Origin of the sequence: Agromyces sp. Root1464 (genome assembly GCF_001427265.1) — a bacterium.
Classification (GTDB): Bacteria; Actinomycetota; Actinomycetes; order Actinomycetales; family Microbacteriaceae; genus Agromyces; species Agromyces fucosus.
In genome coordinates this window covers 512,840-619,265 of the sequence record NZ_LMFU01000003.1, presented here as the reverse complement: position 1 = coordinate 619,265, position 106,426 = coordinate 512,840, and the positions used below count along the sequence as shown (strand labels likewise).

The 106,426-nt window shown below is 70.6% G+C and carries 102 protein-coding genes, 2 tRNA genes, 1 rRNA gene and 1 riboswitch (1 of these 106 only partly in view); of the genes, 69 read left to right on the top strand and 36 right to left on the bottom strand.

The window, feature by feature from the left end; translation table 11 throughout:
- From rrf to pnuC, 4 genes are all read left to right on the top strand, one after another.
- Positions 1-98: ribosomal RNA gene (gene rrf / locus ASD23_RS18470) — 5S ribosomal RNA — on the top strand; the annotation flags it as partial.
- Positions 99-411: 313 nt separating this feature from the next.
- On the top strand, positions 412-2,340 hold the full coding sequence (locus tag ASD23_RS18465) for a thioredoxin domain-containing protein (protein WP_056014883.1): 1,929 nt from the start codon (positions 412-414) through the stop codon (positions 2,338-2,340).
- A 51-nt stretch (positions 2,341-2,391) separates the two neighbouring features.
- Complete coding sequence (locus ASD23_RS18460) at positions 2,392-2,871, top strand: DUF3054 domain-containing protein (RefSeq protein ID WP_082571654.1); 480 nt, start codon at positions 2,392-2,394, stop codon at positions 2,869-2,871.
- Entirely contained in the window at positions 2,868-3,551 is a 684-nt protein-coding gene (pnuC, locus tag ASD23_RS18455) for a nicotinamide riboside transporter PnuC (RefSeq protein WP_056014881.1), read from the top strand. The genes ASD23_RS18460 and pnuC overlap by 4 nt, the downstream gene beginning before the upstream one ends.
- Here the strand turns inward: pnuC and ASD23_RS18450 are convergent.
- The gene (locus ASD23_RS18450) at positions 3,502-3,834 is read right to left on the bottom strand and encodes a hypothetical protein (RefSeq protein ID WP_056014879.1); all 333 of its coding nucleotides are present in this window, start codon (positions 3,832-3,834) and stop codon (positions 3,502-3,504) included. The two genes, pnuC and ASD23_RS18450, sit on opposite strands and share 50 nt — an antisense overlap.
- Positions 3,835-4,032: 198 nt before the next feature.
- Here ASD23_RS18450 and ASD23_RS18445 point away from each other — a divergent pair, with 198 nt between their 5' ends.
- Both ASD23_RS18445 and ASD23_RS18440 read left to right on the top strand, forming a co-directional pair.
- Positions 4,033-4,590: an RBBP9/YdeN family alpha/beta hydrolase gene (locus ASD23_RS18445; protein ID WP_056014877.1), complete on the top strand. Its 558-nt coding sequence runs from the start codon at positions 4,033-4,035 to the stop codon at positions 4,588-4,590.
- Between the two features lie 93 nt (positions 4,591-4,683).
- Positions 4,684-6,333 (top strand): DUF7059 domain-containing protein, encoded by a 1,650-nt coding sequence (locus tag ASD23_RS18440; protein ID WP_082571653.1) that lies wholly within the window; start codon positions 4,684-4,686, stop codon positions 6,331-6,333.
- A 35-nt stretch (positions 6,334-6,368) separates the two neighbouring features.
- Here the strand turns inward: ASD23_RS18440 and ASD23_RS18435 are convergent, their stop codons facing one another.
- Complete coding sequence (locus ASD23_RS18435) at positions 6,369-6,797, bottom strand: DUF1761 domain-containing protein (RefSeq protein WP_056014874.1); 429 nt, start codon at positions 6,795-6,797, stop codon at positions 6,369-6,371.
- Between the two features lie 162 nt (positions 6,798-6,959).
- Here ASD23_RS18435 and ASD23_RS18430 point away from each other — a divergent pair, with 162 nt between their 5' ends.
- A complete protein-coding gene (locus ASD23_RS18430; RefSeq protein WP_056014872.1) occupies positions 6,960-7,892 on the top strand; it encodes a J domain-containing protein in 933 nt (310 codons plus the stop codon).
- 128 nt (positions 7,893-8,020) lie between these two features.
- Positions 8,021-9,295, top strand: a complete 1,275-nt coding sequence (locus ASD23_RS18425; protein ID WP_056014870.1) for a M18 family aminopeptidase — start codon at positions 8,021-8,023, stop codon at positions 9,293-9,295.
- A gap of 13 nt (positions 9,296-9,308) precedes the next feature.
- Here ASD23_RS18425 and ASD23_RS18420 read toward each other — a convergent pair whose 3' ends face one another.
- Complete coding sequence (locus tag ASD23_RS18420) at positions 9,309-10,970, bottom strand: cation:proton antiporter (protein WP_056014868.1); 1,662 nt, start codon at positions 10,968-10,970, stop codon at positions 9,309-9,311.
- Between the two features lie 128 nt (positions 10,971-11,098).
- Between ASD23_RS18420 and ASD23_RS18415 the strand changes: the two genes are divergently transcribed.
- Positions 11,099-11,677: a rhodanese-like domain-containing protein gene (locus ASD23_RS18415; RefSeq protein WP_082571678.1), complete on the top strand. Its 579-nt coding sequence runs from the start codon at positions 11,099-11,101 to the stop codon at positions 11,675-11,677.
- Positions 11,678-11,759: 82 nt separating this feature from the next.
- Here the strand turns inward: ASD23_RS18415 and ASD23_RS18410 are convergent, their stop codons facing one another.
- Both ASD23_RS18410 and ASD23_RS18405 read right to left on the bottom strand, forming a co-directional pair.
- On the bottom strand, positions 11,760-11,957 hold the full coding sequence (locus tag ASD23_RS18410; RefSeq protein WP_056014866.1) for a hypothetical protein: 198 nt from the start codon (positions 11,955-11,957) through the stop codon (positions 11,760-11,762).
- Between the two features lie 75 nt (positions 11,958-12,032).
- Entirely contained in the window at positions 12,033-13,403 is a 1,371-nt protein-coding gene (locus ASD23_RS18405; RefSeq protein WP_056014864.1) for an L-serine ammonia-lyase, read from the bottom strand.
- Positions 13,404-13,592: 189 nt separating this feature from the next.
- Between ASD23_RS18405 and ASD23_RS18705 the strand changes: the two genes are divergently transcribed.
- The 3 genes from ASD23_RS18705 to ASD23_RS18390 all read left to right on the top strand — a co-directional run bounded on the left by ASD23_RS18705 (position 13,593) and on the right by ASD23_RS18390 (position 16,592).
- The gene (locus tag ASD23_RS18705; protein ID WP_162248765.1) at positions 13,593-14,639 is read left to right on the top strand and encodes a GNAT family N-acetyltransferase; all 1,047 of its coding nucleotides are present in this window, start codon (positions 13,593-13,595) and stop codon (positions 14,637-14,639) included.
- Between the two features lie 106 nt (positions 14,640-14,745).
- Positions 14,746-15,771 (top strand): ATP-binding cassette domain-containing protein, encoded by a 1,026-nt coding sequence (locus tag ASD23_RS18395; protein ID WP_056015049.1) that lies wholly within the window; start codon positions 14,746-14,748, stop codon positions 15,769-15,771.
- Positions 15,768-16,592 carry an ABC transporter permease gene (locus ASD23_RS18390; RefSeq protein ID WP_056014862.1) on the top strand — a complete coding sequence of 275 codons (825 nt, stop codon included), beginning with the start codon at positions 15,768-15,770 and terminating at the stop codon, positions 16,590-16,592. Before ASD23_RS18395 ends, ASD23_RS18390 begins: the two co-directional genes overlap by 4 nt.
- Before the next feature lie 11 nt (positions 16,593-16,603).
- Here the strand turns inward: ASD23_RS18390 and ASD23_RS18385 are convergent, their stop codons facing one another.
- Together ASD23_RS18385 and ASD23_RS18380 are read right to left on the bottom strand one after the other, a co-directional pair.
- Positions 16,604-19,813: an ATP-binding protein gene (locus ASD23_RS18385; RefSeq protein ID WP_056014860.1), complete on the bottom strand. Its 3,210-nt coding sequence runs from the start codon at positions 19,811-19,813 to the stop codon at positions 16,604-16,606.
- Between the two features lie 26 nt (positions 19,814-19,839).
- Positions 19,840-20,274 (bottom strand): GNAT family N-acetyltransferase, encoded by a 435-nt coding sequence (locus tag ASD23_RS18380; protein ID WP_056014858.1) that lies wholly within the window; start codon positions 20,272-20,274, stop codon positions 19,840-19,842.
- 84 nt (positions 20,275-20,358) lie between these two features.
- Between ASD23_RS18380 and ASD23_RS18375 the strand changes: the two genes are divergently transcribed.
- The 6 genes from ASD23_RS18375 (at position 20,359) to ASD23_RS18350 (ending at position 25,787) form a co-directional block, all read left to right on the top strand.
- Positions 20,359-21,135, top strand: coding sequence for an alpha/beta hydrolase (locus ASD23_RS18375; RefSeq protein WP_056015047.1), 777 nt, complete (start codon positions 20,359-20,361; stop codon positions 21,133-21,135).
- 103 nt (positions 21,136-21,238) lie between these two features.
- Positions 21,239-21,484: a hypothetical protein gene (locus ASD23_RS18370; RefSeq protein WP_056014856.1), complete on the top strand. Its 246-nt coding sequence runs from the start codon at positions 21,239-21,241 to the stop codon at positions 21,482-21,484.
- Positions 21,477-21,968, top strand: a complete 492-nt coding sequence (locus ASD23_RS18365; RefSeq protein WP_082571651.1) for a Clp protease N-terminal domain-containing protein — start codon at positions 21,477-21,479, stop codon at positions 21,966-21,968. The genes ASD23_RS18370 and ASD23_RS18365 overlap by 8 nt, the downstream gene beginning before the upstream one ends.
- Before the next feature lie 2 nt (positions 21,969-21,970).
- The gene (locus tag ASD23_RS18360) at positions 21,971-22,951 is read left to right on the top strand and encodes an ABC transporter ATP-binding protein (RefSeq protein ID WP_235507811.1); all 981 of its coding nucleotides are present in this window, start codon (positions 21,971-21,973) and stop codon (positions 22,949-22,951) included.
- Positions 22,948-23,793: an ABC transporter permease gene (locus tag ASD23_RS18355; protein ID WP_056014852.1), complete on the top strand. Its 846-nt coding sequence runs from the start codon at positions 22,948-22,950 to the stop codon at positions 23,791-23,793. The genes ASD23_RS18360 and ASD23_RS18355 overlap by 4 nt, the downstream gene beginning before the upstream one ends.
- Positions 23,794-23,885: 92 nt before the next feature.
- A complete protein-coding gene (locus tag ASD23_RS18350; protein WP_162248764.1) occupies positions 23,886-25,787 on the top strand; it encodes a CocE/NonD family hydrolase in 1,902 nt (633 codons plus the stop codon).
- Between the two features lie 57 nt (positions 25,788-25,844).
- On the opposite strand, the gene ASD23_RS18345 is transcribed toward ASD23_RS18350, so the two are convergent.
- Together ASD23_RS18345 and ASD23_RS18340 are read right to left on the bottom strand one after the other, a co-directional pair.
- Positions 25,845-26,462 (bottom strand): CoA-binding protein, encoded by a 618-nt coding sequence (locus tag ASD23_RS18345; protein ID WP_056014848.1) that lies wholly within the window; start codon positions 26,460-26,462, stop codon positions 25,845-25,847.
- Complete coding sequence (locus ASD23_RS18340; protein WP_056014846.1) at positions 26,459-27,754, bottom strand: O-acetylhomoserine aminocarboxypropyltransferase/cysteine synthase family protein; 1,296 nt, start codon at positions 27,752-27,754, stop codon at positions 26,459-26,461. Before ASD23_RS18340 ends, ASD23_RS18345 begins: the two co-directional genes overlap by 4 nt.
- A 103-nt stretch (positions 27,755-27,857) precedes the next feature.
- Here ASD23_RS18340 and ASD23_RS18335 point away from each other — a divergent pair, with 103 nt between their 5' ends.
- The gene (locus ASD23_RS18335; RefSeq protein WP_056014844.1) at positions 27,858-28,157 is read left to right on the top strand and encodes an antibiotic biosynthesis monooxygenase family protein; all 300 of its coding nucleotides are present in this window, start codon (positions 27,858-27,860) and stop codon (positions 28,155-28,157) included.
- Between the two features lie 77 nt (positions 28,158-28,234).
- Positions 28,235-28,299: riboswitch (guanidine-III (ykkC-III) riboswitch) on the top strand.
- A gap of 14 nt (positions 28,300-28,313) precedes the next feature.
- The gene (locus tag ASD23_RS18330) at positions 28,314-28,640 is read left to right on the top strand and encodes a DMT family transporter (protein ID WP_056014842.1); all 327 of its coding nucleotides are present in this window, start codon (positions 28,314-28,316) and stop codon (positions 28,638-28,640) included.
- A gap of 51 nt (positions 28,641-28,691) precedes the next feature.
- On the opposite strand, the gene ASD23_RS18325 is transcribed toward ASD23_RS18330, so the two are convergent.
- The 4 genes from ASD23_RS18325 to ASD23_RS18310 are packed head-to-tail and all read right to left on the bottom strand — an operon-like array spanning position 28,692 to position 34,087.
- Positions 28,692-29,777, bottom strand: a complete 1,086-nt coding sequence (locus tag ASD23_RS18325) for a LacI family DNA-binding transcriptional regulator (RefSeq protein ID WP_056015043.1) — start codon at positions 29,775-29,777, stop codon at positions 28,692-28,694.
- A 5-nt stretch (positions 29,778-29,782) separates the two neighbouring features.
- Entirely contained in the window at positions 29,783-30,808 is a 1,026-nt protein-coding gene (locus tag ASD23_RS18320) for a DUF2804 domain-containing protein (RefSeq protein WP_056014840.1), read from the bottom strand.
- Positions 30,783-32,711: a glycoside hydrolase family 2 protein gene (locus ASD23_RS18315; protein WP_082571648.1), complete on the bottom strand. Its 1,929-nt coding sequence runs from the start codon at positions 32,709-32,711 to the stop codon at positions 30,783-30,785. Before ASD23_RS18315 ends, ASD23_RS18320 begins: the two co-directional genes overlap by 26 nt.
- Entirely contained in the window at positions 32,708-34,087 is a 1,380-nt protein-coding gene (locus tag ASD23_RS18310) for an MFS transporter (protein ID WP_082571647.1), read from the bottom strand. Before ASD23_RS18310 ends, ASD23_RS18315 begins: the two co-directional genes overlap by 4 nt.
- A 229-nt stretch (positions 34,088-34,316) precedes the next feature.
- Between ASD23_RS18310 and ASD23_RS18305 the strand changes: the two genes are divergently transcribed.
- The 4 genes from ASD23_RS18305 to ASD23_RS18290 are packed head-to-tail and all read left to right on the top strand — an operon-like array spanning position 34,317 to position 36,986.
- The gene (locus ASD23_RS18305; protein WP_056014838.1) at positions 34,317-34,748 is read left to right on the top strand and encodes a hypothetical protein; all 432 of its coding nucleotides are present in this window, start codon (positions 34,317-34,319) and stop codon (positions 34,746-34,748) included.
- Positions 34,742-34,993 carry a helix-turn-helix transcriptional regulator gene (locus tag ASD23_RS18300; RefSeq protein ID WP_056014836.1) on the top strand — a complete coding sequence of 84 codons (252 nt, stop codon included), beginning with the start codon at positions 34,742-34,744 and terminating at the stop codon, positions 34,991-34,993. Before ASD23_RS18305 ends, ASD23_RS18300 begins: the two co-directional genes overlap by 7 nt.
- Positions 34,990-36,024, top strand: coding sequence for an NAD(P)-dependent alcohol dehydrogenase (locus tag ASD23_RS18295; RefSeq protein WP_082571645.1), 1,035 nt, complete (start codon positions 34,990-34,992; stop codon positions 36,022-36,024). Before ASD23_RS18300 ends, ASD23_RS18295 begins: the two co-directional genes overlap by 4 nt.
- Positions 36,021-36,986 carry an NAD(P)-dependent alcohol dehydrogenase gene (locus ASD23_RS18290; protein ID WP_056014831.1) on the top strand — a complete coding sequence of 322 codons (966 nt, stop codon included), beginning with the start codon at positions 36,021-36,023 and terminating at the stop codon, positions 36,984-36,986. Before ASD23_RS18295 ends, ASD23_RS18290 begins: the two co-directional genes overlap by 4 nt.
- A 32-nt stretch (positions 36,987-37,018) precedes the next feature.
- Here the strand turns inward: ASD23_RS18290 and ASD23_RS18285 are convergent, their stop codons facing one another.
- Positions 37,019-37,999 carry a YeiH family protein gene (locus ASD23_RS18285; RefSeq protein WP_056014829.1) on the bottom strand — a complete coding sequence of 327 codons (981 nt, stop codon included), beginning with the start codon at positions 37,997-37,999 and terminating at the stop codon, positions 37,019-37,021.
- A gap of 88 nt (positions 38,000-38,087) precedes the next feature.
- Between ASD23_RS18285 and ASD23_RS18280 the strand changes: the two genes are divergently transcribed.
- Positions 38,088-39,224: an epoxide hydrolase family protein gene (locus ASD23_RS18280; RefSeq protein WP_056014827.1), complete on the top strand. Its 1,137-nt coding sequence runs from the start codon at positions 38,088-38,090 to the stop codon at positions 39,222-39,224.
- Positions 39,225-39,255: 31 nt separating this feature from the next.
- Here ASD23_RS18280 and ASD23_RS18275 read toward each other — a convergent pair whose 3' ends face one another.
- Positions 39,256-40,953, bottom strand: a complete 1,698-nt coding sequence (locus ASD23_RS18275) for a dolichyl-phosphate-mannose--protein mannosyltransferase (protein WP_082571644.1) — start codon at positions 40,951-40,953, stop codon at positions 39,256-39,258.
- Between the two features lie 74 nt (positions 40,954-41,027).
- Here ASD23_RS18275 and rsmI point away from each other — a divergent pair, with 74 nt between their 5' ends.
- The 11 genes from rsmI to ASD23_RS18220 all read left to right on the top strand — a co-directional run bounded on the left by rsmI (position 41,028) and on the right by ASD23_RS18220 (position 52,887).
- Positions 41,028-41,852 carry a 16S rRNA (cytidine(1402)-2'-O)-methyltransferase gene (gene rsmI, locus ASD23_RS18270; protein WP_056014825.1) on the top strand — a complete coding sequence of 275 codons (825 nt, stop codon included), beginning with the start codon at positions 41,028-41,030 and terminating at the stop codon, positions 41,850-41,852.
- A gap of 120 nt (positions 41,853-41,972) precedes the next feature.
- A complete protein-coding gene (locus ASD23_RS18265; RefSeq protein ID WP_082571643.1) occupies positions 41,973-43,085 on the top strand; it encodes an NADP-dependent oxidoreductase in 1,113 nt (370 codons plus the stop codon).
- 74 nt (positions 43,086-43,159) lie between these two features.
- Positions 43,160-44,719 (top strand): methionine--tRNA ligase, encoded by a 1,560-nt coding sequence (metG, locus tag ASD23_RS18260; RefSeq protein WP_056014824.1) that lies wholly within the window; start codon positions 43,160-43,162, stop codon positions 44,717-44,719.
- 22 nt (positions 44,720-44,741) lie between these two features.
- A complete protein-coding gene (locus ASD23_RS18255; protein ID WP_056014822.1) occupies positions 44,742-45,680 on the top strand; it encodes a TatD family hydrolase in 939 nt (312 codons plus the stop codon).
- Positions 45,677-46,549, top strand: a complete 873-nt coding sequence (gene rsmA / locus ASD23_RS18250) for a 16S rRNA (adenine(1518)-N(6)/adenine(1519)-N(6))-dimethyltransferase RsmA (protein WP_056014820.1) — start codon at positions 45,677-45,679, stop codon at positions 46,547-46,549. The genes ASD23_RS18255 and rsmA overlap by 4 nt, the downstream gene beginning before the upstream one ends.
- A 21-nt stretch (positions 46,550-46,570) precedes the next feature.
- Positions 46,571-47,131, top strand: coding sequence for a hypothetical protein (locus tag ASD23_RS18245; RefSeq protein ID WP_157377160.1), 561 nt, complete (start codon positions 46,571-46,573; stop codon positions 47,129-47,131).
- Positions 47,132-47,140: 9 nt separating this feature from the next.
- Positions 47,141-48,073, top strand: a complete 933-nt coding sequence (locus ASD23_RS18240; RefSeq protein WP_056014816.1) for a 4-(cytidine 5'-diphospho)-2-C-methyl-D-erythritol kinase — start codon at positions 47,141-47,143, stop codon at positions 48,071-48,073.
- 62 nt (positions 48,074-48,135) lie between these two features.
- Positions 48,136-49,998, top strand: coding sequence for an ABC-F family ATP-binding cassette domain-containing protein (locus tag ASD23_RS18235; protein WP_056014815.1), 1,863 nt, complete (start codon positions 48,136-48,138; stop codon positions 49,996-49,998).
- 184 nt (positions 49,999-50,182) lie between these two features.
- Positions 50,183-51,094: a MetQ/NlpA family ABC transporter substrate-binding protein gene (locus ASD23_RS18230; RefSeq protein ID WP_056014813.1), complete on the top strand. Its 912-nt coding sequence runs from the start codon at positions 50,183-50,185 to the stop codon at positions 51,092-51,094.
- 105 nt (positions 51,095-51,199) lie between these two features.
- The gene (locus tag ASD23_RS18225; RefSeq protein WP_056014811.1) at positions 51,200-52,228 is read left to right on the top strand and encodes a methionine ABC transporter ATP-binding protein; all 1,029 of its coding nucleotides are present in this window, start codon (positions 51,200-51,202) and stop codon (positions 52,226-52,228) included.
- Entirely contained in the window at positions 52,228-52,887 is a 660-nt protein-coding gene (locus ASD23_RS18220) for a methionine ABC transporter permease (RefSeq protein WP_056014809.1), read from the top strand. The genes ASD23_RS18225 and ASD23_RS18220 overlap by 1 nt, the downstream gene beginning before the upstream one ends.
- 147 nt (positions 52,888-53,034) lie before the next feature.
- Here ASD23_RS18220 and ASD23_RS18215 read toward each other — a convergent pair whose 3' ends face one another.
- The 3 genes from ASD23_RS18215 to ASD23_RS18205 form a co-directional block, all read right to left on the bottom strand.
- Positions 53,035-54,501, bottom strand: a complete 1,467-nt coding sequence (locus tag ASD23_RS18215) for an HNH endonuclease signature motif containing protein (RefSeq protein WP_082571642.1) — start codon at positions 54,499-54,501, stop codon at positions 53,035-53,037.
- Between the two features lie 263 nt (positions 54,502-54,764).
- Positions 54,765-56,006 carry a zinc metallochaperone AztD gene (gene aztD / locus ASD23_RS18210; protein WP_157377159.1) on the bottom strand — a complete coding sequence of 414 codons (1,242 nt, stop codon included), beginning with the start codon at positions 56,004-56,006 and terminating at the stop codon, positions 54,765-54,767.
- A 105-nt stretch (positions 56,007-56,111) separates the two neighbouring features.
- Positions 56,112-56,603: a MarR family winged helix-turn-helix transcriptional regulator gene (locus ASD23_RS18205; protein ID WP_056014804.1), complete on the bottom strand. Its 492-nt coding sequence runs from the start codon at positions 56,601-56,603 to the stop codon at positions 56,112-56,114.
- A 147-nt stretch (positions 56,604-56,750) separates the two neighbouring features.
- On the opposite strand from ASD23_RS18205, the gene ASD23_RS18200 reads away from it, so the two are divergent.
- From ASD23_RS18200 to ASD23_RS18180, 5 genes are all read left to right on the top strand, one after another.
- Positions 56,751-56,822: transfer RNA gene (locus tag ASD23_RS18200), tRNA-Gln, on the top strand.
- A 55-nt stretch (positions 56,823-56,877) separates the two neighbouring features.
- Positions 56,878-58,320, top strand: a complete 1,443-nt coding sequence (gene glmU / locus ASD23_RS18195) for a bifunctional UDP-N-acetylglucosamine diphosphorylase/glucosamine-1-phosphate N-acetyltransferase GlmU (protein ID WP_056014802.1) — start codon at positions 56,878-56,880, stop codon at positions 58,318-58,320.
- Positions 58,321-58,358: 38 nt separating this feature from the next.
- Positions 58,359-59,336 carry a ribose-phosphate diphosphokinase gene (locus ASD23_RS18190; protein ID WP_056014800.1) on the top strand — a complete coding sequence of 326 codons (978 nt, stop codon included), beginning with the start codon at positions 58,359-58,361 and terminating at the stop codon, positions 59,334-59,336.
- 9 nt (positions 59,337-59,345) lie between these two features.
- On the top strand, positions 59,346-61,046 hold the full coding sequence (locus ASD23_RS18185; RefSeq protein ID WP_056014798.1) for a long-chain-fatty-acid--CoA ligase: 1,701 nt from the start codon (positions 59,346-59,348) through the stop codon (positions 61,044-61,046).
- Between the two features lie 11 nt (positions 61,047-61,057).
- Entirely contained in the window at positions 61,058-61,594 is a 537-nt protein-coding gene (locus ASD23_RS18180; protein WP_056014795.1) for a hypothetical protein, read from the top strand.
- Between the two features lies 1 nt (position 61,595).
- Here ASD23_RS18180 and ASD23_RS18175 read toward each other — a convergent pair whose 3' ends face one another.
- The 5 genes from ASD23_RS18175 to gndA form a co-directional block, all read right to left on the bottom strand.
- Entirely contained in the window at positions 61,596-61,949 is a 354-nt protein-coding gene (locus ASD23_RS18175) for a VOC family protein (RefSeq protein ID WP_056014793.1), read from the bottom strand.
- 83 nt (positions 61,950-62,032) lie between these two features.
- Positions 62,033-62,401, bottom strand: coding sequence for a hypothetical protein (locus ASD23_RS18170; RefSeq protein WP_056014791.1), 369 nt, complete (start codon positions 62,399-62,401; stop codon positions 62,033-62,035).
- On the bottom strand, positions 62,398-62,736 hold the full coding sequence (locus ASD23_RS18165) for a DUF202 domain-containing protein (protein WP_056014788.1): 339 nt from the start codon (positions 62,734-62,736) through the stop codon (positions 62,398-62,400). The genes ASD23_RS18170 and ASD23_RS18165 overlap by 4 nt, the downstream gene beginning before the upstream one ends.
- Positions 62,737-62,751: 15 nt before the next feature.
- Positions 62,752-63,105, bottom strand: a complete 354-nt coding sequence (locus ASD23_RS18160) for a YidH family protein (protein ID WP_056014785.1) — start codon at positions 63,103-63,105, stop codon at positions 62,752-62,754.
- 26 nt (positions 63,106-63,131) lie between these two features.
- Positions 63,132-64,544: an NADP-dependent phosphogluconate dehydrogenase gene (gndA, locus tag ASD23_RS18155; protein ID WP_056015038.1), complete on the bottom strand. Its 1,413-nt coding sequence runs from the start codon at positions 64,542-64,544 to the stop codon at positions 63,132-63,134.
- A 417-nt stretch (positions 64,545-64,961) separates the two neighbouring features.
- Here gndA and ASD23_RS18150 point away from each other — a divergent pair, with 417 nt between their 5' ends.
- Positions 64,962-65,594 carry a 50S ribosomal protein L25/general stress protein Ctc gene (locus ASD23_RS18150; RefSeq protein ID WP_199470692.1) on the top strand — a complete coding sequence of 211 codons (633 nt, stop codon included), beginning with the start codon at positions 64,962-64,964 and terminating at the stop codon, positions 65,592-65,594.
- Positions 65,595-65,754: 160 nt separating this feature from the next.
- Complete coding sequence (gene pth, locus ASD23_RS18145) at positions 65,755-66,339, top strand: aminoacyl-tRNA hydrolase (protein ID WP_056015036.1); 585 nt, start codon at positions 65,755-65,757, stop codon at positions 66,337-66,339.
- Between the two features lie 24 nt (positions 66,340-66,363).
- Here pth and ASD23_RS18140 read toward each other — a convergent pair whose 3' ends face one another.
- Complete coding sequence (locus tag ASD23_RS18140; RefSeq protein ID WP_056014779.1) at positions 66,364-67,095, bottom strand: RNase H family protein; 732 nt, start codon at positions 67,093-67,095, stop codon at positions 66,364-66,366.
- Between the two features lie 114 nt (positions 67,096-67,209).
- Between ASD23_RS18140 and mfd the strand changes: the two genes are divergently transcribed.
- The gene (mfd, locus tag ASD23_RS18135; protein ID WP_056014776.1) at positions 67,210-70,932 is read left to right on the top strand and encodes a transcription-repair coupling factor; all 3,723 of its coding nucleotides are present in this window, start codon (positions 67,210-67,212) and stop codon (positions 70,930-70,932) included.
- A 128-nt stretch (positions 70,933-71,060) separates the two neighbouring features.
- Here the strand turns inward: mfd and ASD23_RS18130 are convergent, their stop codons facing one another.
- Entirely contained in the window at positions 71,061-71,357 is a 297-nt protein-coding gene (locus ASD23_RS18130) for a hypothetical protein (RefSeq protein ID WP_056014772.1), read from the bottom strand.
- A gap of 216 nt (positions 71,358-71,573) precedes the next feature.
- Positions 71,574-72,821, bottom strand: a complete 1,248-nt coding sequence (locus tag ASD23_RS18125) for a Na+/H+ antiporter NhaA (protein WP_442854330.1) — start codon at positions 72,819-72,821, stop codon at positions 71,574-71,576.
- Positions 72,822-72,952: 131 nt separating this feature from the next.
- Here ASD23_RS18125 and ASD23_RS18120 point away from each other — a divergent pair, with 131 nt between their 5' ends.
- The 12 genes from ASD23_RS18120 to ASD23_RS18065 all read left to right on the top strand — a co-directional run bounded on the left by ASD23_RS18120 (position 72,953) and on the right by ASD23_RS18065 (position 84,147).
- Positions 72,953-73,657 (top strand): LysE family transporter, encoded by a 705-nt coding sequence (locus ASD23_RS18120; protein WP_056014769.1) that lies wholly within the window; start codon positions 72,953-72,955, stop codon positions 73,655-73,657.
- A gap of 62 nt (positions 73,658-73,719) precedes the next feature.
- On the top strand, positions 73,720-74,373 hold the full coding sequence (locus tag ASD23_RS18115) for a MazG family protein (RefSeq protein ID WP_056014766.1): 654 nt from the start codon (positions 73,720-73,722) through the stop codon (positions 74,371-74,373).
- 76 nt (positions 74,374-74,449) lie between these two features.
- Positions 74,450-74,890 (top strand): DUF6841 family protein, encoded by a 441-nt coding sequence (locus ASD23_RS18110; protein WP_056014763.1) that lies wholly within the window; start codon positions 74,450-74,452, stop codon positions 74,888-74,890.
- A gap of 77 nt (positions 74,891-74,967) precedes the next feature.
- Positions 74,968-76,236, top strand: a complete 1,269-nt coding sequence (hisS, locus tag ASD23_RS18105; RefSeq protein ID WP_056015032.1) for a histidine--tRNA ligase — start codon at positions 74,968-74,970, stop codon at positions 76,234-76,236.
- A 101-nt stretch (positions 76,237-76,337) separates the two neighbouring features.
- Positions 76,338-77,618, top strand: a complete 1,281-nt coding sequence (eno, locus tag ASD23_RS18100; RefSeq protein ID WP_056014760.1) for a phosphopyruvate hydratase — start codon at positions 76,338-76,340, stop codon at positions 77,616-77,618.
- A 78-nt stretch (positions 77,619-77,696) separates the two neighbouring features.
- Positions 77,697-78,452, top strand: coding sequence for an FtsB family cell division protein (locus ASD23_RS19370; RefSeq protein WP_235507810.1), 756 nt, complete (start codon positions 77,697-77,699; stop codon positions 78,450-78,452).
- Positions 78,449-79,003: a DUF501 domain-containing protein gene (locus ASD23_RS18090; RefSeq protein ID WP_056014757.1), complete on the top strand. Its 555-nt coding sequence runs from the start codon at positions 78,449-78,451 to the stop codon at positions 79,001-79,003. The genes ASD23_RS19370 and ASD23_RS18090 overlap by 4 nt, the downstream gene beginning before the upstream one ends.
- On the top strand, positions 79,000-80,334 hold the full coding sequence (locus ASD23_RS18085) for a S8 family serine peptidase (RefSeq protein ID WP_235507809.1): 1,335 nt from the start codon (positions 79,000-79,002) through the stop codon (positions 80,332-80,334). Before ASD23_RS18090 ends, ASD23_RS18085 begins: the two co-directional genes overlap by 4 nt.
- A gap of 49 nt (positions 80,335-80,383) precedes the next feature.
- On the top strand, positions 80,384-81,787 hold the full coding sequence (locus ASD23_RS18080; protein WP_056014754.1) for an NAD(P)/FAD-dependent oxidoreductase: 1,404 nt from the start codon (positions 80,384-80,386) through the stop codon (positions 81,785-81,787).
- Between the two features lie 53 nt (positions 81,788-81,840).
- Positions 81,841-81,914: transfer RNA gene (locus ASD23_RS18075), tRNA-Leu, on the top strand.
- 62 nt (positions 81,915-81,976) lie between these two features.
- The gene (locus ASD23_RS18070) at positions 81,977-83,158 is read left to right on the top strand and encodes a flavohemoglobin expression-modulating QEGLA motif protein (protein ID WP_056014751.1); all 1,182 of its coding nucleotides are present in this window, start codon (positions 81,977-81,979) and stop codon (positions 83,156-83,158) included.
- Positions 83,155-84,147, top strand: coding sequence for a glutathione synthase (locus ASD23_RS18065; protein WP_056014748.1), 993 nt, complete (start codon positions 83,155-83,157; stop codon positions 84,145-84,147). The genes ASD23_RS18070 and ASD23_RS18065 overlap by 4 nt, the downstream gene beginning before the upstream one ends.
- 35 nt (positions 84,148-84,182) lie before the next feature.
- On the opposite strand, the gene ASD23_RS18060 is transcribed toward ASD23_RS18065, so the two are convergent.
- Together ASD23_RS18060 and ASD23_RS18055 are read right to left on the bottom strand one after the other, a co-directional pair.
- Positions 84,183-84,623 (bottom strand): iron chaperone, encoded by a 441-nt coding sequence (locus ASD23_RS18060; protein WP_056014745.1) that lies wholly within the window; start codon positions 84,621-84,623, stop codon positions 84,183-84,185.
- A gap of 153 nt (positions 84,624-84,776) precedes the next feature.
- Positions 84,777-85,703, bottom strand: a complete 927-nt coding sequence (locus ASD23_RS18055) for a Ppx/GppA phosphatase family protein (protein ID WP_056014742.1) — start codon at positions 85,701-85,703, stop codon at positions 84,777-84,779.
- An 85-nt stretch (positions 85,704-85,788) separates the two neighbouring features.
- Here ASD23_RS18055 and ASD23_RS18050 point away from each other — a divergent pair, with 85 nt between their 5' ends.
- From ASD23_RS18050 to ASD23_RS18035, 4 genes are read left to right on the top strand one after another with little or no spacing between them, the layout of a single operon-like run.
- Complete coding sequence (locus ASD23_RS18050; RefSeq protein ID WP_056014739.1) at positions 85,789-86,385, top strand: TetR/AcrR family transcriptional regulator; 597 nt, start codon at positions 85,789-85,791, stop codon at positions 86,383-86,385.
- Positions 86,382-87,662, top strand: coding sequence for an MFS transporter (locus ASD23_RS18045; protein ID WP_056014736.1), 1,281 nt, complete (start codon positions 86,382-86,384; stop codon positions 87,660-87,662). Before ASD23_RS18050 ends, ASD23_RS18045 begins: the two co-directional genes overlap by 4 nt.
- Positions 87,662-88,909 carry an amino acid deaminase/aldolase gene (locus tag ASD23_RS18040; RefSeq protein ID WP_056014734.1) on the top strand — a complete coding sequence of 416 codons (1,248 nt, stop codon included), beginning with the start codon at positions 87,662-87,664 and terminating at the stop codon, positions 88,907-88,909. The genes ASD23_RS18045 and ASD23_RS18040 overlap by 1 nt, the downstream gene beginning before the upstream one ends.
- Before the next feature lie 58 nt (positions 88,910-88,967).
- Positions 88,968-90,281, top strand: coding sequence for a D-arabinono-1,4-lactone oxidase (locus tag ASD23_RS18035; RefSeq protein WP_056014729.1), 1,314 nt, complete (start codon positions 88,968-88,970; stop codon positions 90,279-90,281).
- Between the two features lie 63 nt (positions 90,282-90,344).
- On the opposite strand, the gene ASD23_RS18030 is transcribed toward ASD23_RS18035, so the two are convergent.
- The 3 genes from ASD23_RS18030 to ASD23_RS18020 are packed head-to-tail and all read right to left on the bottom strand — an operon-like array spanning position 90,345 to position 92,533.
- Complete coding sequence (locus ASD23_RS18030) at positions 90,345-91,079, bottom strand: ABC transporter permease (RefSeq protein WP_056014726.1); 735 nt, start codon at positions 91,077-91,079, stop codon at positions 90,345-90,347.
- Positions 91,076-91,855: an ABC transporter ATP-binding protein gene (locus tag ASD23_RS18025; RefSeq protein WP_056014724.1), complete on the bottom strand. Its 780-nt coding sequence runs from the start codon at positions 91,853-91,855 to the stop codon at positions 91,076-91,078. Before ASD23_RS18025 ends, ASD23_RS18030 begins: the two co-directional genes overlap by 4 nt.
- A gap of 54 nt (positions 91,856-91,909) precedes the next feature.
- Positions 91,910-92,533 (bottom strand): TetR/AcrR family transcriptional regulator, encoded by a 624-nt coding sequence (locus tag ASD23_RS18020; protein ID WP_235507808.1) that lies wholly within the window; start codon positions 92,531-92,533, stop codon positions 91,910-91,912.
- A 133-nt stretch (positions 92,534-92,666) separates the two neighbouring features.
- On the opposite strand from ASD23_RS18020, the gene ASD23_RS18015 reads away from it, so the two are divergent.
- Together ASD23_RS18015 and ASD23_RS18010 are read left to right on the top strand one after the other, a co-directional pair.
- Positions 92,667-93,233 carry a LemA family protein gene (locus ASD23_RS18015; protein ID WP_056014716.1) on the top strand — a complete coding sequence of 189 codons (567 nt, stop codon included), beginning with the start codon at positions 92,667-92,669 and terminating at the stop codon, positions 93,231-93,233.
- A gap of 9 nt (positions 93,234-93,242) precedes the next feature.
- Positions 93,243-94,118, top strand: a complete 876-nt coding sequence (locus ASD23_RS18010; protein WP_056014713.1) for a M48 family metalloprotease — start codon at positions 93,243-93,245, stop codon at positions 94,116-94,118.
- Positions 94,119-94,181: 63 nt separating this feature from the next.
- Here ASD23_RS18010 and ASD23_RS18005 read toward each other — a convergent pair whose 3' ends face one another.
- On the bottom strand, positions 94,182-95,129 hold the full coding sequence (locus ASD23_RS18005; RefSeq protein WP_056014711.1) for a hypothetical protein: 948 nt from the start codon (positions 95,127-95,129) through the stop codon (positions 94,182-94,184).
- 232 nt (positions 95,130-95,361) lie between these two features.
- On the opposite strand from ASD23_RS18005, the gene ASD23_RS18000 reads away from it, so the two are divergent.
- Positions 95,362-97,005: a serine hydrolase gene (locus ASD23_RS18000; RefSeq protein WP_235507807.1), complete on the top strand. Its 1,644-nt coding sequence runs from the start codon at positions 95,362-95,364 to the stop codon at positions 97,003-97,005.
- Positions 97,006-97,045: 40 nt separating this feature from the next.
- On the opposite strand, the gene ASD23_RS17995 is transcribed toward ASD23_RS18000, so the two are convergent.
- The gene (locus ASD23_RS17995; RefSeq protein WP_056015025.1) at positions 97,046-98,257 is read right to left on the bottom strand and encodes a winged helix-turn-helix domain-containing protein; all 1,212 of its coding nucleotides are present in this window, start codon (positions 98,255-98,257) and stop codon (positions 97,046-97,048) included.
- A 104-nt stretch (positions 98,258-98,361) separates the two neighbouring features.
- Between ASD23_RS17995 and ASD23_RS17990 the strand changes: the two genes are divergently transcribed.
- The gene (locus tag ASD23_RS17990; protein WP_056014705.1) at positions 98,362-99,582 is read left to right on the top strand and encodes an AI-2E family transporter; all 1,221 of its coding nucleotides are present in this window, start codon (positions 98,362-98,364) and stop codon (positions 99,580-99,582) included.
- Positions 99,579-100,832 (top strand): threonine ammonia-lyase, encoded by a 1,254-nt coding sequence (ilvA, locus tag ASD23_RS17985; RefSeq protein ID WP_056014702.1) that lies wholly within the window; start codon positions 99,579-99,581, stop codon positions 100,830-100,832. Before ASD23_RS17990 ends, ilvA begins: the two co-directional genes overlap by 4 nt.
- 37 nt (positions 100,833-100,869) lie before the next feature.
- Here ilvA and greA read toward each other — a convergent pair whose 3' ends face one another.
- Both greA and ASD23_RS17975 read right to left on the bottom strand, forming a co-directional pair.
- A complete protein-coding gene (gene greA, locus ASD23_RS17980; RefSeq protein WP_056014696.1) occupies positions 100,870-101,361 on the bottom strand; it encodes a transcription elongation factor GreA in 492 nt (163 codons plus the stop codon).
- Between the two features lie 84 nt (positions 101,362-101,445).
- Positions 101,446-101,901, bottom strand: coding sequence for a DUF4307 domain-containing protein (locus ASD23_RS17975; RefSeq protein ID WP_056014693.1), 456 nt, complete (start codon positions 101,899-101,901; stop codon positions 101,446-101,448).
- 114 nt (positions 101,902-102,015) lie between these two features.
- On the opposite strand from ASD23_RS17975, the gene ASD23_RS17970 reads away from it, so the two are divergent.
- Positions 102,016-102,327, top strand: a complete 312-nt coding sequence (locus ASD23_RS17970; RefSeq protein WP_129232430.1) for a hypothetical protein — start codon at positions 102,016-102,018, stop codon at positions 102,325-102,327.
- Positions 102,328-102,404: 77 nt separating this feature from the next.
- On the opposite strand, the gene trhA is transcribed toward ASD23_RS17970, so the two are convergent.
- Positions 102,405-103,208, bottom strand: a complete 804-nt coding sequence (trhA, locus tag ASD23_RS17965; RefSeq protein ID WP_082571639.1) for a PAQR family membrane homeostasis protein TrhA — start codon at positions 103,206-103,208, stop codon at positions 102,405-102,407.
- Positions 103,209-103,281: 73 nt separating this feature from the next.
- Between trhA and ASD23_RS17960 the strand changes: the two genes are divergently transcribed.
- The 3 genes from ASD23_RS17960 to ASD23_RS17950 form a co-directional block, all read left to right on the top strand.
- The gene (locus ASD23_RS17960) at positions 103,282-104,067 is read left to right on the top strand and encodes an isoprenyl transferase (RefSeq protein ID WP_056014690.1); all 786 of its coding nucleotides are present in this window, start codon (positions 103,282-103,284) and stop codon (positions 104,065-104,067) included.
- A gap of 70 nt (positions 104,068-104,137) precedes the next feature.
- Positions 104,138-105,256 (top strand): aminotransferase class V-fold PLP-dependent enzyme, encoded by a 1,119-nt coding sequence (locus ASD23_RS17955; RefSeq protein WP_056014687.1) that lies wholly within the window; start codon positions 104,138-104,140, stop codon positions 105,254-105,256.
- A 237-nt stretch (positions 105,257-105,493) separates the two neighbouring features.
- Positions 105,494-106,426, top strand: partial view of a PhoH family protein gene (locus ASD23_RS17950; RefSeq protein ID WP_056014684.1) — the 5' portion only. 426 nt of this gene lie beyond the right edge of the window; 933 of the gene's 1,359 nt are visible here — the first part of the coding sequence; the start codon lies at positions 105,494-105,496; the stop codon falls past the right edge of the window.

Sequence of the window (106,426 nt, the reverse complement as noted above, 5' to 3'; positions counted from 1 at the left end):
GGGAAACGCCCGGACACATTCCGAACCCGGAAGCTAAGACTCGCAGCGCCGATGGTACTGCAGGGGGGACCCTGTGGGAGAGTAGGACACCGCCGGACATAMATTCGAAGAGAGCCGCCCAGAAATGGGCGGCTCTCTTTGGTTAACACCCGCCCCAACGCGGCACAACCCAACAGCACACGGCCGCCCCAACCGGGGCGGCCTTTCCACGTTCACGAGACCGAATCCGAAGCGCTCGCTATCCTGAGGGCATGGGGAGCCGTCTGAGGAGCACGGTCGTGGCCCAGTNCGGCTCTCTTTGGTTAACACCCGCCCCAACGCGGCACAACCCAACAGCACACGGCCGCCCCAACCGGGGCGGCCTTTCCACGTTCACGAGACCGAATCCGAAGCGCTCGCTATCCTGAGGGCATGGGGAGCCGTCTGAGTGAGGCGATGAGTCCCTACCTGCGCGCCCACGCCTCCAACCCCGTCGACTGGTATCCATGGGGTGAGGCGGCGTTCGAGGCCGCCCGGCAGCGGGATGTGCCGGTGCTGATCTCCATCGGCTACGCCACATGCCACTGGTGCCACGTCATGGCGCGGGAGAGCTTCAGTGATCCCGCCGTCGCCGCGTTGCTCAATGACGGCTTCGTCGCGATCAAGGTGGATCGCGAGGAGCATCCCGACGTCGACGCGAGCTACCTCGCAGCCGCGTCGGCGTTCACGCGCGAGCTGGGCTGGCCGCTCACGGTCTTCGCCTCTCCAGACGGTCACGCGTTCTATGCCGGCACGTACTTCCCTCCGCGTGAGATCCGCGGCGTTCCCTCCTTCACGAACGTGCTTGCCGCTGTCAGCACGGCGTGGCGCGAGCGCCGCGCCGAACTCGACGCGACGGCGGCGGCCGTGGGCGAGGCGTTGGCGGCGGCATCCGCTGTTCGGACCGATGGGGTGCTGCCCGGCCGACCAGAGCTCGAGGGCGCGATCGCGTCGCTCGCCGCTCAGGAGGACCGTGTGCACGGCGGATTCGGCGGCGCGCCGAAGTTCCCGGTCGCGTCCGTGCTCGAGTTCCTGGCCGTCGCCGGCGGAGCCGGCCGTGCGCTGGCCGAGCGCACGGTTCGGCTCATGGGAGCGTCCCCGCTGCACGATCCGGTCGAGGGCGGGTTCTTCCGCTACGCGACGCGTGCGGACTGGACCGAGCCGCACTACGAGCGCATGCTCACCGACAACGCGCTGCTGCTCAGGGTGTCGACGGAGCTCGGTCGGGCGCGCCCGACCGACGAGCACACGGGGTCGATCGCCGACGGCGTCGCGCGATTCCTGATCGACCGGTTGCAGCTGGCGAGCGGCGGCTTCGCCAGTGCGCAGGACTCCGAGAGCGTCATCGACGGCGAACGGAGCGAGGGCGGTTACTACCGCCAGGACGCCGAGGGGCGGGCGCTGCTGGCGCCGCCGCCCCTCGACGAGAAGGTGCTGACCGGGTGGAACGGGCTCGCGATCGGAGCGCTGGCGAGGCACGGCTTCGTGCGCGGCGACGATCGGTCGGTCGAGGCGGCGCGTCGCGCTGCGGACGTGCTGCTCGCCACGCACGTGCGGTCGGACGGCAGCCTGGTGCGTGCGTCGCTCGACGGGCGTGCCTCGACGGCCGTCGCCACGTTGGAGGACACGGGCATGTTCGCGGGCGGGCTGCTCGAGCTCGCCTTCGTCACCGGCGAGTCCGGTTACGCGGGTGCCGCACGAGCCCTGATCGACGCGGCCATGGCAGCGAGTGGCGCAAGCGGCGCGAGCGGAGCCAGTGACGGCGAGGCCGACGCCGTTCTCCCGTTCGCGGCGCCGGCCGGGGGAGACCCCGTGCTGCGGGCGCGCGGTCTGGAGCTGCCCGACGACCCGGCAGAGGGTGCAGCGCCGTCGGGCCTCACCGCCTGTGCGGATGCCGCCTGGCGGCTGTACCTCCTCGGCGCAGGCGATGCGTATCTCGCGGCGGCGGAGCGGGCGATGGCCGCGGTCGCGGGCATCGCGCTGGAGCGGCCGATCGCCTTCGGCGGTGCGCTCGCGCTGATGGCGCGGCTTGCGGCCCCGATCGTGCAGCTCGTGACGGTCGTGCCCGAGCAAGGGGAGCGCGAGGGCGGTGCCGAGGCAGGGGAGCACCCGCTCCTCGCGGCGACAAGGGCGCACGAGGCATCCGTCGTGGTGATCGTCGACGAGCGGCAGGCCCGCGAGTTCGCCGACGCGGGATTCACGTTGTTCGCCGAGCGAACCGCGCGGAACGGGGCTGCCGCCGCGTACCGCTGCGAGGCGTTCGTCTGCGCGCTGCCGGTCGAGGACCCGTCGATGCTCGGGGCCCTCGGTCCTCGCGAATGAGGGTGTGCACCGGGACGGGCGCGCGAACTCCGGGATCCGTACGATGAGAGCATGACGCAGCGCGCGAACGACCGACCCGGCACGATCGCGATCGCGGCGGTGCTCGATGCCGTGCTCGTTGTCGTCTTCGTCTCGATCGGCCGGAGCAGCCACGCCGAAGGCCTCGACCTCGCGGGCATCGCGGCGACCGCGTGGCCGTTCATCGCGGCACTCGCGGCAGGCTGGCTCGCGGCACGGGCTTGGAGGCATCCGCTCGCCGTCTGGCCGACGGGCGTGATCGTCTGGGCCGTCACGGTGATCGGCGGCATGCTGCTTCGCGTGGTCAGCGGCCAGGGCACGCAGTTCGCGTTCATCGTCGTCGCCACCCTGACGCTCGCCGCGTTCCTGCTCGGATGGCGGCTCGTCGCCCTGCTCGTGACTCGGCGGGTCCGAGTCGGAGCCACGAGCGGCACCACGAGCGGAGAAGCCACGACCGGCGACGGCGCCGTCGACGCCGGTGCTCCCGACGCCTCGCGAACCGATCGCGCATGAACCCGATCGAGTGGCTCTTCGACGCCCAGTTGGTGATCGGCGACCAGGTCATCCTCTGGCGCGAGATCGTCGGCAACCTGTTCGGACTCGCGAGCGCGCTCGGCGGCCTGCGGCGCAAGGTCTGGGCGTGGCCCGTCGGCATCGTCGGCAATGCGCTGCTCTTCACCGTCTTCATGGGTGCGCTCTTCGAGACGCCGAACCCCGTGAACCTGCTCGGGCAGGCCGGCCGGCAGCTCATGTTCATCGCCGTCTCGATCTACGGCTGGGTGCGCTGGAGCCAGCACAAGCAGGTGAGCGACTCCGCCGTCGAACCGCGGTGGGCGAGCGCGCGGGCCCGGATCCTGCTCGGCGTCGCGCTCGTCGGCGGCACGCTCGTGCTGACCCCGATCTTCCGCGCCCTCGGCTCGTTCGAACCCGTCTGGGCCGACGTGTGGATCTTCATGGGCTCGCTGCTGGCGACCTGGGGCATGGCCAAGGGATGGACCGAGTTCTGGCTCATCTGGGTGGCCGTCGACATCGTCGGAGTGCCGCTGCTCGTCAGCGCCGGCTACTACGCCTCGGCGCTGCTCTACGTCTTCTACGGGTTGTTCACGATCTTCGGCTTCATCACCTGGATGCGCGTGCAGCGGGTCACCAGCGCGACGGCACCCGGTCGAGCACCAACCACACCGCAGAGCTGAGCTCGGGGTGCTCGAGGGCGATCTCGCGCAGCAGCTCGTACTCGAACTTCGCGACGTCTCCCTCGCGGGCGGCCGGGTGGTACGCGCGTGCTCGCACCGTGCGCCAGCGTTCGGAGTGGAGCCGGTCTTCGCGCAGTGTCGCGACGACCTGTTCGTCGACCGACGGCAGGTCGGGCAGGAACACCCACGGGTCTTCGCCGAGGCGGCATCGGAGCTCGATGAGCGCCGAGAGCTCGTCGCGTGCGTCTTGACGCAGCCGCTCCAGTGTCGTCGACTCTGCCATGCGCGCCTCCCCTCGCCTCGTTCGATCGTAATCAACGCTAAACGCACCGTGTGACGGCAGGGTTACAGAGCGCAACCCGACATGTACGCCAGATGACGAACGGATGACGGTCGACATCGTCGTCATGCCGGTCACCTGATTGAATGGTGCGCACTGCCGGGACCTGCCACGGCGGACGACGCCCGGGAGGCACGAGTTTTGCAGTACCTGATCCTGCACGGCTACGAGAACCGGCGCCCCGACGGTCACTGGCAACGCTGGCTCGCCGCCGAGCTCGAGGGGAGCGGGGCCGCCGTTCGCTACCCGCAGTTGCCGGAGCCCGACGAGCCCGTGCTCGACGACTGGATCGCCGCGATCGAGCGTGAACTGCTCGGCACCGACGCGGCATCGCTGACCGTCGTGTGCCACAGCCTCGGCTGCGCCGCGTGGCTCGCGCTCGCGGCCCGACGTACGGCAGCAGGGCGAACGGATGCCGCGGCATCCCGTCTGCTGCTCGTCGCCCCGGTCTCGGACCCCGTGCTCCGGGGGATCCCGGGCATCGCCGGGTTCGCGCTCGGCGGCGACGCCGTGGACGCCGCCGCCGCAGAGGTCGTCGTGATCGCCGGCGACGCAGACCCCTACTGCCCCGAGGGCGCCGGACGAGCGTTCGCGGAGCCGCTCGGGGCCGAGCACGTCACGGTGACGGGCGGCGGGCACCTCACGATCGACGACGGCTTCGGCGCGTTCCCGCTCGTTCTGGATCTCGCGACTCGCTGACCCGACCGCTTGGCATCGGGGCGTTCCCGCTGGTCCTGGATCTCGCGACTCGCTGACGGGGCCGCGACGGCGCCGGTGCGCTTGAATGGTCGAATGAGCACCGGGCCCGAATCGTCATCACTGATCGTCGCCGACGAGGCTCGTGCCGACCGTCTCCTCGAACTCCTCCGTGCCGACCTCGTCGCTGCTGACTTCACGGTCCCGGCGCTCGAGGCGCTCTGGGGTGAGGACGCCGCGGCCGCCCTGCACCGCGGCGAACGCGTCCCGGCTCGGCGGGTGCTCGATGCCCGTCGGCGAGAGCACGGGGCATCCGCGAGTCTCGCGACGCTCGCCGAGCTGTTCGTGCTCGGGGTCGCCGTGCCCCGCGCCGAGCTCGCGGCGGCCCTCGCGGGGCTCGGGGTCGACGGGGCGATCGAACTCGGGCTCGTCGGCGACGCCGATGACGACGGCGATGCCGACGTGACGGGTCCCGAGGCATCCGTCCGCGCACGCCTGGACCTGCGTCCGTACGCGTTCACGGACGCCTACGGCAGCGAGGAGTGGTGGATCCTCTCGGATCTCGGCGAGCTCGCCCTCGGGCATGCGCTGGGCGAGCACCACGTGCTCGGCGTCGGCGGTGCGTCGATGACGCTCTCGGGGCTCATGCTGCCGACGCCGGCGAGGCGCGTGCTCGACCTCGGCACGGGCTGCGGGATCCAGGCGATGCACGCCTCCCGGTTCGCCGAGCACATCGTGGCGACCGACATCTCGGAGCGTGCGCTCGAGATCGCGAGACTGAACCTCGTGCTGAACGGCATCGACGGCGTCGAGCTGCGGCTCGGCAGCCTCTTCGAGCCCGTCGCGGGGGAGCGGTTCGATCGCATCGTCTCGAATCCTCCCTTCGTCATCACGCCGCGCGTCGAGGGCGTGCCCGAATACGACTACCGGGACGGCGGAATGGTCGGCGATGCGCTCGTCGAAGCCGTGATCCGGAAAGCCCATCAGCACCTCGAACCGGGCGGCGTCGCGCAGCTGCTCGGCAACTGGGAGTATCGCGCCAGCGGCGCCGTGGATGACGGCGCGGCCGACGGCCTCGAGCGCGTCGGCGGCTGGGCTGCCGCACTCGAGCACTGGGTGATCGAGCGCGAGGTGCAGCACGTCACCGAATACGCCGAGACGTGGATCCGCGACGGCGGCACGAGGCCGGGTACAGCGGAGTTCGACCGGTTGTACGACGCCTGGCTCGACGACTTCGCCGCGCGCGGGGTCGAGCGCGTCGGCTTCGGCTACGTGCTGCTGCGGCGTGCGGATGCCGCGGCATCCGCTGCGCATGGGGGTCGGCTCGCGCGACTCGAGCGCCTGCACGGACTGCTCGGCGCGAACGATGCCGGGCTCGGTACGCACCTCGCCGAGTGCCTCGCCGGGCACGACCGCCAGGCGGCACTCGACGACTCCGCGCTCGCCGCAGCCCGATTCACGACCGCGGGCGATGTCACCGAGGAGCGCCACTACTGGCCGGGCGACGACGACCCGACGGCGATGCTGCTGCGGCAGGGCGGTGGCTTCGGACGTGCGATCAGCCTCGACACCGGGCTCGCGGCCCTCGTCGGGGCGAGCGACGGCGAGCTGTCGATCGGAGCGATCGTCGCGGCCCTCGCCCAGTTGCTCGAGGTCGACGAGACGGCGCTCGCAGCCGAGCTGCTGCCGGCGGTGCGCACGCTCGTCGACGACGGCATGCTGCGCTTCGCGGACCGAGCGGACTGAGCGGACCGACTCGACCGGGCTGAGTGAGCCGGGCCTCAGACGGTGCCGGCCGGAGGCCAGGCGCCGATGATGAGAGCCATCACGATCACGGTCACGAACTCGTGCCCGATGTTGAGGATGGTGAGGCCGGGCGGCCGCCCCTCGAACACGTCGTGGGTGATGAAGCGTGCAGCCGTGAATCCCGCCCACAGCATGAGGCCCGTGGTGATCGCCATGAGCAGATAGTTGCCGCCGAGCGCGGTCCATGCGACCTGCGTCGCGATGGCGAGCACCCACGCCGAGATGAAGCTGACGACGAGTGTCGTGAGGATGGGCCCGACGGCTCCGCGCTCGCCGGAGTCGTCGACCTTCGCGACCCGCATCCAGTAGTTGCCGAAGACCTTCGGCGTGTACCAGATCGACCCCACCAGCATCGTCGACAGCGTCGCGATGATGACTGCCCAGTAATTCACGTCGATCAGCATTTCAGCGTCTCCGATGAGTCACGCGCTCGGTCACGGCAATCTTCACGTCGATCAGCATCTCTGCCTCTCTCGCGACCCGCTCGGGCCCCTGTGGTCGGCAGTCTAGACCCGCGTACAGCCGCGCCGCGGTATTCTCGTGGTCGCACATTCGAAAGCGAGCCCATGCCCGACAGTCCGCTCTCCGCCTCACCGTACGAGGTGCTCGGCGTCGCGTCCGACGCGGACGACGCGACGCTGCGGCTCGCCTACCGTCGGGCCCTCCGGAGCGCGCACCCCGACACGGGCGGCGATGTCGTCCGCTTCCACGCCGTGCAGCTGGCCTGGGAACTCGTCGGCACTCCCGATGCACGGGCGCTCTTCGATCGCGGTGCCCGCGGCGGTGCACCGGCGCCGAGCCGCGAGGCATGGGCTCCGGCGGCGCCGAGGCCGCGTCGCGATTCGCGTCCGCTCGCCCGCACCTACGGTCATCCCGGCGGGCTCTCGCGCGAGCGCTACCTCGGGTTGATCCGGGAGTGGGCGGGCCGCGGCGTGACCCTCGCCGACCCCTACGACCCCGCCCTCGTGCGGAGTGCGCCCCGCGACATCCGTCACGTGCTCGCCGATGCGCTCGCCGAGGAGGCGAGCGCCCGCTCGCTGTCGACGCTCGGCATCGCCTACACGGTCTGGCACGACGTGGCGACGGATGCCGCAGGCCACGGCCTGCCGCCGAAGCTCGACCACCTCGTGCTGGGGCCGACGGGCCTCTTCGCGATCCAGTCGGAGGACTGGGGCGGGCCGGTCGCCATGAAGCGGGGCGAACTCGTCGGCGCGGCGCTCGACGGCGAGCGACCGATGCGTGCCCTCGCCGCCCGCGCGAAGGCCATCGGGCGTGCCGCGAAGGTCAAGCCGACGGCGCTCGTCATCGTCGTACCCGACGAGCACGCCGAGGAGTCACTCGAACTCGGCGGCACCAATCGCGGCGCCGTCGTCGCCCTCGTGCGCCGCTCGCGCCTCGCGAGCGCGGTGCGCGAGGGCCTGCCGGGCTCGGCCCATCTCGGCGGCACCGAGGTCATGGAAGTACGCGCGCGGCTGCAGGCGGTCGTGCGCTTCGCCTGATCTGCCGAGCGGCGAACTCGACCCCGAAGCGCCTGATGCGCTGCATCCGCGGCGATCACGAGCCCGCTTCGCCTGACCCGGCGAGCGGCGAACTCGACCCCGGGCCGCAGGCGGTGTTGGATGGGAGGATGCCCGCATCACGCACTGACGCCTACATCGCCGACTTCGCCGAGTTCGTCCAGGCCTCGCCGTCGTCGTACCACGCGGCCGCCGAGGTCGCACGCCGCCTCGAAGCCGCCGGATTCGACCGACTCGACGAGCGCGAGGACTGGCCCTCGGGTGGCGGCCGTCACGTGGTCGTGCGCGACGGCGCCGTCATCGCGTGGGTCGCGCCGCCCGCCGCCTCGGCCACGACGCCGTTCCGGGTGCTCGGTGCCCACACCGACTCGCCGTCGTTCAAGCTGAAGCCGCGTCCGAGCTCGAGCTCGGAGGGCCTGCTGCAGGCCGGCGTCGAGGTGTACGGCGGGCCGCTCCTGAACTCCTGGCTCGACCGCGAGCTCGAACTCGCCGGTCGCATCGTCACTGACGACGGCGCCATGCACCTCGTGCGCACCGGGCCCATGCTGCGCATCCCGCAGCTCGCGATCCACCTCGACCGCGAGGTCAACAAGGGCCTCACGCTCGACAAGCAGCGCCATGTGCAGCCGGTGTGGGGCGCCGGTGCGTCGGGGGACATCCTCGAGGTGCTGGCGGCGTCGGCCGGCGTCGACGCCGAGCGGGTCGTCGGCCACGACGTGCTCGTCGCCGACACGCAGACGCCGGCGCGATTCGGTCTCGACGACACCCTCTTCGCGTCGGGTCGCATGGACAACCTCAGCTCGGTCTACGCCGGACTCGTCGCGCTGCTCGAGGCGCCCGCAGATTCCGGTCACGTGAGCGTGCTCGCGGCGTTCGATCACGAGGAGCTCGGCTCGGAGTCGCGCTCGGGCGCGAGCGGCCCGTTCCTCGACGACGTGCTCGTGCGCATCGGCGCCGGGCTCGGCGCCGGCGACATCGAGCGTCGACGTGCGTACGCGGCATCCTGGATCGTCTCGTCCGACGCCGGCCATGCCGTGCACCCGAACTACCCCGAGCGGCACGACCCCGCGAACCGGCCCTCGCTCGGCGGCGGGCCGCTCCTCAAGCTCAACGCCAACCAGCGCTACGCGAGCGACGCCGAGGGCGCTGCGTTCTGGGCGGCGGTCTGCCGGCAGGCGGGCGTGACGGCCCAGCCCTTCGTCTCGAACAACTCGATCCCGTGCGGATCGACCATCGGCCCGCTCTCGGCCACCCGTCTCGGCATCCGCACGGTCGATGTCGGCGTGCCGCTGCTCTCGATGCACTCGGCACGGGAGCTCGCGCACGTCGACGACCTGACGGCCCTCGGCTCGGCGGTCACCGCCTTCTTCGCGCCGGCGGTCTAGGGCGGGGCCGGCGTCACGGCTGTTCGCCGCGGGCGTCCGAGCGCACCGCGGTGCGGGAGTCCAGCGCGAGCTCTTCGGCGTCGAGCGCGAAGAACAGCTCGCGCATGACCTCCTCGTTCAGGTGTCCGGAGTCGCGCTCCTCGAGCACGACGGCGCGCCGGGCGGCGATCCACCGGCGGGAGAGCTCGGCGAACTCGGTGGCGGAGACCATGGCCGCGGACGCCTCGTCACCCTCGAGCCGGCGACTCCTCGCGGCATCCGCTCGGATGCGCTCCTCGAAGCGGTCGATGACGCTGTCGGCGTGCTCGGGGCCGAAGCGGCCACGCCACTCGTCGCGCCGGCTCTCGATGTAGGCGAATCCCGCCTTGTTGCTGCGCCGCAGTACCGCCTGGATCTCCTTGCGGTCCTGCTCGCGCTCGTCGTCGGCGACGACTCCGAGCCGGCGGATCAGCGTCGGCAGCGTCGTCGACTGCAGCAGGAGCGTGCCGATGGTCACGACGAACGCGACGAGGAACACCGTGCTGCCCGCCGTCGGATCGGCGAGCGTGGGGATCGCGGTCGCGGTCGCGAGGGTGACGACACCGCGCATTCCCGCCCATGAGATGACCGCGAGCTCCTTCGCCTCGAGCCGGGGCTCTACACGGTATCGGCGCCCGCGCCGTGCCCAGATGGGCGCCAGCCACTCGCCGAGGCGCCGTGACAGCGCGTAGCCGCCGAAGACCCAGCCGATGCGCACCACGATGACGGTCGCGAGCGCCGCGAACGCGAGGCCGACGTTCACCCAGAGCCCGAGTGGGCTCGACAGCACATCCATGACGGCGGGGCTGAGCTGCAGCCCGATGAGTGCGAAGACGAGGCCCTCGAGCAGCACGTCGACCGATTGCCACAGCGGTCGTTCCTGCTGGCGTGTGGCGTAACCCGTCTTCGGGGCGTTGTACCCGATCAGGATTCCGGCGGCGACGACCGAGAGCACGCCCGACCCGCCGAGGCGTTCGGCGATCGCGTAGGCCGCGAACGGCACGAGCAGGCTGATGGTGCCGAGGACGACGGGGTCGTCGAGCCGCGAGCGCACGACATTCACGAGCCAGCCGATGACGAGCCCGAACCCGGTGCCGACGGCGACCGCGATGAGGAACGAGCCCACGCCGTCGAGCCAGGTGACGGTCGCCCCCGCGACGATGGCCGCGAACGTGCGGAACAGGGTGATGGAGGTCGCGTCGTTGACGAGGCTCTCGCCCGAGATGACCGTCATGACCCGCCGGGGCAGGCCGAGTCTGCGGCCGACGGCCGCGGCGGAGACGGCATCGGACGGCGCGACGATCGCTCCGATCAGGAGCGCCAGCGGCAGGCCGAGCGAGGGGGCGATGAGCCACACCACCGCGCCGACCGCGAAGGCCGTGGCGATCGGCAGTCCGATGCCGAGCCGCCGGATCTGGCTGATGCTGCGCCGGAAGTTCAGGTACGTGACGTCGAGGGCGGCCGAGTACAGGAGCGGTGGCAGCACGAGACTCAGCACGAGTTCGCCGTCGACATCGATCTCGGGGATCGCCGGAACCACGGAGACGACGAAGGCGACCCCCATGACGAGCAGCGGTGCCGGCCAGCCGCGCCATCGGGCGAACGCGGTGATCGCGAGCGAACCGCCGAGCAACAGGAAGATCTCTCCGAGATGCATGGACTCAGGGTAGGCGTGTGCCGGCTCGCAGGCGAGCCGCCAGACGGCTGCCACGGTGGCGGGATGTCGCGCCACGACGGCGCGATTTCCCCTGCCCTCGGCCCGCGACGGGTGACAGGGTGAACACCATGACCGAGACGATCACGGCCACGCAGCCGGCACCAGCACCCGCACCGTCACGAGCGCCCGAGCTCTTCGCGCACGTCGCCGACCGCGATGCCGCGATCGCGCACTTCCGTGGCCGGCTCGGCTTCGAGGCGGACGTCTCGGATGTCGCCGCCGCGCTCGCCGGCGCCGACCCGGGCGCGGGCTCCGACCCGGACGCAGGTTTCAACCCGGGCTTCGTGCTCGTCGACACCCGCAGCGATGCCTCGTGGGCGCAGGGGCACGTGCCGGGCGCCGTGCACCTGCCGGGGCGGCGCATCGCGGCCGAGGCCTCATCGCGCATTCCCGCAGGGATGCCCGTCGTCGTCTACTGCTGGGGACCCGGATGCAACGGCGCCACCCGCGCCGCGCTCGAGTTCGCGATGCTCGGCCACCCGGTCAAGGAGATGCTCGGCGGGTTCGAGTACTGGGTGCGCGAGGGCTTCGCGTACGACACGGCCGACGGGCCGGCGCAGCTCGCGGCCGACCCGCTCACGAACGTCGCCGAGGCGGGGCTCGGCGGCGGGGCCGTCGCCGACGGCGCCATCAACTGCGCCTGCTGAGACCGGCGCGCAGAGCACGGGCGGGCGCCGGCCGGGACACCGGCGCCCGCCCGGCCGTCAGGGATGCGCCGGTCGGCTCGATTCAGCGCAGCGGGCCGCGCCGGCTCTCGAGCCAGAGGGTGTGTTCGCGCAGGCCGTTCCGCACGGCGGCCTTGATGATCAGGTAGCCGATCCAGAGCATGAGCGCGAGCACGGCGAGGTAGATCGCGAGGCCGATCACGAGGCCGATGAGGCCGGCGCCCCAGAACAGGTCGGGGATATTCGGGTCGGGGGTGTCCATCTGCACAGCGTGCCAGACGCCCGCGAGTCGCGCGAGAGTCCAGATCGGGGGACACGACCTCGCGAGCGACGGCTGTCAGCACTCGATGACGTTGACCGCGAGGCCGCCCTCGCTCGTCTCCTTGTACTTCGTCATCATGTCGATGCCGGTCTGCCGCATGGTCTCGATGACGGTGTCGAGCGAGACCACGTGCGTGCCGTCGCCGTGCAGCGCGAGCCGCGCGGCGGAGACGGCGGTCGACGACGCGATCGCGTTGCGTTCGATGCAGGGCACCTGCACGAGTCCGCCGACGGGGTCGCACGTGAGGCCGAGGTGGTGCTCCATCGCGATCTCGGCGGCGTTCTCGATCTGCCGGGGCGTGCCGCCGAGCACGGCGCAGAGCGCACCGGCCGCCATCGCGCAGGCCGAGCCGACCTCGGCCTGGCAACCGCCCTCGGCGCCGGAGATCGACGCGTTCTTCTTGACGAGGGAGGCGATCGCCGCGGCGGTCAGCAGGTAGCGGCGGATGCCGGCGGCATCCGCACCCGGCACGAACTTGAGATAGTAGTGGCCGACGGCCGGGATGATGCCGGCCGCACCGTTCGTGGGCGCGGTGACGACCCGTCCGCCCGCGGCGTTCTCCTCGTTCACGGCGAGGGCGAACGCCTGCAGCCATTCGGTCGAGGTGTCGCGGAGGTGCTCGTCGCGGTCGTACTCCTCGAGCCGCTGTCGCACGAGCGCGGCGCGCCGCTTCACGCGCAGGCCACCCGGAAGGGTGCCGTCGGCCGACAGCCCGTTCGAGACGCATTCCGCCATGGCGGCCCAGATCGCGTCGAGTCCGTCGTCGATGCCCTGCTCGCCGTGGACGGCGACCTCGTTGTGCCGAGCGACGTCGCAGAGCGAGACGCCGTGCTCCTCGCAGAGCGCGAGCAGCTCGTCGGCGCTCGAATAGGGCAGCGGATGCCGCAGCGCCTCGGCCTCGGACGCCGTCTCGCCCTCGCGACGGATGAATCCGCCGCCGACCGAGTAGTACGTGTCTTCCGCGAGGGGGAGCGGGGCATCGCCCCAAGCCTGCAGCGTCATCGCGTTGGGGTGGCCGGGCAGGCGGGTGCGCGGCTCGAGGGTGACGTCGCTGCGCAGCATCCGTATCGAATGCCTGCCGGCGATCAGCACCTCGGCGCCGTCACCGAGGCCGGACCATGCGCCGCGCACCTCGCCGGGGTCGCAGTCGTGCGGCTCGAGGCCCGCGAGGCCGGCGACGACCGCATCGGGTGTGCCGTGGCCGAGGCCGGTGGCGCCGAGCGAGCCGTAGAGCGAGCACGTGATGCGGGTGACCCGGTCGAGCACGCCATCGCTTGCGAGTCGTTCGGCGAAGGCACGTGCGGCACGCATCGGGCCGACGGTGTGGGAACTCGAGGGGCCGATCCCGATCGAGAAGAGATCGAGGGCTGAGACGAACGCTGTCACCCTTCAAGGCTACGCGGGGCGCCGCGCAGCGTTGTGGCGGGAATTCGCAGAATCATGCGCATCCGGCTCTCGCCGCGCGTGATCGGCGCACGATCGGCCGTGTGCACGCACATGGCCGATCGGCGGCCTGTTCGCGCGCAGCAAACCCGGCGTCGGGCCGGCGCCGCGATCGTAGGCTGGAAGGCGATCATGCAGAACGACGACGCCCCCTTCCATATCCGACCGATCCGCGATCGCGACGTCGCCGACGAGCCCGCCCTCATCGCCGCCGCGTTCGCCGCAGGCCCGTACGGCCACCTTCCCGTGAGCGCCGAGCGACGTGCGCTCGAGCGGGACGTGTCGGGGCGCGCGGCATCCGGTGCCGTGCTCGTGGCGGCCGCCGACGGCGTCGACGGCGACGGCGATCGACTGCTCGGCACCGCGAGCGTGCTGCGCGCGGACTCGCCGTACTCGCGGGTCGCGGTCGGCGACGAGGCCGAGGTTCGGCTCGTCGCCGTCGACCCCGACGCGCAAGGCACCGGCCTGGGGCAAGCCCTGATGCGGGCGAGCATGGAGACCGCGCTCGGCTGGGGCGCCGACGCGCTGCTGCTCGACACGGGGGAGCTCAACACGCGTGCCCGGGCGCTCTACGCGCGACTCGGGTTCGACCGGCTGCCCGAGCGCGACGAGCGCTTCGGCGAGGTCGTGGGATTCGCGTACCGCTTCGGCCTCCAGGAGCGGGACGACATCCGCGTGCGGCTCATGCGCCCCGATGAGGTCGAGGCGGTCACCGAACTCGTCGAGGGCGCGTACGCGAGCGACTTCGAACTGAGCGACGCCTACCGCGCCGACATCGTCGCGGTCGCGGAGCGCGCACGCGACCACCAGGTCTGGGTGGCGACGGATGCCTCGACGGGCGCGCTGCTCGGCACGGCATCGACCCCCGTGGCGGGCGCGACGATCTCGCCGCTCGCTCGCGCGGGCGAACTCGACTTCCGCTTCCTCGGCGTCGCGGCGGACGCCCGCCGTCGCGGAGTCGGCGAGGTGCTCGTCGGACACGTCCTCCGGCTCGCGCGGATCCGCGGCCTCGAGCGGGTGGTGCTGAACACCGGCCCCGACATGCTCGCGGCCCAGCGGCTCTACGACCGTCTCGGGTTCGAGCGGCTGCACGAGCGGGAGTTCACGTTCGAACGCCCCGACGGGACGAGCTTCCTCATGATCGCCTACGGGCGGGACGTCGAGGCCACCGCCGCCTGAGCGCCGCCGCTTGACCGCCGCCTGAGCGCCGCCGCTTGCAGGCGGTCGCGATGCCTGTCAGTGCCACGTGAGCGTGCTGTGAGTGCGTGCGCGGAGCATGGTCCTCATGACCACGATCACTGCACACGACATCGCCTTCCGCGGCGACTGGGCCGTCGAGGCCGAAGGGCTCGTGAAGACGTTCGGCGCGAACCGGGCGGTCGACGGCGTCGACCTCCGCGTCGCGACCGGCACCGTCTACGGCGTCCTCGGCCCGAACGGCGCCGGCAAGACCACGACCATCTCGATGCTCGCCACGCTCCTGCGACCCGACGGCGGCAATGCCCGCATCTTCGGCCACGACGTGCAACGCGAGTCGCAGGTGGTGCGCCAGCTCATCGGCGTGACCGGCCAGTACGCGTCGGTCGACGAGACACTCTCCGCCACCGAGAACCTCGTGCTGTTCGCCCGTCTGCTCGGCCTCTCGCACCGCGCGGCGAAGGCGAAGGCCGCCGAACTGCTCGACGAGTTCGGCCTGACGGAGGCGGCACGGCGGCCCCTGAAGAACTTCTCGGGGGGAATGCGCCGCCGACTCGACCTCGCCGCGAGCCTCATCGCGCAACCGCCGCTCATCTTCCTCGACGAACCCACCACCGGGCTCGATCCTCGAACCCGCGCACAGATGTGGGACACCATCCGGCGGCTCGTCGCGACCGGATCCACGGTGCTGCTCACGACGCAGTACCTCGATGAGGCCGACCAGCTCGCCGACCGCATCGCGGTGATCGACCGCGGTCGCGTCGTCGCCGAGGGCACGGGCGACGACCTCAAGGCGTCCGTCGGCTCCTCGAGCCTCCAGTTGCGGCTGCAGGATCCGCGCGACCTCGACGACCTTCGCGTCGCGATCGAGCGAGTGCTGAAGGTCACGCCGACGGTCTCGCCCGAGGCGGGTCGCGTGACCGCGCCGATGGACGACCCCGACATCGTCACCGAGCTCCTCGTCACGCTGCGCGACGAGGGCATCCGCCTCTCCGAGCTGAGCGTGCAGAAGCCCACGCTCGACGAGGTCTTCCTCACCCTCACCGGGCACGGCGTCGAAGCCGACGCATCCGGTGCCGAGTCCGCGAACGAGCTCGAAGGGAGCCGCGCATGAGCGCCATCGCCACCACGACCATCACCCCGGGTGCCGATCGCACCCTGAAGAACCGGGTCTCGCTCTCCCAGAGCCTGGCGCACACCGTCACCATGGCCTATCGGGGACTGCTGAAGATCAAGCGCACGCCCGAGCAGCTGTTCGACGTGACACTGCAGCCGATCATCTTCACGCTGATGTTCACGTACATCTTCGGCGGCGCGGTCGCCGGCGACGTGCAGAACTACCTGCCGATCATCATTCCCGGCATCCTGGTGCAGACCGTCATCTCGACGTCGATCGTGACCGGCGTGCAGCTCCGGGAGGACATGGACAAGGGTGTGTTCGACCGGTTCCGCTCCTTGCCGATCGCACGCATCGCACCGCTCTCGGGCGCACTCCTCGCCGATACCGTGCGCTACCTGATCGCCACGACGCTGACCTTCGCGATGGGCTTCGTGATGGGGCTGCGCCCGGAGGGCGGCGCCGGCGGCGTGCTCGCAGCAGCGGTGCTCGTGATCGTGTGCGCGTGGTCGCTGTCGTGGATCTTCGCCTTCTTCGGCGTGATCGCCCGCACCGCGTCGAGCGTGCAGGGCATCTCGATGCTCATCCTGTTTCCGCTCACGTTCCTGTCGAACGCCTTCGTGGACCCGAGCACCATGCCGGCGCCCCTCGAGTGGTTCGCGAACATCAACCCGGTGTCGCATCTCGTGACGGCCGTTCGCGACCTCGTCAACAGCGGCACGATCGGAGCGGACTTCGGCTGGTCGTTGTTCGGCTCCGCCGTTGTGGTCGCCGTGTTCGCACCGCTCACGGTGCGGGCGTACATGCGGAAGGCCTGACGGCCGCAGGATCAGGCAGTTCGCCGAACGGGCGTCGCGAGCAGTTCGCGCGCCCGTTCGACGCGTTCGCCGGGGGAGCGGCTCGCTGCCGTGTCGCGCGCCAGGCGAACGGCGTCGACACCGGCGCGCCGTTCCGCCTCGGCGAACCGGTCGGCGAGGTGCAGTGCGGGCAGGTCCTGACGGGCGTGCAGCTGCTCACCGAGCGCGAGCAGCTCGAGGCCGCGCTCGCGAAGTTCAGCAGAGGGCTGCCGCATCGCCCAGGCGCCCCAACCCGCGGCGACCGTGCCGAGCACGGGGAAGTCGGTGAACCCGGGCCGAGCCCGGAGCATGGCGGTGAGGCGTCGCCGGAGCGAGTCGGCCCACCCTGCCACCTCATCGCCCGGCCAATCGGCGGATGCCCCGGCGAGCAGCGTCGACAGCGACAGGAGATACCACGGGGCCGACGGCCCGCGGGCCGTGCCGAGGTCGGCGACCAGGGCACGGGCATGAACGAGTGCGTCGTCCGGCCTCCCCTCGAGCCGCGCGAGCTCGGCGAGACCGAGCTGGGCGATGGCCCGGAGCTCGAGGCCGTCGGAGGTCGAGCGGCTGTCGTCGACCATCCGGTCGAGGCCGAGCCTCGCCTCCTCGAGCCGACCGGCCGCGAGGAGCGAGCCAGAGACCATCCACTCGAGCTGGAGCAGATCCTGTTCGGCGCCGAGCAGCTCGAGCCCTTCGCGGGCGACGCCCGTCCACCGCAGCGCCTCCTGCGGATCGGCCGACTGGCTCGCGAGCTGCGCCAGCATCATCGAGGACATGGCCTGCGCCCACACGTCGTTCGTCACGCTCGAGAGCTGATTCGCCCGGGCCGCGTGCACCCTGGCGGAGACGGGGTCGCCGGCGTTCTCGTCGTACTGGGCCTGGATGATCGACCCCAGGAGTGCCGTGCGAGGGTCCTCGGCGAACGCCATCTCGCGCAGTCCGTCGATCGCCTTCGGCAGGTCGGGGTACGCGAAGAGGAAGCTCGAGAGCGCCGCCACCCATGGCTCGACAGGCAGCTCGCGAGCGGCCACCCGTCTGAGCCGGGCGAGGGCCCGGACCCCGGTCGGCGAGCCGATCGCCAGGTTCGTCCCCGCGATGAGCACGTACGAGAGGGTCGCGGCCGGCACCGGGGCATCCGCTGCCGTTCCCCGGGTCGCGTCGAGCACCGGCGCGCTGAACGCGAGGATCTCGGAGTGCGCGCTCCGAACGGTCCAGTAGTACCCGAGCGCCGCGAAGATGCCGAGCACCGCGGCGCCGTCGCGATCGTCGAGAGCGCCGCGCAGCAGGGCGACGAGATTGTCCTGCTCGACCCTGAGGGAATCGAGGGCGTGCAGCTGGCCGCCGTGGTCGACCTCGTCGAGCCGGTCGCGGGCGAAGGAGACCGCCCAATCGCGCATCGCCCGCGAGACCTCCGCGGTCTCGCCGCGCTCGCCGAGTCGGTCCTGGCCGTATTCGCGCACGGTCTCGAGCATGCGATAGCGGGGCTCGCCGCGATCGGAGGTCTCGGTCATGCTCAGCATCGACTGCGTGATGAGACCGTCGAGGAGCCAGACGGCGTCCGCGACTCCCGTCACCCGGTCGGCCGCTTCGAGGCCGAACCCGTCGGCGAACCACGAGAGCCGCGCCAGGGCGCGGCGTTCGTCGTCGGTCAGCAGTGCCCAGCTCCACCCGATGACCGCGGCGAGCGTGCGCTGGCGTTCGGGCGCCGAACGGTCGCCGTCGGCGAGGAGCGCGAACCGGTTCTCGAGGCGTGCCTCGATCTGCTCGACGGTCATCGACCGCACCCGCGCGGCGGCGAGCTCGATCGCGAGCGGCAGCCCGTCGAGGCGGTCGCACAGTCGCGTGACGATGTCGAGGGGGAGCGCCGCGCCGGGACGGGCGGCTCGTGCGCGCTCGATGAACAGCCGTGCCGCGGGCCCCGGGGCGGCACTCGTGCCGTCGGCGGAGAGGGGCTCGAGCGGATACACCTGCTCGGCGCCGATCGCGAGCGGGCTGCGACTCGTCGCCAGCACGCGAAGCGAGGGAACGGCTGCCAGGAGGTCGGCGGTCCAGGTGGCGGCTCCCTCGACGACCTGTTCGCAGTTGTCGAGCACGAGCAGCGCGGGACGTTCGGCGAGTTGCTGCATGATCCGCGACCGGGCATCGGGTCGGATCGCCGTCTCGGCGATCCGCTGACTCGAACCCGCCTCGCGGATGCCCAGCGTCGAGGCCAGCGCGAGCGTCACATCGTCGTCGCTGCGCACGCTCGCGAGCTCGACCACCACGACCGTCGGGGCGGTCGATCGCGCGGCGACCTCCTGCGCGAGACGGGTCTTGCCGAGGCCACCGGTGCCGAGGATCGTGACGAGGCGATGGTGGGCGAGCCCCTGTTCGATCGCATCGAGGTCGCCGCCGCGGCCGATGAGCTCGTTGGGTGCGGCCCGCACCCCGATGCGCAGGCGCGGGGCGCGGCTCGTCGGCTCTTCGGCGCGCAGCAGCTCGGCGTTGAGCGCGACGAGCTCCGCCGACGGTGAGGCGCCGAGCTCTTCGGCGAGCACTGCGCGGAAGGCTGCGAACTCGGCGATGGCGTCGGCTCGACGACCGGATGCCGCGAGCTCCCGCAGGCGCGCGGCGACGAGGTGCTCGTTGACGGGGGCGCCATCGAGCAGCAGGCGAAGGTCGGCGGCTGCACCGTCGTGGTCGCCGGCGGCGGCTCGAAGGGCGGCACGCCGCTCGAGGAGCGCCGCCCGCGCCGCCGCTGATCGTTCGGCGAGCAGTTCCGCGACGGGCGCGCCGCCGAGGTCGGTGCCGGGCTCCCCGTGCCAGAGCGCCAGCGCCCGGTCCAGTGCAGCGGCGTCGGCGGTGCTGCCGCCGGATTCGGCCGCGAGCTGCGCCGCGCTGAGATCGAGTTCGCCGGGTGCCACGTCGAGGGCGTAGCCGCCGGGCAGGAAGCGGACGAGCCCATCGGCCGCGACTGCGCGCAGGCGGCTCACGAGCGTCTGGAGTGCCGCCTTCGCGTTGCGCGGCGGCGCTTCGCCCCACAGCTCGTCGATGATCGTCTCGACCCCGACGGTGCCGCCGGCGTCGTGCGGTGCGGCGGCGAGCACCGCGACGAGGGCCTTCGCAAGCGTGCCGGGAGGCTCGACGAGGGTGCCGTCGCGTCCCTCCACGCGCACCGGCCCGAGCACGCTGACGCGTGGCCGTTCGGCGAGGGCGTTGAGCACGGCACGAGCCTACCCGCCGCCCACGGTCACGAAGCGTGCGCGGGCGCGGCGGTACGCGCCATCCACTGCTCGGGGTGTTCGAGCGCCGTGAACCCGAACCGTTCGTAGAGTCCGTGCGCATCGGCAGTGGTGAGGCCGATGCGCCGGAGCCCGAGTGGTTCGAGGGTCGCCATGATCCGCTCGATGAGCGCCACGCCGATGCCGCGGCCGCGTGCCTCGCCGTCGACGAACACATCGCACAGCCAGGCGAAGGTCACGCCGTCGGTGATGACCCGCGCGTAGGCGAGCTGCTCCCCGCTGGTGCGGTCGTAGATGCCGTAGTTGCGCGATGCCGCGACGGCGGCGTCGTGCGCCTCGCGCGAGCGACCACTCGCCCAGTACGACTCCTCGGCGAGCCAGGTGTGCACACGATCGAGGTCGAGGCGTGCGGGGTCGGCGGAGAACTCGAGGTCGTCGTGCATCCCTCGATGCAATCGCAGGGACGGTGCGCGGGGCAACGGCCAATTCGAGGTCGGTGGCCCGTGCCGCTCTGCGAGACTGGTGCGATGTCGACCACTGCACCGCACAGCCCCGGCCGTTCCTCGCGCGGCGGTCGCGCGGTACGCGTCATCCTCGCGGTGCTCGTCGTGCTCGCACTCATCGTCGTGGGGTTCCTGGTCTGGGCGAAGACCGTGATGCAGGGCGAGCGGCCGGCGTCGCTCGAGGCGTGGACCGACGATCGCGTGAGCATCGAGTCCTTCGACGACTCGATCGTGATGACACCGGTCGACGACGCATCCGATCGCGGACTCGTCTTCATTCCGGGCGCCAGGGTCGACCCGTACGCCTACATGGCCAAGCTCGTCGACGCGGTGGCGGAGACGGGAACGACGGTGGTCATCACGAAGCCGATCCTGAACCTCGCGTTCTTCGACCAGCGACCGCTCGCGACGTTCACCGGCCACGCGCCCGAGGTGTCCGACTGGTATGTCGGCGGCCACTCGCTCGGCGGGGTGCGCGCGTGCATGATGGCGACGGAGGAGGATGTCGCAGGCGTCGTGTTCTTCGGCTCGTACTGCGCGAACGACCTCAGCGGGTCAGGACTCGCGGCACTCAGCATCTCGGGCAGTGAAGACGGGCTCAGCACGCCCGGGAAGATCGATGGCGCGGCGCACCTGCTGCCGGAGGACGCGACCTTCGTCGAGATCGAGGGCGCCAACCATGCGAGCTTCGGAGACTACGGCGTGCAGCCGGGCGACGGTGTCGCGACGGCACCCGACCATGAGGTGCGCGACGAGATGACGCGTGCGCTCGCAGAATTCTGGGACGCACCCGAGGAGTAGCGCCCGACCCGGCCGCCGGCGGGGTGCCGGTGCGCACGAGCGCGCCCGGGGTAGTGGAGCAACTCGGGTTGACAAACGAGAATAGGCAACCTAGGTTGCTTCTATGACGCCTCCGAAGCAGCAGAGTCCGGACCCCACCGGGGTCGAGGCCGACGACCTGGCCGCCGTCGTCGCCCTGCGCGAACTCGCCGACCGACTCGAGGACGCCGCCGTCGAACGCGCCATGCGCGCCGGCTGGAGCTGGACGCAGGTCGCCGAGGCGCTCGGGGTTACCCGGCAGGCCGTGCACAAGAAGCACCACCGCCGGCTCGAACTCGCCGGCATCGAACTGAGGAGGCGCAATGCCTGATCGTTTGGACGACGACGCGCTCGACCCGACGCTGAAGGAGGTCATCATCTCCTCGATCGACGAGGCGATCCGACGCGGCGCGGCCAGCGTCGAGGCCGAGCACCTGCTGCTCGCGATCTCGGCCGGCCACGACGCGGCTGGGCGCACGCTCGCCGAGTTCGGTCTCGACCACGACGGCGTGGAAGCCGCGCTCCGCGGCGAACGCGAACGATCGTTGCGCGCAGCGGGCATCGAACCCGTCGCCGAGGACCGATTGGCCGCCACTCGGCAGTCGCGTCCGACGTGGGGGGCCACGGTGCGCGAAGCGCTGCGTCGTGCCGACTTCAAGACCCATCGGAAACGCGGCCGTGCCGAGCGCGAACGACTCGCGGTCGGCGACGCGCTCGTCGGAATCCTCCGGGCCGACCTCGGTACCGTGCCCCGGGCACTCGCCTATGCAGGCGTCGACCGGGCCGCACTCATCGACGCCCTCGGACGAGCCTGACGATGCCGAACCGCGTGGACCGGGCGAGCTTCGCGGGTGAGGAGACGATGCCGGATTCCGGCGGCCTCTCGATCGAGGTCGATGGCCTCCGACTGCGGTACGGCACGACCGAAGTGCTGCACGGGGTGTCGTTCCAGGTGCGTCGGGGTGAGGTGCTGGCCCTGCTCGGCCCGAACGGGGCGGGCAAGACGTCGACGATCGAGATCCTCGAGGGCTTCCGGATGCGGTCGGCCGGCCGCGTCGATGTGCTGGGCGTCGACCCGGCGCGCGGCACCGAGCACTGGCGCGCTCGCATGGGCATCGTGCTGCAATCATGGCGCGACCACCCGAAATGGCGTGTGCGCGAGCTCCTCGCGTTCCAGGGCTCGCTCTACGCGCCCTACTCGACGCCGGCGATCCGTCGGCCGTGGGATGTCGACGACCTCCTCGCCGCGGTCGGATTGGCCGAACAGGCCGATCGGTCGATCAAGGTGCTCTCGGGCGGCCAGCGGCGACGGCTCGACGTCGCGATCGGACTCGTGGGCCGCCCCGAACTGGTCTTCCTCGACGAACCGACGACGGGCCTCGATCCGAAGGCGCGACGCGACTTCCACGCGCTGGTCCGGCGGATCCGCGACGAGTTCGAGGCCACGGTGCTCATCACGACGCACGATCTCGACGAGGCGGAGAAGCTCGCGGACCGCATCATCATCCTCGCCGAGGGCGGGATCGTCGCCGACGGCACCCCGTCGCAACTGACGCGGCAGATCGCGGGCCACGACGAGGTGAGCTGGGTTCACGGAGGAGCTCGCCAGGTACGCCACGTCCCGGACTCGACCGCCTTCGCGCGTGGGCTGTTCGCGCGTGACGGGAACTCGATCCGCGAGCTCGAGATCCGCCGGGCGACGCTCGAAGACGCCTATCTGGCACTCGTGCGGAACACCGAACAGGCCGCGGCCCACCCGGCCGAGGTTGCGCCGGAACCGGACGGGGCATCCCGATGACGGCTGTTGCGCCCGCCCTCCGCGCCGGTCTCGGGCGCGGCCTGATCGAGCTCCGGCAGGCGTTCACCGGCATGGAGCTCGTGAACCAGCTGCTCTGGCCGGTGGCCACGCTGGCCGCCGTCTTCTTCCTCCGCGACATCGCGATCGGGAGCACCGGCTACCGGCTCGGCACCATCATCCTGCCGGGAGCGCTCGGCATGTTCGTCGCGCTCGGCGCACTGCTCGTCGTGCAGCAGCTGGCAGCCGATCGTGAGGACGGCACGCTCCTGCGCGCCAAGGCGAGCCCGAACGGGATTCGCGCCTACCTCATCGGCAAGCTCGTGCAGATCTCGGCGACGATCCTCGCGTATCTCGCGATCATCCTGATCCCCGGTGTCTTCCTCGTCAGCGGCCTCGAGATCGCCGACCCGACCTCGTGGATCACGTTCGCGTGGGTGCTGCTGCTCGGCCTCGTCGCGACGCAGACGATCGGGGCCATGCTCGGATCCGTGGTCGCGACCCCGCGCGGAGCGGGCTACCTGTCGCTCCCGGTGCTCGGGCTGATCGCGATCTCGGGCATCTTCGCCCCGATCACCGGCCTGCCCGACTGGCTGCAGTGGATCGCACAGGTCTTCCCGGTGTACTGGCTCGGGCTCGGGATGCGTGCTTCGTTCCTCCCCGACGAGGCGGCGATCGTCGAGATCGGCGAATCGTGGCGCCACCTCGAGACGGCGGCCGTGCTCGGCGCCTGGGCGGTCGTCGGGCTCGTGCTCGCGCCGGTGGTGCTGCGACGCATGGCGCGAAGGGAGTCGGGCTCGAGCGTCGCACGGCGCCGTGAACGAGCGATGCAACGGGTCGGGTGACGCCCGGCCGATCATCGAGATTGTTGACCAATCAGGTTCGAACGTCGTAGGTTGCCACATAACATCCCGGCCTGCGACGGAAGGACCTCCTTGTGAAATCCAGAATTCTCGCCCTCGCAGGTTCGGTGGCCATCGCGGCGCCGCTGGCGCTCGGTGCCGCGACGTCGGCCGGTGCCGCGACGACCGAGAACCCACCGGTCACGCTCGTCGACGGCGTCACCGCTCCGATCTACGACTACGCCGGCGCCATCCGGGAGACGGTCTGGGTCACCGCCCCCGACCTCGACGGCGACGGGGTCGACGAGCGCATCGCGACCGACATCGTCCGGCCCCGGGAACTCGACGGCAACGCACGGGTCCCGATCATCATGGACGCCAGCCCGTACTACCTGAGCTCCGGACGCGGCAACGAGGCGGAGCGCAAGGTCTACGATGCCGACGGGAACCTCGTCAAGTTCCCCCTCTACTACGACAACTACTTCGTGCCGCGCGGGTACGCCTTCGTCGCGGTCGACATGGCGGGGACCGCCCGTTCGACCGGCTGCACCGATGAGGGCGGCCGCTCCGACATCGAGTCGGTCAAGGCCGTGGTGGAGTGGCTGTCCGGCGACGGGGTCGCCCATGACGTCGACGGCGCGGTCGTCGACGCGGACTGGAGCAACGGCAAGACCGGCATGATCGGCAAGTCCTACGACGGGACCCTGGCCAACGGTGTCGCGGCCACCGGCGTCGACGGCTTGAAGACGATCGTGCCGATCAGCGCGATCAGCTCGTGGTACGACTACAACCGCTGGCAGGGCGCGGTGAAGTCCTTCAACTACCCGAGCAGCCTGTCGCGCTCGGTCGCGTCCAATCGGACCATCGCGACCGACTGCTCGGCGCGCCTGAACTGGATGAACGACAACGACGGCGACGAGACGGGGGCCTACACCGACTTCTGGGCCGAGCGCGACTACCGCGAGGGCACCTCGTACGACGTGTCGAAGGTCACGGCCAGCGTGTTCATCATGCACGGACTGCAGGACACCAACGTCAAGACGATGAACGCCTCGAAGTGGTGGGACGACCTCGGCGAGCAGGGTGTGCTCCGCAAGATGTGGCTCACCCGCCTCGGTCACGTGGACCCCTTCGACTCCGAGCGCGCACTGTGGGTCGACACCCTTCACCGATGGTTCGACCACGAGCTCATGGACATCGACAACGGCATCGACCGCGAGCCCGCCGTGAGCGTGGAGACCGCGCCGAACCAGTGGGAGCAGTCGAACACCTGGCCGATCGCCTCGGCACGCACCCAGACGCTGAACCTGCACGCCGACGGCACGCTGATGCTCGGAAGGCAGGACCGCTCCACGGCCAGCTACGTCAACTCCGCGTCGCTGAGCGAGGCGAACGCCGTCAGGATCGGCGCCAACGCCAACCGGCTGCAGTTCCTCACCGGCACGACCAAGCACGACCTCCGGATCTCGGGCACGCCGACGGTCGACCTCGACGTGACGCACACCGCCCCGGTCGGGCAGGTGTCGGTCATGCTGGTCGACTACGGCGTGATGGACCGCGTCAGCGCCTCGGGCGACGGCGCGCAGACGCTGAGCACCGAGTCGTGCTGGGGTCCGGCGACCGCAACGGACGACGCCTGCTACCTGGATGTCGCCAAGCGCATCTCGAGCACTGAGCTGCAGGTGCTGGCCCGCGGCTGGGCCCGCCTCGACGGGGCGGGAAACCACCAGGTCACCGTCGAACTGGCTGCCAACGACGTCGTCGTGCCGGCAGGTCACCAGCTCGGCCTCGTGATCAGCGGCAGCCGCAACGGGGTCGTGGCCGTGGACACGGCGGCGACCACCTACACGGTCGGTCTGAGCGGTTCGAAGCTGAACCTCCCGGTGTCGGGCCCGATGGCCGGCTTCGGTCCGGGGCGTCTGACCGAGAAGGACACCGAGACCCTGAGCCCGGGCACCCTGGCCGATCTCGACGAAACGGTGTTGCCGGGCAACTGACCCGACCGGAGACGAGCGCCGCCGATCGCACCGAGGTGCGGTCGGCGGCGCTCGTCGTCAGCGCACCGTCTTGCGCGCCGTGATCTGTCCGGTGTCGAAGCCGAGCAGGTGCAGTCCGCCGTGGAAACGGGCGTGCTCGACCTTGATGCATCGGTCCATGACGACGGTGAGCCCCTGCTCCTCGCCGTAGTACGCGGCCTCCTGGTTCCAGATGCCGAGCTGCACCCAGATCGTCTTGGCCCCCGAGGCGAGCACCTCGTCGACCACCTGCGGGATGTCGGAGCCGCGGCGGAACACCACGACGATGTCGGGCACCTCGGGCAGGTCGGCGAGGCTCGCGTAGGCGGGCTGGCCGAGGATCTCGGTCTCCATGGGGTTCACGAAGTAGAGCCGGTAGCCGCTCGACTGCTGCAGGTAGGTGCCGACGAAGAAGCTCGAGCGCTGCGGCTTGGGCGAGGCGCCCACGATCGCGACCGACTTCGCCGCGTTCAGGATCTTGAGCCGCTGCTTCGCGTCGGGCCCGGTCCAGGTGCGCTGCGACTTCAGGAGCTTCGCGAGCGGCGAGCTCGCCGGCAGCTCGCACGAGAGGCCGTTGACGAGGCGCACGGTCTCGACGTCGCCGGCTTCGAGGGCAGCGGATGCCGCGGCATCCGTCGTCTCGGTCACTGTGGTCATCGTGCTGCTCCCGTCGCGATCGTGAGGGCCTGGTCGAGGTCGTCGATGATGTCTTCGACATCTTCGATGCCGACCGACAACCGCACAACCCCCGGCAGGACGCCTGCGTCGACGAGCTGCTGCTCAGTGAGCTGCGCGTGCGTCGTCGAAGCCGGGTGGATGATGAGCGTCTTCGCGTCGCCGATGTTGGCGAGGTGGCTCGCGAGGTTGACGTTCTCGATGAGCGCCTGGCCGACCGAGCGGCCGCCCTTCACCTCGAAGCTGAACACCGAACCGGGGCCCTTCGGGAGGTACTTCCGGGCGCGGTCGTGGTGCGGGTGGCCGGGCAGGCCCGCCCAGAGCACGCGCTCGATGCGCGGGTCGGCGTCGAGCCACTCCGCGACGACCCGGGCGTTGTCGATGTGGGCCTGGATGCGGTACGGCAGCGTCTCGACGCCCTGCGCGAGCAGGAACGCCGAGTGCGGCGCGAGCGCCGGGCCGATGTCGCGCAGCTGCTCTGCGCGGAGCCGCGTGAGGAACGCGTACTCGCCGAAGTTGCCCGACCACTGGAGGCCGCCGTAGCTCGGCACGGGCTGGCCGAAGAGCGGGAACTTCTCGGAGTGCCAGTCGAAGCGGCCAGACTCGACGACGACGCCGCCGAGCGTGGTGCCGTGACCGCCGAGGAACTTCGTCGCGGAGTGCGTGACGATGTCGGCGCCCCACTCGATCGGGCGGTTCAGGTACGGAGTCGCGATCGTGGAGTCGACGATGAAGGGGATGCCGTGCGCGTGCGCGACGTCGGCGAGGGCCTCGAGGTCGGCGATCTCACCCGAGGGGTTCGCGATCGTCTCGACGAAGAGCGCCTTCGTCGTGTCGGTGATCGCCGCGGCGTAGTCGGCGGCGTCGGCCGACTGCACGAAGGTCGTCTCGATGCCGAAGCGTCGGAGCGTGACATCCAACTGGGTGATCGAACCGCCGTAGAGGTTCGCCGAGGCGACGATGTGGTCGCCGGAGCCCGCGAGGCTCGCGAAGGTGATGTACTGCGCCGAGAGGCCGCTCGCGGTCGCGACGGCGCCGAGGCCGCCCTCGAGGCTCGCGACGCGCTCCTCGAAGCTCGCGACGGTCGGGTTCGCGAGGCGCGAGTAGATGTTGCCGTACTTCTGCAGGGCGAACCGTGCAGCGGCATCGGCGGTGTCGTCGAAGACGAACGCGCTCGACTGGTAGATCGGCAGCGCGCGGGCGCCCGTCACCTGGTCGGGGATGTTGCCCGCGTGGATGGCGCGGGTCTTGAAGCCGTATTCGCGGTCTGCCATGCCGGCAACGCTACTGCCGGCCGCAGCGGGATCGGCCCGTCGGCGTAACGCAGGGCAACGGATGTCGGGAGGAGGCGTCGGCCGATCCGTTACCGTGAGGCGCATGATCCTCGAACACGCGCTGCTGCCCGTCGTCCCCGGCCGGGAGGCCGACTTCGAAGCGGCGTTCGCCGAGGCGAAGACGATCATCGCCGGCATGCCCGGCTTCATCGAGCTTCGGCTCTCGCGCTCGATCGAGACGCCGAACGAGTACCTGCTGCTCGTGCAGTGGGAGAGCGTCGAGGCGCACGAGACGGGCTTCCGCGGCTCGCCCGAGTACGGTCGGTGGCGGGAGCTGCTGCACCGGTTCTACGAGCCGTTCCCGGTCGTCGAGCACTTCATCGAGGTCGCCCGCGCCGGCTGAGGCGAGCTGGCGTGCGCCGCGGCATCCGCTCGGCGCGCCTGCACAGGGCCTGCCCAGCCCCCGTTGCTACCATCGTGAACAGGTCGCCGACTGCGGCCCCGGACGAGGGATCAGTACCCGGAACGCGACAAGACTGGCCACAGGAGTGGATCAGTCATGGCATGGGTCATCCTCATCGCGTCCGGCGTGCTCGAAGCCGTCTGGGCCACCGCGCTCGGCAAGTCCGAGGGCTTCACGAAGCTCTGGCCGTCAGTCGTCTTCTTCGGCGCGCTCGCCCTCTCGATGGGCGGACTCGCCTGGGCGATGCGCGACATCCCGACCGGCACCGCCTACGCCGTCTGGGTCGGCATCGGGGCGGCGCTCACGGTCGTCTGGGCGATGGTCACTGGTGACGCGGAGGTCTCGTGGGTCAAGATCGTCCTGCTCGTCGGGCTGGTCGGCTGCGTCGTCGGCCTCAAGTTCGTCGACGGCGGCAGCCACTAGGCGCCATGGGCGCCGAGAGCGCCGCGAGCGGATCGACCCCGACGTCGCCTCCTACAGCGCCGACGCCCGACGCACCAGCCGGTACGGCGCCTGCTCCACCCGCGGCGGAGAGGCCGGGTCGTCGACGAGGCGCAGCACGGATGCCACGGCGAGCCGCGCGAGTTCGCCGAGGTCGGGCGCGATGGTCGTGAGCGGCGGCGTCGCGAACGCCGATTCGGGCGCGTCGTCCCAGCCGGCGACGGCCAGTTGGGCGGGCACGTCGATCCCGGCCTCCCTGAAGGCGCGGAGCGCGCCGATCGCGAGCAGGTCGTTCGCGCAGACGAGTCCGTCCAGCCCGTCGAGTCCTCGTGGGCGGGCGAGCAGGACACGGGTCCGGGCGTAGCCCTCCTCGCGCGAGTAGTCGCCTTCGGGCGAGTCGCGGTTCCACGGCGAGATCTCCAGCACGTCCGCCGGGTCGGGTTCGAGTCCCGCGAGCCGAAGCGCCCAGCGGAAGCCCTCGAGACGGAGGTCGGCCGCCGCGGCGCCGCTCGAGGAATCCGGCACCGCACCCAGGAAGCCGAGCCGGCGCCGACCCGACGCGATGAGGTGCGCGGTCACGTCGCGCGAGCTGGTGACGCTGTCGATGACGACCCGGTCGACGCGCGCGCTCCGGATCCGCTCGCCGAGCACGACGAGCGGCGTGCTGCCGCGCGCCGCGGTGAGCTCGTCGTCTCCGATCGACATCGCGCTCAGGATGACGCCGTCGGTGAGCAGCGTGCGGTAACCCGCCACCGCACGGAGTTCGCGCTCGGGATCGCCGTGCGTCTCGTCGACCACGACGTCGTAGCCGGCCTGCTCGGCCGCGGCGACCACCGCGTGCGCGAGCTGCGCGAAGTACGGCAGCGACAGGAAGGGCACCGACAGCGTGAGCAGGTTGGTGCGCCCGATACGCAGCTGTCGCGCCGCGAGCTGGGGTCGGTAGCCGAGCTCGGCGATCGCGGCCTCGACGCGGGACCTGGTCGCCGCGCTCACCGGGGCCTTGCCGCTGATCACGTTCGAGACGGTGCGGTACGAGACGCCGGAGATCGCCGCGACGTCCTTCAGCGTCGGCGCCGCCGAACGGCGCGACGACCCGGACGACCCGTCGGTGCCGCTCATGCCGCTCACCAGCGGTTCCTCACGTCTTCGGCCCAGCCCAGGAGCCCGTCGACCTCCACGCGTTCGCCGTCGACCAGCACCCACCCCGAGTAGTGCCCGAAGCACTGGTGCCCGTGCGAGCCGAAGACGACGAGCTCGGTCGCGCTCACACGGTCCCAGAACGGTTCGAAGCGAAGATCGGCGGATGCCCCGTGGATCCGCCACGGCGCCAGCCAGTCGTGCTCGTCGTACTCCCAGTCGAGCTCTTCCTCGATCTTCGAGAGCCGCCCGTCGACGACGACCGCGTTCTCGGTCGACCCGCTCCCGTCGGTCCACTTCCCGCCGAGCTGCAGGCCGATCGTGCGGCCGCCGACGGTGCCCGAGGCTGCACCCCAGTTCCACACCATGCGATAGGGCCAGCGGCCCCTGCCGTGGTCGAGCACTGCCCAGCTCTCGCCCGCGGGCAGTTCGATCCGCTCACGACCGGCTTCGGCGGAGTCCAGCTCGAGCCAGCCGGTCGCGGGGCGGGCGACGTCCTTCACCGTGTACTGGAATCGTCTCCTCGACCACGGGACGACGACGCCGAGGCGCTCGTGCCCCTCGGGCAGCTCGGCCAGGATCTCGAGGCGTGCGCCGTCGACCTCGGCGCGGAGCAGGGTGCCGCCCTCGACCTCCTCCACATCGATCGAGATGCCGTTCGCCCGTGCCCGCGCGGGCCCGTCGCCGAGCGAGGCGGGCAGCGTCGCCCCGCCGCCGAACGGCACGATCGCCGAGCGATCGAGCGTCGCCCCGGTCCGCCGGTCGTGCACGAGCACCGCGTGGACCGCGGCGTAGTCGATCGACGAGACCGTGAGCGCGATGAGGTGCGTGGGCGTGGTCACCGCCCAGTACTCCCAGCGCTTGTTGCGCCCCCAGACGCGTCGTCCGTCGATGCCGGAGGTGTCGTGCAGCGGCACGCGGCTCCAGCCGACTGCGGCCGGGTTCAGGCTGCCGTCGGGCAGGCAGAGGGCGACGGGGGCGGTGAGCTCACGCTCGACGATGGTGCGGGGCATCCTGGACCTCTGGTTCGAATGGCGGGTCGGTGGGGGGAACGGGCGACGCGGCCGGTGCCACGGTGGGAGCGAGGGCGAGGGCGACGGCGGCGGCGAAGCGCGCCGCGAGCTCGACGTTCACCTCGCGCACCCGGTCTGCGCGCAGCTTCAGCACGGTGCGGTCGGCGGTGACGAGACCGTTGAGCTCGTCCTCGACGTCGCTGAGCTGCGTGTACACGTAACCGCTCAGTCCGGCGTCGACGGCGGGCCCGACCTCGTTCCGATGCAGCGCGACGAATGCGTCGGTGAGATCGTCGATCGTGCGGGAGCGGCGGTAGCCGAACTCCCGTGGCCCGAACTCGTGGCCGGGCAGCCGCAGGCTGTAGCCGCCGTACTCCGAGACGACGATCGCCCGCCGCTCGGTCCGCCACGACCGCTCGGGCCTGATGCGGCGGAAGTACACGTGGAGGCTCCGGAGGTCGCCGCCGCCCTGGTCGTGCCATCCGCTCGCGTGGTCGATCACCCGGTCGGGGTCGAGCGCGCGCAGGCGGTCGACGGCGTCGAGCGCATCGAACTGGCCCCAGCCCTCGTTGAAGGGCACCCAGACGACGACGCTCGGCGCGTTGCCGAGGAGGCGGACGGTCTCGTCGAGCTCGGCGCGGAATTCTTCGCGGCCCGCGGCGTCCTGCCGGCCGAACAACCGGTGCCGTCGGTCGTCGAGGCGCAGCGGCAGCTTCACCGGCACGGTCACGACGGCGGGGTGGTACCGGCGGCCGCCGTTCACGAGATCCTGCCAGACCAGCATGCCGAGACGGTCGCAGTGGTGGTACCAGCGCAGCGACTCGACCTTGATGTGCTTGCGCAGGGCGTTGAAGCCGAGCGATTTCATCTGCTCGATGTCGTGCACGAGCGCCGCGTCGGATGGCGGCGTGTAGAGGCCTTCGGGCCAGTAGCCCTGGTCGAGCACCGCCGCGTGCAGGATCGGCTCGCCGTTCAGCATCAACCGCGGGCGGCCGTGCGCATCGGGCGCGACGCCGACCGAGCGCATGCCGAAGTAGCTCTCGACGCGGTCTTCGCCGAGTCGCACCTCGAGGTCGTAGAGGAACGGGTCGTCGGGGTGCCAGCGGTGCGGCTCCGGCAGCGGCAGGCGCATCGGCCGGCCGGTGGGCCCAGTCGCTCGCGCGACCTCCCGGCCGGCGTCGAGGACGACCACGGTCGCCTGGAGTGCGTCGGCCGTGCGAGCGCGGCCGGATGCTCCGGGCTCGGCGTCGGACCTGCTCGGGCCGACCTCGATCAGCACTTCGACGTGCTCCTCGTCGAGCAGCGGACGAATGCGGAGCTCCCGCACGTGCACCGTCGGCACCCGCTCGAGCCACACCGTCTGCCAGATGCCGGATTGAGCGGTGTACCAGATGCCGCCCCGGCGCAGGGCCTGCTTGCCGCGGGAGTGGTACGACGTGTCGCTCGGGTCCACCACGTCGACCACGAGTTCGTGCTCGGCGCCGTCGCCGAGCGGCGCCGTCACGTCGATGGTGAACGGAAGGTACCCGCCCGAGTGTTCGCCGACGACCTCGCCGTCCACGATGACCCGGCAGCGCTGGTCGACGGCGCCGAAGTGGAGCAGCAGCCGGCCGCCGTCGGCCCCGCCGTGGACCTGGACCGTCCGGCGGTACCAGAGGCGTTCGTCGGGCTGCAGCTGACGCCCCACGCCGGAGAGTTCGGCCTCGGGGGAGAACGGGACGACGATCTCGCCCTGCCAGCTCTCGGGGATCGGGGGCGCGGCGAGATCGGCCCCGGCGGTGAACGCGAACGACCACACGCCGTTGAGGTTCAGCCAGTGCTCGCGCACGAGCTGCGGCCGGGGATACTCGGGCAGCGGGTGTTCGCGATCGAGATCGCTCGCCCAGGGTGTGCGCCGGCTCATGCGCGGTCCGCCGGGGTTGCGACCCGGGCATCCTCGCCGCGTCGCATCATCCGTACACGCAGCATCGCGAGCGGCGGCACCGCGACGAGCACGACGGCCGCCGCCAGGAAGATCTCGGGGCCGGGCACCGGGTGCGAGACGCCGAGGTCGACGTAGGTGTGGTCGGCGCCTGAGATCACGGCGGCGCCGATCGCCGGGCCGATCAGCATCGGAATCAGGATCGCCATGATCATGCGGGCGCCCTGTACGCCACCCGCCCGGTCTGCAGGGGTGCGGTCGCGCGTCATCGCGGAGACCGCGGCCACGGAGGTCATCATGCCGGCCATCATCACCGTCGCGGCGGCGATGACGCCGGTCATCTCGCGCACGAAGAGCATGGCGAGGAGGCCGGCGGCGAACGCTCCGACGGCGAACGGGAGGAACCGCGGCTTGCCGATCCGGTCCATCAGGCGTCCGCCGGCCACGCTCAGCGCCGAGGCGAGCAGCAGCACGACACCGAGCACGATCGCGTATCCGTCGAGCGCGAGCGAATAGCGCAGGTAGATGAGCACGTACGGCAGGAAGACCTGCGAGCTGATGCCGATGACCGTCCAGATCGCGAGCGTCAGGAACAGGGCGGGTTCGCGTCGGATGGTCTGCGGGCGCAGCCCCTCGAAGATCGCGCGCAGCACGCCGTGCGGGTGCTTCGCGACGCCTCGGTCGCGGATCAGGAACCAGGCGGCGATGCCGGTCGCCACGGTGATCCCGCCGACGATGCCGAAGAACAGTCCCCACTGACCCGACTGCGTGAGCGGGTCGAGGAGCACGAAGACGAGCAGCATGCCGATGAGCGGCATGACGGCGAGCCATCCGTCGACGCGGCCGCGGTTGGCGGGCACCGTCGAATCGGTGACCCACGCGGCGAACGCCGCGTCGTTCGCGCCCGAGCCGATGAAGCTCATGACGCAGTCGAGCGCGATGATCGCGATCACGGCGGTCGCGGTCGCCGCAGCGGCGGTCGATGCACCGGATGCCCCGTCGGCGAGCGCGCCCGACGCCCCGCCGCCGATCAGGCCGAATGCGGCAGTGACGAGACCCCAGGCGATGTAGCCGATCGCGACGAACTCGCGGCGACGGGCGAGCCGGTCCGACCAGGCGCCGAAGAGCAGCGTGGCCGCCGTGGCGGCGACGGCGCTCGCCGCGACCATGATCGCGATGACGGCGGGGTCGGTCGAGATCGTGTCGTAGACGAACAGGTTGAGGTACATGTTCTCGATGACCCAGGCGAGCTGACCGACGAGTCCGACGGCGAGGATCGCCGTCCAGGTGCGCCCGCCGAGGCGCGGAGTGCCGAGCGCGCCGATGCGCCGGGTGTCGATGGTGTCCGGGGTGCGCATGTGCGGTGGTTGCTCCTCGCTGGTTTCAACGTTGAAACCGTCGCCCACCATAGCACCGGCGCACGCCCGTCTCGATCGTCGTGCCGAGGTGGCCGCGTCGTCGACGAGACGAGCCCCGTCGCGACATTTCGACGGCGCATCGCGCAACCGTGTCAAGAATGCTTGACATGATGTCGAATATTCTCTACATTTGCCATGTCAAACATTTCTGACATTCCAGGAGGACCGCATGTCGTACGAGGAGAAGGGCACCTGGGTCTACCTCGTGGTCGCCATCGTGGGGAGCACGGTGTACCTCTCGCTCGTGCTGCCGCAGTTGCTCGGCGGCACGCCCGCCCATGAGATCGACTACGTGCCGACGATGCTCTGGGTGATCGGGGGCGCGATCGTCGCCTCGATCATCGGGCGCATCCTCGTCGAGATCCTCTCGCCGAGCGAGAGCACGCGCGGCGACATCCGCGACAAGGAGATCGACCGGCTCGGAGAGCGGGTCGGCAGCTCGTTCGTCGTGATCGGCGCCCTCGGCGCACTCGTGCTCGCGATGCTCGACGCCGACGGCTTCTGGATCGCGAACACCGTCTACCTCTGCTTCGTGCTCTCCGCCGTCGTCTCGACCATCACGAAGATCGTCGCCTACCGCAGGGGGGTGCCGGCATGGTGAAGCCCACGAAGGTGACGAACGAGATCCGCTCCCTCCGGTTCCGCGCCGGCGAGATGACGCAGGCCGAGCTCGCGAAGCGCCTCGGGGTGACCCGCCAGACCGTCATCGCCATCGAGCAGGGGCGTTATTCGCCCTCGCTCGAGATGGCCTTCCAGCTCGCGCGGATCTTCGGGGTGCCGCTCGACGATGTCTTCCAGTACCCCGATCACGACATGGCAACGGGCTCGGAGGAGTCGGCATCATGAGAATCGCAGTCTACGAACGGTACGGTCCGCCCGAGGTGCTGCACCTGCAGGAGGCCGTCGATCCGGTGATCGGCACGAACGAGGTGCTCGTGCGGGTCGAGGCGACCACCGTCGGCCCCTCCGACAGTGCCGGGCGCAGCGGTACGCCGCGCTTCGCCCGCCTCTTCTTCGGGCTCGCGAAGCCGAAGCACCCCGTGCTCGGCTCCGACTTCTCCGGCGTCGTCGAACGCGTCGCCGACGGCGTGACCCGATTCGCGCCGGGGGACCGGGTCTTCGGCACCCTGGCGCCCACGATGGGCGCGCACGCCGAACTCGTGTGCATCGCCGAGGACGCGCCGATCGCGCACATCCCCGCCCGGCTCGACGCCGCCGAGGCGGTTGCGACGGTCGACGGATTCCTCACCGCGCTGCCCTTCCTCCGCGATCTGGCTGCCGTGGCGCCGGGGCAGGTCGTGCTCGTCAACGGGGCGGCCGGCACCGTCGGGTCGGCGGCGGTGCAGCTGGCCAAGCACTTCGGGGCGACCGTCGTCGGCGTGTGCAGCGCAGCGAACGCCCCGCTCGTGACTTCGCTCGGGGCCGACCGCGTCATCGACTACGCGCACGAGGATTTCACCGAGGCACGCGGAGCGTACGACGTGATCTTCGACGCGGTCGGCAAGCGCTCCTTCGCCGCGACCCGCCGCGCGCTCGCGCCGCACGGCATCTACCTCACCACGGTGCCGTCGGCCGCGATCATGGTGCAGTGGCCGCTCACGAGGTGGTTCAGCCGCGGGCGGCGGGCGGCGATCGCCTTCACGGGGCTCCGCGACATCCGGCTCAAGGCGGCGGAGCTCGCCCTGCTCGTCGAACTCATCGAATCGGGCGAGATCGTGCCGGTCATCGACCGCGTCGTCGCCTTCGACGACATCGTCGAGGCGCACCGCCGGGTCGACACCGGGCACAAGGTCGGCAGCGTCGTGGTCGCCGTGTCGCCCGCTGCACCGCGGGTCGCGTCGCCGGCAGACTCGCCCTCCGCGAAGGCGGCATCGTGAGGGCGATCGTGCAGCATCGGTACGGCGGTCCCGACGAGCTCGCGCTCGCCGAGGTCGCCGCGCCCGAGCCCGCGGCCGACGAGGTGCTCATCCGCGTCATGGCCGTCGCCGTCAGCATGGGCGATGTGCTGCTCATGCGCGGCGAGCCGCGAGCGGTGCGACTCGCCTACGGACTGCGGCGGCCGAAGCGGCCGATCATCGGCCGGGATGTCGCGGGCGAGGTCGTGGCGGTCGGCCATGCCGTCACGCGGTTCGCGGTCGGGGACGCCGTCTTCGCGGAGTCCGACCAGGGCGGCTTCGCCGAGTTCGTCGCGGTGCCCGAGCGCTTCGTCGCCGCTCGGCCGACCTCGGTCGACGCGATCCACGCGGCAGCCGTCGTCGTCTCGGGCACGACGGCGATGCAGGGCCTGCGCCTCGCAGGCGTCGGGGCCGGGCAGCACGTGCTCGTCAACGGCGCCTCGGGCGGCGTCGGCGGATTCGCCGTGCAGCTCGCCAAGGGTCGGGGCGCGGAGGTGACCGGGGTCTCCCGCGGCGCCAAGGCCGAGCACGTGCGTGCGCTCGGCGCCGACCACCTGATCGACTACTCGACCGAGGACTTCACCGCGAACCTGGGCCGCTACGACGTCGTCTTCGACCTCGTCGCCGACCGCCCGCTCGGTCGCGTGCGTCGCTCGCTCACGCCGCGGGGCACGCTCGTGCTGTCGTCCGGCCGCGGCGGCACGGTGCTCGGGCCGATGCGGCGGATGGCCGCGGCATCCGTCATCTCGCCGTTCGTCTCGCAGCGGCTCCGCCCGCTCGCGGCCGTGCGCAGCGGTGACGACCTCGCCGAACTCGCCCGCCGCATCGACGCCGGCGAGGTGCGCCCGGTCGTCGACCGCGTGTTCCCGCTCGAGCAGGCGGCCGAGGCGGTCGCCATGCTCGAGTCGGGCGAGGTGCGCGGCAAGGTCGTCATCGCGGTGTGATCCGCGCGGCACCGTCAGCCGAGCAGCGCCGGTCAGCCGAGCAGCACCGCGCCGTATGCGAGGCCCGCGACGAGCACCCACGAGATGAGGCCGACGACGAGGGCGCGCCATCCGGTGCTCGCGAGTTCGCCGAGTCTGATGGAGGCGCCGAGGGCGAAGAGGGCCATCGCCAGCGCTGCGGTCTGCACGGTGTCGGCACCCGTCAGCACCCACTCGGGCAGCGGCACGAACGTGTTCAACAGCACGGCGACAAGGAACCCGGCGACGAAGAGCGGCACGATCGCCGGGCGGGGCCCCTCGACGTCGACCGCCCGTCGCCGCTCGACGGCGGCGGTGATCGCGACCATCGGGGCGAGCATGAGCACGCGGGTGAGCTTGACGACGACGGCGACCGCGAGGGCGGCGGTGCCGGCGATCTGCGCCGTCGCGACGACCTGGCCGACGTCGTGCACGCCCGCGCCGACCCAGTGGCCGAACTGCACGTTCGAGAGGCCGAGCGGATGCCACAGCGCAGGCAGCACCGCGATCGCGAGCGTGCCGCACAGCGTCACGAGGGCGACCGGCACAGCCTGCTCCTCGTCGCGGGCGCGCACCGCGGCGCCCATCGCGCCGATCGCCGATGCGCCGCAGATCGAGAAGCCGCTCGCCACGAGCAGCGGCTGGTGACCGGGCAGCCCGAGCGCCCGGCCGAGGCCGATGGTGCCGACGAACGTGAGCACGACGACCGCGACGGTCGTCGCGATCGTGACCCAGCCGAGCGATGCGATGTCGACGAGGCTGAGCTTGAGGCCGAGCAGCACGATGCCGACCCGGAGCAGCCGACGGGAGGCGACCCGCATGCCCGGCGCCAGGGATCCGCCGAGCGCAGGGCGGAGGGCCGGGATCTGACCGACGACGATGCCGAGCGCGACCGAGGCCGTCAGCAGCGGCATGGCGGGGAACGCCAGGTGCGCGAGCCAGGCGATGAGGGCCGCGGATGCCGCGACGACGAGTCCCGGCAGCAAACGACGCACCTCACAACGCTAGCCGACTCGACGCCGACGCCGACGCCGACGCCGACGCCGGCGGTCGCCCGTCGGTGGCGGGCGGTAGCGTCGCCCCATGGAGCAGTTCACGGTCGACATCGAAGACGACGTGCTCGTCGACCTGCGTCGTCGCATCGCGCAGCGCCGACTGCCGTTGCCGACGCCGGGAGCCCCGTGGTCGGCGGGCACCGATCCCGCCGAGCTCGAGCGCCTGCTCGCCTATTGGGGCGGCGAGTTCGACTGGCGGTCGATCGAACGCCGGCTGAACACCGTGCCGCAGTTCACGGCGGACGTCGGCGGAGGCCGGGTGCACTTCGCGTGGATCCGTGCGGAGCGACGGGATCCCGCGCCCGTGCCGATCATCCTCAGCCACGGCTGGCCGTACACGTTCGCCGAGATGCTGCCGATCGTGCCGCACCTCGTCGACCCGGTGCGTCATGGCGGCCGACCGGAAGACACGTTCGACGTGGTCATCCCGTCACTGCCCGGCTTCGGCTTCTCGGATCCGCCGGGCGAGGCGCACTTCGTCGCCGACGAGATCGCCGAGCGGTGGCATGCGCTCATGCACGACGTGCTCGGGTACGAGCGGTACGCGAGCTACGGCGAAGACGTCGGCACGTGGATCAGCGACTGGACGGCGGCACTGCACCCCGAGTCGGTGCTCGGCCTCTTCGCGACCCACGCCGCGTTCCCTTCTGCCGAGCGACGCGACGACCTCACCGAGGAGGAGATCGGGTTCCGTGCCGCCCTCGATGCGAAGTGGCTCGGGGAGTCCGCGTACAGCGAGCTGCAGTCGACGAAGCCCGACACCCTCGCCGCGGCGCTGAACGATTCGCCGACCGGCCTCGCCGCCTGGCTCGTCGAGAAGTTCCGCACGTGGAGCGGCGGCGACGAGGCGTACCGGGCTGCGTGGAGCGACGACGACGTGCTCACGACGGCCACCCTCTACTGGGCGACGCAGAGCATCGGCACCTCGTTCCGCGCGTACTACGACGACCGGTTCGACACCGCGCAGATGCCGCTCGTCGAGGTGCCGGTGGGTGTGGCCGTGCAGTACCGCGAACACGGGTTCCCGCAGAGCTACGCCGCGCGCACCTACCGGGACATCCGCGCCTGGCAGCAGCTGCCGAGCGGCGGGCACTTCACGGTCAAGCAGTCTCCCGAGCTCGTCGCCGCCGCCATGCGGGAGTTCTTCTGGCCGCTCCGCGGGTGAGGCGGGCGTGCCCGCGGGCCCGTCCGACGCATCAGCCCCAGCTCGGCAGCCAGAAGTGCAACTGCCGGAACGTGGGTACGACCGGCATGCCCGACCAGATCGGGAAGAAGAAGGCCGAGACGGCGAGCACGAACGCGAGGTAGATCACGACGATGGCGATGCCGCGTTCACGGCGCCAGTACGGGTCGTCGCGGCGCCCGAGCACGAGCCCGATCACGAAGACGAGCGCGAGCACCATGAACGGCTCGAAGGCGATGGAGTAGAACTGGAAGACGGTGCGGTTCAGGTAGCCGAGCCACGGCAGGTACCCGGCGGCGAGCCCGACGAGGATGAGGCCCACCTGCCACTCGCGGTAGCGCACGAGCCGGTAGACGAGGTAGAAGCACGCCGCCGCGGCCGCCCACCAGATGAGCGGGTTGCCGACTCCGATGATCGACGACCAGCAGGTGTCGGCGCCGCACCCTCCCGATCCGTCCTCGGTCGAGGCGAAGTACATGTTCGTGGGGCGGATCATGAAGAGCCACGTGAGCGGATTCGACTGCCACGGGTGCGGGCTGTGCACGCCGACGTGGTAGCCGTAGGCGGCCTCGTGGTAGTGCCAGAGGCTCTGCAGTGAGAGCGGAACCCACGAGAACATGCCGGTCGCGGCGTTGCCCGCCTCTTCGGCCCAGTGCCGGTAGTAGCCGCCGTCGGTGACGAGCCAGCCCGTCCACGACGCGAGGTAGACGACGGCAGCCACGGGCACGAGGAGCAGGAACGTCACCGGCCCCTGCTTCAGGATCGACGCCGACAACCAGAACGGCACTCCTGCGCGGCGGCGCGCGAGGGCGTCGACGATGACGAGGTAGAGGCCGAACGCGGCGAGGAACCAGAGCCCCGACCACTTCACGGCGCTCGCGGCACCGAACGCGACCCCGGCGGCCACCACCCACGGCCGGGCCCAGATCGCCGGCCCGTAGTGCGGCTCGAGCCCCCAGCCGCGAGCGGCGTCGAGCCGCTCCCGCAGAAGACGGGCCGACGGTTCGCGGTCGAGCAGCACGAACCAGAACCCGAGGAGCGCGAAGAGCATCACCCAGTTGTCGAGCAGGGCGACGCGCGACATCACGATCGCGTTGCCGTCGACTGCGAACAGCAGCCCGGCGATGACCGCGAGGATCGTCGAGGCGAAGAGGCGGCGAGCGATGACCGACATCAGGAAGACCGCGATCGTGCCCGCGAGCGCCGTCGACGCGCGCCACCAGAAGGGGTCGCCGGCGCCGAAGGCGGCCATGCCGAGCGAGATCATCCACTTGCCGAGCGGCGGATGCACCACGTACGAGGCGGCATCGTTGAAGATGCCGGTGTCGCCGGCCGCGAACTCGGCGTCCGCGTCCTCGGGCCAGCTCGACTCGTAGCCGTTCTGCAGCAGGGTCCACGCGTCCTTGACGTAGTACGTCTCGTCGAAGACGATCGCGGGCGGGTGGCCGAGGTTCCAGAACCGCAGCACCGCCGCGATGAGGGTGACGACGATCGGACCGCCCCAGTACCAGAGCAGCCGGCGGCGGGGCGTCGACAGCACCCTGGCCCACCAGTCGTCGAGGCGGCTGCCCCGCCGCGCCTCGACCGGCGCGTCGTGCGCGTCCACGTCGTCGTGAGCGTCCACGCCGTCGTGCGCCTCCGCGTCGACGTGAGCGGATGCCTCGGCGCCCCGTTCCTCGCGTGTCTCGGCGGCGCCCGGCTCCACTCCCATGCGCCAACCCTAAACGAGTCGGGCGGACAGGCCCGGCCAGGGGACTGGTGCGGGCTGGTGTCATGCTTGAGACCATGATCATCCTCGCGGCGACGCCCATCGGCAATCTCGGCGACGCGTCAACCCGTCTTCGCGAGGCGCTCGCCTCGGCGACCGTCATCGCCTCCGAAGACACACGGGTGACCCAGCGGCTGCTCGCCGGCCTCGGCATCGAGAACCGCCCGAGGCTCATCGCGCTGCACGAGCACAACGAACGGCAGAAGGCGGCGGAGCTCGTCGAACTCGCGCGTGACACCGACCTGCTCGTGCTGAGCGACGCCGGCATGCCGACCGTGTCCGATCCCGGATTCCCGCTCGTGGCGGCGGCGGCCGACGCAGGCGTCGAGGTCACCGTCCTGCCCGGCCCGTCGGCCGTGATCACCGCGCTCGCCGTGTCGGGCCTGCCGACCGACCGCTTCGCATTCGAGGGCTTCCTTCCGCGCAAGGCGGGGGAGCGCGCCCGTCGCCTCGCCGAGCTCGCCGGCGACCGCCGCACCCTGCTGTTCTTCGAGGGCCCGTCGCGGCTCGCCGCGAGCCTCGCCGCCCTCGCCGAGGCGTTCGGAGCCGACCGGCCCGCAGCGGTCTGCCGCGAGCTCACCAAGATGTACGAGGAGGTGCGCCGCGGCCCGCTCGGCGAACTCGCGACCTGGGCCGAGGGCGGGGTGCGCGGCGAGATCGTGATCGTCGTCGGGGGAGCGGGCGAACAGGAGGCGAACCCCGAGAACGCGCTCGCGCGGGTGCTCGAGCTCGCGGCATCCGGTACCCGGTTGAAGGACGCGGCGGCGCTCGTCGCCGCGGAGAGCGGCCTGAGCACGCGAGACCTCTACGAAGCGGCGCTGCAGGCGCGCAAACGCGGCTGACACGCCGGCGAGTCGCCGGGCACGCCCGCCTAGCGGTCGCGGGCGCACCGTGTCCAGCCCTGTCGGATTCCGCCGGGCAGGCGGAGAATGGCAGTACCCGTAGAGCGGTGGAGGTGCGAGATGACTCACGACCCGACCCACGACCTGGCTCACGTCGTCCGATTCTCCGAGCACGGCGGACCAGAGGTGCTCGAGGTCGTCGAACAGCCGATGCCCATCCCCGGCGAGGGCGAAGTGCTCGTCGCGGTGTTCGCGACGGGGCTGAACCCGGTCGAGAGCGCGATCCGTCGAGGAGACCATCCCGAACGCTGGCCCGTCAGCTTCCCATCGGTGCAGGGCCGCGATCTCGCGGGGGTCGTCGCCGCGACCGGACCCGGCGTCTCCTCGTTCTCGCACGGCGACGAGGTCATGGGCTTCGTCGATCGGGGCGCGCACGCGACCCACGTCGTCGTGCCCGAGGCGCAGCTGCTGACGAAGCCGCCCGAGCTCGCCTGGGAGGTCGCCGGCTCGCTCTACGTCGCGGGCACGACCGCGTGGACGGCAGTCGAGGGGCTGGCGCTGACGCCGTCCGACACGGTCGTCATCACCGCTGCGGCCGGCGGCGTCGGATGCCTCGCCGCCCAGTTCGCCCGCATGCGTGGCGCCACCGTGATCGGCACGAGCGTCGAGACGCGATTCGACTTCCTGCGGCAGTTCGGGGTGCTGCCCGTCGCCTACGGACCCGACCTCGCCGAGCGCGTGCGGCCGGTCGCCCCGGGGCCCGTCACCGGCTTCCTCGACTTCCTCGGCGGCGAGACCGATGCGGCGATCGCACTCGGGGTGCCGCCCTCGCGGATCCTCACGGTGCTCGACTGGGACGCCGTGGAGGATGAGGAGGCCGTCAAGCTCTACGCCGGCGACGTCGTGGCGCTCGGCCGTGTCGCCGCCCTCGTCGCGGCCCGACGAGCGCGGCTGCCGATCGCCGACATCTTCCCGCTCGAGTCCGTCGCCGACGCCTACCGCGCGCTCGACCGGCGCGAGGCGCCCGGGAAGATCGTGCTCGGCATGCGGATCGTCGGCTATCCCGGCCAGAAGGTGCAGGAGCCCGCGATCAAGGAGCAGGACGTGACGCTCGGCGTGCCGACCCCGCACGAGCACATGGAGGTGGAGGAGGCAGTGCCCCCGGCGATCCTCGACGGCAGCGTGCGCCGGCGTCGGCGTAACCGGGACGCCGGGACATCCGCTCAGCAGTGACTTGCAACTGGAGCGTCCGCCGGCGTCGGCGTAACCGGGACGCCGGGACATCCGCTCGCCCGTAGGATTGGGGAATGGCCGACGGCTCCTCGTTCTATATCACCACGCCCATTTTCTACGTGAATGACGTGCCCCACATCGGGCACGCCTACACCGAGGTCGCTGCCGACGTGCTCGCGCGCTGGCACCGCCAGGCGGGCGACGACACCTGGATGCTCACGGGCACCGACGAGCACGGCCAGAAGATCCTGCGCACCGCGACCGCCAATGGCGTGACGCCGAAGCAGTGGGCCGACAAGCTCGTCGACGAGGCGTGGAAGCCGCTGCTCGCGACCGTCGACATCGCCAACGACGACTTCATCCGCACGACCGACGCCCGCCACGAGGCGAACGTGCAGAAGTTCCTGCAGAAGCTCTACGACGACGGCCACATCTACACGGGCGAGTACGAGGGCTACTACTGCGTCGGCTGCGAGGAGTACAAGCAGCCGTCCGACCTGGTCGCCGGCACGGGGGAGTACGAGGGGCAGCAGGTCTGCGCGATCCACTCGAAGCCTGTCGAGCTGCTGCACGAGAAGAACTACTTCTTCCGCATGTCGGCGTTCGCCGACAAGCTGCTCGCGCTCTACGAGGAGCGCCCCGACTTCGTGCAGCCCGAGTCCGCCCGCAACGAGGCCGTCTCGTTCGTGAAGTCGGGCCTCGCCGACCTCTCGATCTCGCGTTCGACGTTCGACTGGGGCGTGAAGGTGCCGTGGGACGAGTCGCACGTCGTCTACGTCTGGTTCGACGCGCTCCTGAACTACATCACCGCCGTCGGCTACGGGCAGGACGACGAGGAGTTCGCGCGCCGCTGGCCGGCCCAGCACCTCATCGGCAAGGACATCCTGCGCTTTCACGCCGTGATCTGGCCGGCCATGCTCATGGCGGCGGGTCTCGAAGTGCCGAAGGGCGTCTTCGGTCACGGCTGGCTGCTCGTCGGCGGCGAGAAGATGTCGAAGTCGAAGCTCACCGGCATCGCGCCCGAGCAGATCACCGAGACCTTCGGCTCCGACGCGTTCCGCTACTACTTCCTGCGCGCGATCGCGTTCGGCCAAGACGGCTCGTTCTCGTGGGAAGATCTGGCGGCGCGCTACCAGGCCGAGCTCGCGAACGGCTTCGGCAACCTCGCCTCGCGCGTGGTCGCGATGATCAACCGCTACTGCGACGGCGCGGTGCCCGCCGCCGGCACCCTGACGGCCGCCGACATCGAGATCGCGAGCGTCGAGCGACGGGCGACGGATGCCTCGTGGGAGGCGATCGGCCGCCTCGCGATCCACGAGGCCATCGGCGCCGCCTGGGAGCTCGTCGACGCCCTCAACGGCTACCTCACGATCGAGGAGCCGTGGAGCCTCGCGAAGAACCCCGAGCAGCGCGACCGCCTCGAGACCGTGCTCGCCACGGCGTACCACGGCCTCGGCACGCTCGCCGTGCTGCTCTCGCCGGTGCTGCCCGTCGCGACGGCCAAGCTCTGGACCGCGCTCGGCGCCCCCGGCACCGTGCAGGAGCAGCGCATCGACCAGGCCGACTCCTGGACGACCGGCACGCAGGTCACGGCGCTCGAAGGGCTCTTCCCGCGCGTCGAGGTGGCCGAATGATCGAGCTCGGAGCAGCAGCGGCGTGAGCGATCCGTCGCCCGCACACCTCCGCACCCGCTCCGACGGTGGCCGTGCCGTCGAGTACCCGCCGGCGCCCGAGCCGCTCCGCGTGGCCGTGTACGACAACCACACGCACCTCGAGATCGCCGACGGCGCGCTGCCCCTCGACGTGCACGAGCACCTCGAGCGCGCGGCATCCGTCGGCATCGCCGGGGCCGTGCAGGTCGGCACGGATGTCGCGACGAGCATCTGGTCGGCCGAGGTCGCGGCGCGCGAGCCGCGGCTGCTCGCGGCGGTGGCCCTGCACCCGAACGAGGCGCCCGAGCTCGAGGCATCTGCTGGGGTGTCGGGCACCGGGCTCGACGACGCCCTCGCCGTGATCGACGAGCTCGCGGCGCGCCCGCGCGTGCGTGCGATCGGCGAGACCGGGCTCGATTTCTTCCGCACGGGTGAAGACGGTCGGGGCGCGCAGTTCCGTTCGTTCGAGGCCCACATCGACATCGCGAAGCGGCACGGGCTCGCGCTGCAGATCCACGACCGCGACGCGCACGACGAGGTCGTGTCGACCCTCCGCCGGGTCGGTGCACCCGAGCGCACCGTGTTCCACTGCTTCTCGGGCGGCGAGGAGCTCGCGAGGCTCGCCGCCGACGAGGGCTGGTACCTCTCGTTCGCCGGCAACGTCACGTTCAAGAACGCCGAGAACCTCCGAGAGGCGCTTCGGGTCGCGCCGAGCGACCGCATCCTCGTCGAGACGGATGCCCCGTACCTCACGCCCGTTCCGCTCCGCGGCCGCCCGAACGCGCCCTACCTCGTGCCGCACACGGTGCGTTTCATGGCCGAGGTGCTCGGTGCCGGCCTCGACGAGTTCTGCGAACAGCTCGCGGCGAACACGGTCGCGGTGTACGGCTCGTGGCATGATGAGCCCGTGATCGGGCCAGCAGAAGCGGACGCAGGGGCGTGAACGCGCATCGACACGCAGCTGAGGGCGCCGAGACGGTCCCCAGGCTGCTCGGGCCCGCCGAGATCCGCGACCTCGCCGAGCTCCTCGACGTCACGCCGACGAAGAAGCTCGGTCAGAACTTCGTCCACGACGCGAACACCGTACGCCGTATCGTGCAGACCGCCGGCGTGCAGTCGGGCGAGACGGTGCTCGAGATCGGGCCGGGGCTCGGCTCCCTGACGCTTGGACTGCTCGAGACCGGGGCATCCGTCATCGCCGTCGAGATCGACAAGCGCCTCGCCGCCCAGTTGCCGCACACCGCCGGTATCATGCAGCCGGGCACCTCACTCACTGTGGTGACCGAAGACGCGTTGCGCGTGACCGAGCTGCCCGGCGAACCGGTGCGGCTCGTCGCGAACCTGCCCTACAACATCTCGGTGCCGGTGCTGCTGCACCTGCTCGAGCACTTCGACTCGCTGCAGTCGGGCATCGTCATGGTGCAGGCCGAGGTCGGCTACCGGCTCGCCGCCGACCCCGGCTCGAAGGTCTACGGCGCGCCGAGCGTCAAGGCGGCCTGGTACGGCAACTGGCGCACGGCGGGCCAGGTCTCGCGGATGGTCTTCTGGCCGGTCCCGAACGTCGACTCGGTGCTCGTCGGCTTCGAGCGAGCGGATGCCCCGGGCACCGAGGCCGAGCGCATCGCCACCTTCGCCCTCGTCGACGCGGCGTTCCAGCAGCGGCGCAAGATGCTGCGACAGTCGCTCTCGACGGTGCTCGGGGGCGGATCAGCGCAGGCGAGCGCCGTGCTCGAGGCCGCGGGTGTCGACCCGCAGGAGCGCGGCGAACAACTCACCGTGGCCGACTTCCTCCGCATCGCCCGCGCGGTCTGATCTCGCGCTAGCGTGGGTGCCGTGGGCACGCAACGATCGGTGGGGGCATCGGCCGACAACGTCGGCGACGACGCCGTCGTCAGCGCGACGGGCAGGTCGCGGGACGACTGGTTCGCACTGCTCGACGCTGCCGGCGCGGCCGGCTGGAAGCACCAGGCGATCGCGAACTGGCTCGCCCGAGATCAGGGCGTCGACCCGTGGTGGGCGCAGGGCATCACCGTCGGGTACGAGCAGGCGCGGGGCATCCGCCTGCCCGGACAGCGTCAGGACGGCACCTTCGAGGTGAGCGTCACGCGCACGATCGCGGGCGACGTCGAGCCGGCGCTGCGCGCCCTCGCAGCCGTGGTGACGGAGCGAACGGGCGTCGAACCGCTCGCCCTGAATCTCGCGGCGAAGTACCCGACCGCTCGCTTCCCACTCGACAGCGGGGAGTTCCTGCTCGCCTCGGCGTCGGCCCGCGGCGCGGGCAAGACCTCCATCGGCCTCGTGCGCGGTCGCATGCCGAACGGCGACGACCTCGCCGAGGCCAAGGAGACCCTGCGCGGATGGCTCGGCGCGGTGGCCGTCGAAGCGGTCGGTTAGCGTGGAGTCATGACGATCGCGGCGACCGACGAGGCAGTGCACGTTCGGGCACCCGGCAAGATCAACCTCTTCATGCGGGTCGGCGCGGTGCAGGCCGACGGCTACCACGACGTCGCCACCGCCTACCAGGCCGTCTCGCTCTACGAAGACGTGCGCGCCTGGCCCGACGACGAGTTCAGCGTCTCGTTCGGCGGCACCGTCGACACCTCGGGCCTGCCGACCGATCGCTCGAACCTCGCCATCAAGGCCGCGAAGCTCCTCGCGCGCACGGCGGGAGTACCGGGCGGCGTGCACCTCGAGATCGAGAAGCACGTGCCGATCGCCGGTGGCATGGGCGGCGGATCCGCCGATGCCGCGGCGACCCTCGTGGCCTGCGACGCGCTCTGGGGCACCGCACTCGCGAAGGAGGAACTGCACGCCCTCGCCGCCAAGCTCGGCGCCGACGTGCCGTTCGCGCTCTCGGGCGGCACGGCGATCGGCACCGGTCGCGGCGATCAGCTCAGCCCCGCGCTCGCGACCGGCTCGTTCCACTGGGTGCTCGCGGTCGCGGAGTTCGGCCTGTCGACTCCCGCCGTCTACCAGGAGCTCGACCGTCAGCGCGAGTCCCGGCTCGGCCTCGTGCACGACGGCACGGCGCCGGTGGTCGACGCGGCGGTGCTGCAGGCGCTGCGTGCGGGCGACGCCCGACGCCTCGCGGAGTCGCTGCACAACGACCTCCAGGCGGCGGCGCTGAGCCTCGCTCCCGGACTCGGCGGCATCCTCGATCTCGGGGCCGCGCATGGGGCGCTCGCCGGCCTCGTCTCGGGGTCGGGCCCGACCATCGCGTTCCTGGTCGATGACACCGACTCCGCGCTCGAACTGCAGGTCGCCCTCTCGGCCGCACGCCTGCACGCCGTGCACGTGCACGGGGCCGTGCACGGGGCGCGCATCATCTCGGGCTGAGCAGCTGCAAGGCGGGCCCGCGTCGCTGCGAGCGAGCCCGCTGCACGTAAACTCAGGGGGACATGGCACATCTCCTGGGCGCCGAGCGCCTGCACCTCGAATTCCCGACGCGCGTCGTCTTCGACGAGGTGACCCTCGGCATCGACGAGGGTGACCGCATCGGCGTCGTCGGCCGCAACGGCGACGGCAAGTCCACGCTCCTGAAGCTCCTCGACGGCCGGCTCACGGCCGACGGCGGGCGGGTCACGCACCGCCGCGGCATCCGCATCGGCACGCTCGACCAGGCCGACGTGGTCGACCCGGGCAAGACGGTCGCCGAGTTCGTCGTCGGCGGCATCGAGGAGCACGTGTGGGCGGGCGACGCCAAGGTGCGCGACGTCATCGCGGGCCTCCTGAGCGACGTGCCGTGGCACGGGCAGATCGCGAGCCTCTCGGGCGGACAGCGCCGCCGAGTCGGACTCGCCGCCCTCCTCGTCGGCGACTGGGACGTCGTCTTCCTCGACGAGCCCACGAACCACCTCGACGTCGAGGGCATCGCCTGGCTCGCCGGACACCTGAAGCGCCGCTGGCCCGCCGACTCCGGCGCCCTCGTCGTCGTGACCCACGACCGCTGGTTCCTCGACGAGGTCTGCACCGCGACGTGGGAGGTGCACGACGGCATCGTCGAGCCCTTCGAGGGCGGCTACGCGGCCTACGTGCTGCAGCGCGTCGAGCGCGACCGCTCCGCCGCGGCATCCGAGGCGAAGCGGCAGAACCTCATGCGCAAAGAGCTCGCCTGGCTGCGCCGCGGCCCGCCCGCTCGCACGTCGAAGCCCAAGTTCCGCATCGACGCGGCGAACGAGCTCATCGCGAACGAGCCGCCCATCCGCAACAAGGTCGAGCTCGACCGGCTCGCGGTCTCGCGCCTCGGCAAGGACGTCGTCGACCTCATCGACGTCTCGGTGCAGTTCCCGATGATCGACCCCGTCACGGGCGAACCGGCGACCCGCACGGTGCTGAACGACGTCGAATGGCGCATCGCGCCCGGCGAGCGCACCGGCATCCTCGGCGTGAACGGCGCGGGCAAGTCGACGCTGCTCGGACTCGTGACGGGCGCGGTCGAGCCGACGAGCGGCCGCGTCAAGCGCGGCAAGACCGTGCGCATCGCGACCCTCAGCCAGGAACTGAACGAGCTCACCGAGTGGGCGGATTCGAGAGTCTCCGCGGTCGTCGCCGAGCAGCGATCGAGCTATCAGGTCGGCGACAAGGAGATGACGCCCGGGCAGCTCCTCGAGCGGCTCGGCTTCACGACCGCGCAGCTGTCGACCCCCGTGAAGAACCTCTCGGGCGGTCAGAAGCGGCGCCTGCAGCTCCTGCTCATCCTGCTGCAGGAGCCGAACGTGCTCATCCTCGACGAGCCGACGAACGACCTCGACACCGACATGCTCGCGGCGATCGAGGACCTGCTCGACTCGTGGCCCGGCACGCTGCTCGTCGTCTCCCACGACCGCTACCTCATCGAGCGCGTCACCGACCGCCAGTTCGCCATCCTCGACGGGCACGTGCGCGACCTGCCGCGTGGCGTCGAGCAGTACCTCGAACTGCGAAGGGCAGCGGATGTCGCGGCCAACGCGCCTGCCGGCACGTCGACGTCGTCGCACGCGGCCTCCACCTCGTCTGCGGCCGCGAAGCCGACGGCCGGGGGAGCGGCGAGTTCGCTCGCGGGCGCCGACCGGCGCAACGCCGAGAAGGAGTTGGCATCGATCGACCGCAAGCTCGAGAAGCTCTCGGTCCAGATCGCCGCGGCGCACGAGAAGCTCGCGGTGCACGACCAGGGCGACTACGTCGGCCTGGCGGCGCTCGGTGACTCGCTGCGCGAGCTCGAGGCATCCGTCGCCGATCTCGAAACCCGCTGGCTCGAAGTTTCCGAGTCGCTGGAGGCCTGACGTCGCAGAAGCTGTGACGCACTGTGACCCCGGCGTCGGGTGAGAAAAGAATCTTCGCCTAGCGTTGTTCTTGCACCCGCGATCGCGGCATCGAAGCCCCCACCGTTCACCAGCAGTGGCGGAGCCATGCCTGCTCCACGCCAACAGCACCCGGTCGCGTGCGCTCCAGCGAAAGGGAACCCACATGTCACGTCAGCACCCGTCCTCCCGTCAGGCGAAGCTCATCGCCGCACTCGCCGCAGTGCCGCTCGTCTTCGGCCTCGCCTCCTGCGCCGCTCCGGCCGCCGGCGAAGGCGACGCGAACGACGTCATCAAGATCGGCGTCGTCGGAAAGGCCGACCCGCAGTGGGCCGCCTTCGAAGAGGCCGCAGCCGACGAGGGCATCGAGATCGAGCTGGTCGACTTCTCCGACTACGCCCAGCCGAATCCCGCCACCACCGAGGGCGAGCTCGACCTGAACCAGTTCCAGCACATCGTCTACCTCGCCGACTACAACGTGTCGGCCGGCGAAGACCTCGCCCCCATCGGCGCCACCGCGATCTACCCGCTCGGGCTCTACTCGACGAAGTACGACTCGGTGAAGGCCATCCCCGAGGGCGAGACCGTGGCGGTGCCGAACGACGCCTCGAACCAGGCACGTGCGCTGCTCGTGCTGCAGTCGGCCGGCCTCATCGAGCTGAAGAGCGGCGGCACGATCTTCTCCGACCTCGCCGACGTCGACGAGTCGGCATCGAAGGTCAAGGTCACCGCCCTCGAGGCCTCGCTCACGCCGACCTCGCTGCCGGACCTCGCCGCGGCCGTCATCAACAACGACTTCGTCGCCGACGCCGGACTCACCTTCGAGGACGCGATCGCGCAGGACGACCCGAGCGACCCGAACGCGCTGCCGTACGTCAACATCTTCGCCACCCGTGCCGAAGACAAGGACAACGCGACCTACAAGAAGCTCGTCGAGATCTTCCAGACCGACCCCGAGGTGCAGGCCGGCCTGCTCGAGGCGTCCGGCAACACGGCGGTCGCGGTGACGACGCCGGTCGCCGACCTCGAGAAGTCGCTCGCCAAGGTCGAGGCCGACACCAAGGCCGCGAAGGGCTGATCGCGCTCGCGCGTTCCGTACCCGCCGTTCGGGCGGTGAGCACCGCACTGGTGCCCACCGCCCCGTTCGCGTTCACGACATTTCTGCGTCGCAGAGGAGAACACCATGGCGCTCGTCGCCCTGCGCAACGTCACCAAGACGTACCCGGCACCTGAGAAGGGCGCCCCGCCCGTCGTCGCGATCGACGGCGTGAGCCTCGAGATCGAACCCGGTGACGTGTACGGCATCATCGGCTATTCGGGTGCCGGCAAGTCGACGCTCGTTCGGCTCGTGAACGCGCTCGAACCCGCGACGTCGGGCTCGATCGAGGTCGACGGCCGCGAGATCACGACCATGCCGGAACGCGAGCTCCGTGGCATCCGGCTCGGAATCGGCATGATCTTCCAGCAGTTCAACCTCTTCAACTCGAAGACGGTGTGGGCGAACATCGCGTACCCGCTGCAGGTGGCAGGGGCGTCGAAGGGCGAGATCTCGGCGCGCGTCGCCGAGCTGCTCGAGTTCGTGGGCCTCGCCGGCAAGGCGAAGAACTACCCCGACCAGCTCTCGGGCGGGCAGAAGCAGCGCGTCGGCATCGCCCGCGCCCTCGCGACCTCGCCGCGGCTGTTGCTCGCCGACGAGGCGACGAGCGCACTCGACCCCGAGACCACCCAGGAGGTGCTCGAACTGCTGAAGCGCGTGAACCGCGAGTTCGGCGTCACCATCATCGTCATCACTCACGAGATGGACGTCATCCAGTCCATCGCCACGAAGGTCGCCGTCATGGACGGCGGACGCGTGATCGAGCACGGCGATGTGTTCGACGTGTTCTCGAACCCGCAGAACCCGTCGTCGCAGCGTTTCGTCGGCACCGTCGTGAAGGGCACCCCCTCGCCGGCCGAGCTTGCCGTGCTGCGCGAACGCCACGAGGGCCGCATCGTCACGATCTCGTTCCGCGACGGCGACGCGTCGCAGGCCGCCGTCTTCGTCGCGCTCGCGACCGCCGGCATCGAGTTCGAGCTCGTCTACGGCGGCATCAACGACATCCAGGGCCGGGCGTTCGGACACCTCACCCTCGCGATCAGGGGCGCGGATGCCGCGGTCGACGCGGTGCTCGCCGAGATATCCTCCCGCGTCGACGTGACGGAGGTGCCGTGATGGATCGTCTCTTCGAACTCGGGTCGGAGTTCTGGGTCGCCGCGGCCGAGACCCTCTACATGGCGGCGCTCACCCTCCTCATCGGCGGGCTCGGGGGACTGCTGCTCGGCACGGTGCTCTATACGACGCGACCGGGGAGCCTGCTCTCGAATCGCGCGGTGTTCAACATCGTGAACGTCGTCATCAACTTCTTCCGGCCGATCCCCTTCATCATCTTCATCGCCGCGGTGCAGCCGCTCTCACGGCTCGTGATCGGCACCGGCATCGGCAACGACGCGCTCATCTTCGCGCTCTCGATCGCGGCTTCGTTCGCCATCGCCCGAATCGTCGAGCAGAACCTGCTCACCGTGTCGCCCGGAGCGATCGAGGCGGCCCGCGCGATGGGCGCCGGACCGCTCCGGATCCTCCGTACGGTCGTCATCCCGGAGGCGCTCGGGCCACTCATCCTCGGGTACACCTTCGTGCTCGTCGCAATCGTCGACATGACGGCGATGGCGGGCTTCATCGGCGGCGGCGGCCTCGGCAACTTCGCGCTCGTCTACGGCTACCGCCAGTTCGAGCCGGCGATCACGTGGGCCGCCGTCATCATCATCGTCGTGTTCGTGCAGGGCGTGCAGTTCCTCGGAAACTGGCTGGCCCGCAAGGTCATGCGCCGGTAGCGAGGCGGAGGTGACTGGCATTGTTGCGTCAGCGGCGTCAGCGGCGTCAGCAGTGTCAGTGAAGTCAGCGCGCAGCACCTGACGCGGCGAGTCACCTGGATCAGTGGAGTCGCATGGACGGCGCAACCGCAATCACCGACTCGCCTGTCAGAACGGCGGAGCTTCGGCGAATCTGAGTTGGGCTGCCGCATCGGGCGGGGTCGTCAAGGGCGGCGACTCGGCGGCTCGAGCATCATCAGCTCGACTCGACATCCTCGACATTGTGCGTGCAGGGTGGGTGCGATGCACCCGGCCGGACGGCGAGGTCCACTCGAGCACGGCACCGGCCAGATGTCGCATCGACCATGATGTCTCGTGCTTGAGGTGATGGTGGAGCGAGCAGAGGTGCGCCAGATTGTCGAAGGCCGTTCGGCCGACGTCGGCCCAATCGATGCTGTGGTCGAGTTCGCTGCGACTTGCGTTGCGATTGCAGCCCGGGAACCGACACGTGCCGTCGCGCACCTGCAGCCACCGCTTCAAGTCAGCCGGCGGTCGATAGCTGGTGCGATCCACGTCGAGCACGGTGCCCGTCACCGGATCGGAGAGCAGTCGCACGAAGGAGGGCGCCTGGGCAGCAAGCCTGCGTGCGGCCTCGGGGTCGATCGGGCCGTAGCCGTCGAGGAGCGCGGGCTCCGTCGAGGAGCCCATGAGTGTCAGCACCGGAACGGTGACGTGCACGCTCGGCCGCACGCGGCCGCAGGCGGCGGCGAACGCGGAGTCGTCGCCGAGCCCGCCGTACAGCAGCAGATCGCGGAGTGCGTCGGCACGGATCTGGTCGTTCGTCGAGGCCACGATCCGCACGGCATGTTCGCCGGCGGGCTCCGAACCGAGACGGCTCACATCGTCGGCGCACTCGCCGGCCTCTCGTGCGACACGATCGAGGCGGTCTTTGATGAGGAGCGCGTCGGCGGCCGGCAGCAGGGCATGCAGCCAGGCCATGCCATCGAGGGCGGGCTCGATCTCGACGCGGCGCTTCTGGCGGGCTGCTCGGTGCCGATCGGCGACCGACTGCGCCTGCAGTTCTTCGCGCAACGAGCGCGCCTTGCGGCGAACAGCGGCGGCCGTGTGATCGGACGCGAATCGCGCGAGCTGTTCGTCGAGTTCGGCCAGAACGCGCGGCTCGTCGTCGAGCTCGGCCACGGCCTCGACGATGACCCGCGCATGCTGCATGCTGAGCGATCCCTCGCGGAGCGACGACAACGTGGCGGGAAGCTGCGTCGACAACGCCCATGCATCGTCGATCTGACGCTGCATGGTGCTCTCGGGGACGTGCAATGCGGTCGCGAGTTCGGCGGTGACGCTGCGGCGCGCAAGCTCTCGGCGCCGTGCAGGTGAGAGGTTCGGGGAGACGAACGCCCGCTCGGCGCGGAGCGCGAACGACACCGTCAGGAACACCACGTCGACTCGCATCGCCGCATTCATCGCTTCGACGCGCTGCGCCTGCACCGCCGCGTTCACGAGCTGGGCCAGGCCGTCTTGCGCCAACGCATACGGCGACCGCTCCCGGTCGGCACCCACGCCGTCTTCGCTCGGCGAAATACCAGACGAGCTGGCGTTTTCGAGTGCGAATGGCATGACGCCATTCTATCAATAATCGAACGTATGTTCGAGCGTTGTGGAGAACTTTCGTGACGCGGGCCGGCCTGCCAGGGTTGGGCCGGGCTGACAGCAGCTAGGCTGCCGCGGCTGGGGTGGGCTGACTCGGCTGGGGTGGGCTGACCCGGCTGGGGTGGGCTGACCCGGCTGGGGCGGGGCTGGCAAGGCTGGGCCGGGTGCAGCAACCGGACGCAGGCGAGCGGATGCCGCGGGCACGCGTGGGCCCGCGGCATCCGCTGTGCTCAGTCGCCGACGGTCGACAGCTCGTTCGGCACGTGCGGCAGCTCGACGCTCGCCGTGATCTCGCCGGACTCGAGGTCCACGACGTGCACCGTTGAGGTAGCGGGGTCGGTGACGTACGCGCGCTGACCGCGGACCTCGAGCGAGGGCCGGGCCTCCTGCCAGTCGACCGGCTCGGTCCACGGGGCGATCACATCGAAGCGTGCCGAGACGGTCCCCGCAACGGGGTCGATGACGTGGATGGCCCCGTCGGTGCCGAGCACGAGGGCCTCGCCGTGCGGGCCCCGGGCCAGCGAGCGGAACGTGTAGCTCGTGCCGAGCTCGACGAAACGCAGGGTCGCCGTCTCGGTGTCGATGAGGCTCACCCGCTCGGGGCGCTCGAGTTCCGCCTCAGCGTCGACCTTGTAGTCGCCCAGGACGATCGCCGATTCTGGGGACCCCGCCTGGTTCCCGATGCGGCCGTAGGCGTCGGGTGCGGCGATCTTGGTGAAGGCACCGTCGCGGTAGAGCACCGCACCGTTCTCGCAGCCGAGCACGACGACCTCGTCGGCGGCGACGGTCTCGCCGTGCACGCCGGGGCAGTCCTCCGTGCGGGCGAGCTCGGCGCGGTCGGTGTCGAGCACGACGGCGCCGGAGCGGCTCTCACTCGTGCCGAGCGTCGTGAGCAGTGCGCCGCCCTCGAGCGCGACCGCGACGCCGTGGTGCGCGTCAGGGCTCTCGTACTCGGTCAGCTCGGGTGCTCCGCCCTCGAGCGTCGACGGGTCGAAGAGCTGCACGCGCCCGGTGCCGTCGGCGAAGAGCGCGGTCGTGCCGGCGTGCGTCGTGACGTGGCCCGGGTGCTCAGCCGCGAACTCGGTCGCGGTGAGCTCCGGCGACTCGGCGTAGTAGTGGGCGTGGTCGCCGTGCTCCTCGATCGTGACCCCGGTGTCGAGTACGCGGAACGAGTCATCCGTCGACACGATCACGTGGCGTGCGTCGCCGGCGGGGTTCAGGCGGAGGAATCCGTCGAGCGGCACGTCGTCGACGGTCTCGAGCGAGTCTCCCTCCAGTACGAGGACGCCGCCGTCATAGCTCACGACGACGCGCGGCGCACTCACCTCGGCCTCGGTCGAGTGGGCTTCGGATGCCTCGGCGGTGCCGCCATCGCCGTCGGCAGGGCTCGCGCAGGCCGCCAACGCGAGCGCCAGCACCGGGGCCGCGACGGCCGCGAATCGGAAAGGGGATCGTCTGTTCGGTGTGTTCACGACGTCACGGTATCGTTAATGAAAATCATTATCAACAACGCTGATGCTGCATCGAATCGAGCGAATCGATCCGGGCGGTCGACCCGCTCGCCGCGCGGCCTCGCCTCAGTCGAAACCGAGGCTGAGCTTGCGCAGCAAGCCGGCGAGCCGCTTCTGCTCCGCCGCCGGGAGGCTGCGGAGCAGCTCGGCCTCGGCGTCGACGAGGCGCGTGATCGCCGCATCGACGCGGGTGAGCCCGGCAGAGGTCATCTCGACGAGGATGCCGCGCCCGTCGTTCGGGTCGGTCTGCCGGTTCACGAGCCCGCGCTCGACGAGCCGGTCGATGCGGTTCGTCATCGTGCCGCTCGAGACGAGCGTCTGCTGCAGGAGCTGCTTGGGGGAGAGCCGATAGGGGGAGCCCGCACGGCGCAGCGCTGAAAGCACGTCGAACTCCGAGGACTCGAGCTCCGAACGAGCGAACGCCTGACGCCGCGCCCGGTCGAGGTGCTTCGAGAGTCGCGCGACGCGCGAGAGCACCTGCAGCGGTGAGAAATCGAGGTCGGGTCGCTCGCGCTCCCAGTCGTCGACGATCCGGTCGACCTCGTCAGCATCGGTCATCCCGTCATTATCCCGCGACCGGACGGGGCACCGGTGCAGGCGGTGCCGGTGCAGACGGCGCCGGATGCCTCGAGGCGCCCGTCGGCTCATCGGCGACGGCCTGCTCATGGCAGACTGGTTGACGCGCGCGGCCAGGCGCCCGCGCGATCCGCCATAGTGTAACGGCAGCACGGCAGCCTTTGGAGCTGTTCGGTCCAGGTTCGAATCCTGGTGGCGGAGCCCGAACGGCCGTCCCGATCGATCCCTCAGACCGCACCGATAGGAACACGCGCGAATGACCGACCAGAACCTCGCCATCATCGTCCTCGCCGCAGGCCAGGGCACGCGCATGAAGTCCGCGGTGCCGAAGCTGCTGCACCCGCTCGCCGGCGCGCCGATCGTGGCACACGTGCTCGCCACCGCGCGGGCGCTCGACGCCGTGCACATCGTCGCCGTCGTGCGCCACGAGCGCGACCTCGTGGCGACCGTGGTCGAGCGGGAACTCCCCGGCACGATCATCGTCGACCAAGACGAGATCCCGGGCACCGGCCGCGCCGTCGAGCAAGCCATCGCCGCGCTCCCGGCCGACTTCGACGGCGAGGTCCTCGTGTTGAACGGCGACGTGCCCCTCCTGAACGCCGACACGCTCGCAGCATTCCTCGAGCAGCACCGGGCGGATGCCGCCGAGGCATCCGTGCTCTCGGCCGTCTACGACGACCCCACCGGCTACGGCCGCGTCGTGCGCGACGCCGCCGGCCTCTTCGACCGCATCGTCGAGCAGAAGGACGCGAGCGACGACGAGCGCGCGATCGCCGAGATCAACGCGGGCATCTACGCGTTCGGTGCGGCGGCGCTCCGCGACCAGCTCGCGAACCTCACGACCGACAACGCGCAAGGCGAGAAGTACCTCACCGACGTGATCGGCCTCCTCCGCGCCGCCGGCTCCGAGGTCGAGGCCGTGCCCGTCTCGGAGCCCTGGCTCGTCGCCGGCATCAACGACCGCGCTCAGCTCTCGGAGACCGCTGCTCGCCTGAACGCGCTCATCGTGCGCGGCTGGCAGCTGAACGGCGTCACGATCGAAGACCCCGCGACGACCTGGATCGACCTCGCCGTGCGCATCGAGCCCGACGTCACCATCCGTCCGGGCACGCAGCTCAAGGGGGCCACGCTCATCGCCACGGGCGCGATCGTCGGACCCGACACGACCCTCATCGACTGCGAGATCGGCGAGAACGCCGAGGTCAAGCGCACCGACGCCACCCTCGCGGTCGTCGCCGCCGGGGCGACGGTCGGGCCGTTCTCGTTCCTGCGACCCGGCACGGTGCTCGGCGCCGACGGCAAGATCGGCGCATTCGTCGAGACGAAGAACGCGAACATCGGCGAGGGCAGCAAGGTGCCGCACCTCAGCTACATCGGCGACACCACGGTCGGCGAGCACTCGAACGTCGGCGCCGGTTCGATCACGGCGAACTACGACGGCGTGAACAAGCACCGCACCGAGATCGGCTCGCACGTGCGCACCGGCTCGCACGGCGTCTTCGTCGCGCCCGTTAGGATTGGGGACGGCGTCTACACGGGTGCCGGCACGGTCGTCCGCAAAGACGTCCCCGCCGGTGCACTCGCCGTGAACGTGGCGCCGCAACGCAACATCGAGGGATGGGTCCAGACGCACCGAGCCGGCTCCGCGGCTGCTGAGGCAGCTGCCGCCGCCGAGGCGACGGGCCCCGCCGCCGACTGACGCACCGGCCGAGGCGGGTGGAGAGGACACACCGAGACATGTCGGGAATCGAGACCACCGGTTCGAAACGCCTCGTACTCGTGTCGGGGCGGGCGCACCCGTCGCTGGCCAACGAGATCGCGGCCGAGCTCGGCGCGGAGCTCGTGCCGACCGATGCGCGCACCTTCGCCAACGGCGAGATCTACGCACGCTACGACGAGAGCGTGCGCGGTTCCGACGCCTTCGTGATCCAGTCGCACACCTCGCCCATCAACGAGTGGCTCATGGAGCAGCTCATCATGATCGATGCGCTCAAGCGCGCATCGGCCAAGCGCATCACGGTCGTCGCGCCGTTCTACCCGTACGCCCGCCAAGACAAGAAGGGCCGCGGCCGCGAGCCGATCTCGGCACGACTCGTCGCCGATCTCTTCAAGGCCGCCGGTGCCGACCGCATCATGTCGATCGACCTGCACGCCGCGCAGATCCAGGGCTTCTTCGATGGCCCCGTCGATCACCTCTTCGCGATGCCGGTGCTGCTCGAGGAGTTCAAGAACTCGCTCGACCCGTCGACGCTGACGGTCGTCTCGCCCGACATGGGCCGGGTGCGCGTCGCCGACATCTGGAGCGACAAGCTCGGCGCGCCGCTCGCCATCATCCACAAGCGCCGCGACCCGCTCGTGCCGAACCAGGTCTCGGTGCACGAGATCATCGGCCCGGTCGAGGGTCGCGTCTGCCTCCTCGTCGACGACCTCATCGACACCGGCCGAACGATCGTGAAGGCCGCAGAGGCGCTGAAGGCGGCGGGCGCCATCGGCGTCGTGGTCGCGGCGACGCACGCGGTCTTCTCCAACCCCGCGACCGAGATCCTGCAGTCCGACGTCATCGACCGCGTCGTCGTCACCGACACGCTGCCGGTGCCCGAAGACAAGCGCTGGGACCGCCTCACGGTGCTGCCGATCGCGCCGCTCCTCGCCCGGGCGATCCACGAGGTCTTCGAAGACGGCTCGGTCACGAGCATGTTCGACGGCGCGGCGTAAGGCGCAGCGATGGAGATCACGACCCCTCGCCCCTGGCTCTCGAGCTACGCGGAGGGGGTTCCGGCCGACCTCCCCACCGAGACGGGCTCGCTCGCCGACCTCATCCGCACCTCCGTCGAGACCTATCCCGACAACGTCGCACTCGAGTTCTTCGGCCGAACCACGAACTACGCCGAGCTCGGCGAGCAGATCGAGCGCGCGGCCGAGGGGCTGCGCCTGCTCGGCGTGCAGAAGGGCGACCCCGTCGCGCTCGTGCTGCCGAACTGCCCGCAGCACATCGTCGCGTTCTATGCGGTGCTCCGCCTCGGTGCGATCGTCGTCGAGCACAACCCGCTCTACACGCCGCGTGAACTCCGCCACCAGTTCGAGGATCACGGTGCTCGCGTCGTCATCGCCTGGAACAACGTCGTCGAGACCATCCAGGACTTCCCGCCGGATGTCGCGGTGCAGACGATCATCTCGGTCGACGTGACCCGGGCGATGCCCTTCACGATGCGCGCGATGCTGCGCCTGCCGATCGCGAAGGCCCGCGAGTCCCGCGCCGCGCTCACGACGGCCGTGCGCGGCACGACGCCGTGGGAGAAGATCGTCGGGGCCGAACCGATCGATGCCCACATCATCGGGCCCGAGGTCTCCGACGTCGCCGTGATCCAGTACACGAGCGGCACGACCGGCAGTCCGAAGGGCGCGACCCTCACGCACGGCAACCTCGGTGCCAACGCGGCCCAGGCGCGCGCGTGGGTGCCCGAGATCGAGCGCGGCACCGCCGTCGTGTACGCGGTGCTGCCGATGTTCCACGCCTACGGCCTCACGCTCTGCCTCACCTTCGCGATGAGCATGGGCGCCCGCCTCGTGCTCTTCCCGAAGTTCGACCCCGACCTCGTGCTCAAGGTCGTGAAGAAGCATCCGCCGACGTTCCTGCCCGCCGTGCCGCCGATCTACGACCGGCTCACGAAGGCCGCGGTCGCCGAGGGCGTCTCGCTCGACGGCATCCGCATCGCCATCTCGGGCGCCATGCCGCTCTCGGCGGCGGTCGTCGAGCCCTGGGAGGCCGAGACCGGCGGATACCTCGTCGAGGGCTACGGCCTCTCGGAGTGCTCGCCGGTGCTCATGGCGAACCCCGTGGCACCGAACCGCAAGGCCGGCACGGTCGGCCTCCCGCTGCCCTCGACCGAGGTGCGCGTCGTCGACCCAGAGTCGCCCGGCACCGATGTCGCGACGGGCGCTGAGGGCGAGCTCATCGTGCGCGGCCCGCAGGTGTTCTCGGGCTACTGGAAGAAGCCCGAAGAGACCGAGGCCGTCTTCGTGCCCGCGACCGACGGCGGTGCCGACTGGTACCGCACGGGCGACATCGTCGCGATCGATGACGAGGGTTTCGTACGCATCGTCGACCGCATCAAGGAGCTCGTCATCACGGGCGGCTTCAACGTCGCGCCGAGCGAGGTCGAGGAGGCGCTGCGCGCGCACCCCGACGTCGAGGACGCCGCCGTCGTCGGACTGCCCGACGAGCACACTGGCGAGCAGGTCGTCGCGGTGGTGGTGCTCCGCGACGGAGCCACGCTCGACGAGTCCGCGCTCCGCGACTTCGCCCGCGCCGGTCTCACGCCGTACAAGGTGCCGAAGCGCGTCGTGCAGGTCGACGAGCTGCCGAAGTCCCTCATCGGCAAGGTGCTGCGCCGCGAGGTGCGCAACAGCCTGCTGAACGGCTGAGCGGGGCCGCCGTGTCGTTCCTCTCCGCCGAGACCGCCCGCGCGCTCGCCGAGCTCGTGGCACTCGATGCGCTGCACGCGAGCTCGGCAGGCTCGACCCGCCGAGACGACGAAGAGACGGATGCCTCGCCGCTCGAGCGGCTCCGAGGCATCCGCTCGCTCGTCGCCGCGCTCGAAGCCGACCCGGCGTCGCTCGCTGCGGTACGCGAGGCCATGGCCGCCGGTCGCACGTGGGACGAGATCGCGGATGCCGCGGGCCTCAGCCCGTCGGCGGCGAAGTACCGCTGGGCCGGCGACGACGACGAGATCGCGGCGCGGCACGAGGCGAGCCGCAAGCGCAAGCGCGAGCGCCCGTCGAGCGTGCCGACCGAACTGCCCGGCCTCTCGGTCTCCGAAGCGGCGGCGAAGCTCGGCGTGACGCCGCAGGCGATCTACCAGCGCGTCACGCGCGGGCTGCTCCGCGCCGAGACGGTCGAGCTCGCCGACGGACGCAAGTACAAGCGGGTCTTCCCCGACGAAGGCGGCACCGTCGCGCCCGCAGCGGGCTGACTCAGGCGACGGGTTCGAGGAACTCGAGACGGTTGCCATGGCAGTCCTCGCTGTAGAACCGCCGCATGCCCGGGAAGTCGTCGTCGAAACGCACGGGGTACCCAGCGCTTCGGAGCCGGCCCGCCCACTCGTCGAGGTCGGTGACGAGGAGCCCGGGGTGGGCCTTCGTCGCCGGGCGGAAGTCGGGGTCGACGCCCAGGTGCAGCTCGATGGCGTGGCCGCGGAACCAACACCCGCCGCGCCCGGCGAGCACCGGAGGCTTCTCGAGCTCGGCGAACCCCAGCACTCCGGCGTAGAAGTCGCGCAGCGCGGCCTCGCTGCCCGGGGGACAGGTGAGTTGGACGTGATGCAGCATGCGCGACCCTCCGAAGTATCTCGATGTCAAGATACCTCGAGGTGGAGCCTCGGCGCCATCCGGGCCGCAAGGACGCAGAGGGCTCAGACGTCGCGTTCGGCGGGATCGATCGGCCGAGGCGCGCCCGGCAGCAGTCCGAGCTCGGCGATGAGGGTCTCGGTGCCGTTCTCGCCGACCGCGAAGCACTGCCAGCCCGGCCCGCCGCGGGCGAAGAGGTCGAACGAGACGCGGGCGCCCGCGGCATCCGTGTCGAACTGCGCCGCGTACACCGCGCAGGAGCGCTGCGCGGCCGACTGGGCGGTGCCGAAGACCGAGAGCACGATCGGAAGCAGCATCGCGCAGAGCGCCACGATCACCGTGATGCGGATGGCACGCCGCCGCCGGTCGCCGTAGACGGGACCCCGAGGGTCGTCGTCGTCGGCGCCGTGCAGCTCGGGATGCGGCTCGCTCACACGGTGCCCTCGGCGAAGATCGAGGCGATGCCGCCCGCACTCGCGAGCAGCGTCGCCGCCGCCACGCCCATGAGCGCACCGCGCGGCGGCGTGATGACGAGGCGCTGCCCCGCGAGCTGCCGTCGCCGTACCGTGCCGATCGCGACGGCGGCACCGGATGCCGCGAACAGCACCACCCCCACGGCGACGAGCAGCGGCTGACCGGCCACGAACCCCGCACGCATCGACAGCAGCGCGTTGACCGCGAGCGCGAGGGCCGTGCGGCTCCACGCGAGCGCGGTGCGCTCGGGCTGGAGCCCGGGGTCGCCCGTCGCGGGAACGCTGTACGCGGCCATGTCAGTCGTCCATCGTCACGCCACGAGGAGCAGCACCACGAGCACGGCACTCGTCAGGAGGCAGACCGCCGCGAGGGCGGGCAGCACCCAGCTGAACGGGAGCGGACGGCCGTTCCGGATGGCGATCTCGTTGCCGCGCCACCGGGTGTACGACACGACGCTCAGCACTGCGGCGACGACGCCGAGCCCCGTCGAGAGCAGCGTCACGACGAGGCGCGGGTCAAGCTCCGTCGCGAACTGGTGCAGCAGCACGCCGCCCGCGAGGAGCGCGAGCGCCGTTCGGATCCATGCGAGGAAGGTGCGTTCGTTGGCGAGGGTGAACCGGTAGTCGGGTTCCTCGCCCTCGTCACGCCATTTCGGGTCGCGCATGGCCGGCCGTCTCAGTTCCAGCCGCCTCAGTGCGAGGAGGGCGTCGTCTCGATCTCCGAGTGGTCGCCCGACCAGAGCGTGTGGAACACGCCCTCCTTGTCGATCCGCTTGTAGGTGTGCGCACCGAAGAAGTCGCGCTGGCCCTGGATGAGCGCGGCGGGCAGGCGCTGTGCGCGGAGCCCGTCGTAGTAGGCGAGCGACGACGAGAACGCGGGCGTCGGGATGCCGGACTGCGCCGCGATCGCGACGACCCGGCGCCAGGCCTCCTGCGCTCCCGCGACGGCGTCGCGGAAGTACGGGGCGACGACGAGCGCGACGAGCGCGGGGTCGTCGGCGTAGGCGTCGGCGATGCGGTTCAGGAACCGGGCGCGGATGATGCATCCGGCGCGCCAGATCTTCGCGATGTCGCCCTTCTTGACGTCCCAGCCGTACTGCTCGGCGCCGGCGATGATCTCGTCGAAGCCCTGCGAGTAGGCGATGATCTTCGAGGCGTAGAGCGCGAGGCGCACGTCTTCGATGAACGCGTCGGCGTCGCCGTCGGCGACCGTCCACGCCTGGGCGGGGCCGGGCAGGTCGGATGCCGCCTCGCGCTGTGCGCGCTTCGAGGAGAGGCTGCGGGCGAAGACGGCCTCGGCGATGCCGGAGGTCGGGACGCCGAGGTCGAGCGCGTTCTGCACGGTCCACGCGCCGGTGCCCTTGGCGCCGGCCTCGTCGAGGATGACGTCGACGAGCGGCCGGCCGGTCGAGGCATCCGTCTGGCGCAGCACCTCGGCGGTGATCTCGATGAGGTAGCTCTCGAGCTCGCCGGTGTTCCACTCGGCGAAGATGTCGGCGATCTCGGCGGGCGACTTGCCCGTGCCCTGGCGGATGAGGTCGTAGGCCTCGGCGATCAGCTGCATGTCGGCGTACTCGATGCCGTTGTGCACCATCTTCACGAAGTGGCCGGCGCCGTCGGTGCCGACGTGCGTGACGCACGGCTCGCCCTCGGCGATCGCGGCGATCGACGCGAGGATCGGTCCGAGGGTCTCGTACGACTCCGCGGAGCCGCCGGGCATGATCGAGGGGCCGTTCAGCGCGCCCTCTTCACCGCCGGAGATGCCGGTGCCGACGAAGTGGATGCCGGTGGGGGCGATCTCGCCCTCGCGGCGGATCGTGTCGTGGAAGTTCGCGTTGCCGCCGTCGACGATGATGTCGCCCGGCTCGAAGCGCGCGACGAGTTCGGAGATGACCGCGTCGGTGCCCTTGCCGGCCTGCACCATGATGATCGCCGTGCGGGGCTTCGCGAGCGAGGCCACGAAGTCGTCGTAGCTCTCGGAGGCGACGAATCCGGCCTCGGGGTGTTCGCTCGTCAGCGTGCGCGTGCGCTCGGGGGAGCGGTTGAACACCGCGACCGTGTTGCCTTCACGGCTCGCCAGGTTGCGGGCGAGGTTCGACCCCATGACCGCGAGTCCGACGACGCCGATGTTTGCTGATGCTGATGCAGGCACGAACACTCTCCTCGTGAGTTTCTTGGGATCGACTCCAGCGTACTGTGAGCGAGGCTCACCGTTGCGCGACGTTGCTGAGAGGTCGGCGTCGGTGCGGCGTCGGTGGTTCCGAGAGGGCTCGCGCGGTGCGCACCCACGGGGCTGGTAGACTTCATGGTCGGTCATGTGCGCCTCTGGTGCGGTGGCCGTGAACTTCGGCGAGGGACGCCCTGGTTCGTCCGCGAGAGCGGACGCGACGGGTATCCGTGATCGACGCGGTAGGAGCAGGCTCCACGGCTTTTCCTCACGCTCTGCGCAGTCCGACTGCGCGCGTTCGAGTCGAGAACAACAGACAACGATCTGGGCCGCGAGCCCGCAAGGAGAGACATCATGGACGAAGACAACAAGGTCGTCGCAGACACCCGCGAGTCGTTCGGCAAGGGCGCTGCCCGCAAGCTGCGCGCCACCGGCAAGATCCCCGCCGTCGTGTACGGCCACGGCACCGAGCCGCGCCACATCGCGCTGCCGTCGCACCAGATCGGCCTGATCCTGCGCAAGGCCAACGCCGTGCTCGACCTGCAGATCGATGGCAAGAGCCAGCTCGCCCTCGTCAAGGACGTGCAGAAGGACCCGGTGCACCAGGTCATCGAGCACCTCGACCTCATCGTCATCAAGAAGGGCGAGAAGGTTCAGGTCGAGGTTCCCGTGCACGTCGAGGGTGAGACCGCGCCCGGCACGATCGCCGACCTCGATCAGCACACGCTGTCGCTCGAGGCGGAGGCCACGCACATCCCCGAGAACGTGGTCGTGAACGTCGAGGGCCTCGAAGAGGGCACGCAGATCCTCGCGGGCGCCGTCGAGCTGCCCAAGGGCGCCACGCTGCTCTCCGACCCCGAGGCGCTCGTCATCAACGTGCACACGCCGCAGAAGGTCGACCTCGGCGAGGAGGCCGCTGAGGCCGAGGCCGAGGGCGAGGCGACCGAGGAAGCAGCCGAGGCTGCTGCCGAAGAGGCTGCCGAGTAGCACTCGCACCACCGCGACGGGGCCCCGCCTCCCGCATCCGGGTACGCTCGGAATGCGGGGCGCGGGGCCCCGCCCGTTCCACGCCGCACCGATTCACCCCGCACCCGGAGGTCCGATGGGAATCCTCGACCTGCTGCGCCCACGCCGGAAGGACGACGCCATGCCCCAGAACACCTGGCTGGTAGTCGGCCTCGGCAATCCGGGCGCCCAGTACGCCGGCAACCGGCACAACGTCGGCCAGATGGTCGCCGACGAGCTCGCCGAGCGCATCGGCGCGCCGTTCAAGAGCCACAAGACGCCGTCGCGCGTGGCAGAGGGCTTCCTCCGCCCCGGCGGACCGAAGCTCGTGATCGCCAAGCCCAACAGCTACATGAACACCTCGGGCGGGCCGGTCTCCGCGCTCCTGAAGTTCTATTCGCTGAGCCCAGAGCAGCTCATCGTCGTGCACGACGAGCTCGACCTGCCGTTCGACACCGTCCGCCTCAAGCAGGGCGGCGGCCACGGCGGCCACAACGGTCTCCGCGACATCCAGAAGGCGACGGATGCCGCGCCGTTCCTGCGCGTCCGCGTCGGCATCGGCCGCCCGCCCGGTCGTCAGGACCCGGCCGACTTCGTGCTCAAGGACTTCTCGGGTGCCGAGCGGGCGACCCTGCCGAACCTGCTTTCGGATGCCGCGGACGCGGTCGAGGCCGTCGCGAGCGACGGCCTCGTGGCAGCGCAGCAAAAATTCCACGCGCCGAGCTGAACTCGCGCCCGGGGCGCCGGCCGATCAGATCAGCCGGCGGAGGAACTCCTCGGGTGAGAGCCCCTCGGCCTGCGCGCGGACGCGCAGGCGATCGATCTCCTCGGTCGACAGCTCGAGGGTGACGCTGTGCCATGCCTCGGGCGCTTCTTCGAGACTGAAGAGGGCGTCGTCGAGTTCGGGCTCGCCGAGCACGAGGTCCGGCGTTCCCAGGTCGACCGGCTCGGGCAGGTCTTCGGAGATCGCGGCGTCCACGGTGGGTGCGACCGCAGCCGTCGTCGCCCCGCCGTCTTCGCAGTCCGCGCTCCATCCGGGACCCGTCGGGATCTCGCGTCCACGCTGGTACGCCTCGGCGACGGCGCGAGCGCGGAGGTCGGCCGCCTCGTTGAGCGCGTGGCCGATGTGACCCTTGACCCACTCGAATCGGTAGCGGCGACCCGCGATTGCCTCGTCGATCTCCTGCAGGAGCTCGACGTTCATGACGACCTTGCCGTCGGCCTTGCGCCAGCCCTTGCGCTTCCAGCCGGGCATCCACTTCGTCACGGAGTTGATCACGTACTGGCTGTCGCACTGCACGAGCAGCTCGTCGTCGAGGTGGGCCGTGGCCCGGAAGAGCTCGAGCACGGCCTTCAGCTCGCCCTGGTTGTTGGTCGCGTGCTTCCAGCCGCCGGCCGCCCAGCACGAGTCGTCCACGTACCAGGCCCAGCCTGCAGGGCCCGGGTTCCCGAGGGCGGATCCGTCGGCGGCGGCGGTGATCATGCGGAGGGCCTCCTGGCGTTTCGACTGCGGCGCCCATCGTATCGGCCGGCACCGACGCGGCGCGGTTCTGCAACCCGTGGGAGGGGTGTCGGATGCGCCGCGTAGACTCGACGGGTGAACCTCCAGGGCTTTCTCACGGCGCTTTCGCGTGCCGAAACCATCGATGCGGCACTCGCCGAAGCCCAGCGGAACGCAGACTTCTCGGCACCCGCGGGCCTCGACGCCCCGCTGATCGCGGGCCTGCTGCAGCGCCGAGCCGACGCCGGCCTGCCGCCGGCCCTGCTCGCCGTCACCGCGACGAGTCGCGAGGGCGAGTCGCTGCGAGCCTCACTGGCGCCGTACCTCCCCGACGCCGAGCTCATCGAGTTCCCCGCCTGGGAGACCCTGCCGCACGAGCGGCTGAGCCCCTCGGCCGAGACGGTGGGTCGCCGTCTCCATGCCATCAGGCGCATGCACGACTGGGCGGCAGAGGGGTCGCGGCATCCGCTCGTCGTCGTCGCGTCGGTGCGAGCGGCGCTGCAGCCCCTCGCCGACAATCTTGCGTCGCTCGACCCCGTCGAACTCGTCGCCGGCGGGCGCGGCTACAACCTCGCCGAACTCGCGGTGCGACTCGTCGACCTTGCATATGCGCGAGTCGACATGGTCGCGCGACGCGGTGAGTTCGCGGTGCGCGGCGGCATCCTCGACGTCTTCCCGCCCACGGCCGACCACCCCGTGCGCGTCGAGTTCTTCGGCGACGAGGTCGAAGAACTCCGTGCGTTCTCGGTCGCCGACCAGCGTTCGCTGCCCGATGTCGTCGAGCGCGTGTCGCTCCCGCCGAGCCGCGAGCTGCTGCTCACCGAGCCGGTGCGGCAGCGCGCCCGCGAGATGGTGCACGAGTTCCCGAGCCTCGCGGGCCTCCTCGAGAAGGTCTCCGAGGGCATCCCCGTCGAGGGCATGGAGTCGCTCGCGCCCGCCCTGCTCGAACGACTGGTGCCGCTCGCGCACTACCTGCCGCAGGGCGCCGCCGTCGCCGTGCTCGAGCCCGAGCGGGTGGCCGGTCGGGCCGTCAACCTCGGCGAGACGAACCGGGAGTTCCTCGCCGCCGCGTGGAATGCCGCGACCGCCGGGGCCGCCGCGCCGATCGACCTCGCGGCGGGCGACTTCCTGACCGTGCGCGAGCTTCGCGACGCCGTGCTGTTCAGCACCCCGGGCCAGCCCGATCCGCAGCGCGTGTGGTGGAACTTCTCGGGCTTCGACATGGGCGACGCCGCCGAGGTCGTCGCCGCGGCCGGCGGAGGCGCAGCCGGCGGGGAGGCCGAGTCGCAGCTGACGAGCGCCACCACGACCGTGCGAGTCGTCGCCAACGCGATGCCGAGCTTCCAGGGCAACGTGGCCGGGGCCGTCGACCACGCCGCCGAGCGCCTGCGCGACGGGTGGACGCTCGTCGTGGCATCCGCCGGTCACGGCCTCGTCGAGCGCGCACGCGACGTGCTCGCCGAGGCCGGCCTCGCGGCCCGGCTCGTCGACGACGTGCCCGCCGAACTCGAACCCGGTGTCGCGTACCTCGTGCAGGCCGACGCCGCGCACGGATACGAGGTGCCGGGGGTCAAGCTCGGGCTGCTCGCCGAGTCCGAGTTCTACGGCCGTGCCGCCGGCTATGACGCACGCCAGGGCAAGAAGCTCGCGAGCCGGCGCCGCAACGTCGTCGACCCGCTGCAGCTGAAGGCCGGCGACTTCGTCGTGCACCAGACGCACGGCATCGGCAAGTTCATCGAGATGGTGCAGCGCGAGGTCGCGACGGGCGCGCGGCCGACCGGTCCGAGCCGCACCGCGGGCATCCAGCAGCAACCGACCGCGGTGCGCGAGTACCTCGTCATCGAGTACGCGCCGTCGAAGCGCGGGCACGCGGGAGACCGGCTCTTCGTGCCGACCGACCAGCTCGACCTGCTCTCGCGGTACGTGGGCGGCGAGGCGCCGTCGCTCTCCAAGATGGGCGGCAGCGACTGGGCGCAGGCCAAGGGCAAGGCGCGCAAGGCCGTGCGCGACATCGCCGTCTCGCTCGTGAAGCTCTACTCGGCCCGCATGGCGTCGAAGGGTCACGCGTTCGGCCCCGACACCCCATGGCAGCACGAGCTCGAGGAGGCGTTCCCGTTCACCGAGACGCCCGACCAGCTGCAGACGATCGACGAGGTCAAGGCCGACATGGAACGGTCGATCCCGATGGACCGCCTGCTCGCCGGCGACGTCGGCTTCGGCAAGACCGAGGTCGCGGTGCGCGCCGCCTTCAAGGCGATCCAGGAGGGCAAGCAGGTCGCGATGCTCGTGCCGACGACGCTCCTCGTCAAGCAGCACCTCGAGACGTTCACCGAGCGCTACGCGGGCTTCCCCGTGCACGTGCGCGCCCTCAGCCGGTTCCAGTCCGACAAGGAGGCGCGCGACACGATCGCCGGGCTCGCCGACGGCACCGTCGACATGGTCATCGGCACGCACCGCATCCTCACCGAGAAGGTGACGTTCAAAGACGTCGGCCTCGTCATCATCGACGAGGAGCAGCGATTCGGCGTCGAGCACAAGGACGCGCTGAAGAAGCTGAAGACCAACGTCGACATCCTCGCGATGAGCGCGACGCCGATCCCGCGATCGCTCGAGATGGCGGTCACCGGCATCCGCGAGATGTCGACGCTCGCGACCCCGCCCGAAGACCGTCACCCCATCCTCACCTTCGTGGGGCCGTACTCCGACCAGCAGGTGGCCGCGGCGATCCGTCGCGAGATGCTCCGCGAGGGCCAGGTGTTCTTCGTGCACAACCGGGTGTCGTCGATCAACCGGGTCGCGGCGCAGCTCGCCGAGCTCGTGCCGGAGGCGCGCATCGCCGTCGCCCACGGACAGCTCAACGAGCACGTGCTCGAGCAGATCGTGAACGACTTCTGGGAGCGCAAGTTCGACGTGTTGGTCTCGACGACCATCATCGAGACCGGCCTCGACATCACGAACGCGAACACGATCATCATCGACCGGGCCGACAAGTACGGGCTCAGCCAGCTGCACCAGCTGCGCGGTCGGGTCGGTCGAGGCCGCGAGCGCGCCTACGGCTACTTCCTCTACGACCCGGCGAAGCCGCTCTCCGAGACCGCGCACGACCGGCTCTCGACGATCGCCGCCAACAACGAGCTCGGCAGCGGCATGCAGGTCGCCCTGAAAGACCTCGAGATCCGCGGCGCGGGCAACCTGCTCGGCGCCGAGCAGGCGGGCCACATCGCGGGCGTCGGCTTCGACCTCTACCTCCGCATGATCGGCGAGGCCGTCTCGGCGTTCCGCGGCGACGTCGCCACCGGTCAGACCGAGCTGCGGCTCGAGCTGCCCGTCGATGCGCACATCCCCGAGGACTACGTCGACTCCGAGCGGCTGCGGCTCGAGGCCTACCAGAAACTGTCGGCCGCGAGCGGTCCGGCCGCGAAGGACGGCCAGATCGACCAGGTCGTCGACGAACTCGTCGACCGCTACGGCGAGCCGCCCGAGCAGGTCAAGCACCTCGTGGCGATCTCCCGGCTCCGCCGCGAGGCGCAGCGGGCAGGCCTCTCCGACGTCATCGCGACCGGATCGAAGCTCCGCATCGCGCCCGCGAACATCCCCGACTCGCGCCGCGTGCGCCTCGAGCGCATGTACCCGGGCGCCAAGCACTTCGCCCAGAACGACGTGATCCTCGTGCCGTTCCCCGTCACGAACGGCGAGCTGCCGAGCGACGCCGACCTCATCGACTGGGTGTCGCGACTCATCATCGCGATCTTCCCGATTCCCGAGGCTCCGGCGACGGATGCCGCGGGGCAGGCGTCCACCGCCGCTCCTGGCAGCTGACTCCGCCGTGGCGTCCGGCTGCCGCCACAGGATCGGAGATCGGCGCGATCTCGGATCCGAGCCGCCCGCGGATCCGAACCTGCGCAGAGCTCCGAGATCGTGGTGAAGCAGCTCGACGCGGCCGTCGGCTAGACCTTCAGGTGGCCCCACTCGGCGAGGAACTCCTCGACCGACATCTGCTCGAGGTCGGTGTTGATCGCCCGCAGCAGGGCATCGGCCTCGTCGAGCGATCCGGCGCGCGTGCGGATCACCGGAGCATCGGTACTCGTGCGCAGCACGACGAGATCGGCGACCGACGGCCCACCGAGACCCGTCGCCTCGCCCGCGATGAGCAGTGCGGCGTGCCACGCCTTGCCGAGCCCGCGACGGCGGATCTCGTGCAGCTCGGCGCGAAGGAATCGGGCGGCGGGCGTGCGGTCGCTCATCCATCCAGTCTGGTGCATCGCCCCGCCCCCCCCCGCCTCACCCACCACAGGCCACGGTCCGCCACAGGCCACAGGCCACAGGCCACAGGCCACGGGCCACAGGCCACGGTCCGCCACAGGCCACGGTCCGCCACACGATCGGAGATCCGCACAGCTTCGGACCCGAACCGTCCGATGGCTCCGAGATTGCGCATGTCCGTGCGGGCGCGGGTCGGCTCAGCGCGAGAACGCCCCGCCGACGCCGGCGTGGCCGCCGTGCCGCTTGTAGTGGCGCGAGCGCAGACTCACGACGATCGCCGAGACGACGATCGCGATGCCCGAGCCGAGCAGCACGGCGAGGGTGCCCTCGTCGGCGACCTCGGGCAGCCCGACGAACGCCAACTCGTTCATGAGCAGCGACACCGTGAAGCCGATGCCGCCGAGCGCACCGATGACGAAGAGGTCGCCGAGCGTCAGCGGGGTGCCCGTTCGCCGACGCACGACGAGCGCACCGAGGCCGCCCGCGAGCATGATGCCCACGATCTTGCCGACCGGCAGCCCGATGAGGATGCCCCAGAACGCGGGGTCGAGCTCGCTCGGCTGCACCTGCGGCACGGCGACCATCGCCGCCGAGAACGCGAAGAGCGGCAGGATCACGCCGTTCGACCACGGCTCGAGGGTGTGCACCGCCCGCCCGCCGGGACGGCGGGCCATGACGAGGCCGAGGGCCACGCCCGCGATCGTCGCGTGCACCCCCGACTGGTAGACGAAGTACCACGCGAGCACGCCGAGCACGATCAGCACGACCACGATCGGCCACTGCGGCTTTCGCGAGAGGATCCACGCCGAGCGCGGCTTCATGATGCGGCTCACGGCGCCGAACAGGGCGATGGCGATGCCCGCGAAGCCGAGCGAGGCGAGGTCGGCGTCGGCGGTGAAGAAGAAGGCGATGATGAGGATCGCGATGAGGTCGTCGAGCACGGCGAGGGCGAGGAGGAACACCCGCACCCGCGTCGGGATCCACGTGCCGAACATGGCGAGCACCCCGAGGGCGAACGCGATGTCGGTCGCCGTGGGGATGGGCCATCCGTCGACCGTCTCGGTGCCGGCCGTGAACGCGAAGAAGATGAGGGCGGGCACGACGACGCCGCCGACTGCGGCGATCGCCGGCAGCAGGGCTTTCGACAGGCTGTTGAGCTCGCCGATGACGAGTTCGCGCTTCAGCTCGACCGCGACGATGAAGAAGAAGATCGCGAGCAGCCCGTCGCTGATCCAGTGGCCGGCCGAGAGGTCGAGGCCGAGCCAGGGGAGGTCGATGTGCGCGTTCTTCAGGTCGATCAGCGCCGGCCCGAACGAGAGGTTCGCGACCAGGAGGCCGAGCACGGCGGCGATGAGGAGGAGGGCGGCGGCCCAGCGCTCGGAGCGGAGGAAGTTCATGTCGGACTCCAGTACGTGCACGAGCTGCGTGAGGAGCGCGTGCGACAAGGCGGAACGGTGACGACGGTCTCCCGTCGGCCGACCAGACTTCCCGGCACTCCTCCGAGCAGTCTACGGGCGGAGGGCAGTCCGCCCGGGCGGCGCGCCTGGGCTGGGCCGTCCACGCCTACGCTGGTGCGGTGCAACTCTCGCTCTGGGCGACGCTCCTCGCCGCGTGCTTCGTCATCAGCTTCACCCCGGGCGCGGGCGCGATCAACACGATGGGCAACTCCCTGAACGTCGGCTTCCGACGCTCGATCTGGGGCATCCTCGGCCAGCAGGCCGCGCTCATCGTGCACATCCTCATCGTCGCCGCCGGTCTCGGCGTCCTCGTCGCGGGGTCGCCCCTCGCGTTCGAGGTGATCCGGTACGCGGGAGCCGCGTACCTCGTGTACCTCGGCATCCGGCAACTGCTCGCGAAGCCGCAGCCGCCGGCCGCCGCTGACGACGGCGGCGCGGAGGACGGCGAGGGCGACGCCGACGGCGTCGACACGAACGAGGGCGAACCGGATGACGCGCGGCAGGCGCCAGCCGGGAGCGCAGAGTCGCGCTGGTCGATGTTCCGCAGGGGCCTCTGGGTGAATCTCCTGAATCCGAAGGCGATCGTCTTCTTCCTCGCCTTCCTGCCGCAGTTCATCCGTCCCGAGCAGCCGCTCCTGCCGCAATACCTGATCGTCGGGCTGACGGTCGTGGTGGTCGACGTGATCGTGATGTGGGGCTTCTTCGCGGTGGCGGCGCACGGCCTGCGGAGGTTCACCGGTTCGGTGCGCGGTCAGCGCGTGCTGAACAGCGTCTTCGGATCGCTGTTCATCGGGGTGGGCGTGCTCCTCGCCGTCGTGCACTGAGACCCGCGCGGAGGGCCCATCCGAACGACACCTTTCCGACCGACGCCACCTAGGCTGCCGGTATGAGCGCAGCGCACCCAGGACTGGACGAACTCATCGACACCGTGGCCCTGCTCCGTGCACCGGGCGGGTGCCCGTGGGATGCGGATCAGACCCACGAGAGTCTCGTGCAGTACCTCGTCGAGGAGAGCTGGGAACTCATCGACGCGATCGAGTCGGGCAGTCGTGAAGAGATGATCGAGGAGCTCGGCGACGTGCTCTACCAAGTGCTCTTCCACGCCGACCTCGCCGCCCACACCGACGGCGAGCGCTTCGACATCGACGACGTCGCCCGTCACATGACGGCCAAGATGGTGTCGCGGCATCCGCACGTCTTCGGCGATCGAGAGGCCGAGACCGCAGCCGACGTGGTCGCCTTCTGGGACGACCTGAAGGCCGATGAGAAGCCGCACCGCACAAGCGTGCTCGACGGCATCCCGCGCGGCATGCCGGCGCTCGCGCTCGCGCAGAAGGTGCTCGGCAAGGCCGAGAAGGTGGGCGTGACGGATGCCTCGGCGCTCGCCTCGCCCGCGACGGAGGACGAGCTCGGCCGAGCGTTGCTCGGCCTCGTGGCATCCGCCCGTTCGCAGGGCCTCGACGCCGAACGGGCGCTTCGCACCGCCGTGCGCGCCCTCGAAGACGAGGTTCGCGGCGCCGAGGCGTCGCGCACCGGCTGACGCGCCGACGCGACGCTCGCGGATGCCTCGGCGCAGGCGTAGCGTCGGACGGAACCCGACTCCCGAGGGAGGACGCATGGGCATCGAGGACTGGCGGCTCGAGGAGTTCTTCGACGCGTACGGCGAGGCGCAGCGCGACTTCGACGCCGATGCCACCGCGCGGCTCTGGGGGCTGCCGGGCATGGTGATCACCGACGAGTTCGCGGGCGCGCTCGAGAGCCGCGCCGACATGGCGGCCGGGCTCTCGTCGTCGTATCCGCTCTATCGCCGGCTCGGCTTCGCGGGGATCGTGCCCGAACTGCGGGCGGTGAGCTCGCTCACCGACGTGCTGTCGCTGGTGCGCGTGCGCTGGAGCTACCTCGACGCGGACGACGAGCTGATCGTCACGAGCGACGTCGAGTACCTCGTGCGCGACGATGCCGACGGGCTCCGCATCTACGTCGCCGTCGGCATCGACGAGGCCGACGCGCTGCGGAGGGCGGCGGCGGCCAAGGGGATCGAGCTCGACGCGGATTGAGCGGCGGGCGCCTCCGCGCTCACGGCGCCGAGGGCGTGCGCCGCGAACCCCGTCGCCGTGCTGGAAGAATGGTCGCCATGGCTGCATCCGTCACCCCTCCGCGCGGCATGCGCGACTTCCTCCCGGCCGAGAAGGCCCGTCGCGAGCACGCACTCGGCGTGATCCGCGGGGTGTACGCGGCGCACGGCTTCGACGAGATCGAGACGCCCGTGATGGAGGACTCGTCGCGCCTCCACGCCGGTCTCGGCGGCGACAACGAGAAGCTCGCCTTCGCCGTCATGAAGCGCGCGCTCAGCGCCGACGACCTCGCGCGAGCCGCGGCATCCGGCGACGCGCTCTCGCTCGCCGACCTCGGCTTGCGCTACGACCTCACGGTGCCGCTCGCGCGGTTCTACGCCACGCATCGGGCTGCGCTCCCGCCCGTGTTCCGCTCGATCCAGATCGCGCCCGTGTGGCGCGCCGAGCGCCCGCAGAAGGGCCGCTACCGCCAGTTCGTGCAGTGCGACATCGACATCATCGGCGAGGCGGGCTCGCTCGCCGAACTCGAGCTGCTCACCGCGACCGTCGCGACGCTCGACGCGCTCGGCCTCTCGGGGTGCACGATCCGTCTCAACGACCGGCGCATCCTCGCCGGCATCCTCGGCTCGTGGGGGGTCGCCGACGAACTGCGCGAGCGCGCGCTCATCACGATCGACAAGCTCGACAAGATCGGCACCGGGGGAGTGGCGGCCGAGCTCGCCGAGCTCGGCATCGTCACGGGCGATGCGGATGTCGCGGCCGAGCTCGAGGCGCTCACGAATGCCGACTGGCACCTCGCCGACGGCGTCGTTCCGCCGCCGAGCTGGCTCGACCGCGACGCCTACGCCGACCTGCTCGCGCTGCGCGCAGCGCTGCCCGACGCGGCCATCGAGTTCGATCCCACCCTCGTGCGCGGCATGGGCTACTACACGGGCACGATCTTCGAGATCGCGCACCCCGACTACGGCTACTCGCTCGGCGGCGGCGGCCGGTACGACGGCATGATCGGCCGCTTCCTCGGCCAGGAGGTGCCCGCGTGCGGCTTCTCGATCGGCTTCGAGCGCATCGTCGACCTGCTCGCCGTGCGCGACGAGGAGCGCCCGCGCGCGGTCGTGCTCGTCTACGACGCGGATGTCCCGGCCGGGCGCCTGCTCGCGCTGAAGCAGGAGCTCGTGGCATCCGGTGCTCGTGTGCGTCTCGAGCGCCGCGTGAAGAACCTGCGCGCCCTGCTCGACCGGGTGACCGCCGACGGATTCGACGCCTTCGCGCAGGTCGGCGCCGAGACGACGGATGCCGCGTCGCTCGCGTTCCGCGAGCTGGGCGAGTAGCTCTCGCGCCGCAAGCACGAGACATCCTCGACCTCTAGACTGGCTGGCGGATCACGACGGGGTCATCCGCTGCATACCCACCCATCACAGAGGAGTTCACTGTGGCAATCATCGAAGCTGTAGGCGCACGCGAGATTCTCGACTCGCGCGGCAACCCGACCGTCGAGGTCGAGGTGCTGCTCGACGACGGCTCGCTGGCCCGCGCCGCGGTGCCCTCGGGCGCATCGACCGGTGCCTTCGAGGCGTACGAGCTGCGCGACGGCGACAACGACCGCTACCTCGGCAAGGGCGTGCAGAAGGCCGTCGACGCCGTGCTCGACGACCTCGGCCCCGCCATCGAAGACCTCGACGCCGCCGACCAGCGCCTCGTCGACGCCGCCCTCATCGAGGCCGACGGCACCGACAACAAGAGCCGGCTCGGCGCCAACGCCATCCTCGGCGTGAGCCTCGCGGTCGCGAAGGCCGCGGCCGACTCGGCCGACCTGCCGCTCTTCCGCTACCTCGGCGGCCCGAACGCCCACGTGCTGCCCGTGCCGATGATGAACATCATCAACGGCGGCGCGCACGCCGACACCGGCGTCGACATCCAGGAGTTCATGGTGCTGCCGATCGGCGCGCCGAGCTACTCCGAGGGCCTCCGCTGGGGCGTCGAGACCTACCACGCGCTGAAGAGCCTGCTGAAGGCCAAGGGCCTCTCGACCGGCCTCGGCGACGAGGGCGGCTTCGCTCCCGACTTCGCGCACAACCGCGCGGCGCTCGACTTCATCTCCGAGGCGATCGAGAAGGCCGGCTTCAAGCTCGGCACCGACCTCGCGCTCGGCCTCGACGTCGCGGCGAGCGAGTTCTACGAGAACGGCGTCTACAAGTTCGAGGGCAAGGACCGCACGTCGGCCGAGATGAACGCGTACTACGCGGAACTGGCCGCCGCGTACCCGCTCGTGTCGATCGAGGACCCGCTCGACGAGTCCGACTGGGACGGATGGGCCGCCCTCACCGCCGAGCTCGGCACGAAGCTGCAGCTCGTCGGCGACGACCTCTTCGTCACCAACCCGAAGCGCCTCGCCGAGGGCATCGCGAAGAAGACCGGCAACTCGATCCTCGTCAAGGTGAACCAGATCGGCACGCTGACCGAGACCCTCGACGCCGTCACGCTCGCGCAGCGCTCGGGCTACACCGCCGTCATGTCGCACCGTTCGGGTGAGACCGAGGACACGACGATCGCCGACCTCGCCGTCGCGACCGACTGCGGTCAGATCAAGACGGGCGCGCCCGCCCGGAGCGAGCGGGTCGCCAAGTACAATCAGCTTCTGAGGATCGAAGAGGAACTCGGTGAGGCCGCGGTGTACGCCGGCCGCACGGCGTTCCCCCGCTACACGGCCTGAGCAGCATCGCATGTGACGGGGGCGGCCGAGTGGCCGCCCCCGTCCTCGCGTATCCGGGTGGCATGACGAGGAGGGGCGATGCGAGACGACACCGGTCGCTCCGGCCGCGTTCCCAAGCGTCCGACCGTGCCCACCCCGAAGCCCGCTGCGAAGCGCGGAGCCACGCCGGCCGCAGGTTCGAAGGCGTCGGCCGCGAAGCCGGGCACCGCGAAGTCCACCTCCGCGAAGGCGTCCACGCCGAAGGCGTCATCGGCGAAGCCGGGTGCATCCGCGAAGGCCGCCTCCGGCGCCGGCAGGAAGCCCTCGGCGCCCGCGGCCGGTCGGACCCCCGACCAGCAGGGCACCGCCGCCCGATCGGGCTGGCTCAGCGGCATCCGATTCTCAGGTTTCTCCCTCATCATGATGGGAGTACTCGTGCTCGCCGTCGTGGTGCTCGCGCCGACGATCGCGGCCTTCGCACAGCAGCGGCAGCAGATCGCCGAGCTCCGCGCCGCCGTCTCCGCACAGGAGGAGGAGGTGCAGCGCTTGCGCGATGAACGCGAACGCTGGAACGACGACACGTTCATCGTGACCCAGGCGCGCGAGCGCCTGTACTACGTGATGCCGGGCGAGGTGAGCTACCTCGTCATCGACGACCGAACGGCAGCGGCGAAAGCGGATGCCACGGCCGAGGTCTCGGCCGACGTGACCGAATCGAAGGGCGACTGGATGACCACCCTGCTCGACTCGGTGTTCACCGCGGGCCTCGCCCCCGATGCGGTGCCGCCGACCGACCCGGCCACCGACCCCACGACCCCGCCGCCCGCCGCCCCACCCGCCGAGGAGACCCGATGACCCGCCCGCCCTTCGAACCGGTGAGCGAGCGCGACGTGCGCATCGTCTCGGCGCAGCTCGGACGCCCGGCACGCGACGTCGTCGGCATCGCGGCGCGCTGCGTGTGCGGCGCTCCCACGGTCGTCGCCACGGCGCCGCGCCTGACCGACGGCACGCCGTTCCCGACCTTCTACTACCTCTCGCACCCGACGGCGACCGCCGCGATGTCGTTCCTCGAGGCCGCCCAGCTCATGGTCGAGTGCACCGAACTCCTCGCTGCCGACGCCGAAGTCGCCGAGGCCTACGGCCGCGCCCATCGCGACTACCTCGCCGACCGCGAGTCGATCGCCGTCGTGCCCGAGCTCGCCGGCATCTCCGCGGGCGGCATGCCCACGCGCGTGAAGTGCCTGCACGCGCTCGTCGCGCATTCGCTCGCCGCCGGCCCCGGGGTGAACCCGATGGGCGACATCGCGCTCGAGCGCTCGACCTGGTCGCCCGACGTCTGCCGCTGTCCCGACTACGGCGTCGACGAGGCGCCCTCGCTCGAGACCGCCGAGGAGCCCATCGAGTGAACCCGTCGACGCGCCCGCACCGCTCCGAACGCGCCTCGCGTTCCGGGCGATCCGGTCGCGCCCGCCGCCCGCTGGCGTTCGTCGTGCGCGCCACCGCGACGCTCGCGGCGGCGACGATGCTCGCGCTCGCGGGAGCCGGGGCCGCGCGAGCCGACCTCGTGCGCGACTACGAGTACTGGCTCGCCGACTACGGCTTCACGACGGCGTGGAACACCACGAAGGGCGACGGCGTCACGGTCGCCGTCATCGACACGGGCGTCAACGGCAACGTCGCCGAGCTCCGCGGCACCGTCGTCGGCGGCACGGATGTCTCGGGCCTCGGCACCCCCGACGGCCAGACGCCCGTCGGGGACGACGACACCCACGGCACCATGGTCGCGGGCCTGCTCGCCGGTCGCGGCACGGGGGAGGGCAGCGGGGTCATCGGCACGGCGCCCGAGGCCGACCTGCTCACGGTCTCGGTGGCATTCGGCCAGGACACGGGCGCTGCGAAGTCGAACGACGACCAGATCGCCGAGGCGGTGCGTTGGGCGGTCGACAACGGCGCCGACGTGATCAACATGTCGCTCACGCGCAACACCCCCGATTGGCCCGAGAGCTGGGACGACGCGTTCATGTACGCGTTCGATCACGACGTCGTCATCGTCGCGGCCGCGGGCAACCGGGGCAGCGGCACGAGCCAGGTCGGGGCGCCCGCCACGATTCCCGGCGTGCTGACCGTCGCCGGTGTCGACAAGGCCAAGAACGCGAGCCTCGACGCGAGTTCGCAGGGCATCACGATCGCGGTGGCCGCGCCCAGCGAAGACCTCGTCGGCGTGCTGCCCGACGGCAGCCACGTGCAGTGGGACGGCACGAGCGGTGCCGCCCCGATCGTGACCGGCCTCGTCGCGCTGATCCGCTCCGAATACCCCGACCTCGACGCGGCGAACGTCATCAACCGACTCATCACGACGGCCGACCCCAACGGCCAGACGGTGCCGAGCGCCCTCTACGGGTACGGCCTCATCGATCCGGTGGCCGCACTCGAGTCGAATGTCCCGAAGGTGGACGAGAATCCGCTCGGCAGCCTGGCCGACTGGATCACGCTGCATCGGCGTGCCGAGGTCGAGGCGCCCGACGAGGGAAGCAGCGTCGACCAGCCCATCGTGCCGATCGCCGACCCGCCGCTGCCTCGATCCGACGGTGCGCAGACGCTCCTTCCGACCCAGTGGACGCTGGCCTACATCACGGTGCCGCTCTCACTGGTCGCAGGGTTTGGTACGCTAGCAGCGCTGTTGGGCATCGGCGCCACTCGGCATACCAAGCGGACTGTCCGCATTCGCGAGCAGTGATCGCACGCAAATCAGCCCGCACGTCCCAAAACTGAGGAGTCCATTCACCGTGCCCAAGATTCTCATCGTCGGCGGTGGCTATGCGGGGTTCTACACGGCGTGGAAGCTCGAGAAGTGGTTGCGTGCCGGCGAGGCAGAGGTCACGATCGTCGACCCGCTGCCGTACATGACGTACCAGCCCTTCCTTCCCGAGGTGGCTGCAGGGTCGATCGAGCCGCGCCACTCGGTGGTCGCGCAGCGTCGCCACCTGAAGAAGACCAACGTGGTGACCGCGAAGGTCACGCACATCGATCACGCGGCCAAGACCGCGACGATCACGCCCGAACTCGGTGAGCCGTGGCAGTTCGACTACGACGTCGTCGTGGTCACCGGCGGCGCCGTGTCGCGCACCTTCCCGATCCCGGGCATCGCCGACAACGCGATCGGCCTGAAGTCGGTCGAAGAGGCCGTCGCGATCCGCGACCGCGTGCTCACGAACTTCGACAAGGCCTCGAACCTCCCCCCGGGCCCCGAGCGCGAGCGCCTGCTCACCTTCGTGGTCGTCGGCGGCGGCTTCGCCGGCATCGAGGTGTTCGCCGAGCTCCGCTCGTTCGCGAGCTCGCTGCTCGAGTACTACCCGCAGCTCACGTTCGACGAGACGCATTTCCACCTCATCGAGGCCATGGGGCGCATCATGCCCGAGGTGTCGCTCGAGACGAGCCACTGGGTCATCAAGCACCTCGCTCAGCGCGGCGCCGAGATCCACCTCGACACGCAACTCACGAGCGCGGTCGACGGCGTCATCGAGCTGTCGACCGGTGAGAGCTTCGAGACCGACCTCATCGTCTGGACCGCCGGTGTCATGGCGAACCCCGCGATCGTGCGTTCGAGCGACCTCCCCGTCGAGGAGCGCGGCCGCATCAAGACCCGTGCCGACCTGCGCGTCGGCGACGACGACGACTTCGTGGCCGACGCCTGGGCCGCCGGCGACATCGCCGCCGTCCCCGACCTCACCGGCGGCGGCGTCGGCGGCTACTGCGTGCCGAACGCGCAGCACGCCGTGCGTCAGGGCAAGCTGCTCGCGAAGAACATCGTCGCGGTCCTGCGCGGCGAGGAGCCGAAGCAGTACTTCCACAAGAACCTGGGTGCGGTCGCCGGCCTCGGCGTCGGCTCGGGCGTCTTCCAGTCGGGCAAGCTCGCGATCAAGGGCCTCCCGGCCTGGTTCGCGCACCGCGGGTACCACGGTCTGGCGATGCCCAGCTGGGAACGCAAGTTCCGCGTCTTCTGGGGCTGGTGGAACAACTTCTGGCTCGGCCGCGACATCGTCTCGCTGAGCGCCGTTCAGCAGCCGCGCGCCCAGTTCGAGCTGTTCGCCGCTCGTCCGAAGCCGCCGGCCGTCGAGGCGCCCGCGCCCGCTGCCTCACCCGCGAAGTCGGAGAAGCCGGCGAAGCAGGAGGCCGTCGCCGCCAAGTAGCGACGTCCCCTGACTAGGCTGTGACGCGGCGTCGCCCTTCGGGGCGGCGCCGCGCTCCCGTAGCCCAATCGGCAGAGGCAGGCGACTTAAACTCGCCTCAGTCTGGGTTCGAATCCCAGCGGGAGCACCGAAGAAGCTCGGCCGCGCAAGGGGGTGGGAACCACCGGCACGCGTTGGTATCTTCGTGACATGTCGTCATACCCGGAGCGGCTGGCACCCGCGCTCGACATCGACGCCCGACTCACCGAGATCGAGCGACGGGTGAACCTGCTCGTCAACACCACGCCCCTCAATGCCGCCGAGGCGTGGGCGGACTTCGAACGCAGCGACTTCGGCACGGCCCCGACGCTGCGGCTGCGACCGTTGGACTTCGACCCCGACCTGGCGCAGCGGGACCTGTACGACCTCGAGGTCGAGAACGTCGACGATCCGGCGCTGCACACGCTCTTCCGGGCGAAGCGGGACGAGATCGCCCGGCAGATCACCGCGCTGGAGGACCGCGACACGTCACGGTTCCTCTACGGCTCGCTCCAGCTGTACGGAACCGTGGCCCCTCCGCTGGCGGCTGCGGCGGAGGAGCTGCTCGAGACGATCCCCCCGCAGGCGCCCAGCACCCAGACCGTCACGGCCGGGGCTTTCGCCGACGCCGCCCGTGCGGAGTTCGAGCGCTACCGCGCCGTGTACCCCGACTTCCCTGTTCGTGTCGAGGTGCGGGACGACGTCTCCGAGCTGATGGTGTCGTTCGGGAGCCTGCTCATCCCGGAGTCCGCCGCCTTCCGGGCCGACCGGGTCGAAGCGCTGCTCCACCACGAGGTCGGCACCCACGTCGTCACATTCCAGAACGGTGCCCGGCAGCCGCTGAAGCTGTTGACCATCGGCCTGCCCGGCTACGACGAGACGCAGGAGGGCCTCGCCGTGCTCGCCGAGTACCTGACCGGCGGGTTGGACCCGCGGCGGCTGCGCGTGCTCGCGGCGCGAGTGGTCGCCGTCGGCAAGATGCTCGAGGGTGCAGGCTTCGTCGAGATCTTCGAGTCGCTGCGAGCCGACCATCGCATCCCGGCGCGCACCGCGTGGTCGATCGCCATCCGGGTCGTCGTCGGAGGGGGCTCGGTGAAGGACGCGATCTACCTGCGGGGCATCACGCGCATCATCGACGCCCTGGCTGAGGGCAGCACGCTCGACGTGCTGCTCGTGGGAAAGCTCGCGCTCGACCACATCCCCCTGGTGCAGGACCTGCTCGACCGCGAGGTGCTCCACCCACCGTGGGTTCGGCCGCGCTGGCTCGACGTGCCCGGTGCACAGGAGCGCCTGGAGAAACTGCGCGCGGGCGCGCAGGTGACCGACCTCTACGAGGGAGACGTGGCGGCATGAGACTGGCATTCCTCGTCAACGACGTCGATACCGAGGTCGACGAGTACACGACCACGCGACTCGCCAGGGCCGCAGCCAGGGGAGGCCACGAGACCTGGTACATCGGCGTCGGAGACCTCGAGCTCGGCAGCAGCGACGGACTCTTCGCGGCCATGGCTCGCGCTGCGAGGTGGGAGAGCGACGACACCCTCGCGAGCTTCATGAAGCGCATCAAGGCGCGCGACGCCGAGCGGATCGTGATGGACGACCTGGATGCGCTCGTCCTGCGCAACGAGTCGATCGACGACCTGCAGGAGCGTCCCTGGGCCAGCCCGATGGGCGTGGTGTTCGGACAGATGCTCGCGGAGCGAGGCGTGACGGTGGTGAACGACCCGGGCACCCTGCATCGCGCGACCAGCAAGCTCTACCTGGAGGAGTTCCCCGAGACGGTCAGGCCCCGGTCGCTCGTGACACGGAACAAGCAGGCGATCGAGCGGTTCGTGGACGAGGTCGGCCACTGCGTCGTCAAACCGCTGTACGGGGCCAAGGGACGCAACGTCTTCATGATCGACGGCCCGGGGGAGACCAACCTCGCGCAGATGACGGAGGCGGTCCTGCAGGACGGCTACGCCATCATCCAGGAGTTCATCGACGGAGCCGAGGACGGCGACGCCCGGATCTTCCTGCTCGAAGGCCGCATCCTCGAGCGCGACGGCAGGCCGGCCGCCTTCCGGCGCGTGCCCACCGGCAACGACCCGCGCGCCAACATCAGCACCGGCGGTCGGTCGGTGCCGCTCGAGATCGGCGAGGTCGAGCTCGGCATCGTCGAGGCCATGGGCGCCAAGCTCGTCGCCGACGGCATGTTCCTCGTGGGCATCGACGTGATCGGCGGCCACGTGGTGGAGATCAACGCGGAGAGTCCCGGCGGGTTCCAGAGCGTCGAGCGGCTCTACGACCTCGACATCGCCGAGACCGTCATCGAGGCCCTGGAGCGCCGCGCGAGCCCCTGAGCCGCATGCGGCTCGTGGAGGCTCGCGCGGTCACGTCAGCTGACGGCCTTGCGCACGATCTCGGTGACCTTCGCCTCGACCGCGGGTGTCCAGTTGCGCACCGCGAAACCGATGGGCCACAGGTCGCCGTCGTCGAGATTCGCCCGATCCTCGAAGCCGATGGTCGCGTAGCGGGTCTTGAACTTCGCGGCGGCCTGGATGAAGACGACGATCTTGCCCTCGGCGTTCGCGAAGCCCGGCATCCCGTAATACGTCTTCGGCACGAGGTCGGGTGCGACCTCGGTGACGACCTTGTAGAGGCCCTCGGCGAGCGACTTGTCCGCGGGCTCCATCTCGGCGATGGCGTCGAGCACCGCCTTGTCGCCGGCCGCCCGGTTCTTGCCGGCCTTCTCCTGGTCGCGGAGTTCCTTCGCGCGCTGCTTGACGGCGTCGCGCTCTTCCTTGCTCAGTCCTTGGGACGTATCTGCCTTCGCCATCTCGTGGTCCTTCCTCGGATCCTCATCGTCGCCGCCGCGTGGCGGGCCGTCGATGTCAGGCTAAGCGGGGGCGAATGCCTCGCGCTTCTCCATTCCTGATCGATGTCCAGCGTGTCGGAGTGCAGCGTGCCGGCACATCGGGTCGCTCCGGCGTCAGCTCAGCCGGTCGAGGCGCCGGAGGATGAGCCCCTCGCGGAGCGCCCACGGCGACACCTCGAGCTCGTCGACGCCGAAGGCGCGCATGGTCTCGGAGAGCACGACGGCGCCCGCCACGATCTGGAACGTGCGGTCGGCCGTGATGCCGGGCAGCGCCGGCCGCGCGTCGGCGGGGATGCGCGCGAGCCGCGGAGTCCAGTCGTCGAGGCCGTCGCGGGTCAGGATGCTGCGCTCGGTGTCGCCGAAGCCGTCTTCGACGCTCCCGGCGAGCCGGGCGAGCGAGCGGATGGTCTTCGACGAGCCGACGACGTGGTTCGGCGACGGCAGGGCCTTGAACGGCTCGACGGCCTCGGCGAGCACCTCGCGCGCATGGGCGCGCAGGCGCGCGACCTGTTCGAGGGAGGGCGGGTCGTCGGGCAGGAACGAGATGGTCGAGCGCCCGGCGCCGAGGGGCAGCGACCGCGCGACATCCGGTACCTCGTCGATGCCCTGCGCGATCTCGAGCGAGCCGCCGCCGATGTCGAAGAGCAGCAGGCGCCCGGCCGACCAGCCGTACCACCGGCGCACTGCGAGGTAGGTGAGCCGCGACTCGTCGTCGCCCGAGAGCACCTGCAGCCGCACGCCGGTGTCGCGTTCGACGAGGTCGAGCACGTCTTCGCCGTTCGCCGCCTCGCGGATGGCCGAGGTCGCGAACGCGAGCAGCTCCTCGATGCCGGCATCTCGCGCTGCGGATGCCGCTCCGCCGACCGCGGCGACGATGGCGGCGACGCCCTCCTCGCTGATGGCCCCGTCGGGCTCGAGGTAGCGCATGAGCCGCAGCACGGACTTGTGCGAGGCTGTCGGTATGGGGCGTGCGCCGGGGTGCGCTTCGACGACCAGCAAGTGCACCGTGTTGGAACCGACGTCGAGAACTCCGAGGCGCATGCTGCGAGCGTAACGGTTTTCGTGCATACTGATGCGACTGGGACGATCGTCCCACTTCAGTCGTCGATGGTGTCGAAGGAGTCGCATGGCCCGCATCCCCGCTTCAGAACGGCGCGCCGCGCTCGTGCAGGCGGCACTCCGTGTCGTGTCCCAGCGCGGAATCGCCCATGCCACCACCCGCGCGATCGTCGCGGAGGCAGGCATGTCGCTCGCGAGCTTCCACTACGCGTTCGACTCGCGCGACGAGCTCATCGACGAACTCATCACGACGGTCGTCGCTCGCGAGCAGGAGGCGGTGCTGCCCGACGACCTCCAGGGGCACGACATCCGCGACATGCTCGAGGCCGGGCTGCTGCGCTACTTCGACCACCTCCGCGCCGACCCCGAGCACGAGCAGGCGATGCTCGAACTCACGCAGTACGCGCTGCGCTCGCCCGATCGCCATCCGCTCGCCGTCGCCCAGTACGCCCGATACACCGAGCTCGGCGCTCGCTCCCTCGCGGCCGCCGCCGAGCTCGCAGGGGTCGTCTGGACCACGCCCGTCGAGCAGGTCGCCCGGGTGCTCATAGCCTTCACCGACGGGCTCACCCTCACGTGGCTCGTCACCCGCGACGACGACGTCGCACGCGCGGTCGCACACGCGGCCGCCGACGCCCTTTCGAGAATGGCCGAGCCCCGATGACGAGCCTCGATTCCGCGCCCCACCAGGCGCAGCCCACGACCGCCGCGCTGGGGGAGCCGGTCCGCCGGGTCTCCGCCGGCTGGATCGCCTCGTTCGCGACGGTCTGGCTCGGCATCTGGATGGCGCAGCTCACGCCCGTGCAGTTGCTGCTGCCCGCGCAGATCGACGCGCAACTCAAGCCCGACAACTGGGTCGACAGCGTCGTCGCGTTCGGCATCATCTCGGGCATCGCCGCCATCGCCACGATCATCGCGTATCCGCTGACGGGGGCGCTCTCCGACCGCACGACGTCGCGCTTCGGCCGTCGACGCCCGTGGATCGCGATCGGCGCCGTCGTCTTCGGCCTCTCGCTCGTGACGCTCGGCCAGCAGACCGAGATCTGGGCGATCGGGGCGACGTGGGTCGCGGCATCCGTCGGCTTCTGCATCATGACCGCCGCGCTCACCGCCACCATCTCCGACCAGGTGCCCGTGAACCAGCGCGGCTTCGTCTCGGGCTGGATGTCGGCGCCCCAGGCGGTCGGCATCATCGTCGGGCTCGTGCTCGTCACCGAACTCGTCACCGACGCCTCGCTCGGGTACATCCTGCTCGCGGTGATCCTCGTCGTGCTGGCGGTGCCGTTCCTCTTCCGGGCCGACCAGCCGCTCGCCCCGACCGAGCGCGTGCGCGTCACGGCCAAGGGCATCCTCAGCGGCTTCTGGATCAGCCCGCGCAAGCACCCCGACTTCGGCTGGACCCTGCTGAGCCGCGTGCTCGTCTCCGTCGGCAACGCGCTCGGCACGAGCCTGCTGCTCTACTTCCTGATGTTCCAGCTGAAGGACGAGAACGCCGAGGACGACCTGATCGTGCTCACGCTCATCTACATGGTGTTCGTGATCCTCGCCTCCCTCATCCTCGGCAAGCTCTCCGACAAGCTCGGCCGCCGGAAGCTCTTCGTCTTCATCGCCTCCGGCCTGCAGGGCGTCGCGGCCCTCATGCTCGGCCTGTTCCCCGACCTCACGGTCGCGATGGTCGGCGCGGGCCTCCTCGGCCTCGGCTACGGCTGCTTCCTCTCCGTCGACCAGGCGCTCGCGACGCAGGTGCTGCCCGACGCCGCGTCGCGCGGCAAAGACCTGGGCATCATGAACATCGCCTCGGCTGTGCCGCAGGCGATCGCGCCGATGATCGGAGCCGCGGCCGTCGTGGTCTCGGGTTCGTTCATGCTGGTCTTCCTCCTCGGCGCCGCCTTCTCGTTCGCCGGTGCATTCGCCGTCGCTCGTGTGCGGAGCGTGCGCTGATGACGATCGACCTGCGCAAGACCGGGTCACCGGTGTCGGATGCCGCCGACTGGCTGCGGCCCGAGAAGTACTGGCCGTCGCTGACCGCCGCCACCGCACACCTCGACGCCCCCGTCGGTGCACTGCACCTCGGGGCGCTGCGGCACAACGCCCTCGACATGCTGCGGCGCGCGAACGGCACGCCGATCCGCGTGGCCTCGAAGTCGCTCCGCGTGCGCGGCATCGTCGAGGCGCTCCTCGAGATGCCCGGCTACCACGGCGTGCTCGCCTACACGCTCGCCGAGGCGCTGTGGCTCGCCGAGACGGTCGACGACGTCGTGGTCGGCTACCCGACCGCCGAGCGCGCGTCGATCCGCCGGCTCGCGAGCGATGCCGAGCTCGCGAAGCGGGTGACGCTCATGGTCGACTCCCCGGCCCAGCTCGACCTCGTCGACGCGGTGCTGCCGCCCGGCAGGCGAGCATCCATCCGCGTGTGCCTCGAACTCGACGCCTCGTGGAACGCGCCGCTCCTCGGCCACCTCGGCGTGCGCCGCTCGCCCGTGCACGCGCCCGAGGACGCCGCCGCGCTCGCCGCGTACATCGTGAAGCGCCCCGGCTTCGAACTCGTGGGCATGATGGCCTACGAGGCCCAGATCGCGGGCGTCGTGAACCAGCCCGCCGGGCGCCCGGTCGACGGCGCCGTCAACCGCTGGATGCAGTCGCGCTCGATGCCCGAGCTGCGTGAGCGTCGCGGGCGCGCCGTGGCCGCCGTGCGCGAGATCGTGGAGCTCGAGTTCGTCAACGGCGGCGGCACCGGTTCGCTCGAGGCGACCCATGCCGACACGTCCGTGACCGAGATCGCGGCGGGCTCCGGCATCTTCGGCGGACACCTCTTCGACGGCTACCAGCACTTCACGCCAGCGCCGGCCGCGGCTTGGGCGCTCGACATCGTGCGTCGCCCGAGCCGCGAGCACGCCACGATCCTCGGCGGCGGCTGGATCGCCTCGGGGCCGCCCGCCGCCGATCGGCTGCCGAAGATCGTGTGGCCCGAGGGGCTCGTGATGGAGTCCCGCGAAATGGCCGGCGAGGTGCAGAGCCCCGTGAGCGGGCCGGCCGCCCGCGGCATGAAGGTCGGCGACCGCGTGTGGCTGCGTCACACGAAGTCGGGCGAGCTGGCCGAGCACCTGAACGAGTTCGCCCTGGTCGATGCGGGCGAGGTCGTCGACACCATCCCGACGTATCGGGGAGAAGGGAAGGCATTCCTGTGACGGTTCCGGGGGCCAGCTGGCACATGTGTACGGGTCGTGTGGGCATGGAGGCGCTTCAATGACAGCGACCGGAGCCACGTGGCGCAACTGGGGTCGCACGGAATCGGTGCGGCCCCTTCGCGTGGAGCGCCCGGCCACGGCGGAGGCGGTCCAGCGGGCGGTCGCGTCCGCCGCGGCATCCGGCCTGGCCATCAAGCCCGTCGGTTCGGGCCACAGCTTCACCGGCATCGCGGTCGCGCCGGGCGTGCAGCTCGACATGGCCGACGTCTCGGGCGTCGTCGATGCGGATGTCGCGACTGGCCGGGTCACGCTCGGCGCCGGCACCCGGCTGCACGACCTGCCCGAGCTGCTCGCACCCTACGGTCTCGCGCTCGCGAACATGGGCGACATCGACCGCCAGACGATCTCGGGCGCGACCTCGACGGGAACGCACGGCACCGGCCTCGGGTTCGGCGGTCTCGCGACGCAGATCGTCGCCGCGCGTCTCGTGACCGGCGCGGGCGAGCTCATCACCGTGAGCGAGACCGAGCGTCCCGAACTGCTGCCCGCCGTGCGCCTCGGCCTCGGCGCGCTCGGCGTGCTCGTCGACGTGACGCTCCAGCTCGTGCCGCGCTACGTGCTGCACGCGGTCGAGAAGCCAGAGCCGCTCGGCGAGGTGCTCGACGCCTGGGAGGAGCGGGTGCGCGGCGCCGACCACTTCGAGTTCTACTGGTTCCCGCACACCGAGGCGGCCCTGACGAAGACGAACACACGCCTGCCGGGCGATGCTCCGCGTCGTCCGCTCGGGCGCCTCTCGCGCTGGCTCGACGACGAGCTCCTCGCGAACGGCGCCTATCGCGGCGTCTGCGCCCTCGGCACGGTCGCTCCCGGCGTGGTGCCGGCGTTCGCGCGTCAGGTCGAGAAGCTCACGGGCGATCGCGACTTCGCCGACTTCTCGCCCCGGGTCTACGTCACGAACCGCACGGTGCGGTTCCGCGAGATGGAGTACGCGGTGCCGCTCGCGGCCGTGCCCGACGCCATGCGCGAGGTGCGTGCGCTCATCGAGCGGAAGGGCTGGCGCATCAGCTTCCCGATCGAGGTGCGGGCCGCGGCATCCGATGACAATTGGCTCTCGACCGCACACGGCCGCGAGTCGGGCTACATCGCCGTGCACCGCTACTACCGGGAGGACCCGACCGAGTACTTCGCCGCGGTCGAGGCGATCATGCGCGGTTACGGAGGCCGCCCGCACTGGGGCAAGATGCACTCGCGCGACGCCGATTCGCTGCGCGAGGTGTACCCGCGCTTCGACGACTTCCTGCGGGTGCGCGACGAGCTCGACCCCGAGCGCCGTTTCGCGAACCCGTACCTCGACCGGGTGCTCGGCGCCTAGGCACGCGACGACGAGGGGCGGATGCCGCGTGGCATCCGCCCCTCGTTCGTGCGTACAGGAGCCTCAGGGCGTGCGGCGACGCAGCGTGATCGAGCCGAGGACGATGGATCCGACGATCCACGCGACGATCACGAGGAGCTTCGCCGTGATCCACTCGGCGCTCTCCGAATCGGCGGCGACGGCCTGCAGGGCGTCGATCGCGAAGCTCAGCGGCAGCCACTCGCTGATCGCCTCGAGGCCCTCGGGCAGCTGGTCGCGGGGGATGAAGATGCCGCCGAGGAGGATCTGCGGGAAGACGATGAGCGGCATGAACTGCACGACCTGGAACTCCGACCGGGCGAATGCGCTCGCGAGCAGGCCGAGGGCGGTGCCGAGCAGGGCATCGGCGACGGCCACGGCGAAGAGCAGCCAGAGCGAGCCCTCGATCTCGAGCCCGCACACCCACACGGCGAAGGAGACGGCGATCGCGGTCTGGAACACGGCGAGGAGGCCGAATGCGAGGGCGTAGCCGAGGATGAAGTCGCCCTTGCCCATCGGCATCGAGAGCAGTCGCTCGAGGGTGCCGCTCCGGCGCTCCCTGAGCGTCGAGATGCTCGTGACGAGGAACATCACGATGAACGGGAAGAGCGCGATCATCGCGGGGCCGATGTCGGTGAAGTAGTCGGTGTCGACGAAGATCCACGCGACCAGGCCGATGAGCAGGCTCGGCACCACGAGCAGCAGGGCCACCGTTCGGTGATCGTGGCGGATCTGGCCGAGCACGCGTCCAGCGGTCGCGAAGGTGCGGGTGAGGTTCATCGCTCCGTCCTCCGCTTCGTCTCCCTCGTCGGGCGCAGATCGGGTTCGTCGCGTTCGATGAGTCGCAGGAACGCCTGCTCCACGTCGTCGGTGGCGGTGACCTGGAGCACGCCCTGCACGGTGTCGTCGGCCAGCAGCGCGCCGTCGCGGAGCAGCAGCAGCCGGTCGCAGCGCTTCGCCTCGTCCATGACGTGGCTCGAGATGAGGAGCGTGGCGCCGTCGTCGGCAAGGCTGCGGAAGAGCGCCCAGAGCTCGACGCGCAGCACGGGGTCCAGGCCGACGGTCGGTTCGTCGAGCACGAGCACCTCGGGCGCGCCGAGGAGCGCCGCCGCGAGCGAGACCCGGCTGCGCTGCCCGCCCGAGAGCGAGCCGACGAGCCGGCCGGCCACCGGGCCGAGCTCCGTGCGTTCGATGACGCGATCGATGTCGGATGCCGGTGCGCCGATGATGCGTCGGAAGTAGGCCAGGTTCTGGCGCACCGAGAGGTCGTCGTAGACGCTCGCCTGCTGGGTGACGTAGCCCATGCGGGTGCGGAGGGCCCTGCTGCCCGCCGGAAGGCCCAGCACCTCGATCGTGCCGGACTTCACGACCTGCACGCCCACGATCGCGCGCATCAGGGTCGTCTTGCCGCTGCCGCTCGGTCCGAGCAACCCGATGATGCGGCCGCGCGGCACGGCGAGCGAGAGGCGGTCGAGCACGGGTGCGCCGCCCCGCACGACGGTCAGGTCCTGCACGATGATCGCGGCGCCGGACGTGGCATCCGAGTTATTCATCATGTGCTGAATCATTCGCCGATGGCGCCGTGCTGTCAAGCGTTTCCGGACTCCCGGTCACGTGCCCGTTTCCGGACTCCCTGTCAGGTGCCATTGCACGGCGGGGCCGACCCGCCGCACGAGCTCCTCCACGTCGGCCGAGGCGACGGGCTCGAACTCGAGCACGTACCGCACCATGATGACCCCGACGAGCTGCGACGCCGCGAGCTCGGCCCGGAGATCGGCGTCGTCGGCATCGCCCAGCGCGGTGGCGATGCGCTGCATGATCTCGCGGCGGAGGAACTCGCGGAGCATCCGGGCGACCGGGCCCTGGCCGATCGCCGAGCGCAGCGCTGCGACCGCGGCCGGGCGGACGGCGCCGGAGTCCCATGCCGTGAGCACCGCGCGCACCAGACGGCCGCCGAGCTCGTCGATCGGAGCGGCGAGCGCCTCCCGCACGACACGTTCCGGGCGCAGCGGCACCTCGACCACTTCGGCGACGAGCGCCTGCTTGCCGTCGAAGTAGTGGTGCACGAGCGCGGGGTCGACCTGGGCGCGACGAGCGATGGCACGCATCGAGGCCGCCTCGTACCCATGCTCGGCGAATTCGGCGGTCGCGGCAGCCAGGATGCGGGCACGAGTGTCACCTGCGTTCGCCCCGCGGGGCCGGCCGCGCCGACGGCGTTCGGAGTGCTCCGTCACAGCCTGAGCCTATGCCCGGAGATCGCTCTCCGGTTCCTCCGAGTCTCATGGGAAGCACAGCTCACCCGAAGGCTCGCTCGGTACACTGAAACGACACAGCAACTGTCGCTCAGAGCGCTTAGGAGTCCGTGCCATGGAATGGCTCATCCCCGTCATCATCGTCGTCGCGCTCGTGGTGATCATCGGCATCTACCTCTGGGCCACGTACAACTCGCTCGTGACGCTGAACGTGCGCGTCGACGAGGCGTGGAGCGACATCACGGTGCAGCTGAAGCGACGTGCCGACCTCATCCCGAACCTCATCGAGGCGGTCAAGGGCTACGCGGCGCACGAGAAGTCGGTCTTCGAGTCCGTCACCCGGGCGCGGGCCGAGACGTTGACCGCGCAGGGCCCGGCCGAGGCCGGTGCGGCCGAGAACCACATGCAGCAGGCGCTGAAGTCGATCTTCGCGGTCGCCGAGGCGTACCCGCAGCTGCAGGCGAGCCAGAACTTCCTCCAGCTCCAGTCCGAGCTCGTCGACACCGAAGACAAGATCCAGGCCTCGCGCCGGTTCTACAACGGCGGCGTGCGCGAGCTCAACACGAAGATCAAGGTCTTCCCGAACACCCTGTTCGTGCGCAGCCTCGGCTTCCACGAGCGCGACTTCTTCGAGGTCACGGAGCCCGCGGCGATCGCCGAGCCTCCGCGCGTGCAGTTCTAAGGGCCGGCGTTGTACCGCGCGATCGCGAAGAACAAGCGCAACACCGTCTTCATCGTCCTGTTCTTCCTCGCCATCATCGGCGGATTGGGCTGGCTGGCGGCGTACATCTACCACGACGTCACGATCGTGGTGGTCACCCTCGTGATCGCCACGGCGTACGCACTGTTCCAGTACTTCACGGCCGATCGGCAGGCGCTCTCGATGTCGGGAGCGGTCGAGCTGCACTCCAAGGCCGATCACCCGCGTCTCTGGCGCACGGTCGAGAACCTCTCGATCACGACCGGCACCCCCATGCCGCGCGTGTTCGTGATCTCCGACCCGGCGCCGAACGCGTTCGCCACCGGCCGTGACCCCGAGCACGCCGTCGTCGCCGCGACCACGGGGCTTCTCGAGATCATGGACGACGCCGAACTCGAGGGCGTCATGGCCCACGAACTCGGGCACGTGCGCAACTACGACATCCGTCTCTCGATGGTGGTCTTCGGTCTCGTCGTCGCCGTCGGGTTCATCTCGGACATGCTCGTGCGCATGGCCTTCTTCGGCCGGGGCAACAACAACGGCAACCCGATCGTCATGATCTTCGGCCTCGTCGCGATGCTCATCGCACCGCTCGTGGCGAGCCTCGTGCAGCTCGCGGTCTCGCGTCAGCGCGAGTACCTCGCCGATGCCACCGGCGCGATGACGACGCGTCACCCCGACGCGCTCGCGCGGGCGCTCCTGAAGCTCGAGACGTACGGCCGGCCCATGCAGCGGCAGAACTCGTCGATGGCCCACCTCTGGATCGCCGACCCGCTGAAGCCCGGCATCATGGACAAGCTCTTCGCCACCCACCCGCCGATCGCCGACCGGGTCAAGCGGCTCGAGGAGATGGGCGGCGCGTTCTGAGCGCTCGCTGCACCGCGAGTTCGTCGTCGGTCCTGACGCGACTGCAGTCGAGCACGCCACAGTTCAACGTGCGGTGGACTCCCCGTCGGCCGCCCACGCCGCGCCCAAGGCGAACAACGTCGACACGCCGTACTGCTCCATGGCCGCCGCAATGCGGCGCCGACCTGTTCGCGGGTTGATCCCGAGCCTGCGAGATGCCGCGTCGAGCGTGACGCCCTGCTTCATCAGCGCAAGAAGCGGCCCCCACGGCTGCTGCGTCCCACCGATCGGCTCGCCGCGACGCCAGAGCTCGCGGAACAGGCATCGGCCCAGCTCGGCGAGCGCCGCGCTGCGGACACCGACCACGCTCGACGGCCAGCCCTCGCCCCACTCGATCGGGAATGCGAGCACCTCGCCGTCGATCCAGAACCAACTCGGAAGGTCGTCGAGAAGGCGGAACTCCACCCCGACGGCAGCGTAGCGCTCGGCGATCGCCACGAGCCGGGCGTCCCCTGCCATCGAACGCGGGAGAATGGCTCGCACCGATCGCTTGCCCGCGAACATCTCCGCGAAACGGCCGGCGCGCGCGGGATCGGTCTGCAGATAGCGCCCGAGATCGGGAAGCACCGACCAGGCGGACTCGCTCTGCTCCCGCGCGATGTCGAACCAGAGGTCTTCTGCCGCCTGCGGCCCGTGTCGCACGAAGACGGGGACGATGTCGCCGGATGCCTCGCCCACAGCCCAGTGGCGCAGGAGCGTCGGAAGGTCTGCAACGAGCGCCTCGATTCGCGAGGCGGCCTCGTCCGCCGACTGCCGCATCAGACGTGCTTCGCGACCGACGACGTCGGCCGTCCACCTCGCCGGCGTCGCCCACGCGATCGTCCCATCGTGCGCCGAGATCGCACCTGTCCGCGCGAGACGGGCAACGGCGGCGGCCGTCTCGCCCTCATCCGCGTGCGCGGTGATGGCGAGCTCCGCCACCGTCTCAGGACGGCTGCGGTAGATCAGTTCGAGCAGTGCCCGATCCTCCATGTCCACCTCCGGAGCGTGTGGACACCATCATGGCGCATGTGACCGCATCCGGACGCCCTCTAGCGGCCATGGCCGGAAGCGGAGGTTGTTCTGTCCGCTTCTGTCCAGCCACACTGATCTGTGGGACCGGAGTCCATGGCTTCGTCTGCAACAAGTGAGGAAGCCATGGCTCCGCCGACGGATCGTCTACGGGGGCAGCGATATGAACGGCAAGAGCGGCACGAACCAGGGAATGGTACGCGTTGTCGCCGTCACGGCGATGGCAGTACTCGCGCTGGGCGTCACGGCGTGCACCGCGGGCACGACCGACGAACCGTCGCCGAGCGGGTCCGTCGTCGCACTCGGCGAAGCACCCAATCAAGACGTCGTCGAGCTCTACACGGATCGCGACACGGCAGTGGCCGCCGCCGTCGATGCGCTTCCCCGGTTCATCGAGAAGGCGCTCGAGCAGACCGGAGTGCCCGGCGCGGCCGTCGCGGTCGTCTCGAACGGTGAGGTCGTGTTCGAAGAGGGATACGGTGTGCGGGACGTGTCGACCGGGGAGCCCGTCAGCGTCGATACCGTCTTCCAGATCGCGTCGCTGTCGAAGCCGCTCTCGTCGAGCATCGCTGCGAAAGCCATCACCGAAGACGCCGATCTGTCGTGGGAGGACCCGGTCGTCGAATACCTCCCCGACTTCGCGCTGAACGATCCGTACGTGACCGAACATGGAAAGATCGCCGACTACTTCTCGCACCGCACCGGCATTCCGACCGGCGGCGGCGATGACCTGGAGGACATCGGCTTCGATGTCGACTACATCATGGCCCACATGAACCAGATTCCGCTGGCGTCGTTCCGCGACACGTACCAGTACTCCAACTTCGGACTGACGGTGGGCGGCGAGGCGGTCGCGGCGTCGCGCGGGCAGACGTGGGCGCAGACCGCGAACGAACTGCTGTTCGAGCCGCTCGGCATGACGTCGACGACGACCGTCCACGACGACTATCTCGCCGCGGATGACCGCGCGGCGATGCACGCTCGTACCGGCGAAGGACAGTACGAGCAGCTGTTCGACCGTGACGCCGATGCCGAGGCTCCTGCCGGCGGTGTCGCCTCCACCGCCGGAGACATCGCGAAGTGGATGAACATGGTGCTCGCGAACGGCGAGGTCGACGGCGCGGAGTTCATCGACCCGCTCGTGCTCGCCAAGACCTACTCGGCGCATTCGATCACCGGCGGCGATGCCAAGGACCTGACGTCGCGCACCTCGCACTACGGATTCGGCACGAACGTCGGTGCCACCGTGACCGGCCGCGTCAGCATCAGCCACTCCGGCGCATTCGGGTGGGGTTCCGCCACGAACGCCACGATGATCCCCGATCTGGACCTCGGGATCGTCGTGCTCACGAACGGAGCGCCGTCGGGGGTTCCGGAAGCGGTCGTCTCGGAGTTCGTCGACCTCGTTCAGTTCGGCGAGGAGACGCGACCCTGGTTGGACCTCTGGCCCGGCGTCTTCGAGCACTTCTCCGACCCGGCGGGCGACCTCGTCGGCGAGGAGCCCCCCGCAGATGGCGCGGCAGCGGGTCCGGCCGCCGACTATGTCGGCACCTATACGAGCCCCTACTTCGGCGACTTCGTCGTGACCGAGGACAACGGCACCCTCACGGGCGCGCTCGGCCCCGAGGGCGGCTACACGTTCGAGATCGATCCGTGGGACGGCGACACGCTGTCCTTCGTGCCAACCGGTGAGAACGCGCTCCCCGGATCGCTCTCCTCGGCGGTCTTCGTCCGCGAGGGCGGGCAGATCACCGGAGTCACCTTGACGTACTTCAACAAGTTCCCGGCACCGGGGCAGGAGCCGAACGGGCTCGGCGTCTTCACCCGGGCCGGCTGAGCCTCTCTGTTCAGGCCGACGCTGTTCAGGCCGACGCTGTTCAGGCCGCCCCGCGAAGTTCCGACGCCAGTGCGGGGGAGAGGTCGCCGCGCCCGGTGACGCTCACCTCGCCGAGCCCCTGCCAGGCAGCCGCGCGCTGCAGCACGGGCACGAGGCGTGCAGCGGTCTCGGCCGGCGCCCCTGGTTCGCTCCAGGCCGACTGGACGCGCAGCACGCCCGCCTGCCGGTCGCTCTTCAGGTCGACTCGGCCGACGACGCGATCGTCGATGAGCACCGGCAGCGAGTAGTACCCGAACTTGCGCTCGGGCTCGGGCGTGTAGATCTCGATGCGGTAGTGGAAGTCGAAGAGGCGCTCGGTGCGCGGCCGGAACCACACCACTGGGTCGAACGGTGAGAGCACCGCCTCCGTCTCGATGCGCCGCGGCCGCTTCGCGTCGCGGTGCAGCCAGGCCGGCGTCTGCCGCGCCCCGGTCGTCCACCCCGGCACCTCGACGGGCAGGAGCACCCCGGCCTCTTCGAGTTCGGTGATCGCCTGCCGCACGGGAGCGCGCTTCATGCGCCAGTAGTCGGCGAGGTCGGCCTCGGTCGCGATGCCCTGAGCGGATGCCGCGAGCCCCACGAGTTCTCGAACGGCGTCGGTTTCGGCGGGGGCGCTGCCCAGCAGCTCGCTCGGCAGCGCCTGCTCGGGCAGGGCGTAGACGCGTTCGAAGCGGCGCCGCTCGACGCACACGACGTCGCCGGTGCGGAACATCATCTCGAGCGTTCGCTTGACATCGGACCAGCCCCACCAGGGGCCCCGGCGCTCGTTGGAGTCATGCTCGATCTCGCTGGCGCGCATCGGGCCGTTGGCCGCGAGCTCGGCTCGGAGCCACTCGGCGAGCGAGCGATTCTCGGTGACCCATCCGCCCCAATCGCTGCCCTTGGCGCGATACTCCTCGCGGCGGAACTCGAACAGCGGCCAGAGCTCGCGGGGGATGTACGCGGCCTGGTGCGCCCAGTACTCGACCATGCGACCCCGTCGTCCGGTCGTGATGCGGTCGAGCACGGTGCGGTCGTACGCGCCGATACGGCTGAACGCGGGCAGGTAGTGGCTGCGCTCGAACACGTTGACCGAGTCGATCTGCAGCAGCGCGAGACGATCGATGACGCCGTTGACGGCGCGCGTGCCTGGCGACTCGGGCAGCGAGCGTGAGAAGCCCTGCGCGGCGAGCGCGATGCGACGGGCGAGGGCGGGGCTGACGACGTCGACCATGATCACCGACGATAGCGGGCACGACCGACACCGCAGGGCCGCGGGGGCGCGCGGCATCCGTCGCCCATGCCGCCCGGTTCATACGCCGCGCCTAGACTGGAGCGATGACGGACTCCACGGGGCGGAAACGGGGCCGATTGTCGCGGGGCGCAGCGGAGACGCCGCCGCCCGCGCAGGTGGAGTCTGCGCCGCACGAGGTGACCGAGAGCATCCCGTTCGGCGTGCGTCTCGCCGCCAGCTGGTCGTGGCGCATGCTCCTCATCGGCGGCGTGCTCGCCGTCGTCGTCTTCCTGATCATCCAGCTGCGACTGATCGTCATCCCGATCCTCGTCGCGGTGCTGGTCGGCGCGCTGCTCGTGCCGTTCTCCGGCCTGCTGCAGAAGCACCGCTGGCCGAAATGGCTCGCGGTCACGACCGCCATGCTCTCGGCGCTGATCGTGGTCGGCGGCCTGCTCACGCTCGGGATCACGCAGATCGTGCGCGGCTCCGACGAGCTCGCCGCGCAGTCGCTCGTCGCCTGGGACCAGTTCCGCGAATGGCTGCTCGAGGGCCCGTTCCACATCACCGAGGCCCAGCTGAACGACTGGGTCGATCAGATCATCACGTCGGTGCAGCAGGACTCCAGCGTGCTCGTGAGCGGTGCGCTCTCGCTCAGCTCGACGCTCGGGCACTTCCTCGCGGGCATGCTGCTCGCGCTCTTCGCGACGCTCTTCATCCTCATCGACGGCCGCGGCATCTGGAACTGGATCGTCGGCATCTTCCCGCGTCGCGGCCGTGCCGCGATCGACGGGGCCGGGCATGCCGGCTGGGCGACGCTCCAGAACTTCGTGAAGGTGCAGATCCTCGTCGCCACGATCGACGCGATCGGCATCGGACTCGGCGCGTTCTTCCTCGGCGTCCCCCTCGCGGTGCCGATCGCCATCCTCGTGTTCCTCGGCTCCTTCATCCCGATCGTCGGTGCGGTCGCCACCGGCGCACTCGCCGTCTTCGTCGCCCTCGTCTACAACGGACCCGTGATCGCGCTCATCATGCTCGGCATCGTGCTGCTCGTGCAGCAGGTCGAGGGCCACGTGCTGCAGCCGCTCATCATGGGCACCGCCGTGAAGGTGCATCCGCTCGGCGTGGTCGTCGCGGTGGCGACCGGTTCGCTCCTCGCCGGCATCCCCGGTGCGCTCTTCGCGGTGCCCGTCGCCGCGGTCGTGAACGTCATGATCCTCTCGGTCGCGAGCGGCGCGTGGAAGAACGATGCCGCACCTCCGCCGCCGCCCCGTTCGGCGCTCTGGCGCACGGTGCCGCAGCGCCCAGGCTACAAACGAGGAGAATGAACGACTTGACGCCCACGATCACGATCGCAGGACCGAGCCTCGCCGATTTCGAGCGTGCGCGAGGCGTGGTCTCCGTCGTCGCCCGGCAGACGCCCATGGAGTCCTCGCGGTTCCTCGCCGAACTCCTCGGCGTGCCCGTGCACCTGAAATGCGAGAACCTGCAGCGCACGGGCTCGTACAAGCTCCGCGGCGCCTATCACCGCATCGCCGCGCTGACCGAGTCGGAACGCGCACGCGGGGTCGTCGCAGCCTCGGCCGGCAACCACGCACAGGGCGTCGCGTTCGCCGCGCGTGAACTCGGCATCAGCGCCACGATCTTCATGCCCGTCGGCGTCGCGCTGCCGAAGCTCGAGGCGACCCGCGCCTACGGCGCGGACGTCGTGCTCCGCGGCGACTCCGTCGGCGAGACGCTTGAAGCTGCGGCGGTGTTCGCCGACGAGACCGGCGCCGTCATCATCCCGCCGTTCGACCACCCCGACGTGATCGCGGGTCAGGGCACGCTCGGACTCGAGATCCTCGAGCAGACGCCCGACGTCGCGACCATCATCGTGCCCATCGGCGGTGGCGGGCTCGCCGCCGGCATCGCGAGCGCCGCCAAGCAGCGCGCCGCCCAGCTCGGCCGCACGATCCGCATCGTCGGCGTGCAGGCCGAGAACGCCGCGCCCTACGTGGCGTCGCTCGCCGCCGGCTCGCCGCAGCGGGTGCCGGTCGTGCCGACCATCGCCGACGGCATCGCCGTCTACCGGCCCGGCGAGCTGAACTTCGAGATCATCCGCGAGGCGATCGACGAGATCGTCACAGTCACCGAAGACGACATCGCGAGGGCGCTCCTCGTGCTGCTCGAGCGAGCGAAGCTCGTGGTCGAGCCGGCCGGCGCGGTCTCGGTCGCCGCCATCATGACGGGCCAGATCGTCTCAGACGGCCCGGTCGTCGCGATGCTCTCGGGCGGCAACATCGATCCGCTCCTCATGCAGCGGGTGATCGCGCACGGGCTCGCGGCATCCGATCGGTACCTCACGCTCCGCATCGGCATGCCCGACCGTCCCGGCCAGCTCGCCCGCATCGCCGAGCTGCTCGCCGAAGCGAACGCGAACGTCATCGAGGTGCTGCACACGCGCCACGGATCAGGACTGCAGATCTCGGAGGTCGAGCTCAAGCTCTCCATCGAGACCCGCGGTCCCGACCACCGGGCCGAGGTCGTCGAGGTGCTGCGCCGAGCCGGCTACGAGCCCGTCGTCGACAACGACTAGTCGGGGTTCCGGTCAGGTCGCGGAGGAGGCCTCAGGCCTACTGGCCGCCCCAGGTCTCGACGCTCGTGACCTCGACATCGATCTCACGGCCGTTGGGCGCGGTGTAGCTCGTCTTCTCGCCGACCTTCAGGCCGAGGATCGCGGCGCCGAGCGGGCTCTGCGTGCTCCAGACGTCGAGCTCGGAGTCGCCGGCGATCTCGCGGCTGCCGATCAGGAACGTCTCTTCATCGCCCGCGATGATGGCCGTGATGACGGTGCCGGCCTCGACGACGCCCGACGACTGCGGCGCCTCGCCGACCTCGGCGGTGCGGAGCAGTTCCTTCAGCTGACGGATGCGGGCCTCCATCTTGCCCTGCTCGTCTTTGGCGGCGTGGTAGCCGCCGTTCTCCTTGAGGTCGCCCTCCTCGCGCGCGGACTCGATTCGCTTCGCGATCTCTTCGCGGCCGTGCGTGGAGAGGTGCTCGAGTTCCCCTGCCAGGCGGTCGTAGGCCTCCTGGGTGAGCCAGGTCGCGGTGACGTCCTGCGCCATGATGCACACTCCCGTGTCATGCAGCCTCGACTGCACTCCGTATAGACGTGTCGCCCCGACGGATGTCGGAGCGAATGCCCCATGTTAGGTGAGCCAGCAACCGTAAATCAAACCGGTGTTCGCCTCCTGGGCGACTCGTACCGTCTCGGTCAGGCTGCGGAGGTGCCGATCTGACGCCGGCACCTCGACGATCTTCCAGCCCACGACCGTGAAGTCCTCGTTGAAGGCCTGCACGGCGCACGCGGTCTCGTTGCCCGGCGGGACCGACAGGGTCCAGGTGACCTCGACGGCCCGGTCCTCGTTCAGGAGGCGGTGGCCGGTGTCGGTGACCTCGATCTGCGGCTTCTGGCCGTCGAGACCGGCCCAGACGACCCACGCGACGAGCACGATCGCGAAGGCGATCGCTCCGCCGATCAGCAGCATGCGGTCGCGGGTGCGGTGCGTGCGGGTGCGCCCGTAGCGCTCGTCGAGCGCGCCGTCGCCAGGTGCTGCGTTCGAGGGCGCCGAGTTCGAGGGCGCTGCGTTCTGGGGCGTGGTCACCGCAGGCTCCTCGGGGGTCGATCGTCTAGGCTTGGATTCAAGCCTAACGCGCCCGGCGCAGGCCGATGCTCGACAGTGCAAGCGTGGATCACCGCACGCGTGAAAGAGAGTCCGATGCTCGTCGTCCCAGCCCTGATCGTCCTGGCCGAAGACGAGGAGTTCGACCCGAACACCGTGACGCCCGGCATCTGGGGCTTCGTGATCACGTTCCTCATCATGGTCGTGGTGGTGCTGCTCGTGCTCGACATGGTGCGCCGCATCCGCCGCACGAACTACCGCATCGAGGTGCGCGAGCAGCTCGAGGCCGAGGCGCGCGACGCCGAGATCGCCGAGGCCGACGGCCAGGTGACGGATGCCTCCGGCACCCTGCCCCCCGCCGAACCCGGTTCGACCGACGACGGGCCCGACGAGGCATCCGCTCGCTGAACGGGTCTCGAAACGCTCGCTGAACGGGTCTCGATACGCTCGCTTCGCTCGTACCTCGACCTGCGTCGACCGCGGCGTCAGCCGACGTGGTAGACGGGGGCGATCGCGATGAGCAGCGTCGCCGTCCAGTGGCACATGAACGCGAGCACCGTGCACGCGTGGAAGATCTCGTGGAACCCGAAGACGCCCGGCCACGGGTTCGGCTTCTTCAGCCCGTAGACGATGGCCCCGCCCGTGTAGAGCAGGCCGCCGACGATCACGAGCACCATCATCGCGGCGTTCGCGGCGAGCAGGTCGCCGAGGTACATCACGGCCGCCCACCCGAGCAGCAGGTAGAGCGCCACGTAGAGCCATCGGGGCGCGCCGATCCAGAACACGCGGAAGCCGATGCCCGCGAGCGCCCCGGCCCAGACGACGCCGAGGAGCAGCCAGCCCTTGTCGGGCGGCAGTGCGAGCACCGCGAGCGGCGTGTAGGTGCCCGCGATCAGCAGGAAGATGTTGGCGTGGTCGATGCGCTTCAGCAGGAGCTTCGTCTTGGGGTTCCAGTTGAAGCGGTGGTACAGCGCCGAGTTGCCGAAGAGCAGCATCGAGGAGAGCACGAAGACCGCAGAGGCCCACTTCGCCGGGGCGCCCTCGGCGAGTGCGATGAGCACGATGCCCGCGACGATCGTGACGGGGAAGGTGCCGGCGTGGATCCAGCCGCGCCACGTGGGCTTGACCTCTTCGGGATGCGCGAGCGAGTCGTCGAGCAGGGGGATGTTGGGCAGATCGGGGCCGTGCTCGCCCCGCGAGACGGCCACGTCTTGGGGGTCGTCGGGCGCGACGGGGCGGGAGAGTTCATCCACGGCATCGTGCGATGCGCGCCGGCGCTTCGAGGTCATGCACACAGCGTAGGACCTCGCCGGTCACGACCGCCTGTGAGTGTCGGATGCCGCGGAGGGGTAGCGTAGTCCCGTGCAGACGAGCGATCAGCCCCTCGGTCGCGGCATCCTCTACCGCCTCTATCAGAACCGGCTCCGGCGCGGACTCGACCCCGAGGCCATGCCGCGCCATGTCGCGATGATCATCGACGGCAACCGCCGCTGGGCGAAGCAGCTCGGCTACGACACCGCGGCCCACGGCCATCGCGCCGGAGCGGCGAAGATGCGCGAGTTCCTCGAATGGTGCGACGACGCCGGCATCAAGACGGTCACCCTCTACCTGCTCTCGAGCGACAACCTCGGCAACCGCCCCTCCGCCGAGCTCGCGGACCTCATCGAGATCATCGCGGAGCTCGCCGAGGAGCTCTCGCACTACCGCGACTGGCGCGTGCAGCACGTCGGGTCGGATGCCGGGCTCCCCGTGCCCCTCGTCGCTGCCCTCGACGCCGCAGAGCACCGCACCGCCGACAAGCACGGACTGCACGTCAACCTGGCCGTCGGCTACGGCGGCCGTAAGGAGATCACCGACGCGATGCGCTCGATCGTCGCCGAGCATCACGCCGAGGGGCGGAGCCTCGACGACCTGGCCGAGCGGCTGACGCCCGACCTCATCGGTCAGCACCTCTACACCGGCGGCCAGCCCGATCCCGACCTCGTCATCCGCACCTCGGGCGAGCAGCGGCTCAGCGACTTCATGCTCTGGCAGTCGGCCCACAGCGAGTTCTACTTCGTCGAGGCACTCGGCCCCGACCTCCGAAAGGTCGACTTCCTTCGGGCGCTCCGCGACTACACGAAGCGTCATCGCCGATTCGGCGGATGACTCGCGACACCCTCGTCTGCGAGACTATGCGCGCCGATCAACTCCGCCTCGATGAAGGGGGCACCACCACGTGACCATCGACGATTTCACGGCCGGATTCACCCAGGAACCCGGATATCTCGACTACGGCCGGGTCGGGCCGCTCTCGACTGCCGCAGCCGAGGAGTCGCTCGTCTTCACCCAGGTGCTGCAGCGCGCCCGCCACGGCAGCCTCGACGAGATCCGCGAGCAAGACGGCCGGGTGCGCGCGGCGGCATCGGCGGTCACCGGGTTCCCGGCCGATCAGATCGTCTTCCAGCCCAACACGACGACCGGCATCATGCACGCGATGTTCGGCCTCACCGGCGGGGTGCTGCTCTCGGCCGACGAGTTCCCGAGCCTGCCCATCGCCGCGGTGCGCGCCCAGGAGGCGCTGCACACCGTGCAGCCCGTGTGGCTCGAGACCGACCACGGCAAGGTGACCCCCGGCCAGATCCGCGAACAGCTCGAGTCGAACGTCGCCGCCGTCGCGGTGAGCCTCGTCGACTCGCGCTCGGGCTACCTCTGCGACATCGAGGGCATCCGCCAGGTCATCGGCGATCGGCTGCTGATCGTCGACGCGATCCAGGGCTTCGGCGTCGTCGACGCCCCCTGGGAAGTCGCCGACGTCGTGCTGACCGGCGGGCAGAAGTGGTGCCGCGCCGGCTGGGGCACGGGGTTCATGGCCCTGTCGCCGCGGGCCCTCGACCAGTTGACCCCCGTGTTCTCCGGCTTCACCGGCACCGAAGAGGAGGAGCCCTGGGGCGAGGTGCCGCCGCCGGCATCCGGTGCACGCGCCTACCGCGTGTCGAACCCCGACCCGCTCGCCGAGGCCAGGTTCGCAGCGAGCCTCGAGGAGATCGCCGGGGTCGGCGTCGGCGCGATCAACGCCGCGATGGCCGAGCGGGTCAGCCAGACCATCGAGCTCGCCGACGAGTTCGCGATCGCGGTCGTCTCCTCGCGCGACGAGCGCGAGCGCGCCGGCATCGTGGTGCTCGAGCCGCCGACCGAGCAGGTGACCCTGCTCACCGCGTCGCTGCACAACCACGGCGTGACGGCGACCATGCGGCAGGGGAGGATCCGCCTGTCGGTCCACGCCGCCACGTCGGGCGAGACGCTCGACATGCTGCGCGCGGCGTTCGTCTCGTACGGCACCGCGGCGAGCTACTGACGCCTCTGCGGGTGGAGCCTGTCGAAACGGCTTCCAGGAACGCGGGGTTTCGACATGCGCGCACGGCGGAATGTGAACGTGAGATGACCTGCCGCGTGTCGCTTCCGGGGTTCCGGCGAGACGGACGTAGGTTCACCTCAACAGGTAAATCACCTGTTCGAGTCGGCTCGTGAACCGCTCGTGGGAGGATCACCGCCGACGCGGAATGCCGAGCTGAAGCTCGGGGCGGGAGCTGGCGTGTCACTCTCTACCTCCAACTCGACCGATGCAGCACAGGACGTCTCGGCGGTCGCCGCGACACGACAGGCTGAGCGCACGTACGTGCTCGACACCTCGGTGCTGCTCTCCGATCCGAAGGCCCTGTTCCGCTTCGACGAGCACGCGGTCGTGCTGCCCGTCGTCGTGATCACGGAGCTCGAGGCCAAGCGGAACGACCCCGAGATCGGCTACTTCGCCCGTCAGGCGCTGCGCATCCTCGACGAGCTGCGCGTCGAGCACGAGCGACTCGACTTCCCGATCACCGTCGGCGACGGGGGGTCGCTTCGCGTCGAGCTGAACCACAGCGACCAGAGCGTGCTGCCCTCGGGGCTGCGGCTCTCCGACAACGACTCGCGCATCCTCGCGTGCGCGCTGAACCTCGCCAATGAGGGCCTCGCCGTCACCGTCGTCTCGAAGGACCTGCCGCTGCGCGTGAAAGCCGCCTCGATCGGCCTCGACGCTGCGGAGTACCGGCACGAGCTCGCGATCGACTCGGGCTGGAACGGCATGGCCGAGCTCGACCTCGGCTCCAACGACATGGCGAAGCTCTACGAGCACGAACACCTGACGGTCGGCGCCGACCTCGAGCAGCCGATCAACACCGGCCTCGTCATCCACTCCGACCGTGGCTCGGCGCTCGGCCGCGTCGTGGGCGAGCGCGAGGTGCGGCTCGTGCGCGGCGACCGCGAGGTCTTCGGCCTGCACGGGCGCTCGGCCGAGCAGCGGCTCGCGATCGACCTGCTGCTCGATCCCGAGATCGGCATCCTCTCGCTCGGCGGCCGCGCCGGCACCGGCAAGTCGGCGCTCGCCCTCTGCGCCGGCCTCGAGGCGGTGCTCGAACGGCAGCAGCACAAGAAGATCATGGTGTTCCGTCCGCTGTACGCCGTGGGCGGCCAGGAGCTCGGCTACCTG

Excerpts from the sequence above, each read along its gene's own strand:
- ASD23_RS18465 (WP_056014883.1), top strand. The coding sequence starts at position 412 with ATGGGGAGCCGTCTGAGTGAGGCGATGAGTCCCTACCTGCGCGCCCAC.
- ASD23_RS18460 (WP_082571654.1), top strand. The coding sequence starts at position 2,392 with ATGACGCAGCGCGCGAACGACCGACCCGGCACGATCGCGATCGCGGCG.
- pnuC (WP_056014881.1), top strand. The coding sequence starts at position 2,868 with ATGAACCCGATCGAGTGGCTCTTCGACGCCCAGTTGGTGATCGGCGAC.
- ASD23_RS18450 (WP_056014879.1), bottom strand. The coding sequence starts at position 3,834 with ATGGCAGAGTCGACGACACTGGAGCGGCTGCGTCAAGACGCACGCGAC.
- ASD23_RS18440 (WP_082571653.1), top strand. The coding sequence starts at position 4,684 with ATGAGCACCGGGCCCGAATCGTCATCACTGATCGTCGCCGACGAGGCT.
- ASD23_RS18435 (WP_056014874.1), bottom strand. The coding sequence starts at position 6,797 with ATGCTGATCGACGTGAATTACTGGGCAGTCATCATCGCGACGCTGTCG.
- ASD23_RS18430 (WP_056014872.1), top strand. The coding sequence starts at position 6,960 with ATGCCCGACAGTCCGCTCTCCGCCTCACCGTACGAGGTGCTCGGCGTC.
- ASD23_RS18425 (WP_056014870.1), top strand. The coding sequence starts at position 8,021 with ATGCCCGCATCACGCACTGACGCCTACATCGCCGACTTCGCCGAGTTC.
- ASD23_RS18420 (WP_056014868.1), bottom strand. The coding sequence starts at position 10,970 with ATGCATCTCGGAGAGATCTTCCTGTTGCTCGGCGGTTCGCTCGCGATC.
- ASD23_RS18415 (WP_082571678.1), top strand. The coding sequence starts at position 11,099 with ATGACCGAGACGATCACGGCCACGCAGCCGGCACCAGCACCCGCACCG.
- ASD23_RS18410 (WP_056014866.1), bottom strand. The coding sequence starts at position 11,957 with ATGGACACCCCCGACCCGAATATCCCCGACCTGTTCTGGGGCGCCGGC.
- ASD23_RS18705 (WP_162248765.1), top strand. The coding sequence starts at position 13,593 with ATGCAGAACGACGACGCCCCCTTCCATATCCGACCGATCCGCGATCGC.
- ASD23_RS18395 (WP_056015049.1), top strand. The coding sequence starts at position 14,746 with ATGACCACGATCACTGCACACGACATCGCCTTCCGCGGCGACTGGGCC.
- ASD23_RS18390 (WP_056014862.1), top strand. The coding sequence starts at position 15,768 with ATGAGCGCCATCGCCACCACGACCATCACCCCGGGTGCCGATCGCACC.
- ASD23_RS18380 (WP_056014858.1), bottom strand. The coding sequence starts at position 20,274 with ATGCACGACGACCTCGAGTTCTCCGCCGACCCCGCACGCCTCGACCTC.
- ASD23_RS18375 (WP_056015047.1), top strand. The coding sequence starts at position 20,359 with ATGTCGACCACTGCACCGCACAGCCCCGGCCGTTCCTCGCGCGGCGGT.
- ASD23_RS18370 (WP_056014856.1), top strand. The coding sequence starts at position 21,239 with ATGACGCCTCCGAAGCAGCAGAGTCCGGACCCCACCGGGGTCGAGGCC.
- ASD23_RS18365 (WP_082571651.1), top strand. The coding sequence starts at position 21,477 with ATGCCTGATCGTTTGGACGACGACGCGCTCGACCCGACGCTGAAGGAG.
- ASD23_RS18360 (WP_235507811.1), top strand. The coding sequence starts at position 21,971 with ATGCCGAACCGCGTGGACCGGGCGAGCTTCGCGGGTGAGGAGACGATG.
- ASD23_RS18355 (WP_056014852.1), top strand. The coding sequence starts at position 22,948 with ATGACGGCTGTTGCGCCCGCCCTCCGCGCCGGTCTCGGGCGCGGCCTG.
- ASD23_RS18345 (WP_056014848.1), bottom strand. The coding sequence starts at position 26,462 with ATGACCACAGTGACCGAGACGACGGATGCCGCGGCATCCGCTGCCCTC.
- ASD23_RS18340 (WP_056014846.1), bottom strand. The coding sequence starts at position 27,754 with ATGGCAGACCGCGAATACGGCTTCAAGACCCGCGCCATCCACGCGGGC.
- ASD23_RS18335 (WP_056014844.1), top strand. The coding sequence starts at position 27,858 with ATGATCCTCGAACACGCGCTGCTGCCCGTCGTCCCCGGCCGGGAGGCC.
- ASD23_RS18330 (WP_056014842.1), top strand. The coding sequence starts at position 28,314 with ATGGCATGGGTCATCCTCATCGCGTCCGGCGTGCTCGAAGCCGTCTGG.
- ASD23_RS18325 (WP_056015043.1), bottom strand. The coding sequence starts at position 29,777 with ATGAGCGGCACCGACGGGTCGTCCGGGTCGTCGCGCCGTTCGGCGGCG.
- ASD23_RS18320 (WP_056014840.1), bottom strand. The coding sequence starts at position 30,808 with ATGCCCCGCACCATCGTCGAGCGTGAGCTCACCGCCCCCGTCGCCCTC.
- ASD23_RS18315 (WP_082571648.1), bottom strand. The coding sequence starts at position 32,711 with ATGAGCCGGCGCACACCCTGGGCGAGCGATCTCGATCGCGAACACCCG.
- ASD23_RS18310 (WP_082571647.1), bottom strand. The coding sequence starts at position 34,087 with ATGCGCACCCCGGACACCATCGACACCCGGCGCATCGGCGCGCTCGGC.
- ASD23_RS18305 (WP_056014838.1), top strand. The coding sequence starts at position 34,317 with ATGTCGTACGAGGAGAAGGGCACCTGGGTCTACCTCGTGGTCGCCATC.
- ASD23_RS18300 (WP_056014836.1), top strand. The coding sequence starts at position 34,742 with ATGGTGAAGCCCACGAAGGTGACGAACGAGATCCGCTCCCTCCGGTTC.
- ASD23_RS18295 (WP_082571645.1), top strand. The coding sequence starts at position 34,990 with ATGAGAATCGCAGTCTACGAACGGTACGGTCCGCCCGAGGTGCTGCAC.
- ASD23_RS18280 (WP_056014827.1), top strand. The coding sequence starts at position 38,088 with ATGGAGCAGTTCACGGTCGACATCGAAGACGACGTGCTCGTCGACCTG.
- ASD23_RS18275 (WP_082571644.1), bottom strand. The coding sequence starts at position 40,953 with ATGGGAGTGGAGCCGGGCGCCGCCGAGACACGCGAGGAACGGGGCGCC.
- rsmI (WP_056014825.1), top strand. The coding sequence starts at position 41,028 with ATGATCATCCTCGCGGCGACGCCCATCGGCAATCTCGGCGACGCGTCA.
- ASD23_RS18265 (WP_082571643.1), top strand. The coding sequence starts at position 41,973 with ATGACTCACGACCCGACCCACGACCTGGCTCACGTCGTCCGATTCTCC.
- metG (WP_056014824.1), top strand. The coding sequence starts at position 43,160 with ATGGCCGACGGCTCCTCGTTCTATATCACCACGCCCATTTTCTACGTG.
- ASD23_RS18240 (WP_056014816.1), top strand. The coding sequence starts at position 47,141 with ATGACGATCGCGGCGACCGACGAGGCAGTGCACGTTCGGGCACCCGGC.
- ASD23_RS18235 (WP_056014815.1), top strand. The coding sequence starts at position 48,136 with ATGGCACATCTCCTGGGCGCCGAGCGCCTGCACCTCGAATTCCCGACG.
- ASD23_RS18230 (WP_056014813.1), top strand. The coding sequence starts at position 50,183 with ATGTCACGTCAGCACCCGTCCTCCCGTCAGGCGAAGCTCATCGCCGCA.
- ASD23_RS18225 (WP_056014811.1), top strand. The coding sequence starts at position 51,200 with ATGGCGCTCGTCGCCCTGCGCAACGTCACCAAGACGTACCCGGCACCT.
- ASD23_RS18220 (WP_056014809.1), top strand. The coding sequence starts at position 52,228 with ATGGATCGTCTCTTCGAACTCGGGTCGGAGTTCTGGGTCGCCGCGGCC.
- ASD23_RS18215 (WP_082571642.1), bottom strand. The coding sequence starts at position 54,501 with ATGCCATTCGCACTCGAAAACGCCAGCTCGTCTGGTATTTCGCCGAGC.
- ASD23_RS18205 (WP_056014804.1), bottom strand. The coding sequence starts at position 56,603 with ATGACCGATGCTGACGAGGTCGACCGGATCGTCGACGACTGGGAGCGC.
- glmU (WP_056014802.1), top strand. The coding sequence starts at position 56,878 with ATGACCGACCAGAACCTCGCCATCATCGTCCTCGCCGCAGGCCAGGGC.
- ASD23_RS18190 (WP_056014800.1), top strand. The coding sequence starts at position 58,359 with ATGTCGGGAATCGAGACCACCGGTTCGAAACGCCTCGTACTCGTGTCG.
- ASD23_RS18185 (WP_056014798.1), top strand. The coding sequence starts at position 59,346 with ATGGAGATCACGACCCCTCGCCCCTGGCTCTCGAGCTACGCGGAGGGG.
- ASD23_RS18175 (WP_056014793.1), bottom strand. The coding sequence starts at position 61,949 with ATGCTGCATCACGTCCAACTCACCTGTCCCCCGGGCAGCGAGGCCGCG.
- ASD23_RS18165 (WP_056014788.1), bottom strand. The coding sequence starts at position 62,736 with ATGGCCGCGTACAGCGTTCCCGCGACGGGCGACCCCGGGCTCCAGCCC.
- ASD23_RS18160 (WP_056014785.1), bottom strand. The coding sequence starts at position 63,105 with ATGCGCGACCCGAAATGGCGTGACGAGGGCGAGGAACCCGACTACCGG.
- gndA (WP_056015038.1), bottom strand. The coding sequence starts at position 64,544 with ATGGGGTCGAACCTCGCCCGCAACCTGGCGAGCCGTGAAGGCAACACG.
- ASD23_RS18150 (WP_199470692.1), top strand. The coding sequence starts at position 64,962 with ATGGACGAAGACAACAAGGTCGTCGCAGACACCCGCGAGTCGTTCGGC.
- pth (WP_056015036.1), top strand. The coding sequence starts at position 65,755 with ATGCCCCAGAACACCTGGCTGGTAGTCGGCCTCGGCAATCCGGGCGCC.
- ASD23_RS18140 (WP_056014779.1), bottom strand. The coding sequence starts at position 67,095 with ATGATCACCGCCGCCGCCGACGGATCCGCCCTCGGGAACCCGGGCCCT.
- ASD23_RS18130 (WP_056014772.1), bottom strand. The coding sequence starts at position 71,357 with ATGAGCGACCGCACGCCCGCCGCCCGATTCCTTCGCGCCGAGCTGCAC.
- ASD23_RS18115 (WP_056014766.1), top strand. The coding sequence starts at position 73,720 with ATGAGCGCAGCGCACCCAGGACTGGACGAACTCATCGACACCGTGGCC.
- ASD23_RS18110 (WP_056014763.1), top strand. The coding sequence starts at position 74,450 with ATGGGCATCGAGGACTGGCGGCTCGAGGAGTTCTTCGACGCGTACGGC.
- hisS (WP_056015032.1), top strand. The coding sequence starts at position 74,968 with ATGGCTGCATCCGTCACCCCTCCGCGCGGCATGCGCGACTTCCTCCCG.
- ASD23_RS19370 (WP_235507810.1), top strand. The coding sequence starts at position 77,697 with ATGCGAGACGACACCGGTCGCTCCGGCCGCGTTCCCAAGCGTCCGACC.
- ASD23_RS18090 (WP_056014757.1), top strand. The coding sequence starts at position 78,449 with ATGACCCGCCCGCCCTTCGAACCGGTGAGCGAGCGCGACGTGCGCATC.
- ASD23_RS18070 (WP_056014751.1), top strand. The coding sequence starts at position 81,977 with ATGTCGTCATACCCGGAGCGGCTGGCACCCGCGCTCGACATCGACGCC.
- ASD23_RS18065 (WP_056014748.1), top strand. The coding sequence starts at position 83,155 with ATGAGACTGGCATTCCTCGTCAACGACGTCGATACCGAGGTCGACGAG.
- ASD23_RS18060 (WP_056014745.1), bottom strand. The coding sequence starts at position 84,623 with ATGGCGAAGGCAGATACGTCCCAAGGACTGAGCAAGGAAGAGCGCGAC.
- ASD23_RS18055 (WP_056014742.1), bottom strand. The coding sequence starts at position 85,703 with ATGCGCCTCGGAGTTCTCGACGTCGGTTCCAACACGGTGCACTTGCTG.
- ASD23_RS18050 (WP_056014739.1), top strand. The coding sequence starts at position 85,789 with ATGGCCCGCATCCCCGCTTCAGAACGGCGCGCCGCGCTCGTGCAGGCG.
- ASD23_RS18045 (WP_056014736.1), top strand. The coding sequence starts at position 86,382 with ATGACGAGCCTCGATTCCGCGCCCCACCAGGCGCAGCCCACGACCGCC.
- ASD23_RS18040 (WP_056014734.1), top strand. The coding sequence starts at position 87,662 with ATGACGATCGACCTGCGCAAGACCGGGTCACCGGTGTCGGATGCCGCC.
- ASD23_RS18035 (WP_056014729.1), top strand. The coding sequence starts at position 88,968 with ATGACAGCGACCGGAGCCACGTGGCGCAACTGGGGTCGCACGGAATCG.
- ASD23_RS18030 (WP_056014726.1), bottom strand. The coding sequence starts at position 91,079 with ATGAACCTCACCCGCACCTTCGCGACCGCTGGACGCGTGCTCGGCCAG.
- ASD23_RS18025 (WP_056014724.1), bottom strand. The coding sequence starts at position 91,855 with ATGATGAATAACTCGGATGCCACGTCCGGCGCCGCGATCATCGTGCAG.
- ASD23_RS18015 (WP_056014716.1), top strand. The coding sequence starts at position 92,667 with ATGGAATGGCTCATCCCCGTCATCATCGTCGTCGCGCTCGTGGTGATC.
- ASD23_RS18005 (WP_056014711.1), bottom strand. The coding sequence starts at position 95,129 with ATGGAGGATCGGGCACTGCTCGAACTGATCTACCGCAGCCGTCCTGAG.
- ASD23_RS18000 (WP_235507807.1), top strand. The coding sequence starts at position 95,362 with ATGGTACGCGTTGTCGCCGTCACGGCGATGGCAGTACTCGCGCTGGGC.
- ASD23_RS17995 (WP_056015025.1), bottom strand. The coding sequence starts at position 98,257 with ATGGTCGACGTCGTCAGCCCCGCCCTCGCCCGTCGCATCGCGCTCGCC.
- ASD23_RS17990 (WP_056014705.1), top strand. The coding sequence starts at position 98,362 with ATGACGGACTCCACGGGGCGGAAACGGGGCCGATTGTCGCGGGGCGCA.
- ilvA (WP_056014702.1), top strand. The coding sequence starts at position 99,579 with ATGAACGACTTGACGCCCACGATCACGATCGCAGGACCGAGCCTCGCC.
- greA (WP_056014696.1), bottom strand. The coding sequence starts at position 101,361 with ATGGCGCAGGACGTCACCGCGACCTGGCTCACCCAGGAGGCCTACGAC.
- ASD23_RS17970 (WP_129232430.1), top strand. The coding sequence starts at position 102,016 with ATGCTCGTCGTCCCAGCCCTGATCGTCCTGGCCGAAGACGAGGAGTTC.
- trhA (WP_082571639.1), bottom strand. The coding sequence starts at position 103,208 with ATGACCTCGAAGCGCCGGCGCGCATCGCACGATGCCGTGGATGAACTC.